Origin of the sequence: Allorhizobium borbori (assembly GCF_014196535.1) — a bacterium.
Classification (GTDB): domain Bacteria; phylum Pseudomonadota; class Alphaproteobacteria; order Rhizobiales; family Rhizobiaceae; genus Ectorhizobium; species Ectorhizobium borbori.
Window position 1 is genome coordinate 166319 of record NZ_JACIDU010000003.1, and the last position, 113157, is coordinate 279475.

At 60.9% G+C, this 113157-nt stretch carries 113 protein-coding genes and 1 riboswitch (1 of these 114 running past the window's edge); of the genes, 53 read left to right on the forward strand and 60 right to left on the reverse strand.

All coding sequences use genetic code 11. The features are described 5' to 3' along the window. Positions 1-11: 11 nt before the first annotated feature. Together tpiA and GGQ66_RS04915 are read right to left on the reverse strand one after the other, a co-directional pair. A complete protein-coding gene (gene tpiA, locus GGQ66_RS04910) occupies positions 12-782 on the reverse strand; it encodes a triose-phosphate isomerase (protein ID WP_183790026.1) in 771 nt (256 codons plus the stop codon). A 347-nt stretch (positions 783-1129) separates the two neighbouring features. After that, a complete protein-coding gene (locus GGQ66_RS04915) occupies positions 1130-2011 on the reverse strand; it encodes an alpha/beta hydrolase (protein WP_306414063.1) in 882 nt (293 codons plus the stop codon). Positions 2012-2272: 261 nt separating this feature from the next. Here GGQ66_RS04915 and parE point away from each other — a divergent pair, with 261 nt between their 5' ends. Both parE and GGQ66_RS04925 read left to right on the forward strand, forming a co-directional pair. Continuing rightward, positions 2273-4303: a DNA topoisomerase IV subunit B gene (parE, locus tag GGQ66_RS04920; RefSeq protein ID WP_370686295.1), complete on the forward strand. Its 2031-nt coding sequence runs from the start codon at positions 2273-2275 to the stop codon at positions 4301-4303. A gap of 104 nt (positions 4304-4407) precedes the next feature. Beyond that, the gene (locus tag GGQ66_RS04925; protein WP_370686291.1) at positions 4408-5577 is read left to right on the forward strand and encodes an AI-2E family transporter; all 1170 of its coding nucleotides are present in this window, start codon (positions 4408-4410) and stop codon (positions 5575-5577) included. 10 nt (positions 5578-5587) lie between these two features. Here GGQ66_RS04925 and GGQ66_RS04930 read toward each other — a convergent pair whose 3' ends face one another. Then, a complete protein-coding gene (locus GGQ66_RS04930) occupies positions 5588-6049 on the reverse strand; it encodes a GNAT family N-acetyltransferase (RefSeq protein WP_183790034.1) in 462 nt (153 codons plus the stop codon). An 88-nt stretch (positions 6050-6137) separates the two neighbouring features. Here GGQ66_RS04930 and GGQ66_RS04935 point away from each other — a divergent pair, with 88 nt between their 5' ends. After that, entirely contained in the window at positions 6138-6554 is a 417-nt protein-coding gene (locus GGQ66_RS04935) for a hypothetical protein (protein WP_183790036.1), read from the forward strand. A 6-nt stretch (positions 6555-6560) separates the two neighbouring features. Here the strand turns inward: GGQ66_RS04935 and GGQ66_RS04940 are convergent, their stop codons facing one another. Next, complete coding sequence (locus GGQ66_RS04940) at positions 6561-7700, reverse strand: DUF2336 domain-containing protein (protein WP_183790038.1); 1140 nt, start codon at positions 7698-7700, stop codon at positions 6561-6563. Between the two features lie 121 nt (positions 7701-7821). On the opposite strand from GGQ66_RS04940, the gene GGQ66_RS04945 reads away from it, so the two are divergent. Then, positions 7822-8508 (forward strand): aldolase/citrate lyase/malate synthase family protein, encoded by a 687-nt coding sequence (locus GGQ66_RS04945; protein ID WP_183790039.1) that lies wholly within the window; start codon positions 7822-7824, stop codon positions 8506-8508. Here the strand turns inward: GGQ66_RS04945 and GGQ66_RS04950 are convergent. Then, positions 8487-9095 carry a flavin reductase family protein gene (locus GGQ66_RS04950; protein ID WP_183790040.1) on the reverse strand — a complete coding sequence of 203 codons (609 nt, stop codon included), beginning with the start codon at positions 9093-9095 and terminating at the stop codon, positions 8487-8489. The two genes, GGQ66_RS04945 and GGQ66_RS04950, sit on opposite strands and share 22 nt — an antisense overlap. Then, on the reverse strand, positions 9095-9673 hold the full coding sequence (locus GGQ66_RS04955; RefSeq protein WP_183790041.1) for a nitroreductase family protein: 579 nt from the start codon (positions 9671-9673) through the stop codon (positions 9095-9097). Before GGQ66_RS04955 ends, GGQ66_RS04950 begins: the two co-directional genes overlap by 1 nt. Before the next feature lie 70 nt (positions 9674-9743). On the opposite strand from GGQ66_RS04955, the gene GGQ66_RS04960 reads away from it, so the two are divergent. After that, a complete protein-coding gene (locus GGQ66_RS04960; protein WP_237358791.1) occupies positions 9744-10757 on the forward strand; it encodes an RgsD C-terminal domain-containing protein in 1014 nt (337 codons plus the stop codon). Positions 10758-10819: 62 nt separating this feature from the next. Here the strand turns inward: GGQ66_RS04960 and thrS are convergent, their stop codons facing one another. From thrS to GGQ66_RS04980, 4 genes are all read right to left on the reverse strand, one after another. Next, positions 10820-12823, reverse strand: coding sequence for a threonine--tRNA ligase (thrS, locus tag GGQ66_RS04965; protein WP_183790043.1), 2004 nt, complete (start codon positions 12821-12823; stop codon positions 10820-10822). Positions 12824-12948: 125 nt separating this feature from the next. Continuing rightward, a complete protein-coding gene (locus GGQ66_RS04970; protein WP_441397103.1) occupies positions 12949-14241 on the reverse strand; it encodes an SPOR domain-containing protein in 1293 nt (430 codons plus the stop codon). Positions 14242-14357: 116 nt separating this feature from the next. Further along, positions 14358-14729: a membrane protein insertion efficiency factor YidD gene (gene yidD, locus GGQ66_RS04975; RefSeq protein WP_183790045.1), complete on the reverse strand. Its 372-nt coding sequence runs from the start codon at positions 14727-14729 to the stop codon at positions 14358-14360. 4 nt (positions 14730-14733) lie between these two features. Continuing rightward, on the reverse strand, positions 14734-15177 hold the full coding sequence (locus tag GGQ66_RS04980) for an iron-sulfur cluster assembly scaffold protein (RefSeq protein WP_183790047.1): 444 nt from the start codon (positions 15175-15177) through the stop codon (positions 14734-14736). A gap of 240 nt (positions 15178-15417) precedes the next feature. Here GGQ66_RS04980 and folE point away from each other — a divergent pair, with 240 nt between their 5' ends. The 3 genes from folE (at position 15418) to GGQ66_RS04995 (ending at position 17597) form a co-directional block, all read left to right on the forward strand. Beyond that, positions 15418-16035, forward strand: a complete 618-nt coding sequence (gene folE / locus GGQ66_RS04985; protein ID WP_183790049.1) for a GTP cyclohydrolase I FolE — start codon at positions 15418-15420, stop codon at positions 16033-16035. Positions 16036-16062: 27 nt separating this feature from the next. After that, positions 16063-16515, forward strand: a complete 453-nt coding sequence (gene hisI / locus GGQ66_RS04990; protein ID WP_183790051.1) for a phosphoribosyl-AMP cyclohydrolase — start codon at positions 16063-16065, stop codon at positions 16513-16515. 125 nt (positions 16516-16640) lie between these two features. Further along, entirely contained in the window at positions 16641-17597 is a 957-nt protein-coding gene (locus GGQ66_RS04995) for a patatin-like phospholipase family protein (protein WP_370686296.1), read from the forward strand. Position 17598: 1 nt separating this feature from the next. On the opposite strand, the gene GGQ66_RS05000 is transcribed toward GGQ66_RS04995, so the two are convergent. Continuing rightward, positions 17599-18339: a rhomboid family intramembrane serine protease gene (locus GGQ66_RS05000; protein WP_183790055.1), complete on the reverse strand. Its 741-nt coding sequence runs from the start codon at positions 18337-18339 to the stop codon at positions 17599-17601. Positions 18340-18638: 299 nt separating this feature from the next. On the opposite strand from GGQ66_RS05000, the gene GGQ66_RS05005 reads away from it, so the two are divergent. From GGQ66_RS05005 to GGQ66_RS05030, 6 genes are all read left to right on the forward strand, one after another. Continuing rightward, a complete protein-coding gene (locus tag GGQ66_RS05005; RefSeq protein ID WP_183790057.1) occupies positions 18639-19187 on the forward strand; it encodes a PAS domain-containing protein in 549 nt (182 codons plus the stop codon). Between the two features lie 133 nt (positions 19188-19320). Next, positions 19321-19935 carry a PilZ domain-containing protein gene (locus GGQ66_RS05010; RefSeq protein WP_183790059.1) on the forward strand — a complete coding sequence of 205 codons (615 nt, stop codon included), beginning with the start codon at positions 19321-19323 and terminating at the stop codon, positions 19933-19935. 514 nt (positions 19936-20449) lie between these two features. Continuing rightward, positions 20450-21013, forward strand: coding sequence for a transglutaminase-like cysteine peptidase (locus GGQ66_RS05015; protein ID WP_370686297.1), 564 nt, complete (start codon positions 20450-20452; stop codon positions 21011-21013). A gap of 214 nt (positions 21014-21227) precedes the next feature. Then, positions 21228-21971 (forward strand): hypothetical protein, encoded by a 744-nt coding sequence (locus tag GGQ66_RS05020; protein WP_306414064.1) that lies wholly within the window; start codon positions 21228-21230, stop codon positions 21969-21971. Positions 21972-22086: 115 nt separating this feature from the next. Continuing rightward, positions 22087-23571 (forward strand): SPOR domain-containing protein, encoded by a 1485-nt coding sequence (locus tag GGQ66_RS05025; RefSeq protein ID WP_183790065.1) that lies wholly within the window; start codon positions 22087-22089, stop codon positions 23569-23571. Between the two features lie 119 nt (positions 23572-23690). Next, positions 23691-23942, forward strand: coding sequence for a hypothetical protein (locus tag GGQ66_RS05030; protein WP_183790067.1), 252 nt, complete (start codon positions 23691-23693; stop codon positions 23940-23942). 9 nt (positions 23943-23951) lie between these two features. Here GGQ66_RS05030 and GGQ66_RS05035 read toward each other — a convergent pair whose 3' ends face one another. After that, a complete protein-coding gene (locus GGQ66_RS05035; RefSeq protein WP_183790069.1) occupies positions 23952-24386 on the reverse strand; it encodes a DUF1489 family protein in 435 nt (144 codons plus the stop codon). A 69-nt stretch (positions 24387-24455) separates the two neighbouring features. Further along, entirely contained in the window at positions 24456-25844 is a 1389-nt protein-coding gene (locus GGQ66_RS05040; RefSeq protein ID WP_183790071.1) for an L-serine ammonia-lyase, read from the reverse strand. Between the two features lie 550 nt (positions 25845-26394). Here GGQ66_RS05040 and GGQ66_RS05045 point away from each other — a divergent pair. From GGQ66_RS05045 to GGQ66_RS05055, 3 genes are all read left to right on the forward strand, one after another. Continuing rightward, positions 26395-27075: a DUF599 domain-containing protein gene (locus GGQ66_RS05045; RefSeq protein ID WP_183790073.1), complete on the forward strand. Its 681-nt coding sequence runs from the start codon at positions 26395-26397 to the stop codon at positions 27073-27075. A gap of 167 nt (positions 27076-27242) precedes the next feature. Then, the gene (locus GGQ66_RS05050) at positions 27243-28196 is read left to right on the forward strand and encodes a heparan-alpha-glucosaminide N-acetyltransferase (RefSeq protein ID WP_183790075.1); all 954 of its coding nucleotides are present in this window, start codon (positions 27243-27245) and stop codon (positions 28194-28196) included. A gap of 13 nt (positions 28197-28209) precedes the next feature. Continuing rightward, positions 28210-28689 (forward strand): methyltransferase family protein, encoded by a 480-nt coding sequence (locus tag GGQ66_RS05055; RefSeq protein WP_183790077.1) that lies wholly within the window; start codon positions 28210-28212, stop codon positions 28687-28689. 10 nt (positions 28690-28699) lie between these two features. Here the strand turns inward: GGQ66_RS05055 and GGQ66_RS05060 are convergent, their stop codons facing one another. Together GGQ66_RS05060 and mgtE are read right to left on the reverse strand one after the other, a co-directional pair. Continuing rightward, on the reverse strand, positions 28700-29092 hold the full coding sequence (locus GGQ66_RS05060) for a MerR family transcriptional regulator (RefSeq protein WP_183790079.1): 393 nt from the start codon (positions 29090-29092) through the stop codon (positions 28700-28702). A gap of 156 nt (positions 29093-29248) precedes the next feature. Next, positions 29249-30661: a magnesium transporter gene (mgtE, locus tag GGQ66_RS05065; RefSeq protein ID WP_183790081.1), complete on the reverse strand. Its 1413-nt coding sequence runs from the start codon at positions 30659-30661 to the stop codon at positions 29249-29251. A gap of 191 nt (positions 30662-30852) precedes the next feature. On the opposite strand from mgtE, the gene GGQ66_RS05070 reads away from it, so the two are divergent. Further along, positions 30853-31347, forward strand: coding sequence for a peptide deformylase (locus tag GGQ66_RS05070; protein ID WP_183790083.1), 495 nt, complete (start codon positions 30853-30855; stop codon positions 31345-31347). A 57-nt stretch (positions 31348-31404) separates the two neighbouring features. Here the strand turns inward: GGQ66_RS05070 and GGQ66_RS05075 are convergent, their stop codons facing one another. The 5 genes from GGQ66_RS05075 to cysG all read right to left on the reverse strand — a co-directional run bounded on the left by GGQ66_RS05075 (position 31405) and on the right by cysG (position 36439). Then, the gene (locus GGQ66_RS05075; RefSeq protein WP_183790085.1) at positions 31405-32217 is read right to left on the reverse strand and encodes a ferredoxin--NADP reductase; all 813 of its coding nucleotides are present in this window, start codon (positions 32215-32217) and stop codon (positions 31405-31407) included. A 272-nt stretch (positions 32218-32489) separates the two neighbouring features. Further along, positions 32490-32993, reverse strand: a complete 504-nt coding sequence (locus GGQ66_RS05080; RefSeq protein ID WP_183790087.1) for a DUF934 domain-containing protein — start codon at positions 32991-32993, stop codon at positions 32490-32492. Positions 32994-33003: 10 nt separating this feature from the next. Then, positions 33004-34677, reverse strand: a complete 1674-nt coding sequence (locus GGQ66_RS05085; protein WP_183790089.1) for a nitrite/sulfite reductase — start codon at positions 34675-34677, stop codon at positions 33004-33006. 8 nt (positions 34678-34685) lie between these two features. After that, positions 34686-35000, reverse strand: a complete 315-nt coding sequence (locus GGQ66_RS05090) for a DUF2849 domain-containing protein (protein WP_183790091.1) — start codon at positions 34998-35000, stop codon at positions 34686-34688. After that, positions 34997-36439: a siroheme synthase CysG gene (gene cysG / locus GGQ66_RS05095; protein ID WP_183790093.1), complete on the reverse strand. Its 1443-nt coding sequence runs from the start codon at positions 36437-36439 to the stop codon at positions 34997-34999. Before cysG ends, GGQ66_RS05090 begins: the two co-directional genes overlap by 4 nt. Before the next feature lie 251 nt (positions 36440-36690). Between cysG and GGQ66_RS05100 the strand changes: the two genes are divergently transcribed. Genes GGQ66_RS05100 through GGQ66_RS05110 form a run of 3 tightly spaced genes read left to right on the forward strand, consistent with a single transcriptional unit; the run spans position 36691 to position 38612 of the window. Continuing rightward, the gene (locus GGQ66_RS05100; protein ID WP_183790095.1) at positions 36691-37278 is read left to right on the forward strand and encodes a deaminase; all 588 of its coding nucleotides are present in this window, start codon (positions 36691-36693) and stop codon (positions 37276-37278) included. Positions 37279-37293: 15 nt separating this feature from the next. Next, a complete protein-coding gene (mazG, locus tag GGQ66_RS05105; RefSeq protein ID WP_183790345.1) occupies positions 37294-38133 on the forward strand; it encodes a nucleoside triphosphate pyrophosphohydrolase in 840 nt (279 codons plus the stop codon). Continuing rightward, the gene (locus GGQ66_RS05110) at positions 38133-38612 is read left to right on the forward strand and encodes a GNAT family N-acetyltransferase (protein ID WP_183790097.1); all 480 of its coding nucleotides are present in this window, start codon (positions 38133-38135) and stop codon (positions 38610-38612) included. The genes mazG and GGQ66_RS05110 overlap by 1 nt, the downstream gene beginning before the upstream one ends. Before the next feature lie 7 nt (positions 38613-38619). On the opposite strand, the gene hflX is transcribed toward GGQ66_RS05110, so the two are convergent. The 8 genes from hflX to dusB form a co-directional block, all read right to left on the reverse strand. Next, positions 38620-40017 (reverse strand): GTPase HflX, encoded by a 1398-nt coding sequence (gene hflX / locus GGQ66_RS05115; RefSeq protein WP_183790099.1) that lies wholly within the window; start codon positions 40015-40017, stop codon positions 38620-38622. 18 nt (positions 40018-40035) lie between these two features. Continuing rightward, entirely contained in the window at positions 40036-40278 is a 243-nt protein-coding gene (gene hfq, locus GGQ66_RS05120) for an RNA chaperone Hfq (protein ID WP_183790101.1), read from the reverse strand. Positions 40279-40448: 170 nt separating this feature from the next. Continuing rightward, positions 40449-41825: a Trk system potassium transporter TrkA gene (trkA, locus tag GGQ66_RS05125; RefSeq protein WP_183790103.1), complete on the reverse strand. Its 1377-nt coding sequence runs from the start codon at positions 41823-41825 to the stop codon at positions 40449-40451. A 33-nt stretch (positions 41826-41858) separates the two neighbouring features. Continuing rightward, on the reverse strand, positions 41859-43223 hold the full coding sequence (gene ntrX, locus GGQ66_RS05130; protein ID WP_183790105.1) for a nitrogen assimilation response regulator NtrX: 1365 nt from the start codon (positions 43221-43223) through the stop codon (positions 41859-41861). After that, positions 43213-45486 (reverse strand): sensor histidine kinase NtrY-like, encoded by a 2274-nt coding sequence (locus GGQ66_RS05135; protein ID WP_183790347.1) that lies wholly within the window; start codon positions 45484-45486, stop codon positions 43213-43215. Before GGQ66_RS05135 ends, ntrX begins: the two co-directional genes overlap by 11 nt. Positions 45487-45722: 236 nt before the next feature. After that, entirely contained in the window at positions 45723-47174 is a 1452-nt protein-coding gene (gene ntrC, locus GGQ66_RS05140) for a nitrogen regulation protein NR(I) (protein WP_183790107.1), read from the reverse strand. Next, a complete protein-coding gene (locus GGQ66_RS05145) occupies positions 47171-48313 on the reverse strand; it encodes a two-component system sensor histidine kinase NtrB (RefSeq protein ID WP_183790109.1) in 1143 nt (380 codons plus the stop codon). The genes ntrC and GGQ66_RS05145 overlap by 4 nt, the downstream gene beginning before the upstream one ends. Further along, positions 48310-49335, reverse strand: a complete 1026-nt coding sequence (dusB, locus tag GGQ66_RS05150; protein ID WP_183790349.1) for a tRNA dihydrouridine synthase DusB — start codon at positions 49333-49335, stop codon at positions 48310-48312. The genes GGQ66_RS05145 and dusB overlap by 4 nt, the downstream gene beginning before the upstream one ends. 147 nt (positions 49336-49482) lie before the next feature. Here dusB and GGQ66_RS05155 point away from each other — a divergent pair, with 147 nt between their 5' ends. Both GGQ66_RS05155 and GGQ66_RS05160 read left to right on the forward strand, forming a co-directional pair. Then, positions 49483-50688 (forward strand): bifunctional 2-C-methyl-D-erythritol 4-phosphate cytidylyltransferase/2-C-methyl-D-erythritol 2,4-cyclodiphosphate synthase, encoded by a 1206-nt coding sequence (locus GGQ66_RS05155; RefSeq protein WP_183790111.1) that lies wholly within the window; start codon positions 49483-49485, stop codon positions 50686-50688. After that, positions 50685-51200: a CinA family protein gene (locus GGQ66_RS05160; protein ID WP_183790113.1), complete on the forward strand. Its 516-nt coding sequence runs from the start codon at positions 50685-50687 to the stop codon at positions 51198-51200. Before GGQ66_RS05155 ends, GGQ66_RS05160 begins: the two co-directional genes overlap by 4 nt. Here GGQ66_RS05160 and GGQ66_RS05165 read toward each other — a convergent pair. The 11 genes from GGQ66_RS05165 to GGQ66_RS05215 form a co-directional block, all read right to left on the reverse strand. Then, positions 51176-51637 (reverse strand): type II toxin-antitoxin system RatA family toxin, encoded by a 462-nt coding sequence (locus GGQ66_RS05165; RefSeq protein ID WP_183790115.1) that lies wholly within the window; start codon positions 51635-51637, stop codon positions 51176-51178. The genes GGQ66_RS05160 and GGQ66_RS05165 overlap by 25 nt on opposite strands. A gap of 9 nt (positions 51638-51646) precedes the next feature. After that, positions 51647-52210, reverse strand: a complete 564-nt coding sequence (locus tag GGQ66_RS05170) for a P-loop NTPase family protein (protein ID WP_183790117.1) — start codon at positions 52208-52210, stop codon at positions 51647-51649. 35 nt (positions 52211-52245) lie between these two features. Then, entirely contained in the window at positions 52246-53217 is a 972-nt protein-coding gene (lipA, locus tag GGQ66_RS05175; protein WP_183790119.1) for a lipoyl synthase, read from the reverse strand. 39 nt (positions 53218-53256) lie between these two features. After that, on the reverse strand, positions 53257-53511 hold the full coding sequence (locus GGQ66_RS05180; RefSeq protein ID WP_183790121.1) for a GlsB/YeaQ/YmgE family stress response membrane protein: 255 nt from the start codon (positions 53509-53511) through the stop codon (positions 53257-53259). 75 nt (positions 53512-53586) lie between these two features. After that, complete coding sequence (gene lpdA / locus GGQ66_RS05185) at positions 53587-55035, reverse strand: dihydrolipoyl dehydrogenase (RefSeq protein ID WP_183790123.1); 1449 nt, start codon at positions 55033-55035, stop codon at positions 53587-53589. Positions 55036-55176: 141 nt separating this feature from the next. After that, a complete protein-coding gene (locus tag GGQ66_RS05190; RefSeq protein ID WP_183790125.1) occupies positions 55177-55821 on the reverse strand; it encodes an SGNH/GDSL hydrolase family protein in 645 nt (214 codons plus the stop codon). A 15-nt stretch (positions 55822-55836) separates the two neighbouring features. After that, entirely contained in the window at positions 55837-57180 is a 1344-nt protein-coding gene (locus GGQ66_RS05195) for a pyruvate dehydrogenase complex dihydrolipoamide acetyltransferase (protein ID WP_183790127.1), read from the reverse strand. A gap of 13 nt (positions 57181-57193) precedes the next feature. Continuing rightward, complete coding sequence (locus GGQ66_RS05200; protein WP_183790129.1) at positions 57194-58561, reverse strand: pyruvate dehydrogenase complex E1 component subunit beta; 1368 nt, start codon at positions 58559-58561, stop codon at positions 57194-57196. A 17-nt stretch (positions 58562-58578) separates the two neighbouring features. After that, complete coding sequence (gene pdhA, locus GGQ66_RS05205) at positions 58579-59622, reverse strand: pyruvate dehydrogenase (acetyl-transferring) E1 component subunit alpha (RefSeq protein ID WP_183790131.1); 1044 nt, start codon at positions 59620-59622, stop codon at positions 58579-58581. Between the two features lie 145 nt (positions 59623-59767). Continuing rightward, entirely contained in the window at positions 59768-60088 is a 321-nt protein-coding gene (locus tag GGQ66_RS05210; protein WP_183790133.1) for an FtsB family cell division protein, read from the reverse strand. Between the two features lie 162 nt (positions 60089-60250). After that, positions 60251-61390 carry a serine hydrolase domain-containing protein gene (locus tag GGQ66_RS05215; RefSeq protein WP_237358792.1) on the reverse strand — a complete coding sequence of 380 codons (1140 nt, stop codon included), beginning with the start codon at positions 61388-61390 and terminating at the stop codon, positions 60251-60253. Between the two features lie 75 nt (positions 61391-61465). Here GGQ66_RS05215 and GGQ66_RS23000 point away from each other — a divergent pair, with 75 nt between their 5' ends. After that, complete coding sequence (locus GGQ66_RS23000) at positions 61466-62089, forward strand: TetR/AcrR family transcriptional regulator (protein WP_370686292.1); 624 nt, start codon at positions 61466-61468, stop codon at positions 62087-62089. A 60-nt stretch (positions 62090-62149) separates the two neighbouring features. Here GGQ66_RS23000 and eno read toward each other — a convergent pair whose 3' ends face one another. From eno to GGQ66_RS05235, 3 genes are all read right to left on the reverse strand, one after another. Then, the gene (eno, locus tag GGQ66_RS05225) at positions 62150-63424 is read right to left on the reverse strand and encodes a phosphopyruvate hydratase (RefSeq protein WP_183790137.1); all 1275 of its coding nucleotides are present in this window, start codon (positions 63422-63424) and stop codon (positions 62150-62152) included. A gap of 175 nt (positions 63425-63599) precedes the next feature. Continuing rightward, positions 63600-64448, reverse strand: coding sequence for a 3-deoxy-8-phosphooctulonate synthase (gene kdsA / locus GGQ66_RS05230; RefSeq protein WP_183790139.1), 849 nt, complete (start codon positions 64446-64448; stop codon positions 63600-63602). A gap of 3 nt (positions 64449-64451) precedes the next feature. Next, positions 64452-65345 carry a VOC family protein gene (locus tag GGQ66_RS05235; protein ID WP_183790141.1) on the reverse strand — a complete coding sequence of 298 codons (894 nt, stop codon included), beginning with the start codon at positions 65343-65345 and terminating at the stop codon, positions 64452-64454. Between the two features lie 237 nt (positions 65346-65582). Here GGQ66_RS05235 and GGQ66_RS05240 point away from each other — a divergent pair, with 237 nt between their 5' ends. The 10 genes from GGQ66_RS05240 (at position 65583) to gcvP (ending at position 77283) form a co-directional block, all read left to right on the forward strand. Then, entirely contained in the window at positions 65583-67478 is a 1896-nt protein-coding gene (locus tag GGQ66_RS05240) for a peptidylprolyl isomerase (RefSeq protein WP_183790143.1), read from the forward strand. 12 nt (positions 67479-67490) lie between these two features. After that, complete coding sequence (gene trpD / locus GGQ66_RS05245) at positions 67491-68516, forward strand: anthranilate phosphoribosyltransferase (protein ID WP_183790145.1); 1026 nt, start codon at positions 67491-67493, stop codon at positions 68514-68516. Next, complete coding sequence (gene trpC, locus GGQ66_RS05250; RefSeq protein WP_183790147.1) at positions 68516-69319, forward strand: indole-3-glycerol phosphate synthase TrpC; 804 nt, start codon at positions 68516-68518, stop codon at positions 69317-69319. Before trpD ends, trpC begins: the two co-directional genes overlap by 1 nt. Further along, on the forward strand, positions 69319-69810 hold the full coding sequence (moaC, locus tag GGQ66_RS05255) for a cyclic pyranopterin monophosphate synthase MoaC (RefSeq protein ID WP_183790149.1): 492 nt from the start codon (positions 69319-69321) through the stop codon (positions 69808-69810). Before trpC ends, moaC begins: the two co-directional genes overlap by 1 nt. A 1-nt stretch (position 69811) precedes the next feature. Continuing rightward, entirely contained in the window at positions 69812-71023 is a 1212-nt protein-coding gene (locus GGQ66_RS05260; protein ID WP_183790151.1) for a molybdopterin molybdotransferase MoeA, read from the forward strand. Positions 71024-71077: 54 nt separating this feature from the next. Next, complete coding sequence (locus tag GGQ66_RS05265; protein ID WP_183790153.1) at positions 71078-71998, forward strand: bestrophin family protein; 921 nt, start codon at positions 71078-71080, stop codon at positions 71996-71998. Positions 71999-72031: 33 nt separating this feature from the next. Then, positions 72032-72565 (forward strand): flavin reductase family protein, encoded by a 534-nt coding sequence (locus GGQ66_RS05270; RefSeq protein WP_183790155.1) that lies wholly within the window; start codon positions 72032-72034, stop codon positions 72563-72565. Between the two features lie 76 nt (positions 72566-72641). Beyond that, positions 72642-72732: riboswitch (glycine riboswitch) on the forward strand. A gap of 159 nt (positions 72733-72891) precedes the next feature. Next, positions 72892-74031, forward strand: coding sequence for a glycine cleavage system aminomethyltransferase GcvT (gene gcvT / locus GGQ66_RS05275; RefSeq protein WP_183790157.1), 1140 nt, complete (start codon positions 72892-72894; stop codon positions 74029-74031). A 25-nt stretch (positions 74032-74056) separates the two neighbouring features. After that, positions 74057-74419 carry a glycine cleavage system protein GcvH gene (gene gcvH / locus GGQ66_RS05280; protein WP_183790159.1) on the forward strand — a complete coding sequence of 121 codons (363 nt, stop codon included), beginning with the start codon at positions 74057-74059 and terminating at the stop codon, positions 74417-74419. Further along, a complete protein-coding gene (gene gcvP / locus GGQ66_RS05285; protein WP_183790161.1) occupies positions 74419-77283 on the forward strand; it encodes an aminomethyl-transferring glycine dehydrogenase in 2865 nt (954 codons plus the stop codon). The genes gcvH and gcvP overlap by 1 nt, the downstream gene beginning before the upstream one ends. A gap of 37 nt (positions 77284-77320) precedes the next feature. Here gcvP and GGQ66_RS23260 read toward each other — a convergent pair whose 3' ends face one another. From GGQ66_RS23260 to GGQ66_RS05335, 10 genes are all read right to left on the reverse strand, one after another. After that, positions 77321-78703, reverse strand: coding sequence for a calcium-binding protein (locus GGQ66_RS23260; RefSeq protein ID WP_183790163.1), 1383 nt, complete (start codon positions 78701-78703; stop codon positions 77321-77323). A gap of 119 nt (positions 78704-78822) precedes the next feature. Then, the gene (locus GGQ66_RS05295; RefSeq protein ID WP_370686298.1) at positions 78823-79446 is read right to left on the reverse strand and encodes a LysE family transporter; all 624 of its coding nucleotides are present in this window, start codon (positions 79444-79446) and stop codon (positions 78823-78825) included. Between the two features lie 16 nt (positions 79447-79462). Continuing rightward, entirely contained in the window at positions 79463-79906 is a 444-nt protein-coding gene (locus tag GGQ66_RS05300; protein WP_183790167.1) for an Lrp/AsnC family transcriptional regulator, read from the reverse strand. Between the two features lie 155 nt (positions 79907-80061). Further along, a complete protein-coding gene (gene sufA / locus GGQ66_RS05305) occupies positions 80062-80454 on the reverse strand; it encodes a Fe-S cluster assembly scaffold SufA (protein WP_183790169.1) in 393 nt (130 codons plus the stop codon). A gap of 70 nt (positions 80455-80524) precedes the next feature. Continuing rightward, positions 80525-80911 (reverse strand): SUF system Fe-S cluster assembly protein, encoded by a 387-nt coding sequence (locus tag GGQ66_RS05310; RefSeq protein WP_183790171.1) that lies wholly within the window; start codon positions 80909-80911, stop codon positions 80525-80527. Positions 80912-80984: 73 nt separating this feature from the next. Further along, entirely contained in the window at positions 80985-82205 is a 1221-nt protein-coding gene (locus GGQ66_RS05315) for a cysteine desulfurase (RefSeq protein WP_183790173.1), read from the reverse strand. Positions 82206-82384: 179 nt separating this feature from the next. Then, positions 82385-83656, reverse strand: a complete 1272-nt coding sequence (sufD, locus tag GGQ66_RS05320; protein ID WP_183790175.1) for a Fe-S cluster assembly protein SufD — start codon at positions 83654-83656, stop codon at positions 82385-82387. 14 nt (positions 83657-83670) lie between these two features. Then, a complete protein-coding gene (sufC, locus tag GGQ66_RS05325; protein ID WP_183790177.1) occupies positions 83671-84429 on the reverse strand; it encodes a Fe-S cluster assembly ATPase SufC in 759 nt (252 codons plus the stop codon). Between the two features lie 78 nt (positions 84430-84507). After that, positions 84508-85977 (reverse strand): Fe-S cluster assembly protein SufB, encoded by a 1470-nt coding sequence (gene sufB, locus GGQ66_RS05330; protein ID WP_183790179.1) that lies wholly within the window; start codon positions 85975-85977, stop codon positions 84508-84510. A gap of 176 nt (positions 85978-86153) precedes the next feature. Further along, entirely contained in the window at positions 86154-87317 is a 1164-nt protein-coding gene (locus GGQ66_RS05335; RefSeq protein WP_183790181.1) for a cysteine desulfurase family protein, read from the reverse strand. A 204-nt stretch (positions 87318-87521) separates the two neighbouring features. On the opposite strand from GGQ66_RS05335, the gene GGQ66_RS05340 reads away from it, so the two are divergent. After that, positions 87522-88199 (forward strand): alpha/beta hydrolase, encoded by a 678-nt coding sequence (locus GGQ66_RS05340; protein WP_183790183.1) that lies wholly within the window; start codon positions 87522-87524, stop codon positions 88197-88199. Positions 88200-88276: 77 nt separating this feature from the next. Next, positions 88277-88531, forward strand: coding sequence for a hypothetical protein (locus GGQ66_RS05345; protein WP_183790185.1), 255 nt, complete (start codon positions 88277-88279; stop codon positions 88529-88531). A gap of 100 nt (positions 88532-88631) precedes the next feature. Here GGQ66_RS05345 and GGQ66_RS05350 read toward each other — a convergent pair whose 3' ends face one another. Continuing rightward, the gene (locus tag GGQ66_RS05350; protein ID WP_183790187.1) at positions 88632-89765 is read right to left on the reverse strand and encodes an anhydro-N-acetylmuramic acid kinase; all 1134 of its coding nucleotides are present in this window, start codon (positions 89763-89765) and stop codon (positions 88632-88634) included. A 91-nt stretch (positions 89766-89856) separates the two neighbouring features. Here GGQ66_RS05350 and tyrS point away from each other — a divergent pair, with 91 nt between their 5' ends. Together tyrS and GGQ66_RS05360 are read left to right on the forward strand one after the other, a co-directional pair. After that, positions 89857-91110, forward strand: a complete 1254-nt coding sequence (tyrS, locus tag GGQ66_RS05355; RefSeq protein WP_183790189.1) for a tyrosine--tRNA ligase — start codon at positions 89857-89859, stop codon at positions 91108-91110. Between the two features lie 122 nt (positions 91111-91232). Continuing rightward, complete coding sequence (locus GGQ66_RS05360) at positions 91233-92114, forward strand: MBL fold metallo-hydrolase (protein ID WP_183790191.1); 882 nt, start codon at positions 91233-91235, stop codon at positions 92112-92114. Positions 92115-92123: 9 nt separating this feature from the next. On the opposite strand, the gene GGQ66_RS05365 is transcribed toward GGQ66_RS05360, so the two are convergent. After that, positions 92124-95513, reverse strand: coding sequence for a YhdP family protein (locus tag GGQ66_RS05365; protein ID WP_183790193.1), 3390 nt, complete (start codon positions 95511-95513; stop codon positions 92124-92126). 250 nt (positions 95514-95763) lie between these two features. Further along, a complete protein-coding gene (locus tag GGQ66_RS05370; protein WP_237358793.1) occupies positions 95764-96012 on the reverse strand; it encodes a hypothetical protein in 249 nt (82 codons plus the stop codon). A gap of 167 nt (positions 96013-96179) precedes the next feature. Between GGQ66_RS05370 and GGQ66_RS05375 the strand changes: the two genes are divergently transcribed. The 4 genes from GGQ66_RS05375 to GGQ66_RS05390 all read left to right on the forward strand — a co-directional run bounded on the left by GGQ66_RS05375 (position 96180) and on the right by GGQ66_RS05390 (position 100122). Beyond that, a complete protein-coding gene (locus GGQ66_RS05375) occupies positions 96180-96650 on the forward strand; it encodes a peroxiredoxin (RefSeq protein ID WP_183790195.1) in 471 nt (156 codons plus the stop codon). Between the two features lie 100 nt (positions 96651-96750). Continuing rightward, positions 96751-98064 carry a peptidoglycan DD-metalloendopeptidase family protein gene (locus GGQ66_RS05380; protein ID WP_370686293.1) on the forward strand — a complete coding sequence of 438 codons (1314 nt, stop codon included), beginning with the start codon at positions 96751-96753 and terminating at the stop codon, positions 98062-98064. Positions 98065-98209: 145 nt separating this feature from the next. After that, the gene (locus GGQ66_RS05385) at positions 98210-99718 is read left to right on the forward strand and encodes a DEAD/DEAH box helicase (RefSeq protein ID WP_183790197.1); all 1509 of its coding nucleotides are present in this window, start codon (positions 98210-98212) and stop codon (positions 99716-99718) included. Then, positions 99718-100122 (forward strand): NUDIX domain-containing protein, encoded by a 405-nt coding sequence (locus tag GGQ66_RS05390; protein ID WP_183790199.1) that lies wholly within the window; start codon positions 99718-99720, stop codon positions 100120-100122. Before GGQ66_RS05385 ends, GGQ66_RS05390 begins: the two co-directional genes overlap by 1 nt. A 4-nt stretch (positions 100123-100126) precedes the next feature. On the opposite strand, the gene GGQ66_RS05395 is transcribed toward GGQ66_RS05390, so the two are convergent. Then, positions 100127-100444 (reverse strand): TfoX/Sxy family protein, encoded by a 318-nt coding sequence (locus GGQ66_RS05395; RefSeq protein WP_183790201.1) that lies wholly within the window; start codon positions 100442-100444, stop codon positions 100127-100129. A 3-nt stretch (positions 100445-100447) separates the two neighbouring features. Next, positions 100448-100942: a flavin reductase family protein gene (locus GGQ66_RS05400; RefSeq protein WP_183790203.1), complete on the reverse strand. Its 495-nt coding sequence runs from the start codon at positions 100940-100942 to the stop codon at positions 100448-100450. Between the two features lie 135 nt (positions 100943-101077). Here GGQ66_RS05400 and GGQ66_RS05405 point away from each other — a divergent pair, with 135 nt between their 5' ends. The 6 genes from GGQ66_RS05405 (at position 101078) to GGQ66_RS05430 (ending at position 108272) form a co-directional block, all read left to right on the forward strand. After that, positions 101078-102172 (forward strand): ABC transporter substrate-binding protein, encoded by a 1095-nt coding sequence (locus tag GGQ66_RS05405; RefSeq protein WP_183790205.1) that lies wholly within the window; start codon positions 101078-101080, stop codon positions 102170-102172. 105 nt (positions 102173-102277) lie between these two features. Then, positions 102278-102958: a ribulose-phosphate 3-epimerase gene (rpe, locus tag GGQ66_RS05410; protein ID WP_183790207.1), complete on the forward strand. Its 681-nt coding sequence runs from the start codon at positions 102278-102280 to the stop codon at positions 102956-102958. A gap of 7 nt (positions 102959-102965) precedes the next feature. Next, a complete protein-coding gene (locus GGQ66_RS05415; protein ID WP_183790209.1) occupies positions 102966-103460 on the forward strand; it encodes a hypothetical protein in 495 nt (164 codons plus the stop codon). A 59-nt stretch (positions 103461-103519) separates the two neighbouring features. Further along, positions 103520-104827, forward strand: a complete 1308-nt coding sequence (purB, locus tag GGQ66_RS05420; RefSeq protein WP_183790211.1) for an adenylosuccinate lyase — start codon at positions 103520-103522, stop codon at positions 104825-104827. A gap of 62 nt (positions 104828-104889) precedes the next feature. Next, a complete protein-coding gene (locus GGQ66_RS05425) occupies positions 104890-105456 on the forward strand; it encodes an RBBP9/YdeN family alpha/beta hydrolase (RefSeq protein ID WP_183790213.1) in 567 nt (188 codons plus the stop codon). 638 nt (positions 105457-106094) lie between these two features. After that, a complete protein-coding gene (locus GGQ66_RS05430) occupies positions 106095-108272 on the forward strand; it encodes a sensor domain-containing protein (protein ID WP_441397105.1) in 2178 nt (725 codons plus the stop codon). An 81-nt stretch (positions 108273-108353) separates the two neighbouring features. On the opposite strand, the gene GGQ66_RS05435 is transcribed toward GGQ66_RS05430, so the two are convergent. Together GGQ66_RS05435 and GGQ66_RS05440 are read right to left on the reverse strand one after the other, a co-directional pair. Further along, complete coding sequence (locus GGQ66_RS05435; RefSeq protein WP_183790215.1) at positions 108354-108668, reverse strand: DUF1476 domain-containing protein; 315 nt, start codon at positions 108666-108668, stop codon at positions 108354-108356. A 206-nt stretch (positions 108669-108874) separates the two neighbouring features. Further along, on the reverse strand, positions 108875-109183 hold the full coding sequence (locus tag GGQ66_RS05440; protein ID WP_183790217.1) for an ATPase inhibitor subunit zeta: 309 nt from the start codon (positions 109181-109183) through the stop codon (positions 108875-108877). 257 nt (positions 109184-109440) lie between these two features. Between GGQ66_RS05440 and purC the strand changes: the two genes are divergently transcribed. The 4 genes from purC (at position 109441) to GGQ66_RS05460 (ending at position 111698) form a co-directional block, all read left to right on the forward strand. Then, positions 109441-110205: a phosphoribosylaminoimidazolesuccinocarboxamide synthase gene (purC, locus tag GGQ66_RS05445; protein WP_183790359.1), complete on the forward strand. Its 765-nt coding sequence runs from the start codon at positions 109441-109443 to the stop codon at positions 110203-110205. Between the two features lie 19 nt (positions 110206-110224). Beyond that, positions 110225-110467, forward strand: a complete 243-nt coding sequence (purS, locus tag GGQ66_RS05450) for a phosphoribosylformylglycinamidine synthase subunit PurS (RefSeq protein WP_183790219.1) — start codon at positions 110225-110227, stop codon at positions 110465-110467. Between the two features lie 17 nt (positions 110468-110484). After that, positions 110485-111156 (forward strand): phosphoribosylformylglycinamidine synthase subunit PurQ, encoded by a 672-nt coding sequence (purQ, locus tag GGQ66_RS05455; protein ID WP_183790221.1) that lies wholly within the window; start codon positions 110485-110487, stop codon positions 111154-111156. A 131-nt stretch (positions 111157-111287) separates the two neighbouring features. After that, entirely contained in the window at positions 111288-111698 is a 411-nt protein-coding gene (locus GGQ66_RS05460) for a hypothetical protein (RefSeq protein ID WP_183790223.1), read from the forward strand. A gap of 117 nt (positions 111699-111815) precedes the next feature. On the opposite strand, the gene GGQ66_RS05465 is transcribed toward GGQ66_RS05460, so the two are convergent. Then, a complete protein-coding gene (locus tag GGQ66_RS05465) occupies positions 111816-112103 on the reverse strand; it encodes a DUF1127 domain-containing protein (RefSeq protein ID WP_183790225.1) in 288 nt (95 codons plus the stop codon). 81 nt (positions 112104-112184) lie between these two features. Here GGQ66_RS05465 and GGQ66_RS05470 point away from each other — a divergent pair, with 81 nt between their 5' ends. After that, a protein-coding gene (locus GGQ66_RS05470) for an aminotransferase-like domain-containing protein (RefSeq protein ID WP_183790228.1) crosses the window boundary here: on the forward strand, positions 112185-113157 show its 5' portion. 449 nt of this gene lie beyond the right edge of the window; the window shows 973 of its 1422 coding nt (coding positions 1-973); its start codon is at positions 112185-112187; its stop codon lies off the right edge, out of view.

The window sequence follows — 113157 nt, forward strand, 5'->3', positions numbered from 1 at the left end:
GAAAGAGCGTCTTACGCCAGCAGATCCTCATAGACGCCATAGATGGCGAGGAAGTCGGTGGCTTTCAAGCTTGCGCCGCCGATCAGGGCGCCATCGACGTTATCGACGGCCATCAGCTCTTTGGCGTTGTTTGGCTTGACCGAACCACCATAGAGAATGCGCATGGTCTTACCTTCTTCGCCGAGGTGACGGACGAGTTCCTCACGCATGAAGGCGTGGGCAACCTTGACGTCTTCCGTCGTCGGGGTGACGCCCGTGCCGATAGCCCAGACGGGTTCATAGGCGATGACAGTGTTGGCGGCCTTTGCTTCGTGCGGAACCGAACCGGAAAGCTGACGCTTCAGCACATCCAGTGTCTGGCCGGCCTGGCGCTGTTCAGCGGTTTCGCCAATGCAGATGATGGCGATCAGCCCGGCGGCATGGGCGGCCTCTGCCTTGGCGCGTACCAGATGATCGGTTTCCGCATAGTCCGTGCGGCGCTCGGAATGGCCGACGATGACGTAGGAGCCGAAGACATCGGCAATCATTTCCGCAGAAATATCACCGGTATGGGCGCCACTGACATTCTGATGGCAATCCTGGCCACCGATTTCCAGCGGGCTATCCTCGGCCAGAGCGGTTGCCACATAAAGCAGCGTGGCAGGCGGGCAGATCAGTGTATCGACCTTCTCGGACAGCGGACGGTTCACCCCTTCCGCAATCGCCTTGATCTGGTCGAGCGCCTCGCGCGTGCCATTCATTTTCCAGTTTCCCGCAACCAGCGGACGAACATTCGGGGTCATGGATATCCAGTCCTTGTCTTATCGCAGCTTTCGCTGTCTCGCCCGGCAAAGGCTGAGTTGCATTGAAAGCTTTCGACCGCCCGGCCGGCGGCCTTCGATGGAATATGGTAAGATTCGCCGCAGCATCGCCCCGGTTTCCGGCAAAGGATCAGTAAAGTCCGGCCCCCGGCTGTCATCTGATGCGATCCTCGGCTTTTGTCCCCTCTTCGTCCCCAGCCACGAAGACAGGAAATAGGGGATCAATCTTTCTATGCGCAAAGCCTAGCAAAATAAAACTGCAAACTCATCACGCATGACGTTTTTTTGACGTTACTGCGTAAAAATGCCGCTCGTTTTGCTTGCCTCTCCTATTTTTTGGTCAAAATCCAGTTGAGAACTGCGCGCCAGTCGGTCATCCGCACCGGTGTTCCATGGGATCCGGTTTCAAAAAGCGTGAAGCGGACAGGCTGCCCTGCCCCGTGCAACTTGTCGTAAAGCGCGATCTGCTCTTCTGCCTTGTAGGTCTTGTCATTGCCGCCATGGGTGAACCACACCGGCAGCCGGGCCTTGTAGGCCGCGCTCTTGGAATAATCGGGGTCTGTCGCGCCGCCCAGGATCGCCATGCCCTTCAGCTTCGAGACCGCCCCGGCGTCCCGGCTGATGCCCCAACAGAGGAAACTGCCCATGGAGGCACAGGTGAGGATGACGGGACGGCCGGGCGAACGGGCCGAGATTTCCGCAATCAGTGCTGCGATCGAAGCGGCGCCGGCGGTGTCGAAGGTCTTCACGCTCGGCGCGTAGAATGTGCCGCCATTCAGGACCGCAAGATTCTTCAGCCGGTTGAAGTTGCCACCGAAGCGATAGTCGTTCATGGCGAGACGCCGGTCGCCATCGCGACCATGGATGAAGATGACCGAAAAGGCGCTGTTTGCCATTGGCCCGACGCGTCCGAGTTCGAGCGGCCCAGTCGGCAGGTTCCAGGTTTCAAGCGCTTCGGCCTTGCGCGCTCCGAGATCGACGTAACGGCGCTTTACCCGTCTTTCGGGCTCCTCGTCCCGGGCGTTGATGTCGCGCATTTCCTGATAATCCACACGTTCGAAATCACCACCGTCCCTGCGGTCCATGATGATCGGTGTAAAAAGATCATCCTTGAAAGGCTTCAACGGACCTTCCTGCGCCTGCGCGCAGTCGCAGGCAAGTGCGGCGAAAAGGCTTAAAATCGTGGCTCTGGCGAAATGAACTGTGGACATGCGTCGTTCCATCGGCTTCAAAAGTCCCTGCGAGCCTTGCCATCCGCCGTCAGGCAAAGCAATCCTGAGAGCAGGATTTGACCCGTTGCCCGGCATTTGCGGCGTTTTGCGCGGGAACAGCGGCCTTTCCATGACATGCACCGCGCGGTTCTTTCTGGCAGAATCGCAGTGATTCGCCTGCGCAAGCATCTGTGTCAGAACAAAAGAAGCACGAGACAAGACGATCCGATGAGCGATAACAGCAACGACCTCTTCTCCAGCATGGCCCTTCCCGACCAGCCGGCGAAGCCAGCCGCACCTGCCGAACCGGCCCGCGTGCAGGCACCTGCGTCGGCCCGTCCCGCCCCCACGACATCGTCGGCCGAGGCTTATGATGCCTCGGCGATCCGTGTTCTGGAAGGTCTGGAGCCCGTGCGCATGCGTCCGGGCATGTATATCGGCGGCACGGATGAGAAGGCGCTGCATCATCTGTTCGCGGAAGTCATCGACAACTCGATGGACGAGGCCGTCGCCGGCCACGCCAATTTCATCGAGGTCTACCTCGATGCCGAGGGGTTCCTGACTGTCACCGATAACGGGCGCGGTATTCCGGTGGAAAGTCATCCGCAGGTGCCCGGCAAGTCGACACTCGAAGTCATCATGACCAAGCTGCATGCCGGCGGCAAGTTCGACGGCAAGGCCTATGAGACCTCAGGCGGTCTGCACGGCGTCGGCGTGTCCGTCGTCAATGCGCTGTCCGACCTTCTGGAAGTCGAGGTGGCACGGGGCAAGAAGCTTTACCGCCAACGGTTCTCTCGCGGTATTCCGCTCGCCGGCCTTGAAGAACTTGGCGATGTGCATAACCGCCGCGGCACGCGGGTGCGCTTCCATCCCGATCCGCAGATTTTCGGCCCGCATGCGAAATTCGACCCGGCGCGCCTCTTCCGCATGGCGCGGTCGAAGGCCTATCTGTTCGGCGGCGTCGAAATCCGCTGGAGCTGCGATCCCGCTATCCTGCCGGCAGGCGGTGAGATTCCGGAAAAAGCCGTCTTCCATTTTCCGGATGGCCTGAAGGACTACCTCGCCGCATCGATAGGCAAGGATTACACCGTGACCCGCGAAATCTTTGCCGGGCGTACGGAAAAGACCGGTGGCCATGGCGCTGTCGAGTGGGCTGTGGCCTGGTGGGGTGGTGATCAGGAAGTTCATTCCTATTGCAACACCATTCCGACCCCCGAGGGCGGTACGCACGAGGCCGGCCTGCGCATGGCGCTTCTCAAGGGCCTGAAGAATTACGCGGAGATGACGCAGAACAAGCGCGCCGCCCAGCTCACCACCGATGACGTGATGATCTCGGCCATCGGCATGCTCTCGGTCTTCATTCGCGAGCCGGAATTCGTCGGCCAGACAAAGGACCGACTGGCGACTGTGGAAGCGCAGCGCATCGTTGAAAACGCCTTGCGCGATCCCTTCGATCATTACTTGACCGGCAACCCGGGGGAAGCAGCGAAACTTCTCGACTGGGTGATCGAGCGTTCGGAAGAACGTCTGCGTCGCCGCAAGGAAAAGGAAGTCAACCGCAAGACGGCGGTGCGGAAGCTGCGTCTTCCCGGCAAGCTGGCGGATTGCTCCCAGAACACCTCCGAAGGGGCCGAGCTTTTTCTCGTGGAAGGCGATTCGGCAGGTGGCTCGGCCAAGCAGGCGCGCAACCGCGCCAACCAGGCCATTCTGCCGCTGCGCGGCAAGATCCTCAATGTTGCCAGCGCCGGGCGCGACAAGCTTGTCGCCAACCAGCAGATCGCCGATCTCATTCAGGCGCTCGGCTGCGGCACACGCTCAAAATATCGTGAGGAAGACCTGCGTTACGAGCGCATCATCATCATGACCGATGCTGACGTGGACGGCGCACACATCGCTTCGCTGCTGATCACCTTCTTCTATCAGGAGATGCCGGAGCTTATTCGCGGCAGCCACCTCTATCTCGCCGTGCCGCCACTCTACAAAATCACACAGGGCCAGAAGAGCGCCTATGCGCGTGACGATGTGCATCGTCTGGAGCTCATGGAAACCGAGTTCAAGGGGCGTGGCAAGATTGAAATCAGCCGATTCAAGGGCTTGGGTGAAATGCTGCCGGCCCAGCTCAAGGAAACCACGATGGATCCGGCACGGCGCACGCTGTTGCGCGTTGCGATCGACACCGAGGATTTCGAAGGCACGCGCGACGCCGTGGAAAACCTGATGGGCACCAAGGCCGATGCGCGGTTCCGCTTTATCCAGGAGCGCGCTGCCTTCGCCGAAAACCTCGACATCTGATTGCTGCTGTGACCTCAAAAAGGCCCTGCTTTTCTTGCAAGCGTTACACTGATGGCCCATAGATGGTGTCTGAAAATCAGCGAACGAAGAAAAGCCGACATACCTTGAACACTCAGCAACCTCCAAAAGAGAAAAGCCAGTCCCGCTGGCTTGGCCCCGCATCGCCCATTCGCATGCCGATCGTTCCGCCGATAACCGCTGCCCGCTGGCTTCTTCTGCTCATTGCGGCTGCAGGCGTTTACTTCTTCAACGGCTTTCTCGTTCCGGTTCTCGCGGCCCTTGTCATCGGCTTTGCAAGCTGGCCGATCTATCGCGACATCGTGCGCATGTCGAACGGCAACACAAAAGTTGCCGCCACGCTCGCATTGCTGGCCATCCTGTTCTTCATCGTCGTTCCCATCCTCGCGGCCGTGACCTATGCTTTCGATGAGTTGAAGGTCTGGTTTCGCTGGACACTCGAGGCCAACCGTGTCGGCGCGGAGGTTCCGCAGTGGATCACCGCCATTCCCGGTGCCGGCGAGTGGCTGACACAACAGTGGAACAAGCACATCGCCGCGCCGGGCGCCATCGGTGAACTCATCCAGCTCGTCAGCGGCGCCAATATCGGGAATATCTACCGCGCAGTGATGGCCGCGGGCGGCGGCGCGTTCCACCTGCTCCTGACACTGTTGTTCATGCTCATCGCACTGTTCTTCGTCTACAAGGATGGTGCTTCCTTCGTTGCGCAGGTCGACCTCATCGGCGAGCGCATCCTGCCCAATCGCTGGGAGCGTATTTCACGCGTTGTGCCGGCCACCATCAGCTCCACCGTCACCGGCATGACGCTGATCGCCATTGGCGAAGGCATCGTTCTCGGCGTGGCCTACTGGATCGCCGGCGTGCCCTCGCCCGTTACCTTCGGCGTCATCACCGGCATCATGGCGCTCATTCCGGGTGGCGCTCCGCTCTCCTTCACGCTGGTTTCCACCTATCTGGTCGCCAACGGTCAGCCGGTTCACGGCCTTGCGCTGTTTGCATGGGGCACGGTTGAACTGTTCATCGTCGACAAGACGCTGCGTCCCCGCCTGGTCGGCGGGCCGATCAAACTGCCGTTCCTGCCGACCTTTTTCGGTCTGGTGGGTGGCGTGAAGACCATGGGTTTCCTCGGTCTTTTCATCGGCCCGGTTCTCATGGCGCTTCTCGTCGCGATCTGGCGCGAGTGGTTGCGCGAAGTGAAGGACGAGGATACGCCGGTGATCATCACGCCCGACAAGATCGATCTGCTGCCGAAGTGAGGCTCTTCACTCAGGACAGCCGCTTTTCCATGAACAAGCTGAGCGGGTCCAGCTTGTAGCTGCCGAAGGGCGGGATTTCGACATAGCCATATTTACGGTAGAGGCCAATCGCTTCCGGCTGGCTGATACCGGTTTCGAGACGGATGGCAGTAAAGCCAATCCTGCGGGCCTCGGCGTCAAGATGCTCCATCAGACGTGCACCAATCCGCAGACCGCGCGCATCGGGATCAACGAACATCCGCTTGATCTCGGCAGTTCCCTTGCCATCGGCGACCAGCGCGACGCATCCGACAACTCTACCTTCACTGCGCGCGACATAGAAGTGAACGCCGGCCTTTTCGAGCGTGGATACGTCGACCAGATGGTTGCTTTCCGCCGGGTACAGCGACGCCATATAGGCATCGGACAATTCCAGCAAGCGCAACACGGGCGGTTGACGCGGCGGCTCTTCCTGAATGGTCACGATCGTCACGTTGGTCTCTCCTTGTCTCGCAGTCTTCTTTCCGCTTCAATTCGGTGTTCTATCCGACACGTCATCCGGTTTGGCAAGGAAAAGGCCGATGCAGGCTGCAATCATAATTATGACCATCATGGGCTGCAACGACGCCGGCGCGGGGTGTCATTACGTCGCGACCCCTGAAAAGCGTTGGCCAAGCATTGCTCTGTGCGAGGCAGCCTCCGAAGAACAGTTGAGCATCTACGCAAACCGCAGCAATTATCCGGTGCTGATGGCCGCCTGCCAGATGCCGACGGAAACCGCCACGCAAAAAACCGCAACGCCCGAAATGCCGGTCGCAGAGCCGCCAAAGACCGAACCGGTCGCGACACCGGCCCAGGTCAGCCTCACCACCCGCGCTATCGACAAAGCACGCTCGATGTTACCCAGCACGGACGGTGTCAAGACGCTCGCGAACAAGCCCGTTCGCTTCGTCGCGGACGGCTATAGCTGGGTTATCAGTGCGTTCCGGAACGACTGAAGCGGCTTATGCCGCTTCAAGAACGACGCTGCCGACATAATCGCGGGCCAGCCGCCGCTGCCGGTTGATCTCGATCTTCTCGATGATGTCGAGAAGTCCGGAGGCTGCAGAATGCGCTGCGACCCGGTCACGGAAGCGTTCGACAAGCACACCGGCAATATCGCCTTCGCCGACCAGATCATCGGTTCGACTTGCTTCCCGCCACAGCATGACCGCTTCCACGAACAACACGCTGATATCGCGGGCAAGGCCGACCGATTCGAAGAGGGCACGCACGGCATGCATACGGCCAGTCGCCAGAATCGCGCGCACACGGCGCTCTTCCAGACCCGACAGATTGCAGACCGATTCGGCGAAGAATTCGATTCGGCCCATGCAGAGCGACTGCATCAGGAAAGCCGGCGTGAGTTGCCCTGCGATCCGCATGTGTTCCACGAGTTCCGGCAGCTCTTCGCGGGCCGCCGTTCCAGCGATAACGACCGCCGCGAGATCGGATACTTCGCGAGTCAGCCGGCGAACCCGCAGGCCGCCGATCAGGTTGCGCACGAGATCAAGGTCCGCCAAAGCGGCGGCGAGTTCGGTTGCCAGAATGTGCCGGGCATCGGCGGGTAGATCGCTACGGTCCAGCAGCGCCGAGCGGATTTCGGCCACGCCACCGAAGCGTTCGGCCAGACGACGCAGGCTGATGCGACCGATTTGCGCCGTTGGATTTTCGAGCAGCACCGAAATCACTTCCGGCTCCGCCACCTCAGCGACCGCAGCCGCAACGGGCGCCGTCAACCCCTGGCGGGCTGCAATTGCGGCGCGACTGCAGGCATTGCCGCGCCCGACAAGATCGATCAGGTCTGCATCCAGAAGAACCGGCGAGACGGCGAGCACGGTTGCTGCAATCTCCGCCTGGTCATCGGCCAGCGACAGGATGATGGAGCGCGGGGAGTAGTCATCGAACGCCAGCGCTTCTGCCAGCGCCAGACGAACTGCCGGTGACGGATCGTCCAGAAGATGGGTAATGGCAATGCTCGCCGCCTTGCGCTGCTCGCCCTGCAACGAAGACTGGAGATAGGCCCGGCCCAGCGCATTGGCCGCCTTGGCTCTGTCTGCGGCCTTAGCCCCTTCCGCCCATCGAAGAAATGCCTGTACGATCACGGGAAACCTCACCGGCCAAACGGTGGTTGAGATTCCGTTTGCGCTTGGTTTCAAGCTAACGCTCAAAAGTTTATGATTGGTTCACCATATCCATTAACGCCTGTGGTTCGCGCTGAATTGTATGACCAAACTTATATTACCCTTTCCCCGAAGCTGGCTTTGGGTCGAAACCGAAACATGGGCGGATGCGCCCTTTGGCGCGGATCGATTCGTCATCGCTCCATCGGCGCTTGGGGCCGTATCCAGTCTGTCGCAAGCGTTGTGCCGGCGCACTTTTCTGCGGCTCGGTGCTCAGGACGATTCGCTGGTTACGTCCCTGCAGCGCGCCGTCGAGGTCGGATTGGCGGGCATCCTGCTAGAGGGGCCATGCCATGGCGCTGATATCCAGAAGGTCGATGTCCTGCTCTCGGCGGCAGAGGCGATGGCAGGTCAGCCTGTTGGCGACACCTCGATCGTCGCACTTGCGGGCGATCATCCGCAAAGCGTTCCTGTTCCGGGTGATCTGACGGGGAAGTCCTCCCGCCTCATCGGCATTGCCGGCCCCGGCCACGGGATGCGCGCTGCAATGTCTTTACCGAGCCTTGATGCCGAGCCGATCCGGCAGGCGCGCGGCCTGACTGTCCTTTCGGCAGTGGCAGCGGGTGTCGCTGCGCTGGCCGCTCCCGAAGCCGGCTTGACAGAAGCAGGCTTCGAATCAGCATGCGAGAAGGATCGGGCTGACGGCTTCGCCGGCAAACTGGTGGTGACGACAGCCGAAGCCGCCATCGCCAACCGCATTTTCGGCGCTCAGGGTGCCGGTGGGCGCTGAAGCGTAAAGACCTCGGCCGAGGCGTCGGTGTAATCCATGTAGCCGAGCCGGCCGATCGCGCGGGCGACCCCCATATCGAGCAGACCGTCCTTCAACGCAGCGTCATCGATATGAATGCCGACAACCTGCCCGAAGACGATGGTCGAGCCCGTTTCCTGCCCGGCCAGATCGAGCGGACGCAAAATCTGCGTGACCCTGCATTCCAGCACCGCTCTCGCTTCACCCACATAGGGTGCGTCCACCATCCGGCCGGTCACGGGCGTCAGGCCGGACAGCGCGAACTCGTCCATGCCATAGGGCGCCGGCGCTGACGTCACGTTCATCGCCTCCACGAGATCGCGGCTGACGAGGCTTGCGGTGAAGACACCGGTTTCCTCGCAATTGCGCAGGCTGTCTTTCGGATTGGTGGAGGCAAACATCACCAGCTTGGGACGATAGGAAAGCGCGTTGAAGAAGGAATAGGGTGCGAGATTGAGCGATCCGTCCCTGCCCTTCGTACCGATCCAGCCGATCGGACGCGGCGCGATGATGGCATTGAAGGGATCGTGTGGCAGGCCGTGATCGTTCTTTTCGGTTTCATAAAACATCAGGCGTCTACCCAGCTCGTGATTTCGGAGACGACCGGGCGTGCCCGATCCCCCGGATGCGTCGCCTGCGTGCCGATATGGATGAAGCCGGCAACTTTTTCGCCCGGCTGAAGGCCGAGCAACGGACGGGCGCGTTCGTCATAGGCGAACCACTGTGTCAGCCAGTTGGCGGCGTAACCAAGGGAATTGGCAGCAATTGTAAGATTATAGCAGACGGCGCCGGCGGAAAGCATCTGCTCCCATTCCGGGATCTTCGCATGGGGAGCGGCTGTCGAGAAGACGCCGATAACCACAGGAGCAAGCAGCAGACGGTTCCGCTCCAGTGTCAGCAATTCCTCGGAGGCATCGGGCCGGTCGGCCTTGACCAGTTCCACCAGCGCGTCGCTGATGCGCTCGCGCGCTTCGCGGGAATAGACGACAAAGCGCCAGGGCACGAGCTTACCGTGATCCGGCACGCGGCTTGCCAATGCCAGCAGGTCTTCGATCTCCTGACGATTGGGGCCCGGCGCGGTCATCATGGCCGGCGGCGTGGAGCGGCGGTTCCTGAGATATTCGATGAGGTTCTGGTTTTCAGACATAGTGAGACTCGTTTCCGGCAGGTGATGGTCTTGAAATTGCCACCGCATTGGTCTTGAAGTGAACATCAACATGAAAGAAGTCAACCGGCCCGACGATATGACCCCGCATTCCGTTCTCTGCCGCGCAGTTCTTGTCTGCGCCCTTTCGTCTGCCGCCGCTGCGCCGCTTATGGCGCAGGAACCTTTTTCCAGCTTCAAGAACCTCGATTCGACCATCAAGACGCCGAAGCTCAACGCCTTCGTTGATCCAGCGCTCGGGTCGGCGACCACCAATGTGCGCGAAGTCTTCATGGAAGCGCGCCTGACCAGCGATGGCGACCCCGTGCAGGAAGGCCTCGTCTGGCGCGTCTTCAGCCCCTCGCCGGGCGATGATGGCAAGCTGCCGCTTCTGGCGAGCGCCGAAGGCGGTTCAGCCGGTTTCCAGCTCATGCCGGGCGATTACTACGTCAATGTCGCCTTCGGCCGCGCCGGCGCCACCAAGAAGCTGACCGTCCCCGCCTCCGGTTCGCCGGAAAAGCAGGTGCTGGTTCTGGATGCGGGCGGTGTGGTGCTGAATGGCGTGGCCGGTAACGACATGCGCATTCCACCGGACAAGATGAGCTTCTCCGTCTATTCCTCGGATGTTCAGGATGATGGCGAGCGTGGCCTCGTGGTGGCCAACGTGCGGCCGAACATGATCGTGCGGCTCAATGCCGGCACCTATCACGTCGTTTCAGAATACGGCAACGTCAACGCCGTCGTGCGCGCCAATATCCAGATCGAGGCGGGCAAGCTGACGGAAGCGACGATTCAGCACCGCGCCGCGCAGGTGGCGTTGAAACTCGTCTCGGAGGACGGCGGCGAAGCCATTGCCGACACCGCCTGGTCGATCATGACCGGTGCCGGGGATACGGTGAGCGAAAGCGTATCCGCCTTTCCGATCCTCATTCTGGCGGAAGGCGAATATGTTGCCGTGGCCCGCAATAAGGAAAAGATCTACCAGCGCAATTTCACGGTCGAATCCGGTCGCAACATGGACGTGGAACTGGTGCTGGACAAGCACGAACTCAAAAAGCAGGACGATACGATCTCGCAGGACTTCTGACCCGCCTGCCCTCATGCAAAAGGCCCCGGAAGCATCGCTTCCGGGGCCTTTTCAATTCAGTCTCAGCCCTTTGCCTTGCGGGCTTCGGCCTTGCGCTTGAGATCCGGCGGGGTCGCTTCCCAGGCCAGACTTGAAACGGCCTCGTCGAAGGACATCGAGGTCTGTTCCTGCGAACCGAGACGGCGGATGTTGACCGTCCGCTCTTCGGCCTCCTTGCGACCGCAGACGATGATCACCGGAACCTTGGTGACCGAGTGCTCGCGAATCTTGTAGTTGATCTTCTCGTTACGGAAGTCGGTTTCAACGTGAAGACCGGCCTCGCGCAGCGCTTCCGCCACTTCATCCGCATAGGCATCCGCCTCCGAGGTGATCGTTGCCACGACGACTTGCGTCGGGGCGATCCACAGCGGCAGATGGCCAGCGAAGTTCTCGATCAGAATGCCGAGGAAGCGTTCCATCGAGCCGCAGATGGCGCGGTGGATCATGACCGGTTTGGTCTTTTCCGAGTTCTGGTCGATGTAGAAGGCGCCAAAACGTTCCGGCAGGTTGAAGTCCACCTGCGTGGTGCCGCACTGCCAATCACGACCGATGGCATCCTTGAGCGTATACTCGAACTTCGGACCGTAGAATGCACCCTCGCCCGGCAGAATGCCGGTCTTGATGCGGCCTTCTGACTCATCCTCGATGGTTTTGAGCACATCCGTCATCACGCTTTCGGCGCGATCCCACAGATCGTCGGAACCGACGCGCTTGTCCGGGCGGGTCGAGAGCTTGACGACGATCTCCTTGAAGCCGAAGTCCTCATAAACAGACAGGATCAGGTCGTTGATCTTCAGGCACTCGGCGGCCATCTGCTCGTCGGTGCAGAAGATGTGGGCATCGTCCTGCGTGAAGCCGCGCACGCGCATCAGCCCGTGCAGGGCGCCGGACGCTTCGTAACGGTGAACCGTACCGAATTCCGCGAGGCGGATCGGCAGTTCGCGATAGGACTTCAGACCGTGCTTGAAAATCTGCACATGGCCGGGGCAGTTCATCGGCTTCAGCGCAAAGACGCGGTTGTCCGCTTCCTTGTCTTCCGGGTGCGTGAAGGCATAGGCCGACTTCACCGCGAACATGTTTTCCTGATACCAGCCCCAGTGACCGGAGGTTTCCCACAACGAGGCATCGAGCACTTGCGGCGCGTTGACCTCCTCATAGTCGCCCGCCAAGCGACGGCGCATATAGGCCGTCAGTGCCTGGAACATTCGCCAGCCCTTGCCGTGCCAGAACACGACGCCCGGGCCTTCTTCCTGGAAATGGAACAGGTCCATTTCGCGACCAAGGCGGCGGTGATCGCGCTTTTCGGCTTCGGCCAGAATATGCAGGTAGCGATCCAGTTCCTCCTGGGTAGCCCAGGCGGTGCCGTAGATGCGGGTCAGCATGGCATTGTTCGAATCGCCGCGCCAATAGGCGCCGGCCACCTTCATCAACTTGAAGGCCGTGCCGATCTGGCCAGTGGAGGCCATGTGCGGACCACGACAAAGGTCGAACCATTCGCCCTGATGATAGATCTTGAGATCCTGGCCGTCCGGAATCGCGTCCACGAGTTCGACCTTGTAGGCCTCCCCCTTGGCGGCGAAGACTTCCTTGGCCTTCTCACGCGACCACACTTCGCGCGTGAACGGCGCGTTGCGGGCGATGATTTCCTTCATCTTGGCTTCGATCTTCGGCAGATCATCAGGCGTGAACGGGGTTTCGCGAGCGAAATCGTAATAGAAACCGTTCTCGATCACCGGGCCGATCGTGACCTGCGTGCCGGGCCAAAGCTCCTGCACGGCCTCGGCCATGACATGCGCGGCGTCGTGGCGGATGAGTTCCAGCGCGCGCGGATCGGTACGGGTGACGATTTCGATGGCAGCGCCGTCGGTCACGGGCGTAGACAGGTCGGCCAGATCGCCATTCAGCGTGACGGCCACTGCCTTCTTGGCCAGCGACTTCGAGATGGACTCGGCCACATCCTTGCCGGTTGCACCGGCGGGAAAGGCGCGAACGGAACCATCTGGGAATTTGAGGGAAACTTCGGTCATTGTTTTCTCCTATCCAGTCCCGCCAACCAATGCGGGTGGTCTTTGAAGGCAGCGCAAATCAGAATGCCGCCTGAACAGGCGGGTAGATAATTCTTTTCAGGGCGCGAGTAAAGCGAGGTGGCGGCTCAACGATCGGCGACGACGAAGCAGTCGATGCTCTGGCGCTTCATCTGAGCACAGGCGTTTGCAGCACTCTTGCCGCTGTCAAAGCCCGAAAACCGCACCCGATAAAAGGTGCTGACGTCACCCTTGAACACTTCGACTGCGCTCTGGGCGGAAAGCCCGGAGGCACGCAGCGCATTTGAAGCCTTGGTCTGCAATTGTGTGGCCGACGCGCGATCTGGCAACGAGCCCACCTGAATGCGCCAAATCCCGCCGCCAGTGGAAGCAACCGGTTCGCCACCATCACCCTGCTCCACGACTTCCGCATGGGCAAGAGAAGGTGCTTCGGACGGCGTGACGGCCGCAAAAGCCGCCGGACGCTCGTTCGGCACGGGCGCAAGACCGCTGCGCAATGATGTGTTGCCGGCTTCGGCAACGACGACGGGAGCCGGAACGGGTGCGGGAGCGGTTTTGCGAACGGGTGCCGCAGATGCCGTTATCGTGCCGCCGGTGGAAAAACGGGTGAGCAGGGACGCCATCAATTCGTCGCGCTTGCGGGCCGATGTGCCGCCGAGAACCGCGCCGACCAGTTGCTTGCCATCTGCATTCAACGAAGACACGAGATTGTACCCGGAAACAGAGGTGTAACCGGTCTTGATGCCGTCAACGCCGTTATAGCGATACATGAGGTTGTTGTGGCCACGATAGGTGCGTCCGCGAAAGCTGAAGGAAGGCTGTGAAAACAGTGCATATTCGCGCGGATAGTCACGCCGCAGCGCCAACCCGAGAACCGTCATGTCGCGGGCCGTCGTGACCTGCTGGGTGCGGTCGGTCAATCCGGACGGGTTGGCGAATACCGTGTCCTTCATGCCGATCTTGCGGGCGCGCTGCGTCATGACGCGCGCGAACTGCGCTTCCGAGCCCGACAGGAACTCCCCCATCGCGGTCGCGACATCGTTGGCGGAAAGCACGATCATGCTGTCCACGGCCTCGCGCACGCTGATGGTGTCGCCAGGCTTCACGCCGAGTTTCATCGGAATCTTGGCGGCCGCATTCTTCGAGATCGGCACACGGGTCGCCCAACTGATCTTGCCGCTCTTGAGCGCCTCGAAGGTCAGATAAACGGTCATCATCTTGGCAAGCGATGCGGGCGGATGCAGGCGTTGGCCATCGTCCTCGCCGATGATACGGCCCGTTTTCGCATCCAGCATGGCCCAGGACGATGCGGCGCTGGCAACCGACGATACGGTAATCGCAGCGACGCAAACCGTCATCGTCAAGCCCATATGCCGGAGCGTTCCCTTGCCTGATGTCATGATTGCGACTCCTGAATCTGCCTGCCTTGGTCCGGCTCTTTTACGTGGCTTGATGGTCAGAATGAGACAGCCGGCATTCTTTTCCGGCGACTTTCGTCAATATTACTAACGAAAGCTTAACCGGCGCTGTCTTGATGGCGGCCCGCCAGCCAGTAACGCCATGGCTTCCACCAGACGAAGGCGGCCGGCAAGACCTCCGGCACGGGATCAAATCCCCAGGTGCCGCCCGGACCACAGCGTCCGACCCTGAAAAGCGTGAGAAAGCCGCCTGCCCAAAGGCCGTGGCGGGCAATGGCCTCGTAACCATATTCCGAACAGGTCGGCATATGGCGGCAATGATTGCCGATGAGGCTGGAGAGCGTGAGTTGGTAGGCCCGGATGAAGGCCATGCCGAAAAGCCGGGCCGGCGTCTTGCGAAACGGCCCCTGCCAATTGCGTGACGAGCCCTGTGGGCGTTGCGGATGCGGCTCGCCGCAGGAGGAACACATGCGCTCAGACCTCTTCGGCCGTCTTCTTTGCCGCTATGTCGGCGATGGCGCCGAGCGTCGCCTCAAAAGTGAGCATGGTGGAGGCGTGGCGAGCCTTGTAATCGCGGACGGGTTTTAGGAAACGCATGTCCTCGAAGCGGCCCTCCGGCCCCTCGCCGTCCTCCTTCAGCATGGCGAGCATGGCATCGCGGGCCTCAGCGATTTCTGTAACGCTCGCGCCCACCACATGCCGGGCCAGAATGGAGGCCGAAGCCTGACCAAGCGCGCAGGCTTTCACCTCATGGGAAAATGCAGAAACGGTGTCGCCATCCAGCTTGAGGTGCACGCGAATGCGCGACCCGCAAAGTTTCGATTGCCGCTCGGCATAACCCTGCGCATCAGGCAGAACGCCTGTCAGCGGCAGATTGCCGGCAAATTCGAGAATCTTCGCATTATATATGTCGTCCATGCCGCTATTGGTCCCGTTTTCCCCGTATTCGGGAAACAGTCCGTCACATCCGCGACGGGTTTCTTCGTGTTCTTCTACATGATATGGAACTTTCACGCTAGGAAAGCAAAGCTTCCGGCAACGCTTTGCAAATTGAAATGGAATACCTTGAAAATTGTGTGATCCGGGGCCAGATACCCGGCGTAGTAACCGGTCGGGCGATAGCGCAGGAGCGCATGCCGAACGGAGCGGAGACTGAATATGGATGCCGTCGTGAAAAACCTGAAAAGCCTTGCCGCCCATTCGCAAAATCCGACGCGCGAGGAAGCGGAAGAGGCTGTCCGTGTTCTGCTTCGCTGGGCCGGTGATGACCCGACGCGCGAAGGGCTGCTCGATACGCCGAAGCGTGTCGTCGATGCCTATCGCGAGTTGTTCGCAGGCTACAAGGCAGATCCGGCGGAAGCGCTTGGCCGCACTTTCGAGGAAGTGGGTGGCTACGACGACATGGTTCTCGTGCGCGACATTCCGTTCTTCTCCCATTGCGAACATCACATGGTGCCGATTATCGGCAAGGCGCATGTGGCCTACAAGCCGGATGGTCGTGTTCTCGGTCTTTCCAAGATCGCCCGCATCGTGGAGGTCTTCGGTCGCCGCCTGCAAACGCAGGAAACCATGACCGCGCAGATCGCCGACGCCATCGAGACCAACCTCAAGCCGAAGGGTGTTGCGATCATCATCGAGGCCGAGCATCTGTGCATGGCGATGCGCGGTGTGCAGAAGCAGGGCTCTACCACCCTGACGACCAGCTTCACCGGCATTTACAAGACCGATCCCGCCGAACAGGCGCGGTTCATGATGACCTTGCGCGGCCTGCGTTGAACGCAGCCGCCTGCCCGCGAGACTGACATGACCATCACTTTTGCTCCCCCCTCCGCATCGAAGAGCGAACTCGAGGGTGCCGGTTCCTTTACGCCGAAGTTCGACGCGCACGGCCTCGTGACGGCCGTGGTGACGGATGCGCGCGATGGCGAACTGCTGATGGTTGCTCATATGAATGCGGAGGCGCTGGCGCTGACCATCGAAACCGGTGTGGCCCATTACTACAGCCGCTCGCGCGGCAAGCTGTGGAAGAAGGGCGAGACCTCCGGCAATCTCCAGACCGTGACCGAAATCCGGACGGATTGCGATCAGGATGCGGTCTGGCTGAAGGTCAGTGTCGCCGGCCATGATGCGACGTGCCACACCGGGCGCCGCTCCTGCTTTTACCGCACCGTTCACCTCCAGGACGGCAAGGCCAATCTGGACATCACCGACGATCACCGGCATTTCGATCCCGACACGATCTATTCAGCTTCATAACGGCGCCGTTTCGTTCCGACACGCCTGTTGGACCCAAACGGCACCGATAAACCGATTGTCAACCCAAGTCTGCGCTATACTATGATGCAGAAACGGCATTTGCCGCTTGGAGGAGCGCAATCATGTTGTTGAACTGGCCACGTCATCGCCCCAATACACCGCCTGCCAGTGGAGACCACGGGCCGGGTATGTCTGGCCCCGAACTCCCTGTCATTCCGCAGCCCGTCCACAAGACACCGATTGCGCTTGCGCTGGGAGGCGGCGCTGCCCGCGGATGGGCGCATATCGGTGTTCTGCGCGCGCTGGATGAAGCCGGCATCGAAGTGGGCATGATTGCGGGTACATCGATCGGCGCACTGGTCGGCGGCTGTTATCTGGCCGGCAAGCTCGACGAACTGGAAGATTTTGCGCGCTCGCTCACCATGCGCCGCATTGCGGGCCTGCTCGATCTCACCATCGGTGGCGGTGGCCTTCTCGGCGGCATGCGTCTTACGCGCCGCATGCAGGAGCATCTGCAAGAACTGAATATCGAGGACCTCGACCGCCGTTTCGTCGCCGTCGCCACCGAACTGAACACGGGTCACGAAGTCTGGATCGAGTCAGGCTCGCTGATTACGGCGCTGCGCGCCTCCTACGCCCTGCCCGGCATTTTCGAACCGGTACATTGCAACAACCGCACGCTCGTCGATGGCGCGCTCGTCAATCCCGTACCGGTCAGCGTCTGCCGTGCGCATGAACAGCTTCTCGTCGCCGCTGTGAACCTGCATTACGATTCCTACGGCCGCTCGGCAGTCATTAAGCACACTGCCGCCATTCCGGATACCGACGAACAGCGCAAGGAAGCCCGCCGCGACCGGCTGGGCCTGCCCGGCGTGATGGTCCAGTCCTACAACATCATTCAGGATCGTATTTCGCGCGCCCGTCTGGCTGGCGACCCACCGGATCTGGCGCTGCAGCCGCGCGTCAGCGATATCGGCCTGTCGGAGTTCCACCGCGCCGCCGAAACCATCGAGCGTGGCTATCAGGAAGCGCAGTTACGTATCAGCGAACTGAAGCGGCTTCAAGAAGCCTTCGCGCGTTAGTTCAGATCGCCCGGCGCGGTTGCGGATCGAAGAGGCCAAAGCAGAGAAAGCCGAAGGCAAAACCGCCAAGATGCGCATCCCAGGCGATGTTCCCCTCCATCTCGCCGAAAAGCGGTACCCCCAACCCGACCACCAGATTGCCGAACAGCCAGAGCAGCACGAAGATCGCAACCGTGCGGTTCTTGAAAACGACCGTGAGGGGTTGGCGCGGATAGAGATGGCCGAAGCGAGGATTATATGTCCCCCCGGAAGCTGGAAAGGCAAAACGGCAGGCACCGCCCATCAGGGCCGAAATCACCCCGGAAGCGCCAACCAGAAGCGTCGGATCTCCCCAGTTCAAAGCCGCATGCAGCGCCGCAGCCGCCACCGCCGACAAAATCCAGAACACGACATAGCGACCTGTCCCGATTCGGCGCACGACAGGTGTGCCAAAAGCGGCCAACCACAGGCCATTGAACAGAAGATGCTCCCAGCCACCATGCAGAAGCGAGTAAGTGAGCGGCGTCCACAACCATTCGAGGTTCTGCTCCGCCAGCGGATAGACATAGCGCACCGGGCTGAAAGCAAGGCTGATGACGAGGGCTTCGCTGGCGCTTTCAGGCAGCAGATAATCCTGCAACAGAAAGAGCGCGACGAGGAGCAGGATCGATACGGTAATCGCCGGTGGAAAATTGAAAATCGGCTCACGGCGCGGCGGTTGTTCATCAGAAGTTGCTGAAAAAACGGGAGGTTCACTCGTCATTGCCGCAAACTCCTGTTGAGCCCCAAGCAGCCCGCTGGCCGGATTTCCAAAAAAAAGGCCGTCCGGATGAAACCGGACGGCGCCTGCGAAGACCGAAGGTTTCGCTGTAATTTATGTGTGCTGAAGGCAAGGCCTTCGAAGAGATGAACACCCTATGCCACGGTGACCTGAATCGCGCAACGTAAACCATTCCTTAACCTTAACATTCGAACGCGAAAGGTGCCACGCGCATCTGGCACGCTTTTCGCTGCGTCCTTCCTCACAATCGGCATAAGGCCGAAATGAAAACGGGTGTTCACATGTATCAGCGTATGACCTGTCGCGATATTTATGCCTATTGGGATGCATTGCGCGGCGAAGCCGCTTCGCCGATGCGCAGCCAGATCGAGCCGGCGGCCATACGAATGGCGCTGCCGGATCTCTTCATGCTCGAATCGACAGCGGAAGGCGACCTGTCTTTCCGTCTGGTCGGCACGCGCATGTGCGCGCTTTTCGGCCGGGAGTTACGCGGACACTCCTTCGACGACCTTTGGGCAGGCGGCCCTAACAGCAATCCTGTCGATATTGCCCAGGGCGTCATCGCTCACGAAAGCCCGGTTCTGATGAACCTGCTCGGCTTCTTCCACGATGGCGAGACATCGCGGTTCGAAATGCTGCTCCTGCCCATCCGCTCGGCGGAAGGTCTCTGCGACCGATTGATGGGTGCATTGGTTCTCGAACCCGGCGAACCAAACCTCCTCACCGCGCAGACGCTGCGTTATCTCTATTTGGAGCGCAGTCGCCCGCTGAAAGGCGCGCGTCCAGCGGCGACAACCGGCACGCCGAGGAATCAATCCGCAGCGCTTTGAAGACTGAGACTGAGCTTGAGGCCTGCCGACCAGAGGAACAGACGCACGAAATTATTGATCGCGAACCGGAAACAGCTTCTTAACCGTTGCCACGCTAGTTTGCCCCTTAGAATCCGCTGGGAAACTGTCTCCAATGCTCACACATACATCCGCCCGCGCCGTCTTTGCCAAGCGACCGGACATCAAGGAGGCTTTTCACCGCGTGTCGGTGAATCTTCCGGGACGGATGATGCTTGCCGATCGCACGGAACACGATTGCTCTGCTGTCGATATGTCACCGGGCGACGCAGTTATTACGGCTCCCAGACTGCCGAAAATCGGTGAGCGCGTTATTGCCTACATTGATCATATCGGGCGCCTCGAGGGAACCGCCCTGTCCCTGCCCGACCGCAACTCTTTCATCATGTCGATCGTGGCGACAGAGCGGAAGCGCGAGAAGCTCGCCGCCCAGCTCACCTGGATCGCCAATCGTCATGAACTCGGTCTGCCGGAAGACCGCCGTCATGACCGCCTGACGCCGCGCCGCACACTGACCGAAATCACCATCGAAGACGGCCGCAAGATCGCCTGCCGCCTCATCGACCTTTCTCTCTCCGGCGCCGCCGTCGATATGGACGGTCGCTTGCCGATCGGCACGCCAGTTCGCCTCGGCAGCCTGCGCGCGCGCGTCGTCCGCCACTTCGCCGATGGCATCGCAGTCGAATTCAGCGCCGTCCAGACGCGCGAGTCGCTGGCCGAATTCCTTTGATCATTCCCCACCGCGTTTTCTCAGCCTGACAACGGTGGCGACACCGGGCAACGTACATTTGCGGTGAAGCCGCCTCCCCTTCTTGCCGTTTTCCCGGTGATTTCGCATTTTTTGCGGCTTCACGAGCGCGCTTTCCGTCTCCACTTCTGATCGGCCGACCGCCGAGATCCAAAAGCACACGCCATACCCCGCCCGGCGCCTCGCCCGCCTGTGCCGCGCCATTCTGCGATAGGCCCGTCGGGAAAATAACGCTTTACGTCCATGGGTTTGCGCATTCGAACGCGGCATTTGTTTCTAATTTTAAGGGTATTCACTTCAAATTCGATGAAATAACAACTCAATTTTACATCGAATTTAATTTTGATTTTATTCTTGTTTTTGCTTGTTTTGTACTTAATTATACTTCGGTGTTTTGCGTGATATAAAATCGTTCATGGCAATGTCTTCCCAACAAAAGGGGAGACGACCAATGAACAAGAAAGCCGCCATACTCGGTGCCGGCATGATTGCCTGCATGACATCGCTTCTGCCGCATGCCGCCTATGCCCTGCCGCCGATCATGCGCATCACTGGCGCGGCCAACCCGCCGATTGGCCATTATGAATTCTGCAAAGCCAATGCGGCCGAGTGCCGCCCAACGGGGGGCGATGCGGGGCCCATGACACTGACCGAGCAGCGCTGGCAGACCATTCTGGACGTCAACTACACCGTGAACACCGAAATCCAGCCGATGACGGATCAGGAGATCTATGGCGTAGAGGAGCGCTGGGCCTATCCGACCACCGCAGGCGACTGTGAGGACTACGTTCTCGAGAAGCGCAAGCGGCTGATGGAACGCGGTTTCTCACCCAGCGACCTTCTGATTACCGTTGTGCTGCAGCCCAACGGCGATGGCCATGCCGTTCTGACCGTGCGCACGGATCGCGGCGAGTTTATCCTCGACAACATGCGCAACAAGGTCTCTCTCTGGTCGGAAACGGAATACACATTCCTCAAGCGGCAGGCGAACGACGATCCGGGCCGCTGGGTCAAGATCCGGGATGGTCGCGCCACGGCCGTGGGTAGCGTTCGCCCCTAATGCGCTTCGCTCCGTAATTTCGCATCGGCTTCTCAAGGGCCATGCGTTTGAAAAGCCGGCTCCTCCGTGTCCCCGGGAGCCGGCTTTTTGCTTGCTTCCGACTCGTGTTTACAGATCATTAACCATGTTGGTGAAACGTCAAAGCCGTCATCCCAAAGGGAATCGGGCGCATGATGCACCGATAGACGACGTTAAGCGCGGGACAGGCATGAGCATGACAACCGATCCTATTCAGGAAACACCCCTGCTCTCCGGCCGCGCGCTGCGGATTACCATCGTTGTCGTCGGTCTGCTCGTTCTGTTGCTTGTGGCCATCAATGTGATCGGCCGTCGGCTTGGGGAAACGATTGCGCTCGCCGGCCACACGACGAGCACAGACATCTACGACATCACCATTGGCCCCGACCGGCTGTCATTGGTTGCCAATACCATCCGCTTCCCTCAAGCACGTGCTCATGGGGCGACAGACCGCATCGATCTCTATCTGGCCTGGCCTGAAATGACAGGATACAGCGCGGAAACGAGCCATCGGTTCAACGATCTCTCGCGCCCGGGACAACTCATCTTCATTCAACTCGGTCAAAGTACCATGTCGCGCGATATGTCCGGGCGACTGGAGCCCATTTATAGAGATCTTTTCGAAGGCGAGGAAAGGCCGCTGGAGGCAGGTCTCGTGCTGCATCATCTGCGCAAGGACAGCGGCTATGCCGGTGAGGTCATGATTACCGGCAAGAGAAACGGCCAACCTGATTACGCCGTGCGCTGCATTCTGCCGGAAGATCCGCATCTGGCCACGAATGCCGATTGCCAGCGGGATATCTTCGCAGGGCACGACCTGACTGTGCTTTACCGGTTCTCCAGCACGCTACTGCGGGATTGGCAGGCCGTGGACGAGGCCGTCCGCACCTATATCGATGCCCGGCTCATCCACGCCGGGGCTTTGCAGCAAGATCGCTAAAAAGCCTTCGACCATCGCAAGCTTTTCTTCATCATAAACCTCTTGGTAACGCCAATTGTCCTAAAGTGTTGAGAACGGTCGACGGGGCTTCGGCTGGAAAAGTACGCAACAGTAAATGAGTAAAGTGGTGTTCAAGGCATCTTCGAGCGAATCCGCCGGCAAGCGTTTTCATGCGGTTGTCACCAAGGTTGCAGGAATGGCGACGGCGGCATTTCTTGTGATTTCGGCGACTGCATCTCCCGCAAGTGCCGACCCGAAATATGCTGGCATCGTGGTCGATGCACGTTCCGGCAAGGTCCTTTACAGTGAAGATGCCGATAGCCTCCGCTATCCGGCTTCACTCACCAAAATGATGACCCTCTACCTGACATTCGAGGCTCTGGAAGCCAAACGGATCTCGCTGACGACGTCGGTCCCGGTGTCAAAGAACGCTGCTGCCGAACCTCCGTCCAAGTTGGGTGTGCGCGCGGGTGGCTCCGTAACGGTCGAGCAGGCCATTCTGGCGCTCGTCACCCGTTCTGCCAACGATATGGCAACCGCCCTGGGTGAACTGATCGGGGGGTCCGAAGCCCGCTTCGCTCAGATGATGACGAACAAGGCCCATGCGCTTGGCATGACGCGCACCACCTATCGCAATGCCAACGGCTTGCCGAACACGGCGCAGATGACAACGGCGCGCGATCAGGCTCGCCTCGGCCTTGCTCTTCGCCAGCATTTTCCGCAGTATTACGGCTACTTCTCCACCCGCAGCTTCGCTTTCGGCAAGCAGGTCATCGGCAACCACAATCGCCTTCTCGGCAATGTGCGCGGTGTCGACGGTATCAAGACGGGTTACACCCGCGCAGCCGGCTTCAATCTTGTGACCTCCGCGCAGGCCGACGGCCGGTCGATCGTCGGCGTCGTCATGGGTGGCAAGAGTGGTGGTGCCCGCGACCAGCAAATGCGCAATCTCGTGGCAACCTACATGCCTCAGGCTTCGCGCGGGCCGATCAAGGACAGCGACCAGATCGCAGCGATCCGCCCCGCCTCTCCGGTTGCTGATGAGCCGGTGCGTCAGGCCGCAGCGCCGGTTTCCGCAACACCGTCTCTGGCCAAGGTGGCGGCATCGACCGCACCTGCGTTGCCTGCGGCCGTTCCGGTTCCGGAAAATCGTTACTCCGCCGATAACGACGCAAAGTCGGCCTATGTTGCGCAGCTTAGTCAGGCACAGATCAAGGTTTCCGCACCGGTTGCCGCTGCGCTTGGCTCCGCGCGCGTGCCGGCCCAGCTTCCCGGCGTGACGTCGAAATCCGAAGTGCCTGATGTCGACCGCACGACGACGGCTTCCACGCGCACCTCCGCTGTCAGTGCCGACAGCGGCTGGGTGATCCAGATCGGCGCTGCTCCTGACAAGGGTGCCGCCATGGACCTGCTGCAGTCCGCCAAGGACAAGGGGGGCCCGGTTCTTCGTTCCGCAACACCGTTCACCGTGGCCTTCAACGCCAACGGTTCGCAGATCTACCGCGCTCGCTTCGGCGGCTTCGGTGACCAGAAGGCAGCCGTGAACGCCTGCAACGAATTAAAGAAGAAGGGCATCAACTGCTGGGCATCTCTCCAGTAAGGCCAGGTCGGGGGCGTCGTGGTCGGGCGCCCTGGCCAAAAACTCAATGCGCCTGCCCTTTTCTTTCGGGCATGACGTTCCCGGTATCCTCGATCTGTATTGCGTAAACGAGGCTTGCAATGGCAAACAATGAAAGCGTTCCGGGCAAGGCCCGCCTTCAGGGCGGTTTCTCCCTTCACCCGCTGCACGAAGCTGCGCTGCGGATTGCGGAATTCGGGCTCATGAAGCCCAAGGCCCGAACGAAGGATCTCGTTACTCTGCTCGTCAGCCACGGCGCACGCGCCTGGCGCAGCAGTCAGCCCGAGGTGAACGTCCATCTCCACGTTTCCATTCAGGGCGGCCGCCGGCCTGTCCACCTGCGCCTGCGCTGATTTCGGGCGTCAAAGCAGGCCGAGTTCGGCAAGCTCCCGGCGCAACGCCTCCGGCATTTCCGCCTCGCCAGTCTGCGCACCGAGATCGCGTGGCACATCCTCGGCCTTGTAATAACGCCAACCCTGGAAGGGCCGTTTCGGCTGCGGCGCGGTTTCGATGACGTTCGGTGCCAGCACGATATCGCAATAGGAAATGCCATCCGCACCCTGGACCGCGTCCAGTCCAAGGATCTGCTGCCGCGCGGCCACCTGCCCCTTGATCACCCAATAAAGCGACCCGCCATCGAGTATCTCCTCGGCGCGCTTCGGCATCATCCGGGTGCGGTGGCGGCTATGCGGCTCCAATCCGGCAGCCATAGCCGTGAGCGCACGATCGGCAACCCATTCCTTGAGGTCGGTGACGCTGTCGGCCCCGACGCATAGCTTGATCATGTGGAGCGTCATAGGCTTTTTGAATTCCTTTTCTCCGCTTCGGTCAAGGTCGCCGGCGCACTGCTCCACAAGGCATGGAACTCAGCATTCGACGACATTGACCGCCAGCCCACCCGTCGAAGTCTCCTTGTAGCGCTCGCTCATGTCGAGCCCGGTCTGCCGCATCGTCTCGATGCAGGCATCGAGCGGCACGAAATGGGATCCGTCGCCCTTCAGCGCAAGAGATGCCGCCGTGACAGCCTTGACCGCACCCATGGCATTGCGTTCGATACAGGGCACCTGAACGAGGCCACCCACGGGATCGCAGGTCATGCCGAGGTGATGCTCCAGCGCGATCTCGGCGGCATTTTCCACCTGCGCAGGGGTACCGCCCAAAACAGCGGCGAGCCCGGCCGCCGCCATGGCGGCGGCTGACCCGACCTCTCCCTGACAGCCGACCTCTGCACCGGAGATCGAGGCATTGTGTTTGATGATGCCGCCGATTGCGGCGGCGGTGAGCAGGAAATCCCGCACCTCAGGACATCCGGCCTCCGCGTTGAAGCGCAGGAAAAACCTGAGCGTCGCCGGGATGACGCCCGCCGCACCATTGGTCGGCGCGGTCACGACACGGCCGCCGGCGGCATTCTCTTCATTTACGGCCATGGCATAAACGCTCAGCCAATCATTGGCGAGCAGGGGATTGGGGCGGTTGTTGCGCCATTCCGTTTCCAGCCGCTCTAGCATGTCACGGGCACGGCGGCGAACCTTCAGCCCACCCGGCATGATACCGCCCTGCCGCAGACCACGGTCGATGCAGCCCGCCATTGCGGCCCAGATGGCGTCCAGACGAGCGTCCAGCACGGCGGGCTCCATACGACATTCTTCATTGGCGCGCTTCATGGCAGCAATGCTCTGGCCGGATGCGGCGGCCATGGCGAGCATTTCCCGCGCATTGGCGAAGGGATAGGGAACATCGGCGACCGCTGCCTTGCCGCCTGCGATCCGCCACGTTTCCAGTTCGTCCTCGGTCAACACAAAGCCGCCGCCGATCGAATAATAAACCCGCCGCAGGACGAGTTCACCCGTCGCATCATGCGCGCGGAAGATCATGCCATTCGCGTGGCCGGGCAAGGCAACGGCTCGATCAAAGACAAGGTCGATGGCAGGATCGAAGGCATAGGCCCCGTGCCTGGGCGGATGAACCTGGCCAGTACCCGCAACTTCGGCAAGCTTCGGATCCATCGTGTCCGGGTCAACCGTTTCGGCGCGTTCGCCCGTCAGTCCCAGAATGACCGCCCGCCCCGTGCCGTGGCCGATCCCGGTATAGGCCAGCGAGCCATGGAGGCTGACGCTCAGCCGCCTCGCCTTTCCGGCAGCGCCGGTCAGCAAAAGATCGTCGAGAAAGCGGTTGGCCGCCGTCATCGGTCCCATCGTATGGGAACTGGAAGGGCCTATGCCAATCTTGAAAACATCGAAAACGGAAAGGAACATGGCGGTACGGGCATCCGGATCAGGCGCTGATCCACCCAATACTGCCCCAAATGCGCCAGAGCTGAAAGCCCTCGATTCCACGCGCCCTTGAAAAGAAAATGGCGCGGCCCTGAATGGGCCTGCGCCACCGAATGCAATCCTGCCTGCACGAAATTCAGATGCCGCCGAAAAGGAACGCAACGGCCATGAGGCCGACGATTGCGAAAAGGGCGCGAGCGGTCACGCCCCAGCAAGACTTCTGCACGGTGTCTTCCATGATGACTCCAGATTCGGAACAGGACGTCCGCATTGGCGGCGTCATGGCCTTTCATCTATTAAAATTTCGTAACCGTGACAACAGTCAAAAAAGGCAGAACTGTGACCATATTTGCCGTCCAGCTATGCATTGGGAACATGACTTCACGATAAATCAACGGCTTGCGAATTACATATCGTTCTCCTAATGCAAGGCAACAGCGCCCCATTTCGGTCCAAAATATTGACGTAACAACGCTATTGCCGGATCGAAGCGTCTGCTGCATATCTTTTGCACGTTCGCCATGGGATATTCATGACCACGCTCGATTTCATCGCCCTCGCCCTCTTCTTCTTTCTCTGGACGACCTTTTCCTGGGTAACGTCGGGAAAGCGCTTTCTCCAGCGCACCAGCCTGACACGGGCCATGATTGAAAAGCGGCGCGAATGGATGACAAATGCGCTGAAACGCGACCTGCGCATGATCGATACGCAGATCCTCGCCGGGCTTCAGAACGGCACGGCTTTCTTTGCTTCAACCTCCATCTTCGCCATCGGCGGCTGTTTCGCGCTTCTGGGCGCGACGCAGCAGGTGGAGGCGGTATTCAAGGACCTCTCCTTCGTCACCTATGCCGGACGCGGGGCCTTTGAACTGAAGGTGGTGGGGCTGACGGCGCTCTTCGGCTATTCCTTCTTCAAGTTCGGCTGGTCCTACCGACTGTTCAACTACTGCACCATTCTGTTCGGCGGCCTGCCGATGACGAAGGACGCCGAAGCTGATATGGAAGCGGCTCAGCGCCGGGTGGAACGCGTGGTACAGATGAATATTATCGCTGCGGGCCACTTCAACGCCGGTCTGCGGGCGCTGTTCCTGTCCATCGGCTATCTCGGCTGGTTCATCGGGCCCACCATGTTCATGGCCAGTACCGTCTTCATCATCGTGATCCTGATCCGGCGTCAGTTCTTTTCCCGCGCGCGCCTGGCGATCCTCGATTGAGCAGTCCGACTTATCAACAACTATGACAGGGCCGCTACGACACTGCCTTGAAATTGCCGCGGTTCAGGGCATTTGAAAAGGCACCCAATCACTCCGGCCCCATGTCTCGAAAGTGGCATCGCCCAAGCCGGATGTGGAGATTCTGGCGTTAAAACGGGAAGCAACGGATGAGCGGTACGGAAATACAGGCCTCGCGACGTATTCCCTTACCGGACGCCGCTCGCGGGCTGGCCCTCCTGGCCATGGCCTCCTACCACTTCACCTGGGATCTCGAATTCTTCGGCTATCTCGAACCGGGAACGGCAACGCAGGGCCTGTGGAAGCTGTACGCGCGCGGCATCGCCTCGTCCTTTCTGTTTCTCGTCGGCTTCAGCCTCGTGCTCGCTCATATTCACGGCGTGCGCTGGCGCTCGTTCGGCAAGCGGCTGGGCATGGTGGCGGCGTCCGCGCTGGCCATTACAGCCGTCACGTCCTTCGCCTTTCCGGGTGCAGCAATCTATTTCGGCATCCTGCACGCCATTGCCGTTTCCAGCCTCATCGGCCTTGCCTTCCTGCGCCTGTCGGTCATCGTCACGTTGATTGCCGCTGTTGCGGCGATTGCAGCGCCGCTCTACCTTCGCTCGCCCGCTTTCGACGGTTTCTGGCTGCTCTGGCTGGGCCTTGCGGAAACACCGCAGCGCTCCAACGACTACGTGCCCCTGCTGCCCTGGATCGCGCCCGTTCTCATTGGGATTGCCGCCGCCCGGCTCAGCATCCGTTTCGGCTTTCTGGAAAAAATGGCGGAATGGCGCAACATGCCGCGTCTGCTGATGCTGGCCGGTCGCCACAGCCTGCTGTTCTATCTCGTGCATCAACCGGTCCTGATCGCAGTGGTCTATCTCGCCTCGCTCGTCTATCCGGCTCCGAAGCCGGACCCCGTGCAGTCGTACCTCGGCTCCTGCCAGATCTCGTGCACGCAGGGTGGCAATGAAGCCGCGTTCTGCACGCGCTTCTGTGGCTGTACGTTGGACAAACTGGGTGAACAGGACCTCTTGACGCCCTTCCTGGAAGGCAAAATTAATCCAAATGAAGATGAACGAATTGGCGGAATCGCCGAATCGTGTTCATCTGTTGCCGAATGATGTGGAGACGGCAATGAATATCGCTGTTGATGCCTTTCATATTAAGCCACAAAACTTTCCGTGGCCGCCCATTCATTTCGCGATTGCACTGATCGCGGGGTTTATCCTTCGCCAAGTCGCACCGTTGGCGATGGCCGGCGGTTTTACTTCCGAGGCTATCGGCGCCACACTGATTGCCTTTGCAATTTTTGTCGGGGTGTGGGCAGTATTCACCATGCGCGGCGGCGATACTGCCATTTTACCGAACCGACCGGCCCGACACCTCATCACGCGCGGTCCCTTCCGTTTCACACGCAATCCGATTTATCTCGGCTATATCCTGACGCTGGTCGGCTGCGGCTTGCTGACGTCGGATGCGTGGTTCTTCATCGCGGCGATGCTTACGGTCATGGTAATGACACTGGTTTCCGTCCGTCGGGAGGAAATGCACCTTCTCGCCCGCTTCGGGGCGGAGTTCGAACGCTATTGCCGCCGCACCCCGCGCTGGCTGTAAGGCACGTTGCTTAGGTGCCTACACCGATTTCGGCCATGCGGGTCAGGCAGGCTTCTTCCACGTTGTCGAGTTCCGCCAGCGTTTCCTCGATATCCTTGCGCTTCTGGCGCAGTTCAGCCCGCTTTTCATCGACCTTCTTCATCAGCAACTTGAGCTGGCCCACCTCACCCGGCGGTGACTTGTAGACTTGCACGATTTCGCGGATTTCCGCCACGGTGAAACCGATGCGGCGACCGCGCAGGATCTCCATCAGCAAGCGACGGTCGGCAGCGCGATAAAGCCGCGTGCGGCCTCGGCGTTCCGGATGGATCAAGCCTTCGTCTTCGTAAAAACGAAGCGTACGGGTGGAAACACCGAACTCCTTGGTCAGTTCGCTGATACTGTAGAATTTGTGCACGACCATCTGTTCATCCCGGCCAGCCTTCCTGCCCAAATGCGGACAATGGCGGCGTCTTGAGTTGGGGGCTTGCGGCCCCACATTCATTTACGACACCCGGATGATACATTGACCTTTACGTAACAGTCAATTGACCGCAGGCGCCATGTGACCGAAGTCGCCTCAATGAATGCTGAACCACCAGGTTGCGAGACCCAGAAAAGCGAAGAAGCCGACGCAATCCGTAATCATCGTCACGAAAACGGAGGATGCAATGGCAGGGTCGGCTTTCAGCTTGTCGAGAAGCAGGGGTACAAGAATGCCGCCAAGCGCTGCCGCCATCATGTTGATGATCATTGCAGCCCCAATGACTCCGCCGAGCTGCGGATTACCAAACCAGAAGGCTGCCACGATACCCAGCAGAATGGCGAAGACGACGCCGTTCATCAGGCCAACGCCGGCCTCCCTGCGCACGATACGGGCCGCGTTATAGATATCGAGATCCTTGGTGGCCAGAGCACGCACCGTCACCGTCATCGTTTGCGTGCCGGCGTTACCGCCCATGGAGGCAACAATAGGCATCAGCACGGCCAGCGCGATCATCTTCTCGATGGAAGCATCGAAAAGGCCGATGATGCTGGCGGAACAGAAGGCCGTCACAAGGTTCACCAGAAGCCACGGCACGCGGGAACGCGCGGTGGAAACGGCGCTGTCCGACAGTTCTTCATCGCCCACGCCGGCGAGGCGACGGATATCTTCATCCGCCTCTTCCGTGATGACGTCCACCACATCGTCAATGGTAAGGACACCAACGAGACGGTCATTCTCATCCACCACGGCTGCGGAAAGGAGGTCGTATTGCTCGAAGATCTGCGCCGCTTCTTCCTGGTCCATATCGGCGGCGATAGAGTGGGTCGTCTCATGCATGATATCTTCGATCCGGACCTGACGCTTGGCACGCAGAATGCGGTCTAGATCGACCGAACCGAGCAGTTTGAACGTGGGATCGATGACGAAGATCTGGGTGAAGCGCTCTGGCAGCCCATCATCCTCGCGCATGTAGTCAATCGTCTGCCCAACCGTCCAGAAGGGCGGCACGGCGACGAATTCCGACTGCATGCGGCGACCGGCCGAGCTTTCGGGGTAATCCAGCGCACGGCGCAGACGCACACGCTCCGTGAACGGCAATTGCGCCAGAATGTCTTCCCGGTCCTCGTGATCGAGGTCTTCGAGAATGTAGACGGCGTCGTCTGAATCGAGATCGCCGATAGCGGCGGCAATCTGGGCGTTGGAAAGCTGATCGACGATTTCGAGGCGGATCGCCTCGTCGACTTCCGTCAACGCGGTCAGGTCGAAATCATCGCCAAGCAGGTGAACCAGCGCGAGGCGCTGCTCCGGCAACAGCGCTTCCAGAAGATCGCCGAGTTCCGACTCGTGCAGCTTGGCAACCTTCTGCCGAAGGAACAGCACATCCCGATCAGCAATCGCGGCACCGACCAGCGCGAGAAAGTCCTGACGGACCGAGCCGTCTTCCGTATAGATGTCCTCAAGGCCGGGGGCGGGCGAGCGATCGGCTTCCTTTGCGGTTTCCGTCATCAGCCGCCCTCCCCGTTTTCGTCCATTGCACCGAACGCCCGCCTTCGGCGAACGTGTGGAGAATGGCGTCAAAAAGCATATTGTCAACAACCGCATAGCAAGAAACTGCGAAACGCGGTTCTTCCTTTTGCGGCGCCTTGTGCAACGCAACGAAATGCGGCAGGAAACCGGGATCAGAGAGGTGAGACGCCATGACCATCCGCACCATTCTTCGCTATCCCAACCCCGGCCTGTTCAAGGTTTGTGCGCCGGTCACCGTATTCGACGGGACGCTCCGGACCCTGGCCGACGATCTCGCCGAGACGATGCGCGCGGCCCCTGGCGTCGGCATCACTGCCGCCCATATCGGCGTCGATGCCCGGATCTTCGTGCTGGAGCTTTCGAAAGACGATGGCCTGCGGATCTATGTGAACCCCGAGATCCTCGAGTCTTCGAAGGCCACGATCATTCACAACGAGGGCAGCGTTTCCATGCCCGGTGCGGTGGAGGAAGTGGAACGACCGACATCGATCCGGGTGCGCTATCAGGATCTCGATGGTGCATTCCACGACGAAGCGGCCGATGGATTCCACGCTGTTTGCATCCAGCACGAGATCGACCAACTCGACGGTATTTTCTGGCTCCAGCGCCTCTCCCGCCTCAAGCGCGAGCGGTTGGTGACAAAGTGGAAGAAGGCGCAGCGGTGAAACGACAAAGGGCGGCCATGGCCGCCCTTCAGCATAGCGCTCTGCTCTGCAAACCCGTCAACCGACGAAAGCGCGTTCGATCACGAATTCGGCGGGGTTGTTGTTGGCGCCTTCGGTCAGGCCGGCCTTCTCCAGCAGGGCGGCGGTGTCCTTGATCATCGCCATGGAGCCGCACAGCATGCCGCGGTCTGTTTCCGGGTTTAGCGGTGGAACGCCGAGATCGGCGAACATCTTGCCGCTTTCGATAAGATCGGTAATGCGGCCTTTGAAGGGGTAATCCTCGCGGGTCACTGTCGCATAGTGCTTCAGCTTGTCGCCGACGATTTCGCTCAGCATCTCATCGGCCTTGATCTCGTTGATGAGATCGAAGCCATACTGCAACTCGGCCACTTCACGGCAGGTATGGGTGAGGATGACCTCCTCGAACTTCTCATAGGTTTCCGGATCGCGGATCAAGCTCGCGAAGGGCGCGATGCCCGTACCGGTCGAGAACATATAGAGGCGTTTGCCAGGGGTCAGGGCGTCGAGAACGAGCGTACCCGTCGGCTTCTTGCGCATCAGCACCTTGTCGCCGGGCTTGATCTTCTGAAGATGCTGGGTCAGCGGGCCATCAGCAACCTTGATGGAGAAGAACTCCAGTTCCTCAGCCCAGGCGGGGCTGGCGATCGAATAGGCGCGATAGAGCGGCTTGTCATCCACAACGAGGCCAATCATCGCGAATTCACCCGAGCGGAAGCGGAAGCCGGCAGGCCGCGTCATGGTGAAACGGAACAGGCGGTCGGTATAATGCGTCACGCTCAGCACCGTTTCGGCATAAACGCCGGCGGGCAGGTTGGTGGCGAATTCTTCGGTCTTGGCGGGAGCATTCATGGATGTCCGGTCCTGTTCGTCTTGGCTTTCCACCGCCTTCCGGGCGGCTCATGTTTCAGGAATATGGCTGCGGCGGGCGCACCGTCATTTCACGTCGCCTGAATATGGCAAAGCCATACAAAAGCTGCCTTCAAAGGTCAACAATCCTGCCCTATATGACAGGCATGCGATCCTCGCATAGACGTGTCATATTTAGCCTAATGCAGGCACCGCGCCCTTGATCTTCGTCAACGTTACGGTGAAAGCATATAATTTTTCTTATGTTTTCAAACTTAACCGCGACGCCGCCAGCTATAGCCGGCGCCGCCCGCCTCCGGCTTCACCGAAGGCTGGTAGTGTTGGGCAATACCCGGCATCTTGCCCGCTTCCAGCCGGGCGATGGCAACCGGATTCGTGATGGCGAGACTGGAGAAGCCCGTGCGCAGCATGTGCGGGATCTGGTCGAGCAGCACATCGCCCACCGCACGCAGATCACCGGTAAAGCCCAACCGCTGGCGCAGCAGGGCCGCCTGGCTGAAACCACGCCCGTCATTGAAAGCCGGGAAGGTGACAGCGACAAGCGCGATGCGGTCGATATAGGGTTCCAGCGCACGCACATCGTCCGCCGGTTTCAGCACGACAGCGAGGTCACTTTCGTTGCTCTCCACTACGTGTGTCAGGAAGGTGGCGAGATCGAGCACGGCCACTTCACCTTCACCGGCTTTCCGCTCCTCCGTCTCGATGACGTAAGGGTCATTTTCGGCGAAGCCGGTCTTGTCGGTCCAGATACGGGTCATGGTCTTTTCCTTATGCCGCTTCCGCCGGGGAGCCGCCGTAAAGTGCTTCCTTGAAGGGCTTCGGGCCAACGCGGCGATAGGCTTCCAGGAAGGTTTCCGCATCCGCCAACCGCAGGCCGAGATAGGTATCAACGATCTTTTCAACGGCGTCCGTCACCTTTTCCGGCTCAAAGCCGCGACCGATGATTTCGCCGATGGAGCTGTGCTCGTCAGCCGAACCACCCAGCGTGATCTGGTAGAGTTCGGCACCCTTCTTCTCCACTCCCAGAAGACCGATATGGCCGGCATGGTGATGTCCGCAAGCATTGATGCAGCCGGAAATCTTGATCTTGAGATCGCCGATTTCGGCCTGCCGCGCGGCGGAGCCGAAGCGTTCCGAAATCTCCTGAGCCAGTGGAATGGAGCGCGCATTGGCAAGCGCACAATAATCCAGCCCCGGACAGGCGATGATATCCGTGATGAAACCGGCATTGGCAGTGGCGAGACCGGCGGCCTGAAGGGCGCGGTAAACCGGTTCCAGATCGGCAAGCGCCACATGCGGCAGAACGAGGTTCTGCTCATGCGTCACGCGGATTTCATCGAAGGCATAGTCCTCGGCAATCGCCGCCACGGCGTCCATCTGCGCATCCGTCGCGTCGCCGGGAATGCCGCCGATGGGCTTGAGCGAAATGGTGACGGAGGCGTAGTCCGGGTGCTTGTGCGGATGGACGTTGCGATCCACCCAGCGGGCGAAGTCTTCATCCGCCTTTTTCCAACGCGCCAGGCTTTCCCAGCCTTCCGGGCGCTCGCCAAGTGCCGGCGGCGCGAAATAGGCGCCGATCGCGTCGATATCGGCTTGCGGCAGGCTGAGTTCGCCGCCCTTCAACGCCGCAAATTCCGCCTCGATCTGCCGCGTCAGTTCCTCGACGCCGGTCTCATGCACGAGGATCTTGATGCGCGCCTTGTACTTGTTGTCGCGGCGGCCATGGAGATTGTAAACGCGCAGGATCGCGGTCGTGTAGGTCAGAAGGTCGGCTTCCGGCACGAAGTCGGCGACCTTCTTGGCAACAAAGGGCGTGCGCCCCTGCCCGCCGCCGATATAGAAGGCAAAGCCGAGTTCGCCCTTGTCGTTCTTCTTCAGATGCAGGCCGATGTCATGGAACTGGATGGCCGCCCGGTCATGCTCCGCACCGGTGATAGCGATCTTGAACTTGCGCGGCAGGAACGAGAATTCCGGATGAACCGTCGACCATTGCCGCAGGATTTCCGCATACGGGCGCGGATCGGCCATCTCATCGGCGGCGGCACCGGCGAACTGGTCGGACGTGACGTTGCGGATGCAGTTGCCCGAAGTCTGGATGGCGTGCATCTCGACGGTCGCCAGTTCCGCCAGAATATCGGGACAATCGGAAAGTGCCGGCCAGTTGTACTGGATGTTCTGGCGCGTGGTGAAATGGCCATAACCGCGGTCGTAGCGGCGGGCGATGTGGGCGAGCATCCGAAGCTGGCGGGCGTTCAGGGTGCCATAGGGAATGGCGACACGCAGCATGTAGGCGTGAAGCTGGAGATAGACGCCGTTCATCAGCCGCAACGGCTTGAAGGCATCCTCAGCCAGTTCGCCGGACAGACGGCGCGTGACCTGATCCCTAAACTCATCGACACGGGCCAGAACGAAGTCGCGGTCGAACTCATCGTAACGATACATGGCTATCCTCAGGGGGCAATGAATTCAGGATCGGCGGCCTTGAAGCCGGAAGCATATGCGACGGTCGGCCCGGCAGCGCGGATGCGTTCGCGCATGCGGATCGGCCAAAGCTTGCCGTCGATTTCCTCGACATCAACCACAGCCACGTCCACAACACGGTTTGCGGCGAAGTCGCGCTTACCGATGGCTTCCAGCGATGCAACGGCCTCTTCGTGGCGAGCCACCAGTGATTGCTGCAGATCTTCCGACCATACGCCGGCGGCATCGAGCCACACGGCTATTCCGTCGGTCAGGCGGTTCGCCGTCAGGACTTTGGCTGTCATTGGTCGGTCTCCACAAGCGTGGCCGCGAGAACAGGTTTCGCGGCAAGATTTTCAGAATGATCGAAACGGCCGCCCGCGACCGCCTCGCCAATGATGACCATTACCGGACCGGAGAGGTCGTCACGGCCAGCCAGATCGGGCAGATCCTTCAACGTGCCGTGCAGCAGGCGACGGTCGGCACGGCTGGCGTTTTCCACTACCGCAACTGGGGTTTCCGGAGCCAGGCCAACCTGCATCAACCGTTCCGCGACAGAAGCCGCAACGGTGGAGCCCATATAGACGGCAACCGTTGCGCCGGAAATGGCAAGGCTTGCCCAATCCGGCAAAACGTCTCCGGCGAGATCATGACCGGTGGTAAAAATGAGCGAGGAGGCAACGCCCCGCACCGTCAGCGGCAATTCGAAATCGGCGGCGGCGGCAAAGGCGGAGGTAATGCCAGGCACGACCTCATAGCCGATACCGGCCTGCCGCAGCGCATCCATTTCCTCGGCCGCGCGGCCATAGACAAGGGGATCACCGGATTTGAGGCGCACGACACGCTTGCCTTCGCGGCCAAGCGCCACGAGAAGGCGGTTGATTTCGTCCTGCGTCTTCGAATGGCAGCCCTTGCGCTTGCCAACCGGGAAACGCTCGGCATCACGGCGGCCCATATCGACCAGCGCCTGCGGCACCAGCGCATCATAAACAATGGCATCGGCCTGCATCAGCAGGCGGTGGGCGCGGAGCGTCAGAAGATCTTCGGCGCCCGGCCCTGCCCCGACAAGGAACACCCGGCCCGGCTGGACGTGATCGGCGCTCAGGAGACGCTCAGCTTCGGTTCGCGCGCCGTGCAGATCGCCCGCTTCGACGGCTTCCGCCACCGGACCGGAAAAGAAGTTCTGCCAGAAACTGCGCCGCGCGGCGCCGCGCGGCAGATGATGTTCCGCCGCCTGACGATAATCGACGGCGAGGCGCGCCAGACGCCCGAGGGATGCGGGCAGCAGACGGTCGATCGTCATGCGGATCATCTGCGCCAGAACAGGACCCGCCCCTTCCGTGCCGATGGCAACCGCAACCGGCGCACGCGATACGAGCGCCGGCGTATAGAAATCGCACATATCCGGCTGGTCAACAGCATTCGCCGGAACGCGAACGGCCCGCGCCGCTGCAACGATCAGCCGATCGAAGCTTTCGTCGCCAGTCGCGGCGAAGACGAGGCGAAAGACCGAGAGGTCATGACGCAAGGACAGGTCACAGACGCGCTCGATGCAATGTTCCGCGAGGAAACCGGCATAGGCCGGTTCCGGTTCATCCGTAAACGCCACGATGCGCGCCTGAGTGTTCGCCAGCAAGCGGGCCTTGGCATAGGCCTCGTCGCCATTTCCAAACACGGCAACACGCTCGCCCGCAACCTTGAAAAAGGCGGGGAAACTCGACAGCTTCTCGTGACTAGCGTCCATGAAAAAAGTCCGTGCGTGAGGGAAAGCGCAGTTTCGCGGAATATCGCGGCAAAGGAAGCATTTATGAAGGTAAGGAAATCCGCCCGCGCGGGGAAGAGGGTATTTCTTTTCCCGGTTTGCCCTTAATGGGAAAAAATCTCTCCATGACGTGATATCTGCAATGTGCGTTGCGCCGAAAGCGGCGTTGACAGGCCGTGAATTTGGTCGTGTTGTGCGGCTCAAGAAAACCTATTCCAGAACAAGAGAATCCCATGGCCGATACCAAGATTGCCGCCCGCCTGCTCGACGTCATCGAAAAGGACATTCTACCCCTGACTGCGAAGGGCGTCGCGCTCGGCAACAAGGTCTTCGGCGCCGCCATCCTACGCAAATCAGACCTCTCGCTGGTTGTTGCCGAAACCAACAACGAGCTGGAAAATCCGCTCTGGCATGGTGAAGTGCACACGCTGAAACGCTTCTACGAACTCGGTGAAAAGCCGGACACGAAGGACTTGATCTTTCTTTCGACGCACGAACCCTGCACCATGTGCATGTCGGCGATCACCTGGGCCGGATTCGATAATTTCTATTATTTCTTCAGCCACGAAGACAGCCGCGATGCCTTCGCCATTCCGCACGACCTGAAAATCCTCAAGGAAGTGTTCGGCCTTGAACCCGGCGGCTATCGTCGCAAAAACGCTTTCTGGAACGCCTTCGCGCTGGCCGATCTCGTGGCCGTCGCCGACGAACCGGCAAAGGAACAGATGCAGGCGCAATGGGATCGCATCAACGCAACTTATGCCGGCCTTTCGGACACCTACCAGTCCACCAAGGACGACAACGCCATTCCGCTGAACTGACGAAAGATGACCACGATGGAACCGTCGAGGGATATTGCGCGCCTGATCGAAATCATGGCGCGCCTGCGCAACCCTGAAACCGGCTGCCCCTGGGACATCGAGCAGGATTTCGCCTCGATCAAGCCCTATACGATCGAGGAAGCCTACGAGGTCGCCGACGCCATCGAGCGCAACGACATGGGCGATCTCTGCGAGGAACTGGGCGATCTGCTTTTGCAGGTCGTCTTCCACGCGCGCATGGCAGAGGAGGCCGGGCAGTTTTCCTTTGGCGATGTGGTCGAGGCCGTGACGCGCAAGATGATCCGCCGCCACCCGCATGTCTTCGCCCGCTCCGATGCCGATACGCCCGACAAGGTGAAGGTGCAGTGGGACGAAATCAAGAAGCAGGAGAAGGCCGAACGCGCAGAACGGCGCGCACGTCTGGGCGGTGAAGAAACCTTCAAGGCTGGCCATCTGGGCTCCGTGCCCCGTGCGTTTCCGGCCCTCATGGAAGCCCTGAAGCTTCAGGAACAGGCCGCAAAGGTCGGCTTCGACTGGGCCGATCCCGAGCCGATCCTTGACAAGATAGAAGAAGAGATTGCCGAGTTCCGGGTCGCCCTGGCCAGCGGCAACAAGGCGCGTATTTCCGACGAACTGGGTGACCTCATCTTTGCGGTCGCCAATGTCGGCCGCCACGTGAAGGCCGACCCCGAAGATGCCCTGCGCGGCACGAATACAAAATTCCGCAGACGTTTCAGCTATATCGAAAAGACACTCAGCGACAACGGCATCTCGCTGTCAGATGCTACGCTGGATGAAATGGAGACGCTGTGGCAAGCGGCGAAGATCGCAGAGCGCCCTGACGGCGGCGCCTAATGACACGATTGGACAAGTCAATTTTCTCTATCTCCAATCTGCGGGAGCGACCGGACTTTGCCACCGTGGTGGCAAACCGTATCTGGAATGCATGGTGGCGGGAGGAAAACATTCCCCTCAGCTACATCGAAGGCCGGGTTGCGGAAAACCTGCTGACAGACGCAATCCCGCTTGGCCTGGTCGCTCATCGGGAAACCGTGTTCATGGGCACGGTATCGATTATCGCCAGCGACATGGATGAACGTCCCCAATACACACCGTGGCTCGCGGCGCTGTGGGTCGATGTTGAACACCGTGGCTCCGGCATCGGTTCGGCGCTTGTGGACGCAGCGACGCAAGCCGCGTGGTCGCTCGGCTTCGAAAGCCTTTATCTTGGCGCAACAGCGGGAAATTCGGGATTTTACGCCGAAAAAGGCTGGCGTCTGATTGAGACCGGCGTTGCCGATCTCAATATTTTCCGGATCGACCAGGAAAAGTGAGCAGCGCTCACCGCTCCCAGTCTTCCTTTTCCGGCTTCGGACCAATGCCGAGCTTACGCTCCAGTTCGGTCGCCTGTTCGCCGGACAGGCGCAAATCGAGGCTGACGGAACCGTCTTCCAGATCCTCGCGGCCATCGACGACGGTCGCGTCGTAAACCCAGGAGAGAAGCCCAAGCTTTTCCGGCGGAAGAACCACCGTTACCTCCGTGAGAACACCGGAAAGCCGCGTGGCGATTTCCTCAAGAAGTTCCGGTACGCCCTCGCCCGAAAGCGCCGAGACCGCCATCACGTTCTTTCGTCCCGCCGCCTTGCTAGCGATAGCGTCGTGGCGTTCCGGATCGAGCCGATCCATCTTGTTCCAGACTTCCAGAATGCGTTCGTCTGCTTCCTTGCCCTCGATGCCGAGGTCAGCGAGGATGCGCAGCACATCCGCCGCCTGCGCGGCATTGTCGGGGTCGGACATATCGCGCACATGCAGCACGAGGTCGGCCTCCAGCACCTCTTCCAGCGTGGCGCGGAAGGCGGCCACGAGGTGGGTCGGCAGATCGGAGATAAAGCCCACCGTATCCGAAAGGATCACGGTGCGGCCATGCGGCAGTTTCATGCGGCGCAGCGTCGGATCGAGCGTTGCGAACAGCATGTCCTCGGCCAGAACGCCAGCACCGGTAATGCGGTTGAACAGCGTCGATTTGCCGGCGTTGGTGTAACCTACCAGCGCCACGATCGGATGTGGCACCTTGCGGCGCTTGGCGCGGTGAAGCTGGCGGGTTCGCACAACCTGCTCCAGTTCGCGCTCCAGCCGCACGATGCGTTCCTGGAGCAGGCGACGGTCCGCTTCGATCTGGGTTTCACCCGGACCGCCCATGAAGCCCGCGCCACCGCGCTGGCGTTCAAGGTGGGTCCAGCTTCGAACCAGCCGGCCCTTCTGGTAATTCAGATGCGCCAGTTCGACCTGCAGCGTGCCTTCCTTGGTGGAAGCACGGCGACCGAAGATTTCAAGAATGAGACCCGTGCGGTCGATCACCTTGGCATTCCAGGCGCGCTCGAGATTGCGCTGCTGCACCGGCGTCAGCGGGTGATCGAAGATCACGAGCCCCGCATCCTTCTCATCGAGAATGCGCGTCACTTCATCGATCTTGCCTGTGCCCATCAGGGTCGCCGGCCGCGGATCATTGACGGCGACAATCAGGCCTTCGACGATTTCGAGATCGATTGCGAGCGCAAGTCCCTTGGCTTCCTCCAGGCGGCTCTCGCTGGAGCGCGTGGGCGGCAAGGGCTCGGTTGACGCAGAGGCAGCAGACTTGCTACGCCCCTGTTTCAAGACGGGAACGATGACAACGGCGCGATTATCGTCCCGCCGCTTTGGCTCGTCCGGAACGACTGATCCGCCTATGGGTTCACGCATGACTTACGTCTATGCCTTTCACGAGGATTGTTCTTCGCTCTCGAACATCTGCATCGGCTGGCCCGGCATGATGGTCGAGATGGCGTGCTTGTAAACAAGCTGAGAGTGTCCATCCCTGCGCAACAGGACACAGAAATTGTCGAAGGACGTAACAACGCCCGTCAACTTGACACCGTTGATGAGGAAGATAGTGAGCGAAATCTTTTGCTTGCGAACAGTATTGAGAAAAAGATCCTGCAAATTCTGAGAACGTTCCGCCATGGCGCCGCTTCTTTCTTTTTTGCCGGCAAAATGGCCGGTGTTTATAACAACTCTATTGCTTGTAGATTTTTGGGAATTCCTCGTCCCATGATCCCGGATTGTGGTATCAAATCAGTTGCTTTTTCGCAACGACGAAAACGGCCCGAGCGGTACGCCCCCGCGAAAAGGCATCAGAAGTACTGAATCGATACACGGAATAGCTGTTCCACATGGCGCACTGCCGCCGCTGTGGCGAGCAGAACCACCCGATCCTTCGCCTTCACCCGAAAGTCGCCATCCGGACGCAGAACCGTTCCCGCCCGGTAGACGGCGCCGATGCGCACCCCTTCCGGCAGATCGAGATCGCGGATCGGCTTGCCGACCAGCGGCGATGTTTCCAGCGCTTCCGCTTCGATCACTTCGCCCGCACCCTGCTGCACCGCATAGACCGAGCGGATGCGCCCCTTGCGGACATGCTGGAGAACACGCGAGATCGTGACGGCACGCGGATTGATATAGGCATCGATACCGAGCGTTTCCACCATCTCCTGCAATGCGGTGTTGTTGATGAGCGCCAGCGCGCTCTTGCAGCCGCTCTGCTTGGCCATGACCGAGGAAAGAATGTTGATCTGATCACTGTTGGTCAGCGACACCATCAGCTCGGTATCGGCGATATCGGCCTGGTTCAGCATGGCCTGATCGAGGGCGGAGCCGTTGAGAACGATCGTATGGTTCAGTTCTTCCGACAGCGCCACGGCACGCGGGCGCTCGGACTCGATGATCTTCACCCGCGTCTTCGGTTGCAGCAGTTCGATATTGCGGGCCACATACTGGCCAATATTGCCGCCACCCGCAATCACAATGCGGCTCGCCGCCTGCTCATCGTGGCCGAAGAGCCCGAGCGTGCGGCGCACGTGCTCACGCTGGCAGATGACATAGGCGAGATCGCCCACATCGAGCTGTTCGCTGGAATCGGCGATTAGCAGCTTGCCGTTGCGATAGACACCGACGACCGTCGCCACGAGATCCGGGAAAAGCTGCGACAACTGCTTCAGCGGCGTGTTGACGACGGGGCAATCCGCCATGCACTCGATGGCAATCATCGAGATCGCATCGTCGGCGAAGCGGAACACATCTTCCGCGCCGGGGAAGGAAATGCGGCGCAGCACCATCTTGCCCACCTCGATCTCCGGCGAAATCGCCACATCGATCGGCAGGTTTTCACGGCTGAACAGGTCGGAATATTCCGGCTGGAGATATTGCTGGGCACGAATGCGCGCGATCTTCACCGGCACGTTGAAAAGCGAGTGCGCCACCTGGCAGGCGGTGATGTTGATCTCGTCGTAAAGCGTCACGGCAATGATCATGTCGGCTTGCTCGGCGCCGGCACGCGCCAGCACATCCGGGTGGGCGCCGTGCCCCACATAGCCGCGTACATCCAGCTTGTCGGAAATCGCCGCTACCAGTGACGCCGAGGTGTCGATGACGGACACATCATTGTCTTCCTGCGCCAGACGCTCGGCGATACCATAGCCGACCTGGCCGGCTCCGCAGATGATGATCTTCATGCTTTTGCTTCCCCCCGCGACACCAGACCCAAATCAGACGCCGAGAGACTTCAGCTTGCGATGCAAGGCCGAGCGTTCCATCCCGACAAATTCCGCCGTGCGGGAGATGTTGCCCCCGAAGCGGTTGATCTGGGCGATCAGGTAGTCGCGCTCAAACATTTCACGCGCCTCGCGCAAGGGCAAGGTCATGATGTGATAATCATTGTGAGCGGAAACCTTGGGCAGCATGTCGCCGAGATCGGTGGGCAGCATATCCGCCGTGATCGGGGTATCAGGCCCATCGCCGCGCGCCAGAATGAGAAGGCGTTCGATGTTGTTGCGAAGCTGGCGGATATTGCCCGGCCAGTCGTTGGCCTGCAGAACGGCCAGCGCGTCGTCGGCGATCTTGCGCGGGCGAATACCGGCCTGTTCGGCCACCTGCCGCATGAAAAGGTCGATCAGAAAGGGAATGTCCTCGCGCCGCTCCGCCAGAGGCGGCACCCGCACCGGCACCACGGCAAGACGATGATAGAGATCTTCCCGGAACGTGCCGCCGGCAATCAGGCTTTCCAGATTGTAGGCGGTGGAGGAAATGATACGCACATCCACCTTCACCCGCTTTGAGCCACCAACGCGCTCGAATTGCTGATCGACCAGCACGCGCAGGATCTTGTTCTGCGTCTCGCGCGGCATCTCACCAATTTCATCGAGGTAGAGAATGCCGCGATGGGCCTCTTCCAGCGCACCGATACGGCGTGGCTGGCCGGGCGTACCTTCCGTGCCGAAGAGCGCCATTTCCATGCGGTCGGGTGTGATGGCCGCAGCATTGAGCGCCACGAACGGGCCGCCCGAACGCGACGACTTCTTGTGAATGAGACGGGCGACCGTTTCCTTGCCCGACCCCGAGGGGCCGAGGATCATGACGCGGCTGTTGGTGGGAGCGACCTTGTCGATCACCTGACGAAGCTGGGAGACCGCGACGGATGTGCCGATCAGTTCACCGGTATCGCCGGCTCGCTTCTTCAGCTCGGAAACCTCACGCTTCAGCTTGGAATTTTCCAGCGCCCGCTCTGCGATCAGGATAAGGCGGTCGGCCTTGAAGGGCTTTTCGATAAAATCGAACGCGCCACGCTTGATGGCGGACACGGCCGTTTCGATGTTGCCGTGACCGGAGATCATCACCACCGGCAATTCCGGATGGCGGTTTCGTACCTCATCGAGCAGCGCCAGCCCGTCAAGACGGCTGCCCTGCATCCAGATATCGAGGAAAATCAACCGCGGCACGCGGTCAGAAATGGCAGCCAAAGCGCTATCGGCATCGTGGGCCGTACGCGTCTCATGCCCTTCATCGGACAGGATGCCGGAAACGATGTCCCGAATGTCCGCTTCGTCGTCAACAACCAGAATATCAGACGCCATGCGCAACTTCCTTGTCATGCTCGCCGGAAGAGGCTTCCACCACCGCCGGGCGCGGTAACAGCACCCGGATCATGGCGCCTCTGCCGTGGTCGAAATCGGACGGCGCATCATGCAGCTCGAGGATTCCGCCATGTTCTTCGATAATTTTCTTGACGATGGCGAGACCGAGACCGGTGCCTTTCTCGCGCATCGTGATGTAGGGTTCGAGGATGCGGTGCCGGTTTTCCGTCGGCAGGCCGCGGCCGTTGTCAATGATATCGACCACGAAACGGTCGTGCTGCGCGTCGAAGACGGCGCGAGCCATCACCTTGCCCTCTGCCGGACGTTCGTCCGCCGGCACGGCTTCAATGGCTTCCACAGCATTCTTGATGAGATTTCCGAACGCCTGCGACAGCATGCGGGCGTCGAACAGCCCTTCGAGGCGGTTGTCGCCCAGATCCTTGGTGAAGGTGATGTGGGCCGTGCCCATCTCGCGCAGGAAGACGGCGTCGCGAACGATGTCGCGCAGGTCCGCACATTCCTTCACCGGCTTCGGCATTCGGGCGAAAGATGAGAATTCATCGACCATGCGTCCGATATCACCCACCTGCCGCACGATCGTATCGGTACACTGATCAAAAACCTTGCGGTCCTCGTCCGGCACCATCTTGCCGAAGCGGCGCTTTAGGCGCTCGGCAGAAAGCTGGATCGGCGTCAGCGGGTTCTTGATTTCATGGGCGATGCGGCGCGCGACATCCGCCCAGGCGGTCGAGCGCTGGGCAATCACGAGATCGGTAATGTCGTCCAGAGTCAGCACGTGGGATTCGGCGCCGCCATGGGCCTCCTCACGCGTCACCTGTACGGAGAGCGTGCGCTCGACGCCATTGCGCATCATGTTGATCTGCTTGCGGAAGTCGCTGCGTGAACGCGAAGCGGCCTCGCTCAGCACCTGATCCAGTTCACCGGCGATCTCTGCAAGCCGCGCACCGACGAGCTTTTCTGCCGGCAGGCCGAGGAAGAATTCGGCCGAAGGATTGACGATGGAAATACGCCCGTCGGCCTCGACGCCGATCACGGCGGCGGTCACGCCCGAAAGCACGGCTTCGATGAAGCGACGGCGGTCATCCACCTCGTCCTTGGCCACCAGAATCTCGTTTTGCTGGCTGCGGATCTCCGAAATCATCTTGTTGAAGGTTCGCGACAGGCTACCGACGTCACCATCAACCGCTCGCACGGGCACGACGACATCGAGATTGCCCGAGGCAACACTGTCGGCGGCGGCAATCAGCAGCCGGATGGGCCGCACGATCCGATCGGCCACGGCAATCGCGGCCCAGATGGCGGCGAGCAGAACAATCAGCGCAAAGCCGAGATAGAGCACGGCGAAGGCCACCTGAAGCGAGGTGCGCCCAGCCTCCATGTTCTTGTATTCGGCGGTATTTTCCTCCATCAGCCGCATTGCGGCCATCACCTTCGGATCAACCGCCCGGATGGTGTAGAGGAAGGCGCCGGGGATCGTGTCGATCTTGATGATGGCGCCGACGAGGTTCGTTACCCCCGGCGGAATGAGCGTCGGCTGGCCAGCCGCCGAGGATTCCAGCGCATTCTTCGGGATTTCCGGCAGCGGCTTGTCCATCTTGATGTCGGCTGCAATGATGGTCGAGCCGTCATCACGAACGAGGAAGGCGCCCAGCAGACCTCGCCCGCGCGCCTGGCGCGTCATCAGGTCCGTAAATCCTGTACGATCAAGGTAGAACAGCGAGCGGCTGCGCTCCAGATCGTTGGACATGGAGATCGTCTGCCCCTGCAGATAGCTCGCATTTTCCATCATGTAGGCCTGGGCCACATTCATGGACGACTGGACGATGGATTGGGTGCGAATGGAGAACCAGCGATCCAGCCCGGCCGACAGCGTGATGGAAGCGAAAATGGCGATGATGATCGCCGGGGCAATGGCAACGACGGAAAACAGACCGACGATGCGAACATGGAGGCCAGCGGCAGCACGCCCGCGCGAACGCGCCTTCACCAGTCGTGCGACCTCGCGCACCACCTGATAGATCAGCCCCAGAACAAACAGGGAGTTCAGAATGGCGGAAGCGATGACGACATTCGTCGTCGGAGAGATCGGCGTGTAGCCCAGAAGCACGAACAGGGTGAGCATGGCGCAGATCAGCGCGCCAGCGGCCAGCACAAGGCCCGGCAGCGAAAATGCGGAACGTCGATCCTGGATCAGCGAACCTTCCGGTTCGTTTTCCTCGATCGGCTCAACCGTGCCGGTCATCATGCCCGCAAATCCCCCGCTTGCGCCACCCGCCCCGACCCGAAGCATCGGAGGCGGCGCAACCATTTCTGTCATAGACCTCTCGGCCCCGTATCTGCGGGCCGGAAAACCGCCACATCGCCAACGCCTGAACGGCAGCCGGCCACAGCCTGCTTTATTCACGCGTCGTGAATCAGGCAGCCCGTGTCGTTAAAACAACGCATTGTGGCGAAAATGCAACGGCCCGTCGGCGCTTGTCAAGCGCTACGGGAAGAGCGGTACACCGAGACACCGAGTTCGCGAATCTTCTTGCGCAGCGTGTTCCGGTTCAGACCAAGCAAGTCGGCGGCTTTGATCTGGTTACCGCGCGTAGCCGTAAGTGCCGCCAGAATAAGCGGATATTCCATCTCGGTCAGAACACGGTCGTAAAGGCCGGGCGGCGGCAACTGATCGCCAAAGGAGGCGAAATAGGTGCGCATATTCTCCTCAACCGCCTGCGCGATGGTCATCGCGCCGGAGCGGACACCGCCCTTTTCGATCGGACTGTCCGGCACGTCGGAGCGCAGTTCCTGCTCGATGATTTCACGGGTGATGACATCCTGCGGGTAAAGCGCCATCAGGCGGCGCACGAGGTTTTCCAGCTCGCGCACGTTACCCGGCCAGGCATAAGCCTTCATCATTTCCAGCGCCTCGACATCGAAGCGCTTGGTGCCAAGCCCCTCCTTCTCACCCTGCTGGATGAAATGGCGGACGAGATCGGGAATGTCTTCCGCGCGGTCGCGCAGCGGCGGCAGGCGCAGCGGCACGACATTCAGGCGGTAGTAGAGGTCTTCACGGAAAAGGCCCTGATTGATCGAATGCTTCAGGTCCTTGTTTGTCGCTGCCACGATGCGGACGTCGGTGCGGATGGGCGTGCGGCCGCCAACCGTCGTATATTCGCCTTGCTGCAAAACGCGAAGAAGACGTGTCTGGGCATCCATCGGCATGTCACCGATTTCGTCGAGGAACAGGGTGCCACCTTCAGCCTGCTCGAAGCGGCCCGTGGAACGGCTCTGCGCGCCGGTGAAGGCACCCTTTTCATGGCCGAACAGTTCGGATTCGATGAGATCGCGCGGAATGGCGGCCATGTTGATGGCGACGAAGGGGCCATTGCGGCGCTTGCCGTAATCATGCAGCGCGCGGGCCACGAGTTCCTTGCCGGTACCGCTTTCACCGGTAATCATCAGCGTCAGGTCCGTCTGCATGAGCCGGGCGAGAACGCGATAGATTTCCTGCATGGCGGCGGAGCGGCCGACCAGCGGCATGCCATCCTGCATGTCGTCATCGAGACGGGCGGGCTTGCGCTTCGGCTCGGCCAGCGCACGACCGATGATCGCGATCAGCTCCGTCAGGTCGAAAGGCTTCGGCAGATAGTCATAAGCGCCCTTTTCCGAAGCCTTGATGGCCGTCATGAAGGTATTTTGCGCGCTCATGACCAGCACCGGCAGATCCGGCCTTGCCTTCTTGATGCGTGGCAGGAGATCGAAGGCGTTCTCGTCCGGCATCACCACGTCGGTCACGACCAGATCGCCCTCACCGGCGGCGATCCAACGCCAGAGCGTCGCGGCGTTGGAGGTGATGCGCACCTCATAGCCGGCACGCGACAGCGCCTGATTGAGAACGGTGCGGATGGCGGCGTCGTCATCTGCGACAAGAATGGTAGCGGTCATCGAGTGCTTCCTGTCTCGCTGGTGGCGATGACGTTTTCGGGCGCGATTTCCTTGGAAACCGGCATGAGGACCCGGAACGTCGTTCGACGGCTCTGGCTGTCACATTCGATGATGCCGCCATGGCCGCCGATGATCTTGGCAACCAGGGCCAGGCCGAGGCCGGACCCGTTGGTCTTGGTTGTGATGAAGGGATCAAAAAGATGCGGCAGCAGATCGGAAGGAACCCCCGGTCCGTTGTCGTGCACGCAAAACTCCAGCGGCAGCGAGATTTTCTCGCGCGAACCGGCCACCGACAGGCGCATGCCCGGCCGATAGGCCGTGGTCAACTGGATCTCGCCATCCGGCGCATCGCCCACCGCTTCCGCCGCGTTCTTTACCAGATTGAGGAAGACCTGGATCATCTGGTCGCGATTGGCGTGGATGGGAGGCAGCGAGGGATCGTAGTTCTCGGTGATCTTGATGTTGCGGGCAAAGCCGGCCTGCGCCACCGCCTTCACATGGTCAAGCACGGAATGAATGTTGACCGGCGCGCGGTCCACCGGCCGCTCGTCTGAAAAGACTTCCATGCGATCCACCAGCGAGACGATGCGGTCCGTCTCGTCGCAGATGAGGCGGGTCAGCGCCCTGTCGTCATCCGGCACTGAGCTTTCGAGAAGCTGGGCCGCGCCGCGAATGCCGGACAGCGGATTCTTGATCTCATGCGCCAGCATCGAGGCCAGACCGGTGACGGAGCGCGCAGCGGCGCGGTGGGTCAACTGCCGGTCGATCTTGTCGGCCATGGAACGTTCCTGGAAGACGACGACGACCGACCCGGGTTCGGAAACGACCGGGGCGACATAAAGGTCCACCAGCTTGTCCTGCCCGAGGCGTGGCGACGACAGATCGACCCGATATTCGTTGACCGGCGCACGGCGTTCGCGCACCTGATCGATGAGCGAGAGCAGAGGCGAACCGAAGGGAATGAAGGTGGAAATGCGATAACGGGCGAGATGCGCCGCACTCGCACCGAAAAATGCCTCGGCCTCCCAGTTCGCAAATGCGATGTGACCGGTCGAGTCGACGAGAATGACCGGGTTCTGAACCGAGTTCAGAACGGCCATCGCGAGCGACTGGCCCGTATGGGTGGAATCTTTGGTCATGCGGCTTCTTTCATCGATTCGTCATTCGCACCTGCCGAAAGGGCGGCGGTCATCAGGGCTCGGACCTCGGCGGGGTCCCTGGACGTCATAACGGCAGCGCGCGTCTCGTCGGTCACCGGCACGCGGGCGCGATCGAGATACCATCCGAGATGCTTGCGGGCGTGGCGCAGGCCCGGGCCTTCGCCGTAAAAATCCAGCATCGCGTCATAATGCTCGGTAGCCAGCACCGGAACCATGCCGGCCTCCGGTGCCGTATGGCCCGCGAGAACGCCCGCATGCCAAGGGCGTCCTTGACAGGCCCGGCCCAGCATCACCGCATCGGCGCCCGAGCGTCTGAGAATGTCGGCACAGTCTTCGGCGGTATCCACATCGCCATTGGCAATGAGCGGCACGGAGACAACCTCGCGCACAGCGCGGATCGCGTCCCAATCGGCCTTGCCCTCGTAGAACTGCATGCGGGTGCGTCCATGGACGATCACAGCCTGAACGCCCGCCTGCTCCGCCCGGCTTGCAAGATAGGGTGCGTTGAGGGAATTCTCGTCCCAGCCGAGGCGCATCTTCAACGTTACCGGCACAGGAGATGCCGCGACAACCGATTCGACAATTTTCAGCGCATGGTCAGGCTCTCGCATCAGCGCCGAGCCGCACGCGCCGCTCGTGACCTTCTTTGCCGGACAGCCCATATTGATGTCGATGATCTCCGCGCCCTGACCGGCTGCGATTCGCGCGGCTTCGGCCATGTAATGGGGATCGCGACCGGCAAGCTGAACCATATGGGGGCGCAGCCCCGCCCCCTTCAGACGCGCCCAGGATTCATTGCGGTTGCCAACCAACTCGCGACTTGCCACCATCTCCGTCACCACAAGCCCGGCGCCAAAGCGCCAAGCGAGTTGGCGGAACGGTAAATCCGTGACACCGGACATCGGCGCCAGCACAACCCGGTTGCGGATCGCGACGCTTCCGATGCAAAATGACGTGGATAAATCCTGAGCGGACAAATGGCTATCTTTCAAGCAAGGAATGCATTTGCACTATTTTTAGACAAGCGCATTCACTTTGCCAAGTACTTTTAAGAGTGAGTGGTAAATTTCGGGCATATGCTGGAAAAGCGATAGTTCTGAGGCTAGAGCATGTGGAAATATGCAAGCTTTCAGGAGCCAGCGGTGGACATGCCTAGGGATAAGGCCCCCAGAATCGGAATCGTTATCGTCGCCGCGGGGCGCGGCGAACGGGCGGGCAGCTCCGTCGAGGGACCGAAGCAATACCGGCGCATCGGAGACAAGCCGGTCATCACCCACACGCTCAATCGCTTCGCCGCCTGGGGACGGGCCGAGGCCATCATCTGCGTGATTCATGCCGATGACCGCGCCTATTTCGAACGGGCGCTGGCCGCAACGGATACAGGACCCAACGTAACGATCGTGATCGGTGGCGCGACGCGTCAGCAGTCGGTTCTCAATGGCCTGAAGGCGCTGGCCGGCCGGGGGCTGACACATGTGATGATCCATGATGCCGTTCGCCCCTTCTTCGACGCCCCACTGCTGGATCGCATTGCCGAAAAGCTCGCCGCAGGCGCCGTTGCGGTATTGCCGGTCATGCCGGTGACCGATACGCTGAAGCGTGGCGAAGCTGGGATCGTGACCGAAACCGTGTCACGCGACGGCCTTTTCGCGGCCCAGACGCCGCAAAGCTTCGAGTTTCAGCCGATCCTTGACGCGCACAAAAACGCGGCGGCCTCGGGCCTCGAACACTTTACCGACGATGCCTCGATTGCGGAATGGGCGGGCTTGCCTGTCACGCTGTCGGAAGGGTCTGTGGATAACATCAAACTGACCCTCCGGAGGGACATTGAAATGGCCGACGAAACGCTTTCCCGCACCGCCCTGCCCGATGTGCGTACCGGCAACGGTTACGATGTCCACCAGCTTGAGCCGGGCGATGGGGTGACGCTCTGCGGCATCTTCATTCCACATGACCAGAAGCTGAAAGGCCATTCCGACGCCGACGTGGCGCTCCACGCGCTGACCGACGCGCTGCTGGCCACCAAGGGCCTCGGCGATATCGGCGATCACTTCCCGCCCTCCGACCCGCAATGGAAGGGGGCAGCATCGCGCATCTTCCTCGAACACGCCGCGAAGCTGGTACGCGAAAACGGCGGCACGATCATGAACGCCGATGTCTCGCTGATCGCCGAAGCGCCGAAGATCGGGCCGCACCGCGAGGAAATGCGCGAGAAACTGGCCGAAATCCTGGGCATTTCCGTTGATCGCTGTTCGGTGAAGGCAACGACCAACGAGAAGATCGGCTTCATCGGCCGCCGGGAAGGCATTGCCGCCATCGCCACCGCAACCGTTGTTTTCGGGAGCGCGGAATGAGCCTCTTTCCCGCCGAAATAGAGGCACTGGCGGCCCGCATCATCCGCGAATTCACGACCCGCGGCCTGACGATTGCAACCGCCGAGTCCTGCACCGGTGGCCTGATTGCCGGCGCGCTGACGGAGATCGCCGGGTCATCCGCCGTGGTGGATCGTGGCTTCGTGACCTATTCCAACACGGCCAAACAGCAGATGATCGGCGTCAAGGCCGAGACGCTCGCCCGCGTCGGCGCTGTCTCGAGGGAAACGGCCATCGAAATGGCCACCGGCGCACTACGCACGGCCGGCACCCGGTTGGCCGTAGCCGTCACCGGCGTGGCCGGGCCAGGCGGCGGTTCCGCAGAAAAGCCGGTCGGGCTCGTTCACATCGCGGCGACATCAATCGCCGATATCGTCATTCATCAGGAAATGCGTTACGGCGATCTCGGCCGCGAAGGCATTCGGCTGGCGACGGTGAAGACGGCGCTCGAAATGCTGCTCGACGTGGTTCAGACGGGACCATCGGGCGAATAAATCTTTGCGGCCCTGGCTTCGAAGGCCTCCGCAAACATGCGGAAGGCGCGTTCGAACATCGCCCCCATGATCGAACCGAGAATCTTGTTCTTGAACTCGTAGTCGATGAAGAAATGCACGTCGCAGCCGCCCTCGCCCGCCGCCACGAACCGCCAGCGATTGTCGAGATAGCGGAACGGCCCGTCGATGTACTTCACGTCGATCGTCAGCGTTGCCCGGTTCAGCAGAACCTGTGTCGTAAAGGTCTCGCGGATGGCCTTGTAGCCGATCGTCATGTCGGCAACCAGCAGCACCTTGCCATCCCTCTCCTTGCGCGAACGAACCGTCAGCGCCTCGCAAAGCGGCAGGAACTGCGGATAGCGCTCGATATCGGCAACGAGATCGAACATCTGCTCTGGCGTGTGCGGAACGGGTCGGCGGGTTTCGAACTGGGGCATGACGCGGGATTATGACGAAGCCTTGAGAAGATCAAGAAGGCGGCGCATGTCGCGCCTACTTTTAAGCTCGAGAACGGGGATATCACGACCGTAAGCGTCTATTTTGTCAATAATGATCGGTGCGTCGCGCTTTTCGAAATTCCAGATGTAGCGCACGAAGTCAGCATCGATCTTTTCCGGGCACCCGGGCGTCATTTCCGGCCGCGTCTGCCCTCGATAGACCCACCAGCGACGCAGAACGCCCATCAGGCACACAAGGCGGGGCATTCGCACCCAGATCACCATCTCGCTACGCGGCAGGCGAATGTCGAAACCGGAGGGGTTTGTACCGTCCATGATCCAGCGTTCCTGCTTCACCGCTTCGACAATCAACGCCCTCTGCTCGTCGCGCGGGCGTGGAACCCAGCCGGGCAGCCAGAAGAATTCGCGATCCATGCAAAGATAGGTGGCGTGCAGCCGATGCGCGAGCGCTTGCGACAGGGTTGACTTACCACCGCCCGAGCAGCCGATGACACTGACGCGACCGCAGCCTGCGAGCAAATCAGCGCCTTGCGTCAGTGAAACCACTTTCATCGCGGCCTCCGGCGTTTAACTCGGGCGAACCCGCCTTACTGAGCCGCCGCCTGCTTCGCCTCGCGCGCTGCCTTCAGCTTGGCGAAATCGTCGCCGGCATGGTGCGAGGATCGGGTGAGCGGGCTGGAGGCAACCATCAGGAAGCCCTTGGTATACGCAATCGTCTCGTAGGATTTGAACTCTTCCGGCGTCACGAAGGCTTCCACCTTGTGGTGCTTGCGCGTCGGCTGGAGGTATTGACCGATGGTCATGAAATCAACGTCTGCGGTGCGCAGATCGTCCATGAGCTGGAGCACTTCGTTGCGCTCCTCACCCAGGCCCACCATGATGCCGGACTTGGTGAACATGGTCGGGTCCAGTTCCTTCACGCGCTGTAGAAGGCGGATGGAGTGGAAATAACGCGCGCCTGGACGCACCGTCAGGTAATTGCCCGGTACGGTTTCAAGATTGTGGTTGAAGACATCGGGCTTGGCAGCCACGACACGTTCCAGCGCACCCGGCTTCTTCAGGAAGTCCGGCGTCAGGATCTCGATGGTCGTCGTCGGCGAAGCCGCGCGGATCGCCCAGATCACCTTCTCGAAATGTTCGGCGCCGCCGTCTTCCAGATCGTCGCGGTCCACCGAAGTGATGACGACGTGGTTAAGGCCCATCTGCTTGACGGCGTTCGCCACGTTCTGTGGCTCATCGGGGTCGAGCGGGTTCGGCTTGCCGGTCGCGACGTTGCAGAAGGCGCAGGCGCGAGTACAGATTTCCCCCATGATCATGAAGGTGGCGTGCTTCTGTTCCCAACAGCCGCCGATATTCGGGCAACCGGCTTCCTCACAAACTGTCACCAGCTTGTTGGTCCGAACGATCTCGCGGGTTTCCGCATAGCCCTTCGACGTCGGCGCCTTGACGCGAATCCACTCCGGCTTGCGCGTGACTTCCGTATCCGGACGATGCGCCTTTTCCGGGTGGCGGACGCGCTTCGGGTCCGGGCCTGCGGTTCTGTCGAGAATAGTGACCATCTTAAACCTGCCTTCACCGCCAAGAGACGGAAGCTTTTATCATCGCCTGACGATGCGGGCGACGAATATCAGAAGCGATGCGCCAAGGAAACCTGTTACGAAATAGGCCATGCGGCTATCCGCCGGAACGACATTGAACTGGCGCAGAAGCGTCGTCGCGACCGCCGAACCGACAATACCGAGAACGACATTCATGAAAATGCCGAACCGCGTCTGCATGAACTTGCCGGCCAACCATCCTGCCAGACCACCGATGATGATCGCGGAAATCCAGCCAATCTGAATCGTATCCATTACAGCACCCCGAATTTGTCCTGCGCTGCAATATAGGCTCCGCCCGGCTTGATCGCCAGACGGAGCCCTCCAAATTTAGGCGTTCAGCACGCGGCCATAGGCATCCAGCACACTTTCCTTCATCATTTCGGAAAGTGTCGGATGCGGGAAGACCGTGTGCATCAGCTCTTCTTCGGTCGTCTCGAGGTTCATGGCGATGACAAAGCCCTGGATGAGTTCGGTCACTTCCGCGCCGACCATGTGGGCGCCGAGAAGCTCACCGGTCTTCGCATCGAAGATCGTCTTGACGAGACCATTGTCCTCACCGAGTGCAATCGCCTTGCCGTTGGCACCGAAGGAATAACGACCCACGCGGATTTCACGGCCTTCCGCCTTCGCCTTGGCTTCGGTGAGGCCGACCGAGGCAACCTGCGGGTTGCAATAGGTGCAGCCCGGAATCTTGCCCTTGTCCATCGGATGCACATGCGGCAGGCCAGCGATCTTCTCCACGCAGATAACGCCCTCATGCTCGGCCTTGTGGGCGAGCATCGGCGGACCGGCGACGTCGCCGATGGCGTAGATGCCGGGAACATTGGTCTTGCCGTAGCCGTCGATAACGATGCAACCGCGATCCGTCTTGATGCCAAGAGCTTCCAGACCAAGATTTTCGATATTTCCCTGCACGCCGACAGCCGAGATCAGGCGATCCGCCGTAATCTGCTGAACCTTGCCGTCCTTGGTCTCGACATGGGCCGTGATCGAGTTTGCAGCCTTCTCCACTTTCGACACCTTGGCGCCGGTGATGATCTTGAGGCCGCGCTTTTCAAGCGCCTTGCGGGCGATGCCGGAAATTTCGGCGTCTTCGACCGGCATGATGTTGTCCATCAGCTCGACCACCGTCACATCCACGCCCATGGAACGGTAGAAGGATGCGAATTCGATACCGATAGCGCCCGACCCCATGACGACGAGCGACTTCGGCATGAAGTCCGGCTTCATCGCTTCGAAATAGGTCCAGATCAGCTTGCCATCCGGCTCGATGCCCGGCAAAGCGCGGGGACGAGCGCCGGTGGCGACGATGATGTGCTTGGCCTTGTAAGTACCCTCGCCCAGCACACCCTTCGGGACCGGGTTCTGCGGCTGCACAACCGGCTTCGTCGACTTGCCGACGATCACCTCACCGGGCTTCGAAAGCTTGGCCTCGCCCCAGATCACGTCGATCTTGTTCTTCTTCATCAGGAAGGCGACACCGCTGTTCAGGCGGGCGGAAACACCGCGCGAGCGGGCGACCACATCCTTCACATCCGCCGTCATCTTGCCTTCCAGCGTCAGACCATAGCTTTTGGCATGGTTGGCGTGATCAAGGATTTCCGCCGAACGCAACAGCGCCTTGGTCGGGATGCAGCCCCAGTTGAGGCAGATGCCGCCCAGATGCTCGCGCTCAACGACCGCCGTCTTCAGCCCGAGCTGCGCCGAACGGATCGCCGTCACATAGCCGCCGGGGCCGGAACCGATGATGATGACGTCGTAGGTGTTATCGGCCATAATGCCTCATCTCCTTCAGGTCGAGGATGCGGACCACCTTCAGGGTCCACCCCGCGGGAACAGAAGCCCGGCCTTGCCAGATCCTCTTTCCGTGAAATCTAATTGACGCCGCGCGGAGCATCCCCGCGGCGCATGATGGCCTCAAAGGCCGAGCATCATTCTCACGATAGGCTCCAGGCCACGCCCGAGCGCCCGCGTATTCTCTGCGTCCATATGCACACCATCGACGGGAGTGGTGACACTCACCGAAGCCGCATCGAAGAAGCCGCAGCCGATATCGTCAGCGAGATCGCCATAGAGCGCGCCGAGCATCGCAGATTCTTCCACCGCGCCCTGATACATCGCCGCAAACACAGGATTGGCCGTTTCGCAAATCTTCGGCGGGGAAACGAGCAGGATTTCCGGCACCTCTTCCTCGCCGAAAGGCCAGGGATGGTGGCGTATGATCTGCACCAGACGCTCCATGCCGCGCACCGCATGCATGGCGGACCCGCCGAGCCCGCGTTTCAAGTCGTTGGTTCCGAGCATCACGACCACGAGATCGAGCGGCGCATGGCTGTGCAGAACCGACGGCAACAGTCGCGCGCCGTTGCGATCCGTCGCCGACAGATGATCATCATAGGCCGTGGTACGGCCATTCAGACCTTCGGCAACGACATTGACGCCTGCGCCGAGCGCCTGTTGCAGGACACTCGGCCAGCGATCCTCATAGGCGTGGCGAGCCCGCCCTTCGGCATCGAAGCCCCAGGTCAGACTATCGCCATAGCAGAGGACGGTTTTCGTCATCACCGCGTTCCGGCCTTACACCAGCATGCTCATCGGCTTTTCGAGGTAACGCTTGAAGGCAGATGCGAGTTCTGCGCCCAGCGCACCGTCGATCACGCGATGATCGAAGGCAAAGGTAGCCGTCATCACCGTCGCCACCTTGATCTCGCCGTTCTTGACGACCGGCTTTTCGATACCCGCACCAATCGACACGATGGACGCATGCGGCGGGTTGATGATCGAGGTGAAGTTGGAGACGCCGAACATGCCGAGGTTGGACACGGCGGAGGTGCCGCCCTGGAACTCTTCCGGCTTCAGCTTCTTGTCGCGGGCACGGCGGCCGAGGTCCTTCATCTCGGTGGAGATGACGGAGAGCGGCTTGAGTTCCGCCTTGCGGATGATCGGCGTGATCAGGCCATCGGGAATGGCAACGGCAACGCCAACATCCGAATGCTTGTGCAGCACGCGGGCCGAAGACGTCCACGAAGCATTCGCCAGCGGCACATCCCTTAGCGCCAGAGCAAGCGCCTTGATGATGAAGTCATTGACGGAAAGCTTGAACACCGGCGCATCGCCGTGTTCCGTCTTGCGCATCGGCGCGCCCTTGTTGATCTCGACGCGTAGCGCATTGAGAGCATCGAGTTCGGCGTCGATGGACAGGAAGTAGGACGGGATCGTCTGGTGCGATTCGGTGAGACGCGAGGCGATCACGCGGCGCATGCCGTCATGCGGCAGAAGCTCGTAAGTGCCCTGTTCGAACAGCTTGAGCACGGCCTCGTCGGACAGGCCCGTGGCGACGGGCGCAGCAGTAGACGTCGGCGACGCAGAGGCAGAAGCCGAAACGACGGCCTTCGGTGCGACGCCGCTGGCAACCGCCTTCTCGACATCGGCCTTCACCACGCGGCCATGCGGGCCGGAACCGGCAACCGCCGAAAGCTCGACGCCCGCCTCCTTGGCAAGACGACGCGCCAGCGGCGAGGCGAAAACGCGTTCTCCCTTGGCGACAGCCGGAGCCGGTGCCGCAGGCGCGACAGGAGCCGGCGCTGCCGCAACAGCAGCCGGTGCATCCACCTTGGCAGGGGCCGCAGCGGGAACAGCCTTCGGGGCCTCACCGGCAGCGGCAGCCGCAACATCCGCGCCATCGGCGGCGAGAACGGCGATCAGCGCATTGACCTTCACGCCAGCCGTGCCAGCGGGGACGACGATCTTCGCAACCGTGCCTTCGTCCACGGCTTCCACTTCCATGGTCGCCTTGTCGGTCTCGATTTCGGCGATCACGTCGCCGGGTGCGATCTTGTCGCCTTCCTTCACCAGCCACTTGGCCAGATTGCCTTCCTCCATCGTCGGAGAAAGGGCCGGCATCGTAATGTTGATGGGCATGGAAAGCCCTCCCTTACTTGTAGCAGACGGTCTTCACCGCCTCGACAATTTCGGCCACGGTCGGCAGCGCCAGCTTTTCAAGGTTGGCGGCGTAGGGCATCGGAACGTCCTTGCCGGCAATCGTCAGGATCGGCGCATCGAGATAATCGAATGCTTCCTGCATGATGCGGGTGGCAATTTCGGTGCCGACAGACGACTGCGGGAAACCTTCCTCGACGGTGACGAGGCGACCGGTCTTCTTCACCGATTCGATCACCGCGGGCAGGTCCATCGGACGGATGGTGCGCAGGTCGATCAGCTCGACGTCGATGCCGTCCTTCTCCAGTTCGGCGACCGCCTTGATGGCATAGGACATGCCGATACCGAAGGATACGACGGTGACATCCTTGCCCGAACGGTGAATGCGCGCCTTGCCGATCGGCAGGACGAAATCATCGAGCTTGGGAACCTCGAAGCTCTGACCGTAAAGGATTTCGCTTTCAAGGAAGATGACCGGGTTCGGGTCGCGGATCGCAGCCTTGAGCAGGCCCTTATAATCGGCAGCCGTATAGGGCATGACGACCTTGAGGCCTGGAATCTGGCTGTACCATGCCGCATAGCACTGCGAGTGCTGCGCGCCAACGCGGGCTGCCGCGCCGTTCGGGCCACGGAACACGATCGGCGCACCCATCTGACCGCCGGACATATAAAGCGTCTTGGCGGCAGAGTTGATGATGTGGTCGATCGCCTGCATGGCGAAGTTGAAGGTCATAAACTCCACGATCGGCCGCAGGCCGGTGAAGGCTGCGCCGACACCGATACCGGCAAAACCGTGCTCGGTGATCGGCGTATCGACCACGCGGCGGGAACCGAATTCCTGCAGCAGGCCCTGCGTGACCTTGTAGGCACCCTGGTATTCGGCGACTTCCTCACCCATGACGAACACATTGTCGTCACGGCGCATTTCTTCAGCCATGGCGTCGCGAAGGGCTTCGCGCACGGTCTGCGTCACGAATTCCGTGCCGGCGGGAATGGCCGGATCGGCCAGAACCTCGGCCTTCGGCGCAGCCGGGACCGGTGCGGAAGCAGGTGCTGCAGCGGCGACCGGCGCCGGAGCGGCATCGGCAGCCTTCGGGGCAGCGATATCGGCCGCGCTTTCGCCGTCCTGAAGCAGAACGGCGATAGGCGTGTTCACCTTGACGTTCTGCGTGCCAGCGGCGATCAGGATCTTGCCGAGAACACCTTCATCGACGGCTTCGACTTCCATCGTCGCCTTGTCGGTTTCGATTTCGGCGATCACGTCGCCGGCGGTGATCTTGTCACCTTCCTTCTTCAGCCACTTGGCGAGGTTACCCTCTTCCATGGTCGGAGAGAGAGCAGGCATGAGAATTTCTACGGTCATCTTGTCTCCTCCCCAGATCAGGCCAGAATGTCGGTGTAGAGCTCGGATGCATCCGGCTCCGGATCGGCCTGAGCGAAATCGGCACTGTCGGCGACGATGTCACGGACGTCCTTGTCGATCTGCTTCAGCTCTTCCTCAGTGGCCCAGCCCTTTTCGATGAGGCGTGCCTTGACCTGTTCGATCGGATCATGTTCGGAGCGCATCTTCTGCACTTCGTCCTTGGAACGGTACTTGGCCGGGTCCGACATGGAGTGACCGCGATAGCGGTAGGTCAGCATTTCAAGAATGATCGGCCCCTTGCCGGCGCGGCACCAGGCGGTTGCCTCATCGGCAGCAGCCTTGACAGCGCGAACATCCATGCCATCGACCTGAATGCCAGGAATATTGAAGGAAAGGCCGCGCTGCGAGAAATCGGTCTGGGCCGAGGCGCGGGACACGGACGTGCCCATGGCGTAACGGTTGTTTTCGATGATGTAGATCACCGGAAGCTTCCAGAGAGCAGCCATGTTGAAGCTCTCGTAGACCTGACCCTGGTTGGCCGCACCATCGCCGAAATAGGCAAGCGACACATTGTCGTTGCCGCGATAGCGGTTGGCGAAGGCAAGACCCGTGCCGAGCGAAACCTGCGCACCGACGATGCCGTGGCCGCCGTAGAACTGCTTTTCCTTGGAGAACATGTGCATTGAGCCGCCCTTCCCCTTGGAAAGGCCGCCGCGACGACCGGTCAACTCGGCCATGACGCCACGAGCACTCATGCCGGCAGCCAGCATGTGACCGTGGTCGCGGTAACCGGTAATGACCTGATCGCCTTCCTTCAGCGCAAGCTGCATGCCGACAACGACAGCTTCCTGACCGATGTAAAGGTGACAGAAACCACCGATAAAGCCCATGCCATAAAGCTGGCCGGCCTTCTCCTCGAAGCGGCGGATGAGCAGCATCTCGCGATAGGCGGAGATATCGTCTTCCTTGGTGAAGTCAGCGACAGCGCCGACGGTGAATTCCTTGCCACCCGCCTTGGCGGACTTGCGACCGGAAGCGGACGCGGATTTTCTCGGCGCCATTCAACCCTCCCTCAACATTTTTGCGTGAATTTCATCGGGCATAACATAGCAAGAAAAACCGGTTCGGCAATGCCAGAAATGCATAACTTATATTTCACATAAGATATTGAAATATAATAAGAAATTAAAATTAACCCAATATCGGTTAATTGAAATATGAATTGAAAATGACAATCTCGTCAGCGCGCGAAACGTTAAGCTGGTAGCGCGCCTTCTCGTCCAGAATGTCATGCTCAAGGGAACCGTCGGAGAGCAATTCCACCTGCAGTTCCAGTGCCTTGCGCTTGGCCGTCAGGCTGGCCAGCTCTGCGGAACGGGCGATGCGCTGACGCTCGAATTCCTTCGTTGCCTCGAGGCCATAGCCTCCGTGAACGGAATGATAACCGAAATAAGAAAGGAAAGCGGCGGCGATGGCCGGAACGATGAGACGCCCGAATTTTCTCTGCCTATGATGCTTCGTCCACATGCGGCAATGCCCTGAAACGCAATACAATTTCACTCAAGCTAACTTGGATTGATTAACCGTCCGTTTCCCTTGTTCGAACGTTTCCGGAATTATCGTCAGGCAAAACAAGTGTCCGGCCACCGCCGCCCTGCCGTATGCGAAAGCCGGATCATCGATTCCTCATCAACTGTAGACTGCATCGCGAATCTGGGTCTTGAGCTTGCCGGCCATACCCTCGAAGGCGGCGTTCGTCAGCAGCACCACGGAAAGCCCGTTGACACGATCCACGAACCAGGTGTGCCCATAGGCTCCACCCCATTGCAGAGTCCCCGCCGCCTGAGGTGTCGCCGCGATGGCAGGATCAACCAGCACCGCCCAACCATAACCAAAGCCCCAGCCCGGCCCCTGGGTCTGCGCATCAGCCCCCACTTGGGCCGACGTCATCGCCGCAACGGTTTCCGGTGCAAGAACCGACGCACCACCGGTACGGATCATTTCAAGGAAGCGAAGAATATCGCCAGCCGTTCCCGCCATGCCGGCACCGCCTGAGGGGTAAGAGGCGGAATCAAGAATGCGACCCGGCGCGAAAATAGCCGCCATATCCCCCAGTGGCACCGCCATGCCATCCGTCATGCGCAACGGTTCGGGATTTGCATTGGCATAGGGCGTGACCAATCGCGCGGCATCGGTCACGGCAAAGCCGGTATCGGCAAGTCCGAGCGGACCGGTGACGAGGGCCCTCACCAATTCAGGCAGCGTCGAGCCCGTCGCCCTCTCCAGGACACCACCAAGAACATCAAGGCCGAGCGAATAGAGCCACCCCTCACCCGGCGCGAAAGCCAGTGGCGCCGTCGCAAGACGAGCCAAATTCTCCGTCAGCGAAAGCCCGGGCTGATCCATGCCATCGGACACATCGAGCGCATGATAGGCGTCGCCTGCCGGCTTGAGGAAGCGATAGCCGAGACCGGAGGTGTGGGTCAGAAGCTGCCGGATCGTGATTGCCGCTTCGGAGCCATCGGCCAGTCGCGGGCGGAAATCCGGCAGCCAGCGGGTAACGTGCTGATCAAGTGACAACACACCATCATCGACGAGCCGCATCGTCGCCGCCGAGACGATCGGCTTGGTAATCGAAGCCAGCCGGAAGATCGCGTCTTCGCGCATGGCAACACCAGCCTCACGGTCGGCCAGACCGGCGGCACGCGCATAAACAGGCTCACCGCGCTCCGCCACCAACACCACCGCGCCGACGATCCGCTTCTCTGCCAGAGCGGCATCGATCACAGCATCCAGACGTCCTGAACGCGCATTATTGACATGACTCATCGCCGGCAACCCCCTATAATCACAATGACCACTCCTGAATAAATTAAACGCGCCCATATTTCCAGAGCGATCGCTGTGAATAATATTGAACCGTCTTCCCGCCCCCGTGGCCGCCCCCGCGCCTTCGACCGCGACGAGGCGCTCGCCAAGGCGACGAACACCTTCTGGCAACTGGGTTATGAGGGTGCTTCCATCGCCGATCTGACGCTTGCCATGGGCATCACGCCGCAGAGCCTTTACGCCGCCTTCTCCTCCAAGGCCGCGCTCTATGCGGAGGCGCTGGCGTGGTATGGCAATCATGAAGGCGCGGCAACCGCGCGGGCGCTGACCGAAGAAAGCCATGCCGTGGTCGCTCTGGCGCGGGTTCTGCGGGAGGCGGCGCGGGATTTTTCCCGCGCGGAGTATCCGCGTGGCTGCATGGTCTCGACGGCCGTTCTGGCCTGTGCGGTGGAGAACGAAGCGGTGGCGCGGCAAACCTCGGACCTGCGAAACGCAACACTGATGCTGCTTCGCAGCCGCATAGAGCAAGGGGTGAGGGATGGCCAGATCAGACCCGAGACGGATGCTGCGGCCCTCGCCCGCTTCGTCGGCGCGATCATTCAGGGCATGTCCGTGCAGGCGCGCGACGGCGCTTCCGAATCGGATCTGCGCGGCCTGGCCGAGCACGCCATTAGCGAAATTGCCCGGCATCGGGCCTGAGGCAACAAAAAACCCGCGCCGTAACAGCGCGGGTTTCCGGATTTCCTGGAACGACTGAAATCAGCCCTTGAGGATCGAACGGCCGGCATAGGACGCCTGAACGCCGAGCTGCTCTTCGATGCGGATGAGCTGGTTGTACTTGGCAAGCCGGTCCGAACGGGCCAGCGAACCGGTCTTGATCTGGCCGCAGTTGGTGGCAACCGCGAGATCGGCAATCGTGCTGTCTTCCGTTTCGCCCGAGCGATGCGACATGACGGCGGTGTAACGGGCCTTGTGGGCGGTTTCCACGGCGTCGAGCGTTTCGGACAGCGAACCGATCTGGTTGACCTTGACAAGGATCGAGTTGGCGACGCCCTTCTCGATGCCCTGACGCAGGCGCTTGGAGTTGGTCACGAACAGATCGTCACCGACGAGCTGAACCTTGGAACCGATCTTGTCGGTTACGAACTTCCAGCCTTCCCAGTCGTCTTCGGACATGCCGTCTTCAACCGAGATGATCGGGTACTTGGCGCACAGTTCGGCGAGGTAGGCCGCCTGCTCCTCCGGTGTGCGGGTCACGCCTTCGCCTTCATACACGTACTTGCCGTCCTTGAAGAATTCGGTCGCGGCGCAATCGAGCGCGATGAACATGTCTTCGCCCGGCTTGTAGCCTGCCTTTTCGATGGCCGACATGATGAAGTCGAGAGCCGCCGGAGCGCTTTCGAGGTTCGGTGCAAAGCCGCCTTCGTCACCCACGGACGTGGCCAGACCCTTGGCATGAAGCTGCTTCTTCAGCGTGTGGAACACTTCGGCGCCAGCGCGGACGGCTTCACGGATATTTTCCGCGCCGACCGGCATGATCATGAACTCCTGGAAGTCGATCGGGTTGTCGGCATGGACGCCGCCGTTGATGATGTTCATCATCGGAACCGGTAGAAGGCGGGCGTTCGGACCGCCGACATAACGGTAAAGCGGAAGGCCGGCGGATTCGGCGGCAGCCTTGGCAACAGCCAGCGAAACGCCGAGAATGGCATTCGCGCCGAGACGGGCCTTGTTCGGGGTACCGTCCAGCTCGATCATCAGCTTGTCGATCAGGATCTGGTCTTCGGCATCGTGACCGCCGATGGCATCGAAGATTTCGCCATTGACGGCTTCGACAGCCTTCTCGACGCCCTTGCCGAGGTAGCGGCTGCCACCATCACGCAGTTCGACGGCTTCGTGGGCGCCCGTGGAGGCGCCCGACGGAACGGCGGCACGGCCGAATGCGCCATCTTCCAGAATTACGTCGACTTCAACAGTCGGATTGCCGCGGCTGTCGAGAATTTCGCGGGCAATGATGTCGGTGATTGCGGTCATGTCGTCTCCTCGGGAGTTGGAATGCGGGTTCCGTAATACCCGCACGCCGGATGATCGGTCAGTTCCGGCCTTGTCTTACCCGATGGAGAAGAAATTTCAATGGCGCACAAAGCCGCCGGGCAATCTAAAATCGATTGTAAAACAGCCGATTGTTTATTGCGCCGACGGCTATACTTCAAAGGCTCTTCGAAATGGCGTCGAATGCCAGAAGCTTTTCGAGAAGCGGCTGCAAATTGTCGATCTGCACCATGTTCGGACCGTCCGACGGGGCATTGTCCGGGTCTTCGTGAGTCTCGATGAAGACACCCGCAACACCCACGGCCACGGCAGCCCGCGCCAGCGTTTCAACGAATTCGCGCTGGCCGCCGGAGGAACCGCCCTGCCCGCCCGGTTGCTGTACGGAATGGGTTGCGTCGAAGATGACAGGCGCGCCGGTCTGAGCCATGATCGGCAGAGAACGCATGTCGGAAACAAGCGTGTTGTAGCCGAAGGAAGCGCCGCGTTCGCAAGCCATTACGTTCGGATTGCCGCTGTTGACGACCTTGGCCAGCACGTTCTTCATATCCCAGGGGGCGAGGAACTGGCCCTTCTTGATGTTGATGGCGCGACCGGTCCTGGCAGCGGCGATCAGAAGGTCGGTCTGGCGGCAAAGGAAGGCCGGGATCTGCAACACATCGACGACGGGGGCCACCAGTGCGCAGTGTTCCTCGGTGTGAACGTCCGTCAGCACGGGAAAGCCGAACTCCTTCTTGAGATCGGCGAAGACTTCCATTGCCGTTTCCAGCCCGATGCCACGTTCGGCACTGAGCGAGGTACGGTTCGCCTTGTCGAAGGACGACTTGTAGACGAGGCCGATGTCCAGCGACTTGCAGATTTCCGACAATCTGCCGGCAATCATGAAGGCATGGTCGCGGCTTTCCATCTGGCAGGGACCGGCAATCAGCGAGAGCTTGCCGGTGTTCGAGAAGGAAACGGCGCCCGTGCCGTTGCCGGCGATGACCGTGCTGTTGGGGGAAAGGCTCATATTCTACTCCTCGAATGCGAAGACGACCCCCTGACCGGGCGCAGGCCGGACCAGAAGTCTGTGATGGCGGTGTTCATAGGCTATATCGTTGCGGCGAAGCAATGCTTCAACCGTCTCCAGCTTGCTTGCGCGGAAAACGACCGCTCCGCCGCGCAGGCCCCGCCCCTTGCCGGGATATTGTCCGAACCAGGCTTCGAAGCCCGCCGGCGTCAGTGCCGAGATCACAGCGTTGCCGGCGTCGAAATCAACACCGAAGGAATGCGCCGTCACTTCCCGTTGCAGCAGCACCTCTTCCAGAAGATACTGGAAGTCAGACGGGTTCTCCTCCACCAGAACGACACGCGACAGGCCGATGACGCCGTTGGCATGGCTCAGCAGTTCATCTGCAATGGCAGGGCGCTCGCGGGTGCGTTCGCAGCAGAAGAGGAAGAAATCCGGCGCACGCAGATCGGCCGCGAATGCCAGTCGAAAACTCGCTTCCGCACTTGTACCGTCGGCAAGCTTGAAGGGTCGCGAAAACTCCAGCGGCTCACCACCGGAAAGCCCTGCCTTGCGAAACCGCTCGTGATCGGCCGCCGCATCGGCTGATTTCAGCACGATAGCCGACAACCCATCTTCACCGCAGCGAAACCGGAAGGCGCGATCTCGCGCCACGAACACGTTTCCAGCCAGCGCGTGGGCCTCGCAGGTTTCCCGGGAGGCAACGCCCAGCGGCTCCAGGTAGGTACCGTCCCTAAAGAAGATGCAGGCATTTTCCGTGCCGAACGGATGAAGCGCGTCCGGTGCGACGGTGAAGCCGAGGGAGCCCAGACGCGCCCGCGCGGCGGCTAGTGAACCGACCGGCAGAACGAGGTGATCGAGCGCCCGGGGATTGGCAAGCGATTTCTGGCTGGACATGGCCCGCTCCTCCTTGAGATTGCTCAGGGTGTGCCCGTTTTCACAAGGCTATGCAAGACCGTCGCCGGTGCACGGCGCCGCCATCCCGTGTGTTTCAATCAAACAATGCGGAAGCCGATGGCTTTTGGCTCAAAATGCCTTCAATTCCGTGGCGGATTGTTCTAAGGAGCGATCTTGTTTTCAGGAATGGTATCGCCCGTCAGAGGCGAACCGTTCAGCCAAGAGGTTTGCGTTCCGATGCTCGATACCCTGCGAAAGGCCTCCCAGACCTTCGTTTCCAAACTGCTCCTCATGCTTCTCGTCGTATCGTTCGGCATCTGGGGCGTGTCCAGTTCGCTCGTTTCGAGCCATGGCGACGCGGTGGTGACGGTCGGCGACCAGGAGGTGAGCGTCAAGGAATTCCAGCTCGCCTATCAGCGCCAGATCGGCGATCTCTCCCGCCAGTTCGGCATGCGGATTTCCGCCGAGCAGGCGCGCGCCTTCGGCATAGACCAGCAGGTTTATGCCCAGTTGGCGGCCGGCGCAGCACTCGACCAGCTTTCGGAAAAGATGCGACTCGGTCTTTCCAAGGATCGCCTTGCCGCATTGATCGCCGAAGACCCGTCCTTCAAGGCCGTCAACGGCCAGTTCGACCGCACCCTCTTCACGCAGCGCCTGCGCAATGCCGGCCTGAGCGAAAACGACTACATTCTCGAGCGTTCCAAGGTCGCTGTACGCAGCCAGATCGTTGACGCCGTTTCGGATGGCTTCGCGCCGCCGCAGGTTCTGGCCGACGCGCTGAAGCACTATCGCGACGAAGCCCGCAGCATTGATTACCTCATTCTGAGCTATGCCAATATCTCGCCCGTCAAGGCGCCTGCCGACGATGTGCTCGCGAGCTTTTTCGAAAGCCGCAAGAGCCGCTATCGCGCGCCGGAATATCGCAGCTTTTCCTATCTGAAGCTTGAACCCTCCGATATCGCCGATGTCGGTGCCATTTCGGAAGATACCATCAAGGCGGAGTTCGACAAGCGCAAGGACAGCTACCGCAAGCCGGAAACCCGCACCATCGAACAGCTCACCTTCCCGAGCAAGGAAATGGCCGAAGCCGCCGCGCTGGAGCTGAAGAAGGGCGATTCGACCTTCGACAGCCTTGTCAGCGATCAGGGCAAGACCGCAACCGACGTTCTGCTCGGCGATTTCACCCATGACACGATGCCCGACGCCAAGATTGCCGAGGCAGCCTTTGCCGTGAAGAAGGATGGCGGCACGACGCCGGTCGTTGAAGGTGCATTCGGTCCGGTCATCGTGCGCGTCTCCAACATTCGCCCGGAAAGCTCGCGCTCGTTCGAGGAAACCAAGGCCGAAATCCGCAAGGATCTCGCCGAAGCCGCCGCAGCCGAGGAAATCCAGAGCATCCACGACCGCTATGAAGATCTGCGCGGTGGTGGTTCCTCGCTGGAGGATGCAGCCCAGCAGCTCAAGCTGAAGGTGGTCACCATCGATGCGATCGACGCCACCGGCAAGGATGACAAGGGCGAAGAAGTGAAAACCCTGCCGCCGGCCCTTTCGCTGGTGTCGGAAGTGTTCAAGACCGAAATCGGTCAGGAGGCGCTGGCCATCAATCTCGGTCAGGCTGGCTATATCTGGTTCGATGTCAAGAACATCACGCCGTCGCGCGACCGCACGCTGGATGAAGCCCGCGAAGATGTGGTGGCCGACTGGACAGCCGACCAGCAGCGCCAGACGCTTGCAGCACTGGCCGCTTCGCTAAAGGACCGCGTCGAAAAGGGTGAGAAAATCACAGCCGTCGCCGAAGAACTCGGCATTGCCGTCGAAACCAAGTCCGGCGTCCGTCGCCTTGGCGATGACGCCATTCTCGGGCCGAACGGCATTTCCGCCGCTTTCTCCGGTCCGCTTGGCACCGTGGCCGAGGCCGAAGGCGCCGACAAGCAGAGCCGCATCCTGCTCGTCGTCACCGACGTATCCGACCAGCCGTCCTTCGATGCGCTGGAAAATCAGGACCAGCAGATCTCCGCCATTGCCAAGGCTGCTGGCGACGATATCCTCGACCAGATGGTCAACCGCCTGCAGACGGATTACGGCGTGTCGATCAACCGTACCCTCGCCGAACAGGCCATGGTTCTGAGATAAGGAGAGGCCATCATGGCTGAGCTGAAGCCGTTCATCGCCAAGGTCGCCAACCGCGAGCCGCTGTTGCGGGAAGAGGCCCGCTCCGCCTTCGATATTCTGATGTCCGGCGAGGCGACGCCCTCGCAGATCGGTGGCTTCCTGATGGCGCTGCGCGTGCGCGGCGAAACCGTGCCGGAAATTGTCGGTGCGGTCGAAACGATGCGCGCCAAGATGCTGCGCGTCGAAGCCCCTGACGATGTCGTCGATATCGTCGGAACCGGCGGCGACGGCACCGGCACCTACAACATCTCGACGCTGGCAGCTCTCATTACCGCCGGTGCCGGTGTGAAGGTTGCCAAGCACGGCAACCGCGCGCTGTCATCCAAGTCAGGCGCGGCAGATGCCCTGTCGGCCCTTGGCGTCAATCTGGAGATCGGTCCGGCAGAAATCGGGCGTTGCATTGCGGAGGCCGGCATCGGCTTCATGTTCGCTCAACTGCACCACTCCGCCATGCGTCATGTCGGCCCGTCGCGCGTCGAACTCGGCACGCGGACGATCTTCAATCTTCTCGGCCCGCTTTCGAACCCTGCGGGCGCGAAACGTCAGCTTCTCGGCGTCTACGCGCCGCAATGGTGTCAGCCAATTGCCGAAGTGCTGCGCGATCTCGGTTCCGAAACGGTCTGGGTCGTCCACGGTCAGGGCATGGATGAAATCGCCACCACCGGCACGACGGAGGTGACGGCACTGGAAGATGGCAAGATCCGCTCCTTCCAGCTCACGCCCGCCGATTTCGGCCTGCCAACCGTTACGCTCGCCGATCTCAAGGGCGGCGATGGCAAGGCCAATGCCGAGGCGCTGCGCACAGTTCTGGCCGGCGCCAGGAATGCCTATCGCGACATTTCCCTGGCCAATGCAGCTGCATCTCTGGTGATCGCCGGCAAGGCGGAAACCATAGCGGGCGGCATGAAGCTTGCCAACGAATCGCTTGAAAGCGGCAATGCCGCCGCTGCGCTCGACCGGCTCGTCGCCGTGTCCAACGATGTTCAGGACAAAGCCTGATGACCGACATTCTCAAGAAGATCGAAGCCTACAAGCGCGAGGAAATCGCCTCCGCCAAAAGTGCCGTGCCGCTGGCTGACCTCAAGGCTCGCATTTCGGAACAGAGCGCCCCGCGCGGATTTCTCAAGGCGCTGCAGGCGAAGAAGGCCGCGGGCAAGTTCGGCCTTATCGCGGAAATCAAGAAGGCAAGCCCCTCCAAGGGCCTCATCCGCCCAGACTTCGATCCGCCTGCGCTTGCCAAGGCCTACGAGGCCGGTGGTGCTGCGTGCCTTTCCGTGCTGACCGACAAGCCAAGCTTCCAGGGAGCACCGGAATTCCTCACCGCCGCCCGCGCGGCCTGCTCACTTCCGGCGTTGCGCAAGGATTTCCTGTTCGAGACCTATCAGGTGAACGAGGCGCGCGCCTGGGGGGCCGATTGCATCCTCATCATCATGGCTTCACTCTCCGACGACGACGCAAAGCGCCTCGAGGACGAAGCCTTCGCGCTTGGCATGGATGTTCTTGTCGAAGTTCATGACGAAGAGGAGATGGAGCGGGCGCTCAGGCTTGCCTCGCCGCTCATCGGCGTCAATAACCGCAACCTGCGCACCTTTGAGGTCGATATAGCCAACAGCGAACGGCTTGCCGCCATGGTGCCCTCCGACCGGGTCCTGGTCGGCGAAAGCGGCATTTTCACCTTTGCCGATTGCGAACGGCTCAAAAAGGCTGGCATTTCCACCTTCCTCGTCGGCGAAAGCCTGATGCGCAAGGACGACGTTACGGCGGCCACCGAACTGCTGCTGAACGGCACGGTCACCGCCTGATGGGCACGGCCGGCGATCTCACCCACCTCAATGCCGCCGGCGAGGCGAACATGGTGGATGTGGGCGGCAAGGCCGAGACCGTGCGCGAAGCCACCGCCGAAGGCCATGTGCGGATGCAGCCGGAAACGCTGACCGCCATCCTTGCCGGCGACGCCAAGAAGGGCGATGTCATCGGCACCGCCCGGCTGGCCGGCATCATGGCCGCCAAGAAGACTGCCGACCTCATTCCACTCTGCCATCCGCTGGCGCTCAGCAAAGTCGCGGTGGAGATTACCGAGGACGCCACACTGCCCGGCCTTCGCGTATCAGCCACGGTCAAGCTGACAGGCCGTACCGGCGTCGAGATGGAAGCGCTGACGGCTGTCTCCGTCGCCTGCCTGACGATCTACGACATGGCCAAGGCCATCGAGAAAGGCATGGAAATCGGCGGCGTTCGACTGGTGGCAAAAAGCGGCGGAAAATCCGGCGAATATCGCCGCGAGGTTGATTGAGATGGCGCTCATTCCGGTCGATGAAGCGCTGGCCCGCATTCTGGAACATGCGCATCCCTTAACGGAAGCGGAAACGCTTCCCCTTACGCAGGCCGATGGCCGGGTTCTCGCCGAAGATCTCGCCGCCCGGTTGACCCAGCCCCCCTTCGACGCTTCCGCAATGGATGGTTACGCCGTTCGCGCAGAAGACGCCACCGAGGGCGCCGAGCTTGCCGTCATCGGCGTCTCCGCAGCCGGTGGCGCGTGGCGGGGCGTGCTTGGAAGAGGACAGGCGGTTCGCATCTTCACCGGTGCGCCCGTGCCCGCCAGTGCCGATAGTATCGTCATTCAGGAAGACACCGAACGGCTGGGCGACAACCGCATCCGCGTGACAGCGAAAGCCGTACCCGGTCGCCATATCCGCCGCAAGGGGCAGGATTTTGCCGAGGGCGAAGCCGTTCTGAAAGCCGGAACGGTAATGGACTATGCGCGGCTGATGCTCGCCGCCGCGATGGACCACGCCACGCTCTCCGTCCGCCGCAGGCCTCTGGTCGCCATTCTCGCCACGGGTGATGAACTCGTGCGTCCCGGCGAAATGCGCGGCCCCGACCAGATCGTCGCCTCGAGCCTCTATGGAACGGCGGCATTTGCAAAAGCTGCGGGTGCCGACGTGCTTGATCTCGGCATCGCCCGCGACGCGCAGGACGACATCGCCGCCGCGATCCGCAGGGCCGTAGCGGCAAGGGCCGACATTCTCGTGACACTCGGCGGCGCATCGGTCGGCGATCACGATCTCGTCCAGCCGGTTCTCACGGATCTCGGCATGGTGCTGGATTTCTGGCGGATCGCCATGCGTCCCGGCAAGCCACTCATGGTTGGACGGCTCGGCGCCATGCAGGTGCTTGGCCTGCCCGGCAACCCGGTTTCGACGCTGGTCTGCTCGCTGCTCTTCCTCGAACCGCTCATTCGCCGCCGCGCCTGTCTGCCCCCCTTCAAGCGGACGGCGACTGCCCTTGCCACCACCGATCTCGCGGCCAACGACCACCGGCAGGATTACTTGCGCGCCCGGCTGGAAGTCGATGCCAAAGGCCAACTGCGTGTGACGCCCGCGCCGAAGCAGGATTCGTCCCAGACGAAAATCCTCGCGAATTCCGACTGCCTGATTATCCGCCCACCAAACGCGTCGTCACTTCCGGCAGGGAGTCCCTGCCCCATTCTGCTTCTACGGCCTTGAGTGCCCTGTCAATTTCGCCTACAGGAAATTATATTTCCCAAGAGATAATGCCCAATGATCGTCCATCCCCGCCCGACCCTTCTCAAACTGTTCTTTATCCGGCGTGGCACGATGATCCGGAAAATCTGGCCGCAATTGCTGGCGGTGGCGCTGATGTCGGCGGCCATCGTCTATATCCATCACATCAAGCCGGACTACCTGCCGTTCTACAACAGTTCCGGCCCGTTCACGCTGCTCGGCATCGCCCTGTCGATCTTCCTCAGCTTCCGCAATAATGCCTGCTACGATCGCTGGTGGGAGGCGCGCAAGCAATGGGGTGACATGATCCATGTCAGCCGCGTCATCATTCGCCAGACCATGGTGTTGTCCGGTACGGAGGAAGGCGAGCGCATCCGTGAGCGGGTTCTCCGTCTGGTCATGACGCATATCCAGGCCATGGTGCCGCATCTGCGCCCGAGCGCGGAAAACAAGGCGCTGTCGATGCTTTCCGGTGCGCTTCTGGAGCGCTACAAGGTCAGCCGCAACCCGCCGGCCGCTATTCTGGAAGAGGTGTCATCCGAACTTGCGGGCGCCATGCGCAAGGGTCTCATCAGCGACATTTCCTTCCAGATGATCGACAACACGATCACGCATCTCGCCCACACGCAGGTCGCCTGCGAGCGTATTCTGCTGACACCGGTACCCTTCGGTTATTCTCTGCTGCTTCACCGCACGGCCTATATCTTCTGCTTCCTCCTGCCCTTCGGCTTCGCCGATCTTCTGTCATGGTCCACACCGATTGCAGCAGCGCTGGTCGCCTACACCTTCTTCGGGCTGGATGCGCTGGGCGACGAACTGGAAGACCCGTTCGGCACCGAAGAAAACGACCTGCCACTCGCCGCCATGGCTGAAATAGCCGGTCTCTCCATTCGAGAGGCACTGGGCGAAAAAGACCTGCCCCCCCTGCCGCAGCCGAACGACTTTCTGCTGCTTTGAGCGTATGCTGATGGCGTTTTCGGAGGAAACGCCATGCTTGAGCCCATGCCCCTTTCCGATGTGTACAAATATATCGAGCCGGGTCCGGTCGTTCTGCTCACCACGCGCTACCGTGGCAAGCCGAATGTCATGACGCTCTCCTGGCACATGATGATGGAATTCACGCCGCCCACGCTTGCCTGCCTAGTTTCCTCCGGCGACTACAGTTTCAAAGGACTGAAAAGGGGCCGCGAATGCGTGATCGCCATTCCCGATGTGGCCATGGCGCGATCCGTGGTCGGGATCGGCAATTGCTCCGGCGCAGATGTCGACAAGTTCGAGCGTTTCGGTCTGACGGCGCTGCCGGCGAAGATCGTGGCGCCGCCGCTGCTTGGCGAGTGCTTCGTGAACATCGAGTGCAGGGTCGTCGACACGACGCTGGTCAACCGCTTCAATCTCTTCGTCCTCGAAGCCATCGCCGCCTGGCGAATGGCGGATGCGGACCAACGGAAAACCATCCACCATCGCGGCTATGGCCGTTTTGCCGTGGATGGGGAGATTATCACGCTTCCTTCACGGATGCCGTGACACGACCAGCGCTGGGGAAAAGCGCACGCGTGCACTTTGCCTCTTGCCAAGCCACCCCTGAGCCGGATAATGGCGGCATAGTCTGTTGGGAGAAGCCGGGGTTTGCCTCCGGTGCCGAAGGAGCAACCGCCCCGGAAACTCTCAGGCAAAAGGACCAGCAGACGGTCATACGACTCTGGAGAGTAGCCTGTCTTTCACGGACCGGCTCGCCGAAGGGATAACAATCTCAGGCGACAAGGACAGAGGGGGCTCGAAATCCGGATGCACGATCCTGCATGCGACTGTTACGAGCCAGCGCGATAATACGCGCAACCTTGGAGGCGTTCTTGACCGAGACGGCAGACCTGAAAACCACTCCCCTTCATGCCCTTCACATTTCGCTCGGTGCGCGCATGGTGCCCTTTGCGGGCTATGACATGCCGGTTCAATATCCTGCCGGCGTGCTGAAGGAACACCTCCAGACCCGCGCCAGCGCCGGTCTGTTCGACGTGTCCCACATGGGTCAGGTCATCGTTCGTGCCAGGTCAGGCAATAATGAGGATGCAGCGCTTGCGCTCGAAAGCCTCGTTCCGGTCGATGTACTCGCCGTCAAGCCCGGCCGCCAGCGCTATGCTCTCTTCACCAATGAAGCCGGCGGCATTCTGGACGATCTGATGATCGTCAATATGGGCGACCACTTCTATATCGTCGTCAACGCCGCCTGCAAGGAAGCCGACCTCGCGCACATGCAAGCAAAGCTGTCCGCAACCTGCGACGTGACCGCCCATTTTGACCGCGGCCTGCTGGCGCTTCAGGGCCCGAAGGCCGAAGCCGCTCTGGCCCGTCTCGCGCCTGAAGTGGCCGAGATGAAATTCATGGATGCCCGCGCGCTGACAATCCTCGGGGCGGCCTGCGTCGTGTCGCGCACCGGCTATTCCGGTGAAGACGGTTACGAAATTTCGGTTCCCGCCGAGAAGACCACGGAAATTGCCGAAGCCCTTCTCGCGATGGACGAAGTCGAGCCGATTGGCCTTGGTGCACGCGATTCGCTGCGCCTCGAAGCCGGCCTCTGCCTTTATGGCAACGATATCGACACGACCACGACGCCTGTCGAGGCGGCGCTGGAATGGGCGATGCAGAAGGCGCGGCGCACCGGTGGCGCCCGTGAAGGTGGCTTCCCCGGCGCCAAAATCATACTCGCCCAGCTCGATGGTGGTGCGTCACGCCGCCGGGTTGGCCTCAAGGCCGGGGGCAAGGCCCCGGTGCGCGGTCACTCGAAACTTTTTGCCGATGCCGAGGGCAAGACCCTGATCGGTGAAGTCACCTCCGGCGGTTTCGGCCCGTCGGTCGAAGGTCCGGTGGCGATGGGCTATCTGCCCATGGCCTACGCCGCCATCGGAACCGTTGTTTACGCCGAGGTTCGCGGCAAGTTCCTGCCCATGACGGTCGCGGCCCTTCCCTTCATCACGCCCACCTACAAACGCTAACTTCCCAGTTTCCCGGAGAGAACCCATGCTGAAATTCACCGAAGAACACGAATGGCTGAAGCTTGAAGGCGATGTCGCCACTGTCGGCATTACCCAGCACGCCGCTGAACAGCTCGGCGACCTCGTGTTCGTGGAACTGCCGGAAGAAGGCTCGACCTTCGAGAAGAACGCCGAAGCCGCGACCGTCGAAAGCGTCAAGGCCGCCTCCGACGTCTATTGTCCGCTGGCCGGCGAAGTGGTCGAGATCAACCAGGCCATCGTCGACGATCCGTCGCTGGTCAATTCCGATCCGCAGGGCGCTGGCTGGTTCTTCAAGCTGAAGCTCGCCAATGTGGCCGATATCGAAGGTCTGCTGGACGAAGCTGCCTACAAGGATCTGATTGCCTGATGACGACGTCCACGGAATTTCACTTCACGGACTATCAGCCCTACGATTTCGCCAACCGACGCCATATCGGCCCGTCGCCGGCGGAAATGGAGGCGATGCTGAAGGTCATCGGCTATCCATCGCTCGACGCGATGATCAACGACACCGTGCCCGCCTCCATCCGCCAGCAGGTTCCGCTGGCGTTTGGCGAGCCGATGACGGAGCGCGAGGCGCTCGACAAGCTGCGCGAGACGGCCAACAAGAACAAGGTTCTCGTCTCGCTCATCGGCCAGGGCTATTATGGCACGATCACGCCGCCGGTCATCCAGCGCAACATTCTGGAAAACCCGGCCTGGTACACGGCCTACACGCCCTACCAGCCAGAAATTTCGCAGGGTCGCCTTGAGGCGCTCCTGAACTTCCAGACGATGATTACCGACCTGACCGGTCTCGACGTGGCCAACGCCTCGCTGCTCGACGAAGCGACCGCCGCTGCGGAAGCCATGGCGCTTTGCCAGCGCAGCGCGAAGTCCAAGGCCAACGCCTTCTTCGTGGACAGCGAGTGCCATCCGCAGGTCATCGCGCTGATCGAAACCCGGGCCGAGCCGCTCGGCTGGAAGGTCATCGTCGGCAATCCGTTCACCGATCTCGATCCGGTCGACGTGTTCGGCGCGCTGTTCCAGTATCCGGGCACCCATGGTGCGATCCGTGATTTCACCGGTCTCATCGCCCGCCTGCACCAGACCGGGGCGCTCGCCGCCATTTCCGCCGATCCGCTGGCACTGACGCTTCTGAAGTCGCCCGGCGACATGGGGGCGGATATCGCCATCGGCTCCACCCAGCGCTTCGGCGTACCGGTGGGTTATGGCGGGCCGCACGCGGCCTATATGGCCGTAAAGGACGCCATCAAGCGTTCCATGCCGGGCCGCCTTGTCGGCGTTTCGGTCGATAGCCGCGGTAACCGCGCCTATCGCCTGTCGCTTCAGACCCGCGAACAGCATATCCGCCGCGAAAAGGCGACGTCGAACATCTGCACCGCGCAGGTTCTGCTGGCCGTCATGGCGTCGATGTATGCCGTGTTCCACGGGCCGAAGGGCCTCAAGGCTATCGCCCAGCAGGTGCACCAGAAGGCCGTGCTGACTGCCAAGGGCCTCGAAAAGCTCGGCTATACCATCGAATCCGAAACCTTCTTCGATACGATCACCGTGGAAGCCGGCCACATGCAGGGCCTCATTCTGCGCGCGGCTGTCGCCGAAGGGGTGAACCTGCGCAAGGTAGGCCAGACAAAGATCGGCATCAGCCTCGACGAACGCACGCGTCCGGCGGCAGTTGAAGCCGTGTGGCGGGCCTTCGGTGGCGCTTTCGAAGTCGCCGAATTCGAGCCGGAATATCGCCTGCCGACCGAATTGCTGCGCACCAGCGAATATCTGACGCATCCCATCTTCCACATGAACCGCGCCGAAAGCGAGATGACACGTTACATCCGCCGTCTTTCGGATCGCGATCTGGCGCTCGACCGCTCGATGATCCCGCTTGGCTCGTGCACCATGAAGCTGAACGCCACGGCGGAAATGCTGCCGATCACCTGGCCGGAATTCTCGGACATCCATCCGTTCGTTCCTGTCGATCAGGCGGCCGGCTATCGTGAGATGATCGTCGACCTTACGGAAAAACTTTGCACGATCACCGGTTACGATGCCTTCTCCATGCAGCCGAACTCCGGCGCGCAGGGCGAATATGCAGGCCTGCTGACGATCCGCAACTATCACATCGCCAGAGGCGAAGGTCACCGCACCGTCTGCCTCATCCCCACCTCCGCGCACGGCACAAACCCGGCTTCGGCGCAGATGGCGGGCATGAAGGTCGTGCCGGTCAAGGCGCTCGACAACGGTGATATCGACGTCGCCGATTTCCGCGCCAAGGCCGAACAGCATGCCGCTGACCTCTCCTGCTGCATGATCACCTATCCCTCGACGCATGGCGTGTTTGAGGAAACGGTGCGCGAGATTTGCGAGATTACCCACGCCCACGGCGGTCAAGTCTATCTCGACGGCGCCAACATGAACGCCATGGTCGGCCTTGCCCGCCCCGGCGACATCGGCTCCGATGTCTCGCATCTCAACCTGCACAAGACCTTCTGCATTCCGCATGGCGGCGGCGGCCCCGGCATGGGTCCGATCGGCGTCAAGGCGCACCTCGCCCCCCACCTGCCCGGCCATCCGGCCACCGATGGCAAGCCCGGCGCGGTTTCGGCTGCCCCCTTCGGTTCGCCCTCGATCCTGCCGATCTCCTGGTCCTATGTGCTGATGATGGGCGGCGAAGGCCTGACGCAGGCGACCAAGGTCGCGATCCTCAACGCCAACTACATCGCCGCACGGTTGAAGGGCGCTTACGACGTGCTCTACAAGTCGAAGACCGGACGCGTTGCGCATGAGTGCATTCTCGACACGCGTCCTCTGGCCGAAAGCGCGCATGTAACCGTAGACGACATTGCCAAACGACTGGTCGATTGCGGTTTCCACGCCCCGACCATGAGCTGGCCGGTGGCCGGCACGCTGATGATCGAGCCGACCGAGTCGGAAACCAAAGCTGAACTCGACCGCTTCTGCGACGCCATGCTGGCGATCCGCGAGGAAGCCCGCGACATCGAGGAAGGTCGCGCCGACAAGGACAACAATCCGCTGAAGAATGCTCCGCACACGGTGGAAGACCTCGTTGGCGAGTGGGACCGTCCCTATAGCCGCGAACAGGCCTGCTTCCCTCCCGGCGCGTTCCGCATCGACAAGTACTGGTCGCCGGTCAACCGCATCGACAACGTCTACGGCGACCGCAACCTCGTGTGCACCTGCCCACCCGTAGATGCCTATGGAGAGGCTGCCGAGTAAGGAAAAAGGGGCGGTGAAAGCCGCCCCTTTACACACCTTAAAGCAGGAAGTGACCTGCCGTCAGGGTGATGGGCACATCGAGGCGAACGACGAAATCGGCAACCCTGTCACCGTCGGTATCCGCATAAATGAAGGTTCCGCTTGAATCCGTCATCGTTACCGCGCGCAACTCGCCCGCGTGGCCGGAAAAGGCCCGGCTTCCAATAAAGGTGAACGCCTGATCGTTCGCGACCGTCACGTTGGCGTCAATGCCGCGCAGATCGATCTTCTCGTCTGTCGCAAAGCCGTAGATCGTATCACGCGCCTGCGGTGTTGAATCGGTGACAGAGGTGAAGACGAACGTATCCCGACCGCCGCCACCGTATAGCTGATCCGCGCCGGCGCCACCGTTCAGCGTATCGTCGCCGTTTTCGCCATAGAGTACGTTATTGCCGGCACCGCCATAAAGCTTGTCGTTGCCCACGCCGCCATACAGCATGTCGTTGCCGGCATCGCCATACAACGTGTCGTTTCCTGCCTCGCCGTAAAGAATGTCATTGCCCGCGCCACCGCGCAGGATATCGGTGCCCTCACCACCATAGAGACGGTCATTACCGGCACCTCCGTCAAGCGTATCGTTTCCGGCTTCCCCGAAAAGCGTATCGTCTCCAGTGCCACCATAGAGCTTGTCATTGCCCGTCGCACCACGCAGCGTGTCGTTGCCGGCATCGCCATACAAGATGTCATCGCCGGCCTCGCCATAGAGAGTGTCGTTGCCATCGCCGCCGTAGATCGCGTCATTGCCTTCGCCGCCATAAGCTACGTCGTTGCCGGTTCCGCCCCTGATCGTGTCGTGGCCCGCCTCGCCGTACAGCGTGTCGTTATCCGCGCCGCCGATGATGGTGTCATTGCCTTCACCGCCGTAAATCCGGTCAGAACCAGCCCCGCCATCAAGCACGTCGTTTCCCGCTTCGCCATAAAGCCTGTCGTTGCCGGCCCCGCCATACAGCGTGTCATTGCCACCGCCGCCACTCACGGAATCGTTGCCCGCACCGCCGGAAATCGTATCGGCAAAGGGTGTACCGGTTATCGTATCATTGCCGGAAAGCAAGAGATTGATGAAGCCCTGGTCGTTTCCGGCGCGGACCAGATCGAACATCGCAACCGCAGAGGCGTTCAACCCGGTTATATTGATGCGGGTCACACCGTTCTCGACCAGAGAGAGTGCGGAGATCGTGCCCGCCGTTACCTGGTCGATAGTACCGCCGGCAACCCGGTAACGAAGGCCGGAGCCGCTGAAAAGAAGGTAATTGCGTGCATCGTCGTAAAGCTTCAGAGCAACGGTGGACGCCTTGAACGCATCGAAATCCAGAAGACCGCCCACATCAAGGAGCGAGAGGTTCACCCTCGTCCTGGCACCGTCGAGCCTCACCACAGCCATGTCACAACTTCCACAGGTTACCGGAAACGATCCGGCCGGACATCATGTCCTTCCACGTCGTCGGCGAAACTGCCAACCGGACCGAGCGCAAACAAGGCAATGATGCCCACGAGCGCAAGCTATGCGACAAGATGGTAAACGCTACTCGCAATGGCCGCGACGCCGAAACCGATCAGAACGATGCCTGCCACACGCGATGTCCACAGCGCAAAGCTTTCCGGCAGGCGTCTGCGGGCCAGCGCCACGCCGCCGCTCAGCACGGCCCACCATAGCATCGACCCCACGAAAACACCGGCCACGACAAGAAACTTGCCTGCACCATCGGCCTCCGCCAGTCCCAGCCCGGCGAAGATCGCCGCAAAGGACAGGATGGTGGCCGGATTGGTCATGGTGAGCGCGAAAGTGGCGATGATCGTGCCGATCAGATCGCGTGCGCCGGTGGTGGCAGCCACAGCCGCCGGCTTCGGCGTGAACGACTTCCAGCCGAGCCAAAGCAGGAAAAGCCCACCGAGAAAGGCCAGTGGCATGGACACTCTGTCCAGCACGGATGAGAATACCGAAAAGCCCATGGCCGCCATCAGCGCGTAAAGCCCGTCCGCGAGCGCCGTGCCCAGACCTCCCGCCACACCCGCCAGAAACCCGCGCTCCAGCGTGCGGTTGATGCATAGCATGCCGATGGGACCGAGCGGTGCGGCGATGGCGAGCCCGAGCAGCATGCCCTTGGCGAACAGAAAAAGCATGATGATCTCCCGGATGCCGTCAGAACGGCTTGAAGGGTTTTTCCGTGACAGTGGAGAGCGCCAGCATGGTTTCACTGCGCGCCAGGAAGCGGCGTTCCTTCAACTGCTGGAGAAAATCCTCGACGCCCGAAAGCGTCGCAACGCGGATCTTGATCAGATAGGACCAGCCGCCGGTAACGTGATGGCAATCAAGAACGTTGGGACAGGCGGCGATGAAATCCTTGAAAGCCGCCTCGCCCGCCTCATAGTTGAGCGCCACGAAGACGAAGGCCAGAACATCCTGACCGAAGGCTACGGGATCGGCCTCCACCGTGAAGCGCTGGATCGCACCGGAAGCGGTCAGCCGCCGAATGCGCTCGTTCACGGCAGAGGGCGACAGATCGACAACACCGCCAATATCGGCAAGCGAGCGGCGAGCGTCTTCAGCGAGGAGACAGGCAATTTTGCGGTCAATTTCATCCATGGCCGCAAAATAGTCCGCAATACAAAGATCGTAAAGTAAAATATTCTGCAAATGCAATTCTTGCCGCATTTAATGCGGATCACAGAGCGCACCTCCGCAAAATAAAAAGCCGCCCCTGGGGGCGGCCGCATAAACGATGGTCAGAAAGGCGCAGTTCAGCGGGCGTCGCCGGCCAGTTCGCGCTGGCGCGCGAGTTCAGCGAGGTCGGCGGCTTTCAACTCGACCGATTCGCCACAGCCGCAGGCCGAGGTCTGGTTGGGATTGTGGAAGGTGAAGCCGGAGCGCAGCGTCGTGACCTCGAAATCCATCTGCGTGCCGAGCAGGTAAAGCACCGCCGCCGGATCGATCCAGACCTCCGCGCCATCGTGGACGACATGATCGTCCTTCGGATTCGGCTCCGTTACCAGATCGATGGTATATTCCATACCCGCGCAACCGCCCTTCTTGATGCCGACGCGAACGCCGCGTGCATCAGGGCCGGAATTGGCGACGATGGATTTGACGCGGCCTGCTGCCGCATCGGTCATGGTCATGACAGCAAAAGCCATCTCTTCTCTCCTTGCCTGCCGGGTTCAAGGCCCGGTGTCTGACCTAAGTTAAGTGGGCGAAGCGGCAGGATCAATACCAGCCGACAGCCACGCGCGCCTCTTCCGACATGCGGTCCGGCGTCCACGGCGGATCGAAGGTCATGGCGACCTGAACGCCGGACACGCCTTCGACGGCACCAACGGCATTTTCCACCCAGCCCGGCATTTCGCCAGCCACCGGGCAGCCCGGCGCAGTCAGCGTCATGGCAATCTTCACCATGCGATCGTCTTCTATGTCGATCTTGTAGATCAGACCGAGTTCGAAGATGTCGGCAGGAATTTCGGGATCGTAGACCGTCTTCAGCGCGCTGACGATATCGTCAGACAGACGCGCGATCTCATCCGCGGGAATGGCGGAGTGCACGATACCCTCGCGAACGTCCACGGCTTCCTCAGCCGGCTTTGTTTCAGTGCTCATCGAACTTTCCTCAACTCATCCCGGAGAACAGCGCTCCGCGCGTCTCCAGATCCAGTAAACTTGATAATCGTCATCAAGCAAAGAACTTCCGTGCATAATCCAGCGCCTCGACCAGAGCGTCCACCTCGGCACGGGTATTGTAAAGCCCGAAGGAGGCACGGCAGGTGGAGGTGACGCCGAAGCGCTTCAGCAGCGGCTGGGCGCAATGGCTGCCGGCGCGAACGGCGATACCGCGCCGGTCGATAACAGTCGAAACATCGTGGGCATGGATGCCTGCCAGTTCGAACGAGAAGATCGAGCCCTTGCCCGGTGCATTGCCGATGATGCGCAAAGAATTGACCGAGCGAAGCTGTTCGGCGGCGTAGGCGGCAAGACCGGCCTCATGCTCGGCAATCGCCGCGCGGCCGACCTTTTCCATGTAATCCAGCGCCACGCCGAGGCCGATCGCCTGCACGATGGGCGGTGTGCCCGCCTCAAAGCGATGCGGCGGCTCGGCATAGGTCACGACCTCTTCCGAAACGTCGGCGATCATTTCGCCGCCGCCCATGAAAGGCCGCATTTCGCGCAGCCGGTCCATGCGACCGTAGAGAACACCGATGCCGGAGGGGCCGTAAAGCTTGTGGCCGGTAATCGCATACCAGTCGCACCCGATCTCCTGCACATCGACCGGCATGTGAACCGCACCCTGCGACCCATCGATCAGAACCGGAATGCCGCGCTCGTGGGCGATGCGCGTCACGTCCTTCACCGGAACGACGGTGCCGAGTGCGTTCGACATATGGGTGATGGCGACGAGCTTGGTGCGCTCCGTCAGGCACTTTTCGAAATCTTCGAGGTGGAAAGAGCCGTCTTCGTCCACCGGCACCCAGACGATCTTTGCGCCCTTGCGTTCCCGCAGAAAGTGCCAGGGCACGATGTTGGAGTGGTGCTCCATGATCGAGATGACGATCTCGTCCCCCTCGCCGATATTGTCCATGGCCCAGCCATAGGCAACCGTGTTGATTGCCTCGGTCGAGGACTTGGTGAAGACAATCTCATCCACCGAACCAGCGTTTAGGAAGCGGCGCACGCTTTCACGGCTTGCCTCGAAAGCTTCTGTCGCCTTGTTGGAAAGGTAATGCAGGCCGCGATGAACATTGGCGTATTCATGGGAATAGGTGTTCGAAACCGCATCGATCACCACCTGCGGTTTCTGCGCCGAAGCGCCGTTATCCAGATAGACCAGCGGCTTGCCATAGACTTCCCGCGCAAGAATGGGGAAGTCGCGGCGGATCGCTTCAACATCATAGGCCATGCTTGGCCGTCCTTTCACAATTCAGGGCAGTGCAGGCATACCCCTCTGGCTGCCGCCATCTCCCCCACAAGGGGGAGACAGAAAGATGCATCGGCATCCCATCACGAAGACAATGAGGGTGCCGCACATTTTCTCCCCCTTATGGAGGAGACGACCGGCCAACGGGGGCTTCTGTCCCTTCAGGCGTGCTTTTCCAGCCAGTTGGAAATCACTTCCTCCAGCGCCTCGACCAGCGGTTCGTCCTCAAGCTCTTCCACGACTTCGGCAACGAAGGCGTTGACCAGCATGGCGCGGGCCTTGTTTTCGGGAATACCGCGGGCCCGCAGATAATAGAGGTGGTTGTCGTCGATATCGGCAACCGTCGCACCATGGCCGCAGACCACGTCATCCGCAAAGATTTCCAGTTCCGGCTTGGCGGCAAAATCCGCATCGTCCGAAAGCAGAAGCGTGTTGCAGGCCATCTTGGCGTCGGTCTTCTGGGCATCCGGCGCAACGCGGATCATGCCCTGGAAAACGCCCCGACCACGGTCGAACAACACGTAACGGAAGACATCCGTGGACGAGGTGTTCGGCACGTTATGCCCCAGCACCAGCGTCACATCGTTATGCTGCTCGCCGCCGATGAGGTTGACGCCGCGCAGCGTGAGTTCGGCACCCTCACCGCTGGCGTCGATGCGCAATTCCTGCCGCACCAGCTTGCCGCCGGCATTCACGTCGAACAGCTTCAGCTTGGCATCAGCGCCGAGATCGACGCGAATCTGGCCGAGGAACGTGTCGGCCGCGCCCTGCTGCTGCAGTACGATCCAGGTGACATCAGCACCGGCACCGATGACCACATCGCTGATGGACGAGACGAAAGCGGCATCGCCTTCGCCAGCGATATGGCGCTCGATAATCGTGACCCTGGCGCCCGCGCCGATCGTGACAGGAAAGCGGGTGTGAACCTGACCGCCGGTGTGGATCGACTGGATTTCGATGGGAGCCTCGATCTCGGCATCCGCCGGAATTTCGAGGGTGAAACCGTCACGAACGAAGGCAGCGTTGATACGGCCAATGGCGTCGTCCGCGGCAACCGCGTCGAGGCGGGCGGCAGCGGAACCATCCGTCAGGCTTTCGCTGTAGCGGGTTGCGGTGAACGCGTCCTGACGTGTTTCATTGGCCTTGCCCTGCAGCACGGAAAGGACCGTGGCGCCGCCGACGAACGGCGAAAGCGCCTTGGCGCCTTTCTTCGCGTCGAAGGCCGGAATGTCCTTCAGAAGTGTCTTGAGATCGGTGTAGTGCCAGCTTTCGATACGGCGTGTCGGCAGGCCGGCGGTCTTCAGATCGTCCAGCAGGCGGTCACGCAGCGTCAGCACATCCGGATCGCCGGGCAGGTCTGAAAGCTGGGTCGTATAGGCCTCGACCAGCGCCGTTTCGGCGGCGGTCTGGCGTGTGTTGCTCTGAATGGTCATCGCTGATCCCCGCCTTATTCGGCTGCTTCGCCGATGACGTCGGCATAGCCGTTGGCTTCCAGCTCCAGCGCCAGTTCCTTGCCGCCCGTGCGGATGATCTGGCCCTTGTAGAGAACGTGAACGGTGTCCGGCACGATGTGTTCCAGAAGGCGCTGGTAGTGGGTGATGACCACGAAGGCGCGATCAGGCGACCGCAGCGCATTGACGCCATCCGAGACGATCTTGAGTGCGTCGATGTCAAGGCCCGAGTCGGTTTCGTCGAGAACGCAGAGTTTCGGCTCCAGAAGCGCCATCTGCAGGATTTCGGCGCGCTTCTTCTCACCGCCGGAGAAGCCGACGTTGAGCGGACGCTTCAGCATGTCCGGGTCGATCTTGAGCTTCGCAGCACCTTCCTTGACGGTACGGATGAATTCCGGCGTCGTCAGTTCGGCTTCGCCGCGCGCCTTGCGCTGCTCGTTCATCGCCACCTTGAGGAACTGCATGGTGGCAACGCCCGGAATTTCGACCGGATACTGGAACGCGAGGAAGATGCCCTTGGCAGCACGCTCGGACGCGTCGAGTTCCAGAATGCTTTCGCCGTTGTAGCGGATGTCACCAGAGGTGACTTCGTAGTCCTCGCGGCCCGACAGGATGTAGGAGAGCGTCGACTTGCCGGAGCCGTTCGGGCCCATGATGGCGGCGACTTCGCCGGCCTTCACGGTCAGGTTCAGGCCACGGATGATTTCCGTGTCAGTGTCGGCGATCTTTGCGTGCAGGTCGATGATTTCAAGCATTTCGATATCCTTCTCGGATGTAACGGAGATCAGGCGCGCGAAAGGCCGCGCGCACCGGTTCAATCGGGTTACGGGACGTCAGCCCACGGAGCCTTCCAGCGAGATGCCGATCAGCTTCTGGGCTTCCACGGCAAATTCCATCGGCAGTTCCTGAATGACTTCCTTGACGAAGCCGTTCACGATGAGGGCGATGGCCGCCTCTTCGGGAATGCCGCGCTGCAGGCAGTAGAAGAGCTGGTCCTCGGAAATCTTCGAGGTGGTCGCCTCGTGCTCGAACTGGCAGGTGGAGTTCTTCGCCTCGATATAGGGCACGGTATGCGCGCCGCAGGTATCGCCGATCAGAAGGCTGTCGCACTGGGTGAAGTTGCGGGCATTCGTCGCCTTGCGATGGGCCGACACCTGGCCGCGATAGGTGTTGTTCGACTTGCCGGCGGAAATGCCCTTGGAGATGATGCGGCTCGACGTATTCTTGCCGAGATGGATCATCTTGGTGCCCGAATCGATCTGCTGATGACCGTTCGAGACAGCAATCGAATAGAACTCGCCGCGCGAATTATCGCCACGCAGGATGCAGGACGGGTATTTCCAGGTGATCGCCGAGCCGGTTTCCACCTGCGTCCATGAAATCTTCGAGTTCTTGCCACGGCAATCGCCGCGCTTGGTCACGAAGTTGTAGATGCCACCCTTGCCTTCCATATCGCCCGGATACCAGTTCTGGACGGTAGAATACTTGATTTCGGCGTCATCGAGCGCAATGAGTTCAACAACGGCAGCGTGAAGCTGGTTTTCATCACGCTGCGGCGCGGTGCAGCCTTCGAGATAGGAGACGTAAGCGCCTTCCTCGCACACGATCAACGTGCGCTCGAACTGGCCGGTGTTCTTCTCATTGATACGGAAATAGGTCGACAGTTCCATCGGGCAACGAACGCCCTTCGGAACGTATACGAAGGAACCGTCGGTGAAGACCGCGCAGTTCAGCGTCGCATAGAAATTGTCGGTCGGCGGCACGACGGAACCGAGATACTTCTTCACGAGATCCGGATGCTCGCGCACAGCTTCCGAAATCGACATGAAGATGACCCCGGCCTTCTTCAACTCTTCCTTGAAGGTGGTGACGACCGAAACCGAATCGAAAACGGCATCGACGGCGACCTTGGAGGTCTGCACGCCGGCCAGAATTTCCTGCTCACGCAGCGGAATGCCGAGCTTCTCATAGGTCTTCAGCAGTTCGGGATCGACGTCATCGATGCTCTGTGGGCCGGTAACGTTCTTCGGCGCGGCATAGTAATAGATGTCGTTGAAGTCGATCTTCGGATAGTCGACACGCGCCCAGGTGGGCTCGTCCATCGTCAGCCAGCGGCGGTAGGCGTCCAGACGCCATTCCAGCATCCATTCCGGCTCCTGTTTCTTGGCGGAAATGAAGCGGACAATCTCTTCGCTGAGGCCTTTCGGGGCCTTGTCCACCTCGATTTCGGTCTCGAAACCGTATTTGTACTGATCGAGGTCAATCTGCTTGACCTGATCGATCGTCTCCTGGACGGCAACCATTTCAGTCTCCAATCTCGCCGGGATCAAAGGCCCGGTGGCTTGTCGAATTCCCGGATTTGCGATCCGGGAGCATGTCATTCTCAAAAAAGCGGATGTCCGCTTTTATTTAGTGCGGAACCCGGCAATTTGCACCCGGTTCCTTTCGGAAAACCACGGAAAATCCGGGATTGTCCTGTTCAGGCCGCCTCCGTCGCCTTGCGGCGACCGGCAATCTTCACAAAAGCCGCCACAGCCCGCTCCACATCCGCCTCATTCGAAGACGTTCCGAGCGAAATGCGCAGCGCTCCGAGCTTCGGATCACAGCCCATGGCGGCCAGCACATGGCTTTCGCCCACCTTGCCGGAGGAGCAGGCCGAACCGGCGGAAACGGCTACGCCTTCCAGATCGAATGCGATCTGGCCGGTTTCCGATTTCAGGCCCGGCAGGCTGAAAAAGCAGGTGTTGGCGACACGCGGCACATCCGCACCGTGGATGATGACATCCGCCGCCGCAATCCGCAGGCCCGCCTCCAGCCGATCGCGCAGCGCGGCGATGCGGGCCATGCGACCCTCAAGCCCTGCCAGGGCCACCTCTGCCGCAGCGCCGAAGCCCAGGATGGCCGCCAGGTTCTCCGTGCCGGAGCGATGGCCTTTTTCCTGACCGCCACCGCGCACCAGCGGCGCGGGCATCAACACCTCGCCACGCGAAACCAGCGCGCCGACACCCTTCGGCCCGCCAATCTTGTGCGACGAGAGAATCAGGAAATCGGCGCCCAGCGTGGCGATATCGAGCGGGACGCGGCCGGCTGCCTGCACGGCATCTACGACAAGAAGCCCGCCGCGGGCATGCACCAGCGCTGCGGCTTCCGCCACCGGCTGGATCACACCCGTCTCGTTGTTGACGGCCATGAGTGCGACCAACGGCATGCCGGAAGCCTCATCATGCGAGGCAAGAAACGCCTTGAGCGCGTCGAGATCGGCAACGCCTTGATGCGTGACCGGTATTTCGCTGATCTTGTCGACAGGAAAGCGCCCGCCCTCGCGAATTGCCGGATGTTCGATAGCCGACAGATAGACATGCCCGATGCCCACCGGGCGGCGGCCCATGCGATATTCATCGCAAAGCAGGGTATTCGCGGCTTCCGTCGCACCGGAGGTGAAAACCACATGCGCCGGCTCTGCACCGACGAGCGCCGCGACCTGCCGACGGGCCTTTTCAAGGGCAGCGCGTGCGGCCCGACCTTCACCATGCACGGAGGACGGATTCATCATGTCCAGACCGGCAAGAACGGCCGCTCGCGCCTCATCGAGAAGCGGCGCGGTCGCGTTCCAATCCATATAGACACGCGGGCCAATGGCCATTCAAACAGTCCCTCGCACGAAGGCGTGCATTTTTGTTGAAATTTCAGGGCGGCTTAGCATATGAACACCACAAATCCTACGGCGTTTCCGCCACGAGATTTTTGAACGGTTCTAAACTGCGTTTTAGAAAAGATGATTTCCTGAGTCAAGTCACCTGACTGCGACTTCCGTCTTTTCAGAAGCGAAACCGATACCGGAGTAACGATGCCCGAAGTCATTTTCAACGGCCCTGCCGGCCGTCTCGAAGGCCGCTACCAGCCATCGAAGGAAAAAAGCGCCCCGATCGCCATCATCCTGCACCCGCATCCGCAGTTCGGCGGCACGATGAACAACCAGATCGTCTACCAGCTCTTCTACATGTTCCAGAAGCGCGGGTTCACGACGCTGCGTTTCAACTTCCGCAGCATCGGCCGCAGCCAGGGCGAATTCGACCATGGCGCGGGTGAGTTGTCAGATGCCGCCTCCGCACTCGACTGGGTGCAGTCGCTGCATCCCGATTCCAAGAGCTGCTGGGTTGCCGGCTATTCCTTCGGCGCGTGGATCGGTATGCAGCTCCTGATGCGCCGTCCGGAAATCGAAGGCTTCATGTCGATTGCGCCACAGCCGAACATCTACGACTTCTCCTTCCTCGCCCCCTGCCCGTCGTCCGGCCTCATCATCCACGGCGACAGCGACAAGGTGGCACCGGAGAAGGATGTTCAGGGGCTGGTCGACAAGCTGCAGACGCAGAAGGGCATCCTCATCACCCACCGCACCCTGCCGGGCGCCAACCACTTCTTCAACGGTCAGGTGGATACGCTGATGGGCGAATGCGAGGACTACCTCGACCGTCGCCTGAACGGTGAACTGGTGCCGGAACCGGCCGCAAAGCGGATTCGATAAGAACCACGGAAGGGCGTCTGTGCGGTCGCCCTTCCGTTTGGACGCTCGCGCTTCCCCGCAATCACACGAAAGCTGCCATGCGACATATCCGCATTGCCCTCATAGCTCTCGCCTCGATCTTCTGGAGCGTCATGATTGCCGGCACTCTCGCGTCCATGTTCATAGCGCGGCGATATCCGGAAATCTGCCGTTTCGATTACGGCTGGCACTGCGACAGCGATGCAATCTGGATCAAGATTGTTGCGGCGCTGGCTAGAATTCCCACCTTCGCCTTTTTTCAAGCTGGTTCGCCTTGCCCTCGCCCCTTTGGTTTGCGGGCCCTCTTTGGCTGACGGCAATCCTTTTCGTCTCGACATGGATCGTTTACGCAGGCACGGCTCTTCTTGTCAGCGCTTTGTTACGTAAACTGGTCAGTTGGAAAGCGCGCCACCGTTAGCGAGCAGTCACCAGCACCCCACCCGTCACCGGCTCGCTCACTCCAGTCGTTCCCGGAAAGGTCAGCGGCAAGCCTTCCAGCGAACGCACCGCGAGATAGGCCCAGGCTTCCGCCTCCATCGATCCGCCGTTGAAGCCCGCCTCTTCCGCCGCGATAACCTTCGCGCCCTGTCTTGCCGCCAAAGTCGCAAACTCTGCCATGATGACCGGGTTGAGCCGCCCGCCACCGCAAACGATCCATGTTCTGGCCTGTTCCGGCAGATAGCTGGCCGATTTGAGGATAGCCGCCGCCGTGACATGGGCGAGCGTGCGCGCGCCATCCTCCAGCGACGCCTCGCCCTTTTGCGGCGGCAGGAAATCGCCGCGATCCAGCGAGCGGCGGATGTTGGCGGAGAAGAAGGGGCTGGCGAGATAGCGTTCGGCAAGTGCGGTAATGACCTTGCCGCGGGCGGCCGTCTGTCCGCCCTTGTCATAGGCTTTACCGGTGTGCGCCTCGATCCACTGATCGATCAGCATGTTGCCGGGTCCGCTGTCGAAGGCGGCAAGCTCGGCGGGGCGGCCCGCCTGCCCGGTATAGGTAAGGTTCGAAATGCCGCCGATGTTGACGAAAACCGCCGGACGTTCCAGTCCAACCGGCAGGTTTGAAGCGAGCGCCGCGTGGTAAGCGGGAATGAGCGGCGCACCCTGCCCGCCATGCACCATGTCGTTGGCGCGCATATCGTAGATGACGTCAATACCGGTTTCCTCTGCCAGAAGAGGCCCGTCGCCGATCTGCACGGTGAGCGCCTCGTCTGGCCGGTGCAGCACCGTCTGGCCGTGAAAACCGATCACATCGATTTCACCGGGCGTCATGCCAATGCGATGCAGGAACGATTTGATAGCGGCGGCATGCGCGAGTGTCAGGACGCGCTCGGCATCTGCAAGATCGGCGGGGCGCTGCCGCCGTTCGGTGATTGCCTTCGCCGTGACCAGCGCCTGCTTCCAGCGGGCGCGCAGACCGTCGTCATAGGGCACGTAATGGCTCGGACCGCGCTCGACACGCTCATGTCCGTCGGTTCTGACCAGCGCGAGGTCAATGCCATCCATCGAGGTGCCGCTCATCAGCCCGATTGCCGTTCTCATCTTCGCCATAGCCGGTCCCCGGAATCACTTTTGGGGTGATTATGCGCCGGAACAATGCTAGAGCGCGACCGCATCAAACCCTTTTTCAGAGAAACAGGTCATGTCCAGGTTCAAATCCGATTTTCTCCGCACGCTCGACGAACGCGGCTTCATTCACCAGATCTCCGACGAGGCTGGTCTCGATGAACTCTTCGCCAAGGAAACCGTGACGGCCTATATCGGCTTCGATCCGACCGCGCCTTCGTTGCATGCGGGCGGCCTGATCCAGATCATGATGCTGCATTGGATGCAGAAGACCGGCCATCAGCCGATTTCGCTCATGGGTGGCGGCACCGGTATGGTTGGCGATCCTTCCTTCAAGGAAGAGGCGCGCAAGCTGATGACCGTCGACATGATCGAGGACAACATCGCCTCCATCAAGCGCGTCTTCTCCAACTACCTCGATTACGATCAGGCAACGGCTCCGGCGCTGATGATCAACAACGCCGAGTGGCTGCGCCCGCTCAACTACCTCGAATTCCTGCGCGATGTGGGCCGCCACTTTTCGGTCAACCGCATGCTGTCCTTCGACAGCGTGAAGACGCGCCTCGATCGCGAGCAATCGCTGTCCTTCCTCGAATTCAACTACATGATCCTGCAGGCCTACGACTTCGTGGAACTCGCGAAGCGCTACAACTGCCGCCTGCAGATGGGCGGTTCGGATCAGTGGGGCAATATCGTCAACGGCATCGATCTCGGCCACCGCATGGGCACCAAGCAGCTCTATGCGCTGACCTCTCCGCTTCTGACCACATCCTCCGGCGCCAAGATGGGCAAGTCGGTGAACGGTGCCGTGTGGCTGAACCCGGACATGCTCTCGGCCTATGACTTCTGGCAGTACTGGCGCAACACGGAGGACGCCGACGTTTCGCGCTTCCTCAAGCTCTACACCACGCTGCCGATGGACGAGATCGCCCGCCTTTCGGCGCTGGCCGGCTCCGAGATCAACGAGGTAAAGAAGATCCTCGCCACCGAGATCACCGCAATGCTGCATGGCCGGGCCGCTGCGGAAGAGGCTGCCGAGACAGCACGCAAGACCTTCGAGGAAGGTGCGCTGGCCGACAACCTGCCCTCCATCGAGGTTTCGGCCGCCGAGCTTGAAGCCGGCATCGGCCTGCTCGCGCTTGTCGTAAAGGCCGGGCTTGCGGGTTCGAACGGCGAAGCCCGCCGCCATGTTCAAGGTGGCGCGGTGAAGGTGAACGACAAGGGCGTCTCCGACGAACGCCAGATTGTCGGCACCGGCGACATCACCGCCGATGGCGTCATCAAGCTATCGCTCGGCAAGAAGAAGCACATTCTCGTTCGCCCGGTCTGAACGGACGGGTACTCCAGAATATCGAAAGGCCGGGCATCCCCCGGCCTTTTTCACGTCTGCCGTTGACGCAATGCGCCGGACAGGCAAACTCGGATGAGTTCACCCGAAAGGAAACGGCATTCATGTCCGGCCATGTGGAAATCTCGAGCTTCGACGGTCTCGATCCGCGCATCAGCATCCTGCGCTACAGCAACGAAGTCGATGCCATGTTCGTGCGCACTCGGCGTTTCAATGCGCTGATCGACACGTTGAGCACGCCGGCACTCTGCCGCGAGGCGTTGGAAAAACTCGGCGCGTCGGCCCATGACCGCCCGTTGATCGTCGTGAATTCGCACATGGACTGGGATCATTTCTGGGGCAATGCGGCGATTGCTGGCGTTGCTCCGATCATCGCTCACGCCAAAGCGCTCGAGCGGCTGAGCGCACCGGAAGCCGCTTCGACGCTCGCCACAAAGGCTGTCGAAGAGGCCCGCTTCGCCGAAACCGAACTTGTTGCACCCTCGATCACGTTTTCGGGGGATATGGCGCTGAACGGCGGCGACCTGACACTGGAGCTTCTCCACACGCCGGGCCATACGCCGGATCATGTCGCCGTATGGATACCGGAGATCTCCACGTTGCTGGCGGTCGATGCGGTGGAAGACCCGGTGCCCTGCGTCTGGGATGACACGCCGGAAAGCCTGCGGCTCCTGCGCGCTTCGCTCGCGCGGTTGAAGGCGCTCGGCGCAAAGGTCGTCGTGCCGGCCCATGGGCGCACCACGACGCCGGAGGCCATCGACCGCAATATCGCCTATTTCAATGAACTGGTGGCCCGTGTAGCGCAGATCGACCGGCGCGTTCTGCGTGACAGCGCTCCCGAAACGCTGGACGGTCTCGCCTTCGAAGACCTGCTGCCCGCTCACCGCACCATGGATGCCGGTGAAACGGACTTCTATCGCGATTTTCACCGCCAGAATCTGTCCGCCGCCATTCGCACGCATCTTGAAACCATCGAGATCGCCTGAAGGACAGGGTCAGTATTCGAAGATCTGGCGGAACACGCCCGGCGCGATGATGGACAGCGGATTAACGATGATGTTGGGGCGGGTGAAGGTTCCTGACATCTTGAAGGTGATGCCGATCAGGCCCCGGTCGCTGCCATTGCCGAGAATGGTGCCGATGATCGGCAGTTCCGCAAACAGCCGGTTGAGGCCGTAGGCGGGCATGAACGTGCCCGTCAGGTCCATGTTGCCGCGCCGGTCGCGCACGGTGCCCTGAAAGGTCGCGCCGACCTGATCGCCGCGCACCACGCCATTCTCTGCCAGCAATACGCCATTGCGGGTAATGATGCGGGCAAAGGCGCGCTGAAAACTGGCCGAACTCACGTCGATGTCTTTCTTCAGCGCGCTCTTGAGGCTCTGGCCGTCCCGTCCGGCGGGCGTATTGACGATGGATTGCAGGCGCTGTTCGTTCATCAGGCGGAAGCTTCTGAGATCGACCGATCCACTCCACGATTCGGCATCGAGCGCGGCCAGTCTGAGGTTCAGAAGCCCGCCGTTCATGTTCTTGTAGAGATCGATGAAGCGGGCGAGCGCTCCGGCGTCGCCACTGGTGATGGACACCGTGTTGCGATTATCCTTCAACATCTGGCTGACGATAGCCTGACCGCTTTCGGTCACACCGCGAAAATCCACGGCATTGGCGGCACCGCCCCGGGTGGCGTAACGGGCCGTCACGCTGGTCAGCACCTCGTCATTGAAACCCGCAAGCGTATCGACATTGATCGTTGCGACAAACGCCCCGCCCTTGGCAGCGCCCGCAGCGGCCTTCTCACCCTCATACTCGGTCTTGAGTTTGCGGATAACATGGCGTGCATCGAGCCGTTTGCCGTTGATGGCGAGATCGAAACCGGCCTTTCCGGAGCGCATCGTGACGCCAAAATCATCGCCTGGCGAAAGCTGCACGCGGGAAAGCTCGGCAAGAACGAGGTTCCCCTTGTTGAAGGTCAGGTTGCCATTTGCGCCGAAACCATCACCGCCAAGCTGGAGATTGCGGACGAGATTTTCCTCGCCATTGACGATAAGGTCGAAACTGACCCTGGCGGGCACGCCCGCCCCCTTCGACCAGCCGATCCACGGCAGCGACAGGCTGGCGGCCGCCAGATCGACCTTGATCGCCTGCTTCTTGTCATCGACGCGCGACAGCTCAAACGTCAGCGGTCCATCCACCAGTTCATCCAGATGGGGCGCAAGCTTCGTCCAGTCAGTCTTTTCCAGACGCCCGCGCACCGTCAGTGCCTGTTTGACGTCGGAGCCACCGAGAGGCTGGGCATAGGAAATCTCGACCGGCGCGTCATCGACCTTTGCCTTGACGTCGACCTTCAGCGCCTGTGGCGTCACGTCGAGCGCCCCCTGAGCGCCCGAGATACGTCGTCCGGCGATCGGGCGATGAACATCCACGGTTTGCAAGTCGATACGGGCGCTCCAGTCCGGTGGCGGCGGGTTCTGGCTGGCAAGCAGGCCAAAGCGGGCCGAGACATTCGCCTTGACGGGGCCGGCAAAATCCTCGGGACGGAAGTCCGTGTTCTTCAGGCTGTTCATCGGTTTGAAGCTGGAAAGCTCCAGCACGGCGGCCGCATCGCCCGAAAGCGCAATCGTCAGGTCAGCGGTCAACGGCTTTTTGTAGACATCGGCCATGACCAGTCGCCCGCCATCGAGAATGACCGACCGACCGGAACCGAAATAGGAGGTACCCTTTTTTGCGGTGACTTCCGTTCTCGCCCCGTGAATATCGACATGGCCGTCCAACTCACGCAGTGGCGGCACATCGGGCGGCAGGTCAAGCCGCATGTGCTCCACGTCGAAGGTGATATGAAGTTCATTTTCATTCAGTTCCACCGGCACCGGCGGAAAATGCATTCGCCCAGCGGGAATAAAGACCGAGATCGTACCGTTAAGGACCCGGCCGCCGTCGAGATTGGCCACCGCCCATTCACGCGGCTTGCGGGCCATCCAGAACGGCCAAAGCTGCTTGACCGCAGCACCCGCCATCTCGGGCACCTGCCCGCCGAAACTGATTTCGGGCGAAAGGCCCGGCTTGAAGCGAATGACGAAGGAACCGCCCATATTGCCCTGAGGGCTCGTCACCAGCAGCCGGTCAGCGCGCAACTCTTTCAGCACAGGGTCGAAAATGCCCGTGACGGTCGCGTCGAAAGGCAACGGCGGCGCCTCCGTCGCGCCCGCGCGCGCGCCGCTGAAAAGGAAATCGAGCGCAAAGCCCGCGCCGGCGCCGGGATCGATCCGATTGCGATCGAGAACGGCGCCCGTAAACGGCAGCACGGTGCGACCGAACACTACGCGCGACGGCATAAATTCCAGCGAATCCTTGGTGAAATCATAGGCGAGATCAAGCGTCGCGCCGCTGAACTCCTGCGTATCTCCATCCATATGGAAAACACCGGGAGTGGCAGTCACGGCGGCAGTCAGTTCCGGTCCCGCATCCGGGGTGGCGCGACGGGCGGAGAAGGTTGCTCCCACTTCTGTCTCAAGGCCATCATGAATGGAGCCGTCGTCCAGCCTGCGGACGGTCAGGCCACCGAGGTCGAGCCCCTCAACCCTGGCACGCAGTTCCGAGACACGGCCATTCTGTGATTCGGCATCGACGGAAAAGGCGATGTCATCGCCGCCGTAGGCCGCAACGCCGGATAGCGTGAGGATGCCGTCCGCCTGCCGCGCCATCAGGAGATCGTTGACCTCAACGGTAAAGGGCTTACCCCTTCCGGGAAACTGCATTTTCAGATCGGACAGGGTGATGTCGCCTGCCTGACTGCGATCCAGGAACCGAACCGCCGCATCCAGACGCGTGAAAACGGTTTCCAAAACCTTCGGCGTGGCGTCGACGCGCAGCGCGGCTATGTCACCGCCTTCGGTCTGCAGCAGCGCGGTATCGATATCGACACCCTCGGCCTCGACCCCGCCGATCTTCAAGCGCCCCGTGACGAGTGCGAACGGATCAATCAATAGCCGGATGGACTGGGTGTGGGTGACATGCTTGCCGCTGTCGGTTTCAGTCACCTCCACATCGCGCGCTTCGATGGCAAGCGCCATGCGCGAGGAAAAGCGTAACGCAGCACTTCCGACACGGGCTTCGAACAAGCCGTCCAACGCGCCGTTCAGCGCTCCTTCGGCCCGCCTTGCGAGTTCCCGGTCGAGAAAGCCACCCTCGACGGCTGCGAAAAGCCCGCCGGCTCCGGCAACGAACAGGAAGAGAAGGACGACAAGCGCCTTGGCGACGAAGCCTCCACGACGGCGCGGCGGCGGGCAATGGACAACAAGCATTTCCTCCGCGTTGTTGGACGGCATATCATCCAGCGCAGCGATTTCCTGCTTGCTGAAGACCACCTTGTCGCCTCGAATTTCCGCCATCGATTCCTTGCTGCATCCTCTGCCGGAAGCCGCATGCGACTTCGCCCTGCCTGCGACACTAATACCTTGTTTTCAGACGATATATTCGCGAGCAATCACACCGTTCGCTTATGTCTACCGGGCCCGCGCGTCCAGAAATCTCGATCCAATCTACAACGTAAATACGGGAATATAATGGACGAGGCTGAAAAAAATGCGACATCGCGATAGTCGAAGCCACGCGGATCGACGGACCCGTGATCGCCTGTCCTCAGTTTCGGTCCTTGAGATGGCAGAGTTTGACGCGACCGCCCTTGCCATCGGATTTCCACACGCAGCCCTCCCTTGCCGGCCTGGTCTTGTGCAGATAGACCACGCCGCGCTTTCTGGCATTGAAAGTCTGGTGTGAAAAATCATTGCCACCAATGCGGACATTCCTGCCGAACCGGACCTCCGCCTGTGCCGGAACGGCCATTGCAATCGCCGCCGTGCATAGAATGAGCCTGACCATCGAAACCATGGACTTTCCTCCTGCCTTAACCCGGGCACGTCGCGAATCGCCCGCTGCCCTGCCAATGGTGCTGAAAATCGCAGATGACGTGAACGACAACTGAACCGAACGCCTCTTCTGGCGTATAAGGGAATGCGAACGACCCGGAACCATCCGAAACGAATGAAGGAATAGACATGAGCGAAATGATCCCCGGCATGAGCGCCCCCCTTTTCACCCTTCCGCGCGACGGCGGCGGCACGGTATCGCTTGAGGCTTTCAAGGGACGGAAGGTCGTTCTCTATTTCTACCCCAAGGACAATACGAGCGGCTGCACGGTGGAAGCGATCGACTTCACCGCGCTGCTTCCCGAATTCGAGAAGGCCGACACCGTGGTCATCGGCCTGTCGCCCGATAGCGCCGCCAGCCACGACAAGTTCTGCAAGAAGCACAATCTTGGCGTCATCCTCGCCGCGGATGAGGACAAGAGCACCCTTTCCGCCTATGGCGTTTGGACGGAAAAGAGCATGTACGGCCGCAAATATATGGGCGTGGAGCGCACAACCGTCCTCGTTGGCCGCGATGGCACCATTGCGCAGGTCTGGCCGAAGGTGAAGGTCAAAGGCCACGCACAGGAGGTGCTGGACGCCACCCGAAATCTGGGATGAACTGGTTGCAAGTCCGGTCGGATCCGCTCTTCGTCAAGGAAATATTAACCTTAAAAATGTGTAATTCCCTGTGACATGAGAGTCGGCGGGAGTGTATGTCGTGACCAGAAAAGCGCATGGCCGGATTTTCGGAGAGCGGTCGCAACAGCACGTTCTGATTCTGGCCAGTGGCGACAAGGTTCGCCACATGGCCATTCGCCCATGGATGACGATTGCCGGCGTCGCGTTTGTCGGCCTGTTTTCGGTGGGCTACCTTGCCGCCACCTCCTATCTTGTTCTGCGTGACGATCTCATCGGCGCAACGATGGCGCGGCAGGCCCGCATCCAGCATGATTACGAGGACCGGATTTCCGCCCTGCGTTCCCAACTCGACCGTGTGACATCGCGGCAGTTGCTCGATCAGCAGGTGGTGGAAGAGAAGGTCGAAAAGCTTCTTGAACAACAGATGGCGCTGTCGCTGCGGCAAGGCAAGATCGGTAGCCTCCTCGACAAGGCGGATGACAGCGGAGTAACGACGGGTTCGGTTCCCGTGCCGACGGTCAAGCCACTGGCGCTTGGCAAGCAGGCTTCGCTCGCTCCGAAGGCCGACAGCCTGAAAGCGCTTGAGACACTTCTTACAGGCGAACCAAAGAAAACCCACAGCGCGCCGGCGAGCACGCCCGGCATGCTGGCCTATGCGCCGGCACAGGAAACCGTATCAGAACGCGCCGACCGGGTTTTCAGCACCGTGACCCGCTCGCTGAAGAGCATCGAGGTCGAGCAGCTTGCCCACATCCAGGGCCTTGCCAAGGACGCCAGCGGCCAGGCGGATGCTATTGCACGCATCCTGCGCGGCACCGGCGTCAGCGTGCCCGACACACAGCATGTGGCTTCAAACAACACTGCCATGGGGGGGCCTTTCATTGCGCCCGACAGCCCGGAAGCCTTCAACGTTTCGCTGAACGAGCTTGATTCGGCGCTTTCCCACCTTGAGTCGGTGCGCGACACGGCGCGCAAGCTGCCTTACGGCAACCCGGCGCCGGGCCGCGAGATCACCTCCAGTTTCGGAACACGGCTCGATGCCTTTTTCAACCGTCCGGCCCTTCATGCCGGCATCGACTTCCGCTCGGATATCGGCGCGCCGGTGCGCGCCAGCGGCGCGGGTCGCGTCATCACGGCGGGATACTCCGGTGGTTACGGCAACATGGTCGAAATCGATCACGGACAGGGCCTGACCAGCCGCTACGGCCATCTTTCCCGCATTTCCGTCTCCGAGGGCGATACGATTTCGCTCGGCCAGAAGATCGGCGAGGCCGGCAATACCGGCCGTTCCACCGGCCCGCATCTTCACTACGAAGTACGCCGCGACGGCACCGCCCTTGACCCGATGCGCTTCGTCACGGCCGGCACAAAGCTCACCAGCTACATGCGCTGAGCCCTGCCCGTAACGCGGTACCGTATTTTATCGCGGTGTTCCGCCCGGTTTTCTTGACTTTCCGGCATTTTAAGACTATTGGCCGCTGCATTGTCATGCACCTTCACCAGAGTTCGACAGAACCGGAACGGAAGCAGTTTTCCCTTTGACGACATTTGCTGATCTTGGACTGAGCCAGAAAGTCCTTTCCGCCGTTACCGACGCGGGCTACACAAACCCTACCCCGATCCAGGCAGGCGCCATTCCGCCGGCTCTCCAGCGCCGCGACATTCTGGGGATTGCCCAGACCGGGACAGGCAAGACAGCCTCTTTCGTACTGCCGATGCTAACCCTTCTGGAAACGGGTCGCGCCCGTGCGCGCATGCCGCGCACGCTCATTCTGGAGCCGACACGCGAACTCGCGGCACAGGTAGCGGAAAACTTCGAGAAATACGGCAAGAATCACCGCCTCAACATTTCGCTGCTGATCGGCGGCGTGTCCTTCGATGAGCAGGACCGCAAGCTGGAACGCGGTGCCGACGTGCTGATCGCCACCCCCGGCCGCCTGCTCGACCACTGCGAACGCGGCAAGCTCCTCATGACCGGCGTCGATATCTTCGTTATCGATGAAGCCGACCGCATGCTCGACATGGGCTTCATTCCCGACATCGAGCGCATTGCCAAGATCATTCCCTTCACGCGCCAGACCCTGTTCTTCTCGGCCACCATGCCGCCGGAAATCCAGAAGCTGGCCGATCGCTTCCTTCAAAATCCGGTTCGCGTCGAAGTGGCCCCGCCGTCTTCGACCGCCAAGACCGTGACGCAGCGTCTGGTTGCATCCAATGGCAAGGATTACGAAAAGCGTGCGGTTCTTCGCGATCTCATCAAGGCGCAGGACGACCTGAAGAACGCCATTATCTTCTGCAACCGCAAGAAGGATGTGGCCGACCTCTTCCGTTCGCTCGATCGCCACGGCTTTTCCGCCGGCGCCCTGCACGGCGACATGGACCAGCGTTCGCGCACGACCATGCTCCAGAACTTCAAGGACGGTCACCTCCAGCTTCTGGTGGCCTCCGACGTGGCCGCCCGCGGCCTCGACATCCCGGACGTGAGCCACGTCTTCAACTTCGATGTGCCGATCCACGCGGAGGACTATGTTCACCGCATCGGCCGCACGGGCCGCGCCGGTCGTTCCGGTCGCGCCTTCACCATTGTCACGCGACGCGAGACCAAGCATCTCGATGCCATCGAGAAGCTGATCGGCCAGTCGATCGAGTGGCTGAGCGGCGACCTCGCTGCCCTGCCCGCCGAATCCGAAGCGAGCGAAAACGACCGCGGCAACCGCAAGGGCGGTCGTGGACGGGATCGCGACCGTGATCGGGATCGCAAGCGTGACCGGAGCTCTGCTCCGACGGCGGAAACGGTGGCCTTTGTCGCCGCGCCGGTACAGGAACCCATCGAGGCTGAAGCAAGGAGCACGAGTGTGAAGGCAGAGCGCAAGACGGACCGCAAGCCCCGCGAGGAGGCCCGCCCGGCCCGCCAGTATCCGGCGAATGACGATCACCGCGAACAGCAGCGCCGCCGCCACCGTGACCACGACGATGGCCCGACGCCGGTTGGCTTCGGTGACGACATCCCGGCCTTCATGCTGATCGTCGCAAACGCGAAGAGCTGATGGGTCTTCCCGGTCTCGATTTTCCCGGCGTCGGTGTGGGCCTCGTGCTTTACCGCGACGGGAAAATTCTGCTTTGCCGTCGCCTGAAGGAACCCGAAGCCGGCTTCTGGAACATTCCGGGCGGCAAGGTCGATTTCATGGAAAAGGCAGAGGATGCGGCCCGCCGCGAGACGTCGGAGGAAACCGGCCTGACGGTGGGTTCGCTGCGTCTCCTCTGCGTCGATGAGGAGATCTTTCCCGATATCCGGCACCATTGGGTTTCGCTGCTTTACGTAACGGAAGACTTTTCCGGCGAGGCGCGCATCATGGAACCGACCAAGCATGACGGCCTCGAATGGTTTGCCCTCGATGCCTTGCCCGAAAACCTCTCGGAATTCGTGAAAAGCGCCGTTCGGTACCTCTGATCTTTCACCCAGCCCTGAGTGCGGCTTCGAATGCGAGCCGGACCCATTTTGCCATGATATCCGGATCGTCCCATGCCTCGTCGGGGACCGACCAATAAGGCATGGCGGCGGAACGGCCGTCCTTGCGGGTGTAGGTCCATTGCCGAGCACCGACCTCGTCGAAGTGCTGAGCGCTTTGCGCATCCACCTTCAGCAGAATCTCGCCGTCCAGTTCGATCGCCAGAATGCGGCCGTCACAATAAATGCCCTTGCCGCCGAACATGCGACGGATGCTGACAGGCCCGAGCGACTGGAACATCTCCTCGATCTCTGCCCGGTCCATGGCTCAGAGTTCCTTGAAGGCGCGTTCGAAATAGATGAGCGCCGGCGATGGCGGGCCCATATGGAGCGCCTCGACCTTGCCCAGCAGAACGATGTGGGTGGCCACCACTTTCGCCTCGAGCAGGGTGCAGTCGAAAGATGCCAGCGCATCGGACAGCACGGGCGCACCGGTTACAAGCGAAAGCCATTGCGCCTTAGCGAACCGTTCTTCCGCCGGCAGCTTGCCGATGCCCGCGAAGGCTTCGGCCAGCGGGCGATGATGGCCAGCGAGCGAATTCAGCGCGAAACGCCCACTTTTTTCGAAGATCGCATTCGATGCATTGGTGGCATTGACGCAGACCAGCACGGTTGCCGGACTGTCGGAAACCGAACAGGCCGCCGTGACGGTCACGCCGCGCCGTTCCTGGCCGTCCGTCGTCGTCACGATCTGCACATGACCGGCATAGCGGCTCATGGCGTTGCGATAAAGGGCGGGGTCAATCATCTCGGCGTTGGTCATGCTTTTGTCCTGAAGCCGGCGTCCATCGCCGGAAAATGCCAACATTAGACGGGAAGAATTACCAACTCACCTAACGGACATCATTTTTCCGACAAGAAACGGAAAGCCTTTCAACCGCCGGACGGCTTGGATAAGATGCGCGCCAACATTAACCGCTGGTCTTTCATGTTTCGATCTGTCGTTCCGCTCGCCACCCTTGCCCTTGTCGCCTCCTTCCTTCCGGCGGGGGCAGCAACCCTGGCCGTGGTCGCCCCTACATCCGGGCCGTTCGCAAGCCTTGGCGCGCAGATCTTTGCCGGCGCCGAAAAGCTTGCGGCGGAAAAGAAACTGACCGCAGTCCGCATTCCGGAAAGCTGCGAGCCTGGCAGCGGCGACAAGGTGGCCGCCGCCATCGTCGCGGCCAAAGCCTCCGCAGCCGTTGGCTTCCTCTGTGCGGAAAGCCTGGAAACGGGAGCGGGGTCACTGGAAAGTGCTGGCATTCCCGCCATTTCCGTTTCCGTTCGCTCGAAAATTCTGTTCGAAGACGTTGCGAAGGAAGGATGGCCCATCTTCAGCCTCGCGCCGCACTTTGACGACGAAGCCGAGAAGTTGATTTCGGTTATCGCCGAGGGCTGGCAGGGGGCGGCCTTCGCCATTGTTGATGACGGCACGCTTCCGGCCCGCGAACTGACGGAGGCCGTGCGGACCGGCCTTGATGACAAGGGGATGAAGCCGCAATTCGCCGACACGTTCCGCCCCGGCCTCGACAACCAGATCGCGCTGGTGCGGCGCCTCCAGAAGGCCAATGCAACGCATGTTCTCTTTGCCGGCGATCGTAGCGATGCTGCGATCATCGCTCGCGATGCAGCGGCGGAAAACATTCCGCTGACGCTACTGGGTGGCGAGGCGCTGAATGCTGCGGATCAGTCCGTGCCGCTCGCAGACGGCGTTCTCGCTGTTCTGCCGCCCGAGAAGCCGGAGACGGCAAAACCCGTTATCGACGCGCTGGCGAAAGTTGGCGTGATCGCCGAAGGCTATGTACTACCCGCCTATGCCGCCGCAACGATCGCCGCCAGCGCCATCGAGACCGCTACCCGCAATGGCAAGCCGGTCGCGTCCACGCTGGCCGGCGGCCAATACGATACCGTGATTGGCAGTTTCACCTTCGGCAAGGATGCGCCGCACCGCAATCCCTATCTTCTGATGGCTTGGAAGAATGGCCTGTTCACCCCCGTGGATGCCATGCGATAAAGCGTTTGCGCGCGGTTGTTTGCCCGCCGGACGGATGGTAAAGGAGCGCCAGAAGCGCAAAGCCCGTGCGTCCAGAGCCGACACGCCGATGAGAGAGACCTGCCCATGACTGCCGCCCCGATCCTGATCGCCCCCTCCATTCTCGCCTCGAATTTCGCCCGTCTGGGAGACGAGGTGCGCGACGTGGCCGAAGCCGGAGCGGACTGGATTCACCTCGACGTCATGGACGGCCATTTCGTTCCCAACATTTCCTTCGGCCCTGCCATCATCCAGTCCCTGCGGCCCTACACCAAGGCGGTGTTCGATTGCCATCTGATGATCGCGCCGGCCGACCCCTATCTCGAAGCCTTCGCCAAGGCCGGCTGTGACTACATCACCGTTCATGCCGAAGCCGGCCCGCACCTGCACCGCTCGCTGCAGACCATCCGCGCGCTCGGCAAGAAGGCCGGCGTTTCGCTGAACCCGGCCACGCCGCTTTCGGCCATCGAACAGGTCATCGGTGATATCGACCTCATCCTTATCATGAGCGTCAATCCGGGTTTTGGCGGCCAGAAATTCATCCATTCGCAGGTCGAGAAGATCGCGCAGGCCCGCGCCCTGATCGGCGACCGCCCCATCGCGCTTGAGGTCGATGGCGGCGTGACCGTCGAAACCGCGCCGCTGTGCACGAGAGCGGGCGCCAATGTGCTGGTGGCGGGCTCGGCCGTCTTCAAGGGTGAAGGCGTCGAAGCCTACCGCTCCACCGTCTCGGCGCTGCGTCAGGCCGCCGAAGCAGGCCGGGGCTGAGGGGGCCATGCCGTTGAGGGCAAGGCTCAAGGCAAGTCTCCCCTCAACCGCCACCATTCTGGCTGGCGGGCCGCTGTGGGGCATCCTCATGGCGCTTTCCGCCGCAACCTCTCTTTATGCGCAGGACCGGCTCTGGCTTTCCGCCGATCTCGATATTCTCGGCCTCTATTTCGTCGGCGGGCTGATCGGCTGGGTTCTCGCTCTACCCTTTGCCCGCTTCTGTGCGGCAGGACGACGGCCTGAGACGCGGTTCGCCGCCTGGCTGCTGTGGCTCGCCATTGGCACCATCGGCGTCACCGCCGGTCTGTTTGCCCTGCAATACCGGTCCTTCTATTCGCAGTGGCATGCGCCTTTCCTCAGCCGCATCTGGGTCTATCAGCTCGTCTTCACATCGGCGTCAGCGGTCTATCAGTTCGCCGTCATCGGGCTCAGGCTCTTCATGCCGCTCGGATTCATGCTTCTCATCGCGACCAGTGCGATAATGGCGCGTCGCATGCGTTGAGATTACGGGCAGCATTTGCTAAAGCGGCCCCATGTTTTCCGCTTGAGAAGGACCAGCCCATGATCCCCCGTTATTCCCGGCCCGAAATGGTCGCCATCTGGTCGCCCGAAACCCGGTTCCGCATCTGGTTCGAAATCGAGTCCCACGCCTGCGACGCGCTGGCTGCCATCGGCGTCATCCCGCAGTCCGCTGCCGATACGATCCGCGAGAAGGGGTCCGCCGCGCAGTTCGATACCGCCCGCATCGATGAAATCGAGGCCGTCACCAAGCATGACGTCATCGCCTTCCTGACGCATTTGGCCGAATTCGTCGGTCCGGACAGTCGTTTTGTCCACCAGGGCATGACCTCCTCCGACGTGCTCGACACCTGCCTCAATGTGCAGTTGACCCGCGCCTCCGACATTCTGCTGGCCGACCTCGACAAGTTGCTGGCCGCACTGAAGCGCCGTGCTTTCGAGCACAAGGACACCGTCACCATCGGCCGCTCGCACGGCATCCATGCCGAGCCGACCACTTTCGGCGTCAAGCTGGCGCTTGCCTACGCGGAGTTCGACCGCTGCAAGACGCGCCTGATGGCGGCCCGCGAGGAAATCGCCACCTGCGCCATTTCGGGCGCTGTCGGCACCTTCGCCAATATCGACCCGCGTGTGGAAGAGCATGTTGCCGCCGCCATGGGTCTGAAGCCCGAGCCGGTTTCGACACAGGTCATCCCGCGCGACCGTCATGCCATGTTCTTCGCAACGCTCGGCGTCATTGCCTCGTCGGTCGAGCGTCTGGCCATCGAGATCCGCCACCTGCAGCGCACGGAAGTTCTGGAAGCGGAAGAATATTTCTCGCCGGGCCAGAAGGGCTCTTCCGCCATGCCGCACAAGCGCAACCCGGTTCTGACCGAAAACCTGACGGGTCTTGCCCGCATGGTTCGTTCCTACGCCTTCCCGGCGATGGAAAACGTGGCCTTGTGGCATGAGCGCGATATCTCGCACTCCTCCGTGGAGCGCATGATCGGCCCGGATGCGACTATCACCCTCGACTTCGCGCTGGCCCGCCTCACCGGCGTTGTCGACAAGCTGCTCGTCTATCCGGAAAACATGCTGAAGAACATGAACAAGTTCCGCGGCCTCGTGCATTCCCAGCGCGTGCTGCTGGCACTGACGCAGGCCGGCGTTTCCCGCGAGGACGCCTATCGCCTCGTGCAGCGCAACGCCATGAAGGTGTGGGAACAGGGCAAGGACTTCCTTGAGGAACTGCTGGCCGATCCGGAAGTGCGCGCCGCCCTTCCGGAAGCCGACATTCGCGAGAAGTTCGACCTCGGCTACCACACCAAGCATGTGGATACGATCTTCCGCCGCGTCTTCGGCGAAGTCTGATCCCGGAGGGCGGCGCAGGCCGCCCTTTTCATTCCAGCGCATCGAGAAACAGGGGCATTTCCATGAAAGTCGCGGAAGCGGACATCCTCATCGTTCCCGGTTATGGCGATTCCGGCGACGGACACTGGCAGACCCGCTGGGAGCAGCGCCTTTCGACCGCACGCCGCGTCGAACAGGCCGACTGGAACAACCCTGTTCTGGAACACTGGACGGCCCGCATCGTGCGCGAGGTTTCGGTGGCAACCCGCCCCGTGGTCTTTGTCGCCCATTCGCTTGGTGTTGCGACCGTGCTGCACGCCCTGCCCAATCTGGGCGCCAAGGTGGCCGGCGCCTTCTTCGTCGCCCCGCCGGATATCGAGGATGCGCGCCGCGTGCCCGAGGGGCTCACCGCCTTTGGTCCCTACCCGCTGGCGCGTCTTCCCTTTCCGGCGATCACCATCGCCAGCCGCAACGATCCCTATTGCGCGTTCGAGACGGCGGAACGGCTGACGCAAAACTGGGGCTCCCTGCTCATCGATGCCGGAGAGTCCGGGCATATCAACGTCGATTCCGGCCATGGTCCCTGGCCGGAAGGCACGATGGTCTTTGCTGAATTCCTCAGCCGGCTGCAACCTCCGAAGGTGCATTAAGCGCGCCTGTAACCTTTCAAGCCAGAGCGGGATTGCCACTTTTCGGGGATGTTCTTCGCCCGGAAGCCCTTTCCCGCCGGATACTGCCTTCTCCAAAAGTCGAAACGGGGGGAGATTGCGGTTTAAGCGTAATTAAACTTCATTCTTGTATTTATATCGTTCATTCTTCCCATACAGTGGGGAGCGATGGCATGATGCCGGTCGAATGCGAATGAAATCACGCGCCGAAACTGATACGAGGCAAGGAATTCGGGTTGCGCACGACCACCACTTTCGTGAGCGGACAGCCGTCCGGGACAGGTATGGGCGACGACAAGCGCTGTGCGTTGACGATGATGCTTGCGCCCCTTCCCTTTGCCGCCGCCGCTTTGGCGATGGATGGACGGATCGTTGCGACCAACGCGCTGTTCGAGACACAATGGGGTGGGCAGGCACCGCAGACGGGAAACCGGGCCCTTGGCGAAATCGTCGCAGAGGCTGACCTCGCCAAGCTTGCAACCCTGTTTGCCGATCTCACACGAGGTGAAAAGGCCGGGCCGCTCACCGTCGAACTGCGTTTTCCCGCCGCCGAAGGCCGATTGCGCGTCGGCCTTGCCGGCTTCACTCCCTATGAATACGAAAAAACGCCGCTGCTTTTGATGCAGATCGCGCCGCTTGACGAGCAGGTTGCCCGCGAGGAAGCGCTCAGGGCGCAGGAGCAGCGGGCGGAATATGCTCTGACCGCATCGAAGCTCGGCGTCTGGGACCATAACCTCAAGACCGGCGTTTTCGAATTTTCGGACCTCTGGCTCAGCATTCGTGGCTTCACGTCGCCAGACCAGTTGATCCACAATAACGAGGAATGGATCAACCAGCTTCACCCCGACGACCGGGAGCGGACGCTCCACGCTATCGAACGCCAGAACCGCGGCGATCCGGATTACGCGGTATTCCGCTATCGCATCCGCCACAAGAACGGCAACTGGATCTGGATCGAGTGCCGCGGCATGTGCGTGGAGTGGGATGAGTACGGCAATCCGCTCCGCTCCACCGGCACCGATGCGGACGTCACCAGCCGCCAGGACTGGGAAGACAACATGACCGCGCAGGCGCAGCGCCTGCGGCTGGCTCTGGACGTATCGCGTATCGGCGTATTCGAGGCCAATCTGACGACGGGAACCAGCAACTGGGATGAGCGGATGTACGCCATCTACGGGGTGCCGGTGGAACAGGAAATCCCCGTCGGTTCGGCGTGGGAAAGCATGCTGCATCCGGAAGATAAAGCCCGGGTTCTTGCGAAGATGGAGTACCATCTCGAAAACCTTCTGCCACATTCCGACGAGTTCCGAGTCATTCGTGCCGACGGCACGATTGCCTATATTCGCTCCCGTTCGCTGCCATTCATCGAGCCGGGCACCGGTCATCGCAAGGTCATCGGCGCCGACTGGGACGTGTCCGAGGATGTGGAACTGCAAAAGCAGTTGCGGCAGGCGCGCGATCTGGCGGAGGCCAGAAATGTCGCCCTTGAAGCCGCCCGCGCCAGCATCGAGCACAATGCACTTCATGACCACCTGACGGGGCTGCCGAACCGCCGTTATCTCGACCGCGTGCTTCATGACGAGGCTGACGGCGGCAACCTGTCTATTCTCCACATAGACCTCGACCGCTTCAAGCAGATCAACGATACGCAGGGCCACAGCGTCGGCGATGCCATGCTCAAGCATGCCGCCGCCGTTCTTGCACGCTGCGCCCGTGCGGAAGACTTCCTCGCCCGGATCGGCGGTGACGAGTTCGTCATCGTTGCCCGCTCCAAGGGGCCGCAACACCACCTCGTCTCGCTAGCCGACCGCATCATCAACGAACTGCGCAAGCCGATTTCCGTCGACGGTAACCAGTGCCGCATCGGCGCCAGCATCGGGATCGCCAGTCGCGACGATGCCTCGCTCGATGCCCGACAGTTGCTGCAAAATGCCGACATCGCCCTTTACCGGGCCAAAAATCTCGGTCGAAACCGTTTCGAGGTCTTCTCCTCGGGCATGCAGCACGAGATCGTCAATGCCAAGAAGGTTTCCGACGAGATACTGCGCGCACTGGAACAGAGTGAATTCGTCCCCTGGTACCAGTTTCAGTTCGATGCCCGCACGCTCGATATCTGCGGTGCCGAGACGCTGGCCCGGTGGCAACACCCGGAACGGGGCATCCTGACGCCGGACCGGTTCCTGCCGATCGCGGAAGACCTGGACGCTGTCGCCGACATCGACGCCCAGATCCTCGAAAAGGGGCTGATCGATTTCCGTCGCTGGCAGTCTACGGGGCTTGGCATACCGAAGATTTCCGTCAATGTCTCCGCCCGCCGGCTTCACGATCCCCATCTCCATCAAACCGTTCGCGAACTTGGCATCCAGCCGGGCACAGTCTCCTTCGAGCTTCTGGAGTCGATCTTTCTCGATGATTTCGACGCAGCGGTAGCGGAAAACCTCAAGAATCTTCGCAGGCAGGGCATTGCGATCGAGATCGATGATTTCGGCTCCGGCCATGCCTCCATCGTCAGCCTGGTGAGACTTGCTCCCGCGACACTCAAGATCGACCGTGAACTCGTTACGCCGCTCTCCAATTCGCAGGAGCAGCGCAAGCTTGTCGGCTCGATCATCGACATAGGCCGATCGCTGAACATCCGCGTCGTAGCAGAAGGCGTGGAAACGGCGGAGCACATCCGCATCCTGCGCGATCTGGGATGCGACGCGCTGCAGGGTTATGCGCTGGCACGCCCGATCCCGGCCTCGCAGGTGGAAGCTTTCGTTCGCAGCGATGCCTGGCGCAGCGCAGACCCGGATTGACTGCACTCGCAAACTGCACGGCAAAAAGGCCGCGCGCAACAGCGCACGGCCTGCTCATGACGTCAGATCGGATCGACGGTATCAGGAATTGGTGATCTGGTCGATGGCTTCGCCGAGGAGATCAACCATCTTGGTGCGCAGGTCTTCGTCGGAAAGCGTAACGCCAGCGGCATCGAGATCGGCGCGCAGCTTGCGGAACACATCCTCATTGCCGGCCTCGGCGAGATCGGCCATCACGACTTCCTTGGCATAGGCTTCTGCGTCGTCCTTGCCAATCAGACCGGCAACCCAGAGACCAAGAAGCTTGTTGCGGCGGGCTTCCGCCTTGAACTTCAGCTCCTGATCGTGGGCGAACTTGTTTTCAAAGGCCTTCTCGCGATCGCTCAAACCACTCATCTGGCGTCTCCCTATACGGTCGGTTTCGGTTTTCTGAGCCACCATTAATCAAAAGCACGCTCAAAGTGCAATGCGAAGTTTGGCTATGATCGGCTCAATTTCCGGTGCGGGACGAAGCGCGGCACAAACGACAGCAAAGCCCCCGCGAACCTGACGCCCGCGGAGGCCCGAAACATTTATCTGGCGGGAAATGTCTGCGTCGTCGATCAGACTTTACGCATCTCCAGCAGCACGTCGCGCAGCATGTTGCTCATCTGGGAGTGGATGTCCTCGTCGGAGACACCGACGCCGGCGGAATCGAAATCCCGGCGGATGTGGGCGAATTCACCATTGTGGCGCTCAAGGCCGCTCAGCACCACCGCGTCGGCATAGGCATCGACGTCCGACTTGCCAAGCATTTCGCCGGCCCACTGGCCAAGACGCTTGTTACGGCGCGCGCTGGCAAGGAATTGGTTCTTCTCATCGAGAGCATAGCCGATTTCGTGGGCGTTGGCCCGAAGCTTCAAAGCGTTCATTATGTCGTCCCCGTTTGTTTTCCGTTGTGACCGGCCGTCTCAAGCTGACCGTGACTGGATTGATAGCGGGAATTTTTTGAAATTCGGTGTAGGGTATAGGTGAACGATTCCCCAATGCAGGAGGCCAGAATTCGCATACAGGAAAGCCCTTCGACCGGGACAGAGTGATTGTGAAATCCATTCTTTTCCGATAAGGGGACCGCAATCATTATCTATCTGCGCGGCCCAGGCCAGCGCCAACCATGAGAACGAACGATATGAACCGTCGCCGCCGCATTTACGAAGGCAAGGCCAAGATCCTTTACGAAGGTCCCGAGCCGGGCACGCTGATCCAGTTCTTCAAGGACGATGCGACCGCATTCAACAAGAAGAAGCACGCCATCATCGACGGCAAGGGCGTGCTGAACAACCGCATCTCCGAATATCTCTTCACGCACCTGAACAAGATCGGGATCCCGACCCACTTTATCCGCCGGCTGAACATGCGCGAGCAGCTCATCCGCGAAGTGGAAATGATTCCGCTCGAAATCGTGGTGCGCAATGTCGCCGCCGGTTCTCTGTCCGAACGTCTCGGCATCGAGGAAGGCGTCGTTCTGCCGCGCTCGATTATCGAATTCTATTACAAGTCCGATGCGCTGGGCGACCCGATGGTTTCGGAAGAGCACATCACCGCTTTCGGCTGGGCCAACCCCGCCGAGCTGGACGACATGATGGCGCTCGCCATCCGCGTCAACGACTTCCTGTCGGGCCTTTTCCTGGGCGTCGGCATCCAGCTCGTTGATTTCAAGATCGAATGCGGCCGCCTGTTCGAAGGCGACATGATGCGCATTATCCTGGCCGACGAGATTTCGCCGGATAGCTGCCGTCTATGGGATATCGAAACCCACAAGAAGATGGACAAGGACCTGTTCCGCCGCGATCTGGGCGGCCTTCTCGAAGCCTATTCGGAAGTGGCCCGCCGCCTCGGCATCATCAATGAAAACGAACCGGTCCGCGGTACGGGCCCGGTTCTCGTCAAGTAAGCGAGAGGCTTGGAAGACTGTGATCAAGGCACGCGTCACCGTAACGCTCAAGAACGGCGTTCTCGACCCGCAGGGCAAGGCAATCGAAGGCGCGCTCGGCGCGCTCGGTTTTGAAGGCGTCGGCCATGTCCGTCAGGGCAAGGTCTTCGACCTGGAACTGGAAGGCGCGGACAAGGCAAAGGCCGAAGCCGACCTGAAGGCAATGTGCGAAAAGCTTCTCGCCAACACCGTCATCGAGAACTACTCGATCGCCATTCTCTGAACCCAAGGATAGCCGCCATGAAATCTGCCGTCCTCCAGCTTCCGGGTCTCAACCGTGACCGTGACATGATCGCGGCGCTGACCAAGATTTCCGGTCAGGCGCCCGTTACCGTGTGGCAGACCGAAACGGAACTGCCCGATGTCGATCTCATCGTCATTCCCGGCGGCTTTTCCTACGGCGACTATCTGCGTTGCGGCGCAATTGCCGCCCGCATGCCGGTGATGCAGGCCGTCAAGAAGGCTGCTGAAAAGGGTGTGAAGGTTCTGGGCGTATGCAACGGTTTCCAGATCCTGCTTGAAGCCGGCCTTCTGCCCGGTGCGTTGATGCGCAACGCCTCGCTGCGTTTTGTCTGCCGCGAAATCAAGCTGTCGGTTGCCAACGCCTCGACGGATTTCACCCGCGCCTATGCCGAGGGCCAGATCATCCGCTGCCCGGTTGCTCACCATGACGGCAACTTCTTCGCGGATGCCGAGACGCTGGCCCGCATCGAAGGCAACGGCCAGGTCGTGTTCCGCTATGCCGAAGGTACCAATCCGAACGGCTCGATCAACGACATCGCCGGCGTCATCAACGAGAAAGGCAACGTTCTCGGCATGATGCCGCACCCGGAAAACCTGATCGAAGCCGCCCATGGCGGCAATGATGGCCGCGGTATCTTCGCTTCGGCCCTCGACGTCATCGCCGCCTGATTTCAGGCGTTTTCGAACCCGTTGCAGCGAAGGCGCGCCGCGTTTTCGCTGCAATTTCGTGTTGAAAGCGGCTCACTTGCCCGCTTTGCCGGGCGGAAGCCTTCTCCCTCTCCTGTTCTGGACACGTCCTCATGCGCCTTGCTCGCACCTCGCTTCTCGCCTCCGCAGTGGTTTGTGCCGCCGCCATCATCCTTTCCGGCTGCCAGTCGAAGCGCGCACCCGCCCCCATTGCGCCCGGCCGTGCCGCCCTGCCAACCATGGAACGCGTCGCGCTTGGTGCGAATGCCTGCTGGTTCAAATCGGGTGATGCCGCCTTCCGCTCCTACAAGCTGGCGCCGGAACTCAATTCATTCTCCGGCCGCCCGCGCATTTTGGTCGTGCCCGCCCACAGCCCGGAAGCGCGCCCGCTTCTCGTCGTCGAGGCCGAAGGCAATCCGGCCCGCGTCGCGACCTACGGACCGCTCCTGAACGATGCTTCCGCCGCCCGCATCAATGCCGATGTCAGCCGCTGGGCGGCTGGCGGCAGCGGTTGCCGCTCCTGACAAAGGCATAGAAAAGCCCGCCGCAGCCGGTTGGGACTGGCTGGGCGGGTGTAGCCGGACGGGGAAGACCGGCAAAGTTTTGTAGGCGGGTGGCGCGAAGCCGGGTCTTTCAGCGCCTCAGTCGAAGAAGCAGGACTTGTTCACCTCGCGACGCGCCTCGAAGGGCGTCACCCCGATATCATCCAGTTCGAAATCCGTCAGTTCGCGCAGCACGGCGCGTCCGCGACGCTTCGCGTGCCAGCCACGGATCGCGGCTACCATCTTTGAAAACAAGCTGCCATTGTGGGCATAGACCAGCGGCTGCGGCTCCAGCATGTCGCCAGTGTCGCGAAAATAATGCTCTCGTACATAGCCATCCGGGTATATTGTATCGATTGTCGAGAGATATTGATCGAGCTTGCGCATTTCCACACCAATTTGTCATAATTGAACCTGTCGCCTCACTATCATTGACAAAGACAGGGATGCAATTTACAAATTGTCTCCATGACAAATTGGCTTCCGAACATTTCCGAGGGCAATGGCCCGTTCTATCTTCGCCTTGCAGACGCCATCGAGGCCGCAATTGGCGATGGCACCCTGCCGGCAGGCGCAAAATTGCCGCCGCAGCGGAACATTGCCTATGATCTCGGCGTGACAATCGGCACGATCAGCCGCGCCTATGCCACTGTTCATGAACGCGGGCTGGTGAGTGGCGAGGTCGGTCGCGGCACCTATGTCAACGATCGCAAGACGCCAGCCGCCACCGCTGCGCATGACCCCGTGGTGGCTACGCTGGCCGGAACCCGCCTCATCGCACCGCCCTCTGCCGATCATTATCGCTTCGATACGACGGGCGCTCCGAACATTGGCCAGGACAGCATTCTGGAGCGACATCTGGCCGAGATCACCCGCGACAGCCCGCTCGGGCTCGTCAATTACACGAATGTCTTTCCCGATCACTGGTGCAGGGCCGGCGCTTCCTGGCTGGCGCAGGGCAACTGGACACCCTTGCCCGAAAGCGTCGTCACGACGCTTGGCGCCCATGCCGGCATCATGAGTGTCATCACGGCCATGACCGCGCCTGGTGACAAGATCGTGTTCGAGAACCTCACCTATTCCCACATCAGCCGCAGCGCGGCGCTCGTCGGCCGCCGCATTGCGCTGACGGAAATCGATGATCAGGGCATCATTCCCGAAGAATTCGAAAAGGTCTGCGCGCAGCAACATCCGAAACTCGTCTTCCTGATGCCGTCTGCGCAGAACCCGACATGCATCACGCTCTCGGTGGAGCGACGGCAGGCCATTGCGGAGATCGCCCGCCGTTACAATGTCTGGATCGTCGAGGACATTCTCTATGGCGGCATGCGTAACGACGATCTGCCACCCATTGCCTCGTTTGCACCCGAACTCACGTTCGTGGTCGGGGGGCTGTCGAAATCGGTTGCGGCGGGGGTCCGTGGCGGCTGGGTCGCCTGCC

Coding starts and splice junctions, on each gene's coding strand:
- cysG (WP_183790093.1), bottom strand. CDS start 36,439: ATGGACGCTAGTCACGAGAAGCTGTCGAGTTTCCCCGCCTTTTTCAAG.
- mgtE (WP_183790081.1), bottom strand. CDS start 30,661: ATGACGGAAACCGCAAAGGAAGCCGATCGCTCGCCCGCCCCCGGCCTT.
- sufB (WP_183790179.1), bottom strand. CDS start 85,977: ATGGTTGCCGTCCAGGAGACGATCGATCAGGTCAAGCAGATTGACCTC.
- GGQ66_RS05415 (WP_183790209.1), top strand. CDS start 102,966: ATGCCGTTGAGGGCAAGGCTCAAGGCAAGTCTCCCCTCAACCGCCACC.
- GGQ66_RS05200 (WP_183790129.1), bottom strand. CDS start 58,561: ATGACCGTAGAAATTCTCATGCCTGCTCTCTCTCCGACCATGGAAGAG.
- GGQ66_RS05395 (WP_183790201.1), bottom strand. CDS start 100,444: ATGGACCGGGCAGAGATCGAGGAGATGTTCCAGTCGCTCGGGCCTGTC.
- GGQ66_RS05110 (WP_183790097.1), top strand. CDS start 38,133: ATGACACGATTGGACAAGTCAATTTTCTCTATCTCCAATCTGCGGGAG.
- thrS (WP_183790043.1), bottom strand. CDS start 12,823: ATGACCGAAGTTTCCCTCAAATTCCCAGATGGTTCCGTTCGCGCCTTT.
- GGQ66_RS05195 (WP_183790127.1), bottom strand. CDS start 57,180: ATGCCCATCAACATTACGATGCCGGCCCTTTCTCCGACGATGGAGGAA.
- GGQ66_RS05460 (WP_183790223.1), top strand. CDS start 111,288: ATGCGCCTTGCTCGCACCTCGCTTCTCGCCTCCGCAGTGGTTTGTGCC.
- GGQ66_RS04980 (WP_183790047.1), bottom strand. CDS start 15,177: ATGGACGACATATATAATGCGAAGATTCTCGAATTTGCCGGCAATCTG.
- hisI (WP_183790051.1), top strand. CDS start 16,063: ATGACCATCACTTTTGCTCCCCCCTCCGCATCGAAGAGCGAACTCGAG.
- sufD (WP_183790175.1), bottom strand. CDS start 83,656: ATGACCATTCAGAGCAACACACGCCAGACCGCCGCCGAAACGGCGCTG.
- mazG (WP_183790345.1), top strand. CDS start 37,294: ATGGAACCGTCGAGGGATATTGCGCGCCTGATCGAAATCATGGCGCGC.
- GGQ66_RS05405 (WP_183790205.1), top strand. CDS start 101,078: ATGCGCGCCAACATTAACCGCTGGTCTTTCATGTTTCGATCTGTCGTT.
- kdsA (WP_183790139.1), bottom strand. CDS start 64,448: ATGAGCCTTTCCCCCAACAGCACGGTCATCGCCGGCAACGGCACGGGC.
- GGQ66_RS05400 (WP_183790203.1), bottom strand. CDS start 100,942: ATGACCAACGCCGAGATGATTGACCCCGCCCTTTATCGCAACGCCATG.
- GGQ66_RS05370 (WP_237358793.1), bottom strand. CDS start 96,012: ATGGTTTCGATGGTCAGGCTCATTCTATGCACGGCGGCGATTGCAATG.
- tyrS (WP_183790189.1), top strand. CDS start 89,857: ATGTCCAGGTTCAAATCCGATTTTCTCCGCACGCTCGACGAACGCGGC.
- GGQ66_RS05145 (WP_183790109.1), bottom strand. CDS start 48,313: ATGACCAAAGATTCCACCCATACGGGCCAGTCGCTCGCGATGGCCGTT.
- GGQ66_RS05070 (WP_183790083.1), top strand. CDS start 30,853: ATGACCATCCGCACCATTCTTCGCTATCCCAACCCCGGCCTGTTCAAG.
- eno (WP_183790137.1), bottom strand. CDS start 63,424: ATGACCGCAATCACCGACATCATTGCCCGCGAAATTCTCGACAGCCGC.
- GGQ66_RS05235 (WP_183790141.1), bottom strand. CDS start 65,345: ATGTCCAGCCAGAAATCGCTTGCCAATCCCCGGGCGCTCGATCACCTC.
- GGQ66_RS05265 (WP_183790153.1), top strand. CDS start 71,078: ATGATCGTCCATCCCCGCCCGACCCTTCTCAAACTGTTCTTTATCCGG.
- GGQ66_RS04935 (WP_183790036.1), top strand. CDS start 6,138: ATGCAGGCTGCAATCATAATTATGACCATCATGGGCTGCAACGACGCC.
- GGQ66_RS05160 (WP_183790113.1), top strand. CDS start 50,685: ATGAGCCTCTTTCCCGCCGAAATAGAGGCACTGGCGGCCCGCATCATC.
- GGQ66_RS05030 (WP_183790067.1), top strand. CDS start 23,691: ATGGCAAACAATGAAAGCGTTCCGGGCAAGGCCCGCCTTCAGGGCGGT.
- GGQ66_RS05425 (WP_183790213.1), top strand. CDS start 104,890: ATGAAAGTCGCGGAAGCGGACATCCTCATCGTTCCCGGTTATGGCGAT.
- GGQ66_RS04945 (WP_183790039.1), top strand. CDS start 7,822: ATGACCAAACTTATATTACCCTTTCCCCGAAGCTGGCTTTGGGTCGAA.
- GGQ66_RS05025 (WP_183790065.1), top strand. CDS start 22,087: ATGAGTAAAGTGGTGTTCAAGGCATCTTCGAGCGAATCCGCCGGCAAG.
- lipA (WP_183790119.1), bottom strand. CDS start 53,217: ATGGTCACTATTCTCGACAGAACCGCAGGCCCGGACCCGAAGCGCGTC.
- GGQ66_RS05435 (WP_183790215.1), bottom strand. CDS start 108,668: ATGAGTGGTTTGAGCGATCGCGAGAAGGCCTTTGAAAACAAGTTCGCC.
- GGQ66_RS05300 (WP_183790167.1), bottom strand. CDS start 79,906: ATGGATGAAATTGACCGCAAAATTGCCTGTCTCCTCGCTGAAGACGCT.
- GGQ66_RS05375 (WP_183790195.1), top strand. CDS start 96,180: ATGAGCGAAATGATCCCCGGCATGAGCGCCCCCCTTTTCACCCTTCCG.
- GGQ66_RS05240 (WP_183790143.1), top strand. CDS start 65,583: ATGCTCGATACCCTGCGAAAGGCCTCCCAGACCTTCGTTTCCAAACTG.
- GGQ66_RS04970 (WP_441397103.1), bottom strand. CDS start 14,241: ATGACATCAGGCAAGGGAACGCTCCGGCATATGGGCTTGACGATGACG.
- GGQ66_RS05045 (WP_183790073.1), top strand. CDS start 26,395: ATGACCACGCTCGATTTCATCGCCCTCGCCCTCTTCTTCTTTCTCTGG.
- GGQ66_RS05350 (WP_183790187.1), bottom strand. CDS start 89,765: ATGGCGAAGATGAGAACGGCAATCGGGCTGATGAGCGGCACCTCGATG.
- GGQ66_RS05180 (WP_183790121.1), bottom strand. CDS start 53,511: ATGGATACGATTCAGATTGGCTGGATTTCCGCGATCATCATCGGTGGT.
- moaC (WP_183790149.1), top strand. CDS start 69,319: ATGGGCACGGCCGGCGATCTCACCCACCTCAATGCCGCCGGCGAGGCG.
- GGQ66_RS04960 (WP_237358791.1), top strand. CDS start 9,744: ATGAAAGAAGTCAACCGGCCCGACGATATGACCCCGCATTCCGTTCTC.
- rpe (WP_183790207.1), top strand. CDS start 102,278: ATGACTGCCGCCCCGATCCTGATCGCCCCCTCCATTCTCGCCTCGAAT.
- GGQ66_RS05055 (WP_183790077.1), top strand. CDS start 28,210: ATGAATATCGCTGTTGATGCCTTTCATATTAAGCCACAAAACTTTCCG.
- GGQ66_RS05190 (WP_183790125.1), bottom strand. CDS start 55,821: ATGACGAAAACCGTCCTCTGCTATGGCGATAGTCTGACCTGGGGCTTC.
- GGQ66_RS04915 (WP_306414063.1), bottom strand. CDS start 2,011: ATGTCCACAGTTCATTTCGCCAGAGCCACGATTTTAAGCCTTTTCGCC.
- GGQ66_RS05345 (WP_183790185.1), top strand. CDS start 88,277: ATGCGACATATCCGCATTGCCCTCATAGCTCTCGCCTCGATCTTCTGG.
- GGQ66_RS05365 (WP_183790193.1), bottom strand. CDS start 95,513: ATGGCGGAAATTCGAGGCGACAAGGTGGTCTTCAGCAAGCAGGAAATC.
- pdhA (WP_183790131.1), bottom strand. CDS start 59,622: ATGGCGCCGAGAAAATCCGCGTCCGCTTCCGGTCGCAAGTCCGCCAAG.
- GGQ66_RS05080 (WP_183790087.1), bottom strand. CDS start 32,993: ATGACCCGTATCTGGACCGACAAGACCGGCTTCGCCGAAAATGACCCT.
- GGQ66_RS05335 (WP_183790181.1), bottom strand. CDS start 87,317: ATGGCCATTGGCCCGCGTGTCTATATGGATTGGAACGCGACCGCGCCG.
- hfq (WP_183790101.1), bottom strand. CDS start 40,278: ATGGCGGAACGTTCTCAGAATTTGCAGGATCTTTTTCTCAATACTGTT.
- sufA (WP_183790169.1), bottom strand. CDS start 80,454: ATGGCTTTTGCTGTCATGACCATGACCGATGCGGCAGCAGGCCGCGTC.
- GGQ66_RS05075 (WP_183790085.1), bottom strand. CDS start 32,217: ATGAATGCTCCCGCCAAGACCGAAGAATTCGCCACCAACCTGCCCGCC.
- purQ (WP_183790221.1), top strand. CDS start 110,485: ATGAAATCTGCCGTCCTCCAGCTTCCGGGTCTCAACCGTGACCGTGAC.
- purB (WP_183790211.1), top strand. CDS start 103,520: ATGATCCCCCGTTATTCCCGGCCCGAAATGGTCGCCATCTGGTCGCCC.
- GGQ66_RS05005 (WP_183790057.1), top strand. CDS start 18,639: ATGTATCAGCGTATGACCTGTCGCGATATTTATGCCTATTGGGATGCA.
- GGQ66_RS05360 (WP_183790191.1), top strand. CDS start 91,233: ATGTCCGGCCATGTGGAAATCTCGAGCTTCGACGGTCTCGATCCGCGC.
- GGQ66_RS05155 (WP_183790111.1), top strand. CDS start 49,483: ATGCCTAGGGATAAGGCCCCCAGAATCGGAATCGTTATCGTCGCCGCG.
- GGQ66_RS05040 (WP_183790071.1), bottom strand. CDS start 25,844: ATGTTCCTTTCCGTTTTCGATGTTTTCAAGATTGGCATAGGCCCTTCC.
- GGQ66_RS05270 (WP_183790155.1), top strand. CDS start 72,032: ATGCTTGAGCCCATGCCCCTTTCCGATGTGTACAAATATATCGAGCCG.
- ntrX (WP_183790105.1), bottom strand. CDS start 43,223: ATGGCGTCTGATATTCTGGTTGTTGACGACGAAGCGGACATTCGGGAC.
- tpiA (WP_183790026.1), bottom strand. CDS start 782: ATGACCCCGAATGTTCGTCCGCTGGTTGCGGGAAACTGGAAAATGAAT.
- GGQ66_RS05135 (WP_183790347.1), bottom strand. CDS start 45,486: ATGACCGGCACGGTTGAGCCGATCGAGGAAAACGAACCGGAAGGTTCG.
- parE (WP_370686295.1), top strand. CDS start 2,273: ATGGCCCTTCCCGACCAGCCGGCGAAGCCAGCCGCACCTGCCGAACCG.
- GGQ66_RS05060 (WP_183790079.1), bottom strand. CDS start 29,092: ATGGTCGTGCACAAATTCTACAGTATCAGCGAACTGACCAAGGAGTTC.
- folE (WP_183790049.1), top strand. CDS start 15,418: ATGGATGCCGTCGTGAAAAACCTGAAAAGCCTTGCCGCCCATTCGCAA.
- trpC (WP_183790147.1), top strand. CDS start 68,516: ATGACCGACATTCTCAAGAAGATCGAAGCCTACAAGCGCGAGGAAATC.
- GGQ66_RS05020 (WP_306414064.1), top strand. CDS start 21,228: ATGACAACCGATCCTATTCAGGAAACACCCCTGCTCTCCGGCCGCGCG.
- GGQ66_RS05010 (WP_183790059.1), top strand. CDS start 19,321: ATGCTCACACATACATCCGCCCGCGCCGTCTTTGCCAAGCGACCGGAC.
- GGQ66_RS05310 (WP_183790171.1), bottom strand. CDS start 80,911: ATGAGCACTGAAACAAAGCCGGCTGAGGAAGCCGTGGACGTTCGCGAG.
- GGQ66_RS05440 (WP_183790217.1), bottom strand. CDS start 109,183: ATGAACGCTTTGAAGCTTCGGGCCAACGCCCACGAAATCGGCTATGCT.
- GGQ66_RS05090 (WP_183790091.1), bottom strand. CDS start 35,000: ATGACAGCCAAAGTCCTGACGGCGAACCGCCTGACCGACGGAATAGCC.
- GGQ66_RS05465 (WP_183790225.1), bottom strand. CDS start 112,103: ATGCGCAAGCTCGATCAATATCTCTCGACAATCGATACAATATACCCG.
- GGQ66_RS05170 (WP_183790117.1), bottom strand. CDS start 52,210: ATGAAAGTGGTTTCACTGACGCAAGGCGCTGATTTGCTCGCAGGCTGC.
- lpdA (WP_183790123.1), bottom strand. CDS start 55,035: ATGGCCGATAACACCTACGACGTCATCATCATCGGTTCCGGCCCCGGC.
- GGQ66_RS05260 (WP_183790151.1), top strand. CDS start 69,812: ATGGCGCTCATTCCGGTCGATGAAGCGCTGGCCCGCATTCTGGAACAT.
- gcvP (WP_183790161.1), top strand. CDS start 74,419: ATGACGACGTCCACGGAATTTCACTTCACGGACTATCAGCCCTACGAT.
- trkA (WP_183790103.1), bottom strand. CDS start 41,825: ATGAAGATCATCATCTGCGGAGCCGGCCAGGTCGGCTATGGTATCGCC.
- ntrC (WP_183790107.1), bottom strand. CDS start 47,174: ATGACCGCTACCATTCTTGTCGCAGATGACGACGCCGCCATCCGCACC.
- GGQ66_RS05050 (WP_183790075.1), top strand. CDS start 27,243: ATGAGCGGTACGGAAATACAGGCCTCGCGACGTATTCCCTTACCGGAC.
- sufC (WP_183790177.1), bottom strand. CDS start 84,429: ATGCTTGAAATCATCGACCTGCACGCAAAGATCGCCGACACTGACACG.
- gcvH (WP_183790159.1), top strand. CDS start 74,057: ATGCTGAAATTCACCGAAGAACACGAATGGCTGAAGCTTGAAGGCGAT.
- GGQ66_RS05035 (WP_183790069.1), bottom strand. CDS start 24,386: ATGACGCTCCACATGATCAAGCTATGCGTCGGGGCCGACAGCGTCACC.
- trpD (WP_183790145.1), top strand. CDS start 67,491: ATGGCTGAGCTGAAGCCGTTCATCGCCAAGGTCGCCAACCGCGAGCCG.
- GGQ66_RS04950 (WP_183790040.1), bottom strand. CDS start 9,095: ATGTTTTATGAAACCGAAAAGAACGATCACGGCCTGCCACACGATCCC.
- GGQ66_RS05215 (WP_237358792.1), bottom strand. CDS start 61,390: ATGAGTCATGTCAATAATGCGCGTTCAGGACGTCTGGATGCTGTGATC.
- GGQ66_RS05430 (WP_441397105.1), top strand. CDS start 106,095: ATGCAGATCGCGCCGCTTGACGAGCAGGTTGCCCGCGAGGAAGCGCTC.
- GGQ66_RS05210 (WP_183790133.1), bottom strand. CDS start 60,088: ATGTGGACGAAGCATCATAGGCAGAGAAAATTCGGGCGTCTCATCGTT.
- GGQ66_RS04955 (WP_183790041.1), bottom strand. CDS start 9,673: ATGTCTGAAAACCAGAACCTCATCGAATATCTCAGGAACCGCCGCTCC.
- GGQ66_RS05085 (WP_183790089.1), bottom strand. CDS start 34,677: ATGTATCGTTACGATGAGTTCGACCGCGACTTCGTTCTGGCCCGTGTC.
- hflX (WP_183790099.1), bottom strand. CDS start 40,017: ATGCGTGAACCCATAGGCGGATCAGTCGTTCCGGACGAGCCAAAGCGG.
- GGQ66_RS05165 (WP_183790115.1), bottom strand. CDS start 51,637: ATGCCCCAGTTCGAAACCCGCCGACCCGTTCCGCACACGCCAGAGCAG.
- yidD (WP_183790045.1), bottom strand. CDS start 14,729: ATGTGTTCCTCCTGCGGCGAGCCGCATCCGCAACGCCCACAGGGCTCG.
- GGQ66_RS05390 (WP_183790199.1), top strand. CDS start 99,718: ATGGGTCTTCCCGGTCTCGATTTTCCCGGCGTCGGTGTGGGCCTCGTG.
- GGQ66_RS05340 (WP_183790183.1), top strand. CDS start 87,522: ATGCCCGAAGTCATTTTCAACGGCCCTGCCGGCCGTCTCGAAGGCCGC.
- GGQ66_RS23260 (WP_183790163.1), bottom strand. CDS start 78,703: ATGGCTGTGGTGAGGCTCGACGGTGCCAGGACGAGGGTGAACCTCTCG.
- GGQ66_RS05315 (WP_183790173.1), bottom strand. CDS start 82,205: ATGGCCTATGATGTTGAAGCGATCCGCCGCGACTTCCCCATTCTTGCG.
- GGQ66_RS05000 (WP_183790055.1), bottom strand. CDS start 18,339: ATGACGAGTGAACCTCCCGTTTTTTCAGCAACTTCTGATGAACAACCG.
- purC (WP_183790359.1), top strand. CDS start 109,441: ATGAACCGTCGCCGCCGCATTTACGAAGGCAAGGCCAAGATCCTTTAC.
- GGQ66_RS05100 (WP_183790095.1), top strand. CDS start 36,691: ATGGCCGATACCAAGATTGCCGCCCGCCTGCTCGACGTCATCGAAAAG.
- GGQ66_RS05015 (WP_370686297.1), top strand. CDS start 20,450: ATGACATCGCTTCTGCCGCATGCCGCCTATGCCCTGCCGCCGATCATG.